Genomic DNA, 111,535 nt, shown 5'->3' on the forward strand with positions numbered 1-111,535 from the left:
AAATTTAATAGCAACTATGGTAATATTATCAAGTCCCCCACTATCATTGGCCATAATCGCTAAACTTTCACAGGCTTTTTGAATATCTTCTTCTCCTATGAAAGCATTTTTAATTTCGAACTCCTTTAACATATTAGAAAGGCCATCACTACATAATAACAATATATCATTTTTAGCATATTCTTTAATTACTAAATCCATTTCTATAATACTACTAGAACCAACAGCTCTAGTTATCATATTTCTCTTAGGATGAGTTTTTGCCTCTTCTTTTGTTATACTGCCAGTTTTCAAAAGTTCATTTACAAAGGAATGATCCTCCGTTATTTGAAATATCTCTCCATCTCTAATTAAATAGGCTCTACTATCTCCAACATGTCCGATGCAAATTTTATCCTTAAGTATGTATGCTAAAGTTATAGTTGTACCCATGCCATTATATTTTTCATCTTCAAGAGATTTAAGATAGATCTTTATATTTGCTTCTTCTATTGATTTTTTAATTAACTTTATTACTGATTCTTCATTTGTTAGACTAGCTTTTGCTCCTATAAAATTATTTTCAATAATATTTTTTGCCATAAGGCTAGCTACTTCCCCTGCTTTATGTCCTCCCATTCCATCAGCAACTATATATAGTGGAAAAGATGGATTTTGAGATGCATAAAAAGCATCTTGGTTATTTTCTCTAATCTTACCTATATCAGAAATAGAACCAATGACCATAATACCACCCCATTAAAATCTTTTATTATTACCTTGAGTAACAGCACGTCTAAGCTGTCCGCATGAAGCACTAATATCTCCACCCATTTCTCGCCTTATGGTAACAGCAATGCCTCTATTACTTAAGATTCTTTGCACCCTTTCTATATTCTTCCTACTTGGCCTGTCCTTATTAAATTCTCGAATTGGATTTAATGGAATTAAGTTAATATGACATTTTAGTCCTTCAAGAATTTTAATCAATTCTTTTATATCTACATCTCTATCGTTTACATTATCAATTAAAGTATATTCGAAAGTAATTCTTCTTTTAGTTTTCTCTGAGTAAAATCTACATGCCTTCATCAATTCGTCTATAGAATATTTTTTAGCTATTGGCATGATTTTTTTTCTTTCAGCATCAAAGGGTGAATGTAATGATATGGACAATGTTATTGGTATATTCTCATTAGCCAAATCATAAATCCTAGGGACGACCCCACATGTTGACAAAGCAATATTTCTAAGACTAATATTATGACCTTTTTCATCATGAATAATGTTGATAAATTTCATAGTATTATCATAGTTATCTAATGGTTCTCCACTTCCCATTAATACTATATTAGAAATATCTTTTCCTAAATCCTTTTCCATCATATAGATTTGATTTACCATTTCTGCTGGAGTTAAATTTCTTATTAGTCCTTCTTTAGTAGAAGCACAAAAGGAACATCCCATCTTACAGCCTACTTGAGTAGATATACAAGCAGTTAAGCCATGATTATATTCCATAGCTACGGATTCAATAATATTCATATCATCTAATAAAAATAAATATTTTTTGGTATCATCAATCTTTGAATCAAAAACTTTGTAAATATCTATTTTATTAACCTTTATGTTATCAAGTAAATATTTTCTTAGGTTTTCAGGTAATACCTTTAAATTTTCAATATCTACTTTTTTATTTCTATGAAAATATGAAAATACTTGCTCTCCTCTAAAGGATTTTTCCTGTATTGAAACCATATATTCCCTTAATTCTTTTAAAGTTAAACTATTTAGTTCAATCTTGTTCAATTAATCACCTCAATGCTATCCTAATATATTATTATACATAATTATTAAAAATATATCTATCTTTCTTTAATTATTTTTACAATATAAAATCCATCGGTATTGTGAATGTGAGGAAACAGCTGGATATAACCATGTTTTAAAGTATCTATATTTTGTGAATTATGTATCTTATCTTCAATATTAACTAATTTAAAACTCTTATTTTCCTCTAAAAATTTATTTATCATATTAATATTCTCGTCTTTTTCTATTGTGCAAGTACTATAAATTAATATACCACCTATTTTTAAATAATCTTTTACATTGTTTAGAATAGTATATTGCAACTCCACCAGCTCAGCTATATCCTCTTCTTTTCTATTAATTTTTATATCAGGTTTTCTTCTAATTAAACCTAAACCAGAACAAGGAGCATCTAATAACAAATAGTCTGCCAAATTTACTAAAGAATCATCTCTTTTAGTTCCATCTAAGATGGAAGTTTCAATGATATTAATACCAAGTCGTTTTGCATTTTCTTCAATGAGCTTTAATTTATGTTCATAAATATCTTGACTTAAAATTCTTCCTTCATTATTCATTATCTGTGCTAAATGGGTAGCCTTCCCCCCTGGGGCACTACAACAATCAATAATGGTGCTTCCAGGTTTAGGATCCATAATTTGCCCTACTAAGGTACTACTCTCATCTTGAATAATAAAATGCCCCATTTTAAATTCGGAAGTTTCAGTTATTCTAATAGGATTCTCTACAATCAGAGAATCATTAGCATACTTAGTATCTTTAACAGTAAAACCATAATCCATTAGTTTTTCTTTTAGCTTTTTCTTGCTAGTCTTTAAAGTATTTACTCGTATATTCAACTGTGGAGATTTATTATTTTCTTTACACAGTTTTTCAGTAAATTCTTCACCAAATTCTTTTATCCATCTTTTCACCATCCATTTTGGATGAGAGTATTTTATAGAGATATAGTCAATTTTATCTTTTGCTTCAACTTTCATAAACTCATCTTTATTCCTACTAATATTTCTGAGCATTCCATTTACAAATCCTATAGTACCTTTATGTCCATGTTTTTTAGCTAAATTTACTGATTCATTAACTGCTGCACTAATGGGTATTCTATCCATAAATATGATTTGATATATCCCTATTTTTAATATAATCAAAATAATGGGATGAATTTTCTTAAGTTTTATTTTTGATGCCTTTGATATTATATAATCTAAGTATATATTATTTTCTAAAACTCCATATACAATTTCTCTAACGAATCCCTCTTCTTTATTGCTTAGTCCTTCATCTAAATTACTATTTATAGCTATATTAGAAAAAGCCCCATTATTAAAAATATCGTTTAATATATTTAATGCCATTTCTCTACCAGATAGTTCCATATACACACCTCTATAGTTTATATTGATATTTAAAAAAGGGGGAATTATCCCCCTAAACTTTAATCTCTTCTTCTATTTGTTATTGCTAATAATCTAAGAAGTTCTCCAATAGCTACTAATGTAGCAGCTACATAGGTCAATGCAGCAGCCTTTAATACTTCCTTAGCTGGTTTTATTTTATCCCTTGCCATAATTCCATTTTCTAATTGGACAAGAGCCCTTCTACTTGCATTAAATTCTACAGGTAATGTTACTATTTGAAATAGCACCACAGATAAAAACAAAGCAATTCCAAGTTCAATAAAAAATGGAGATATTGCAAAACCAATAAAGATAAAAATCCATACAAGTCTTGAACCAATGCTTGCAATGGGAGCTATATTATTCCTAAGAATTAATGGAAAATATCCCTCTGCATGCTGAATAGCATGCCCCACTTCATGGGCTGCTACACTCATAGAAGCAATACTATTCCCTCCATAGATAGAATTAGATAATCTTACAACTTTAGTTCTAGGATCATAATGATCTGTTAATTTTCCTCCTACCTGCTCAACTCTAACATCATAAAGACCATTTCTATCTAAAATCATTCTTGCAATTTGGGCACCAGTATATCCTGTACCGCTAGAAACCCTCGAATATTTATTAAAGGCAGAACTAATTTTAAGCTGGGCATAAGAAGCAAATAACATAGCTGGAAGTACGAATATTATCCATGAACTATAGTATCCACCACCATAATAATTTCCAAACATTCTATTACCCCTTTCCTATCTAATTTAATATAATACCTTTTTCTATAGAGTTTCCTCTTAAATATTCTTCCACTTTTAATTTCTTTTTGCCTGGAAATTGAATTTCCTCAAGAACTACAATTTTATCCTGTGAATTTACATATATACCCTTATTATCAACTTTTACTATCTCACCCTTGGATCCTTCTTTGATTTCATCACTCAAACTGGCTTTGTGTATTTTTACAATTTCATCCTTATATTGTACATATGCAGAAGGCCATGGCTTTAATCCTCTAATTAGGTTTATGATATTCTCCCCTTTATCATTCCAATTTATTCTTCCCATACCTTTATCTAACATATGAGCATATGTAGATAAAGTATGATTTTGAGGAGTTTTGTTTAATTCTCCATTTTTAATACCTTCTAATGCTTCAATTATCAACTTTCCTCCTAGTTCAGAAAGCTTATCATGTATACTAGAAGCATCATCATCTAGGTTAATAGGAATTGATTCCCACAATACCATATCTCCAGAATCCAATCCTTCTTCCATTTCCATAATTGTTACTCCAGTTTCCTCTTCACCATTTATAATAACCCAGTTTATAGGAGCTGCCCCCCTATATTTAGGTAATAATGATGCATGAACATTATAGCATCCATATTTAGGTATTTCTAAAATGTCTTTTTTCAGTATTTGACCATAAGCAACAACAACAATAAAATCTGGATTTATGGATTTAAGTCTATTAATAGTTTCTACATCATTAATTGAATCCGGTTGATAAACTTCTAATCCTAATTCCAACGCCTTTTCTTTCACTGGAGTATATTGAAACTTCTTCCCTCGCCCTTTAGGCTTATCCTTTTGAGTTATAACTAACTCTATAGAATATCCTTTTAAATATAAGGATTTAAGTGTTGGAACAGCAAAATCAGGAGTACCCATAAATACTATCTTCATATTACACCTCATCACTTAAATTTTTTTCCTCTATTTCTACTTCTTCAATTATTTTATCTATATATAATATACCTTCTAAATGATCTATTTCGTGACAGATAGCTCTTGCTAATAGACCTGTTCCCTCTAATACTTTCTCTTTTCCATTTTCATCTAGATATCTTACCTTAACCCACTGTGGTCTACTTACTGTGCCAGAACGATTAGGAACAGATAAACATCCTTCTATATCTATTTCTTCACCTTTCATTTCAGTTATAACTGGATTTATCAATTTAATTGGACCTTCACCTACATCTATGACTACAGCTCGTCTAAGAACTCCTACTTGGGGAGCAGCTAATCCAACGCCTTCTGCCTCATTCATAGTATCTATCATATCATCTAAAAGAATTTTTATTCTATCTGTTATTTCTGTTATTTCTTTTGATTTCTTTCTTAAAATCGGATCATCAGATAGTCTTATCTCACGTAATGCCATATTTATTCCTCCTATAGTATCGAATTTGGGTCAATGTCGATGCTAAATTTCACATCGCCTATCTTTAATTTATATTCATTATTTATACATACCCTTTTAACCAAAGATTTTAAACTATTTATATTTTCTTTTTTTGACTTAATAATTATCTGCCATCTGAAATTATTTTTAATCTTTTCCAAAGGTGCTGGATAAGGTCCAATAATATAGTTATTTATAGTTTCTTTATCAATCCATTTTGCTCCTTCAACAAATAAATTATATACTTCTGTAGCTACAGATGCAACCTTATTATTATCTTCTCCATATATAAGCAAACTAATAAGGTCTAGAAATGGAGGATATAAAAACTCCTTTCTTAAAGCAATTTCTGTATTATAAAAACTTTTATAATCATGCTCTTTAGAAAATTTAATACTGTAATGTTCTGGATTGTAAGTTTGAAGTATAACCTTTCCGTTATAATCTCCTCTTCCTGCTCTTCCAGCTACTTGAGTAACCAATTGAAAAGCACGCTCAGGAGATCTAAAGTCTGGTAAATTCAAAGTAGTATCAGCCGCTATTATACCAACCAAAGTTACATTTTCAAAATCTAAACCTTTGGAAATCATTTGTGTACCAATTAATATATCTATTTTCCCTTTTTTCATATCTTCCAAAATAGATTCATGACTTCCTTTTCCAGTTGTAGTATCCATATCCATCCTAACTATTCTAGCCTGCGGAAATAACTCTTTTGTAAGTTCTTCTACCTTCTCAGTACCTATACCAAAATATTTAATGTAATTACTTTTGCACACAGGACAAATATTTGGAGGAGATATAGCTAAACCACAGTAATGACATCTTAATTTATTCATATTTCTATGATATGTCATAGATATATCACAATTATTACATTTTACTACATATCCACAGTTTCTACAGGATACAAAAGTAGAAAAACCTCTTCTGTTTAAAAATAATATAGTTTGCTTTCCATTATTTAAGTTTTCATCTATAGATTCATATAAATCTTTACTAAATATAGATTTATTTCCATTATTTAGTTCTTCTCGCATATCCACTACTGTTACTTCCGGTAATGAAAATTGGTTTATCCTTTCCTGTAATTCTAGTAATTTAAAGCTTCCATTTAGGCTATTATAGTAAGTTTCTAAGGAAGGTGTAGCAGAACCCATAATTAAAAATGCTTTTTCAATATCTACCCTTTTAGCTGCAACTTCAATAGTATTGTACTTTGGATTTTGAGATGACTTATATGTTGCCTCATGTTCTTCATCAATAATTATAATCCCAAGATTTTTAAAGGGTGCAAATACAGCAGATCTAGCACCTACAACAATCTTTACTTTACCCTCTTTTATTCTTCTCCACTCATCAAACCTTTCTCCATAGGATAATTTACTATGCAGTACTGCAACTAAATCTCCAAACCTACCAACAAATCTATCAATTGTTTGAGGAGTAAGTGATATTTCGGGAACTAAAATAATAGCTTCTTTCCCTTTTTTTATTGTCTCTTCAACAAGTTGTAAATATATTTCTGTCTTCCCACTTCCTGTTACTCCATGAATCAAAAATTTATTATTACTATTTTCACCATGAAATGAACTTATAACTCTATCAAAAACTTTTCTTTGAGTAATAGATAGATTATATTTTTTATAATCTTTTATATCTTTTTTTATTGGATTTCTATTGACTTCTTTTTCATATATCTCTAAAAATCCTTTTTTTTCTAAGATTTTTATTGTAGATAGTGTAGTATTCATTAATTTTGAAAGTTCTTTAAAAGATATATCTTCTATATCAAAAAGAAACTCTATTATTTCTCTCTGTTTTACCGCCCTTTTTCCAATTCTTTTATGCATTTCTTCCAAAGAAAGCAGTTCTTTATTTAATAATCTAACCCATTTATCCATCTTTTTATCTACTTTTGTTTTAATATCTATTGTAGTCTCTATAATTCCTTTGTTTTCTAAAGAATTTAATAACCTATTAATATTAGGAATCCTCAAATCTTTCTTTAAATCTTCTAATAACACTCTACCATTAATCTTTAAATAAGAAAGTATATTTAATTCATCATTATTTATATCTTTCATATGACTATTTTTAATTATTTCAACAAATGTATTTACTTCCTTAAAATCTCCTGGAGGCAATACTGGTTGAAAAGCATCTATATAAGATGATAAATAATATTCTTTCATCCAAATACTTAAATCTATTAATTCTTTTGAAATCAAAGGTTTATCATCTAAAACATCAATTACCTTTTTTAATTTATAACCTCTATCCCAAGTATCAATAATATTAACTACAATACCTTTTATTAATTTATTTCCCCTTCCAAAGGGAATTATTACCCTCATACCTTCTTCTACAATATCTTTTAGTTCATCATCAAGAATATATGTATATAGCTTATCCACCTGTGCCGCTCTATTATCTACTATAATTTCTGCATATTTTATACTCAAATAAATCATCCTTTTATATGTGAAAATTAAAAGCTAGATAGTCTAATCTAGCTTTTATCATCTAATATAGATTTTACCCTATCCAATATAACCTTTGCAACTTCTCTTTTATTCATCATAGGATAAGTATTTTTATTTCCTTCTTTATCAATTATAGTTACAATATTAGTATCGGAGTTAAATCCTGCACCCTCTTTTGTTACATCATTTGCAACTATAAAATCAAGATTTTTCTTTTTCAGTTTTTCCATTGCATATTCATCTAAATTATTAGTTTCAGCTGCAAAGCCAACCATAATTTGATTCTTTTTTTGTTTCCCAAAATGAGCAGCTATATCTGGATTTTTTACATATTTAATAATTAATTCATCTTTTTCATTTTCTTTTTTCTTTATCTTAGTAGAACTTACGGTTTCAGGTCTATAGTCAACGGGTGCTGCAGATTTTATAAGTACATCACAGGAATGGAAATACTTATCAACTGCATTTAACATATCTTCAGTAGTTTTTACTTTAATTAATTCTATTCCCCTAGGTGGGGTAATTGATGTTGGTCCAGAAATCAGTACAACCTCTGCTCCTCTAGTGGCTGCCTCCTTAGCTATACTATAACCCATCTTTCCACTTGAATGATTAGTCATATATCTAACAGGATCTAAGGGCTCCATAGTTGGTCCTGCTGTTATAACTATTTTTTTTTCAGATAAATCCTTTTTTATAAAGCTATCAACAATATATTCTACAATATCTACTGGCTCTGCCATTTTTCCTTCACCATAGTCCCCACAAGCAAGCATTCCTACTGCTGGCTGAATAAAACTATATCCTATTTTTTTTAATTTTTCCATATTATCCTTTACTATAGGATTTTGATACATCTTAGTATTCATAGCAGGTGCAAATACTATCTTGGCTGTAGACGCCATTATCACCGTAGTTAAAAGATTATCAGCTATACCATTTGCAATTTTCCCAATAGTATTTGCAGTAGCTGGGGCAATTAAAATGAGATCTGCTTTTTGTGCAAGTGATATATGTTCTACATCATAGTTTATAATTTCACTGAACATTTCTCTATGAACTACATTTCCTGACATGGTTTGGAATGTCAAAGGAGTAACAAATTCAGTAGCTCCTTCTGTCATTATTACTTCTACATTAGCATGAAGTTTCTTTAATCTACTTACTATGTCAGCAGCTTTATATACCGCAATCCCTCCTGTAACTCCAAGGATTATGGTTTTATCCTTTAACATCTAATCACCTCTTATTTTATACTATTTATAGGTGGTCTAGTATAGGTTATTTTCCCTTCTATAACTTCTTGCAAAGCTATGCTAACTGGCTTTTTAGAAGAAGTTTCAACTAATGGCTCTGCACCCTCAATGATTTTTCTAGCCCTTTTAGCTGTAAGCATAACTAAAGTATATCTACTATCACCTCTTTTGGCTAATTCGTTAAAAGATGGATTTAACATATTATCTTGCTCCCTTCGAAATAATTTTATCTGTTATATTAGAATTCCTCTTTACTTTTAATCTCTCTGCTTTTATTATTGTTTCAACATCCAATACAGCATCTTGGATTTCATCATTTATAACAAAATAATCATATTCTTCTATATATTTTAGCTCTTTAAAAGCATTTTCAAATCTTCTATTTATATCTTCTTCTGATTCTGTCCCTCTTTTTACTATTCTATCCCTTAGTTCCTCCATTGTGGGAGGCAAAATAAATACCAATACTGCTTCAGAATAGTTTTTTTTAACTTGTAAAGCACCTTGAACATCAATTTCAAGTAAAACAGTTTCGCCATTATCTATCTTGTCTATAACAAAGTCTCTAGGAGTTCCATAGTAATTAGTGTGTACATATGCATATTCTAGAAATTCATCTTTTTGAATCCTTCTATTAAACTCTTCTTCATCTATAAAAAAATAATTAACTCCATCTACTTCTCCAGTCCTAGGTTTTCTCGTAGTTGCAGAAATAGAATATAATATATCCTTATTTCTTTCTAATAGTTCCTTACATACAGTTCCCTTTCCAGTGCCAGCAGGACCTGAAATAATAAGTAAAAATCCCTTTGACATATTTATCACCAACCTTTTATATTAATCTGCATTTTCTTCTTTATCGTGAAATCGATTAGCAACTGTTTCTGGCTGAACAGGTGTTAAAATAACATGTTGACTATCTGTAACTATAACTGCCCTAGTTCTTCTGCCATAAGTAGCATCTATTAAAAGACCTTTATCCCTTGCTTCCTGAATCAATCTTTTGATAGGTGCTGACTCTGAACTAACCACAGCTATTATTCTATTGGCTGAAACAATATTACCAAAACCAATATTAATTAGTTTTATTGACATCTTTTCCTCCTAATTATTCAATATTTTGAACTTGCTCTCTTATTTTTTCTAATTCTGATTTTATCTCTACTACATTCTGAGAAATCAACATATCGTTTGCCTTTGAACCTATTGTATTGATTTCCCTATTCATTTCTTGAATTAAAAAATCAAGCTTTCTACCTATTGCATCTTTCTCATTTAATATTGACAAAAATTGTTTCACATGACTTTTCAATCTTACAATCTCTTCATTAATATTACTCTTATCAGCAAAAATAGCTACTTCAGATGCAATTCTATCTTCATCTATATTAATATCTTTATCTAGCAATTCACCAATTCTCTCTCTTAACTTACCTTTATACTCCAATACAACTAAAGGAGATCTTTCTTCAATTTCCAATACTATGGTTTCAATTCTATCTAATTTTGAAATCATATCATTTTTTAATTCTTCTCCCTCTACTACCTTCATATTCATAATATCCCTAAGAGCCATGTTTAAAGCTTCCTTTAAACATGTCCAAGCAATATCTTCATCTAATTCTTTTCTTTCAGTCTTGATGATTTCCGATAGGCCTAATATATTAAACAGCCTAATATTTTCTTCTAACTCCAGCTCTTCTGATAATTTTTCTAAAACATCTTTATAGGATTTTGCTAAAGGTATATCTACTTTTATATCTATAGCCGATTCATTAATATAGTCTAAATTAATATATACATCAATTTTTCCCCTATTGATTTCAGTTTTTATAATCTTTTTAACATTTTCTTCAAGATATGAAATATGTCTAGGCATTTTAACCACAATATCATTATATCTATGATTAACTGCCTTTATTTCCACTTTAAAATTGTAAACTTCATTGCTAGATTCTCCCCGACCAAAACCAGTCATACTCTTAATTATAATAAACACCCCTCTCTTATTCTGATAGCCACTATATTATATCTATTATATCAGATTTAATCTACTATATATTACAATTTTTTAACATTTTCTTTATAAATCCTTTTAGTTTATTATTTCTTAATATAATGGTATACTTTTAATAGTCTTAGTAATATTGGAGGAGTTTATATGTCATTTGATGGTATTGTAACAAAATCAGTTGTTAAAGAATTAAGAGAAAAATTAATAGGTGGAAGAGTAGACAAAGTTTATCAACAGGAAAAAGATGAAATATTATTTCATATACACAGTAAAGGAATTAACTATAAATTAATAATGTCTGCTAGTAGTAATAATCCTAGGGTTTATTTAACAGATTATTCTAAGAAAAATCCTCCAGAACCACCTATGTTTTGTATGCTTTTAAGAAAGCATCTTATTGGAGGAATAATACTGAATATTGAACAGTTTAACTTAGATAGGGTGATTTTCATTGATATATCAGCCATAGATGAACTGGGTCAGCCTACTGAAAAAAGAATAGTCATTGAAATAATGGGAAAACATAGCAATATTATATTAATTGATAAATCTTCATTTAAAATAGTAGATTCAGTAAAAAGAATATATGAAGATATGAGTAGAGTAAGACAAATTCTCCCAGGCATGATTTATGAATATCCACCATTGCAAGATAAAGTTAATCCTTTAGACATTGCAAAGGAAGATTTTTTTAGTATTATGGATTCGGAGGACAAAAATTTACCATGTTTTAAATTCCTTTACTTTAATTATTTAGGATTAAGTCCTTTAATAAGTAGAGAAATATGTTTTGATGCCGGTATAGATATTGATAGAAATCTTGGCAGTATGTATGAAGATGATAGAACCTCTTTATATATTTCTTTTAATAAATTTATGAACCAAATATCTAGAGAAGAATTTAATCCTGTTTCAGTTTTAAATAATAACAAAACAGAAATATTAGCTTTTCATGCATTAGAGCTTAATCAATTTGGCACAGAAAATAGAGTATTCTTTGATTCTATCTCAAATCTTCTAGATAATTTCTACCGCAGAAAAGATATAATTGATAGAATAGGTCAAAAATCTCAGTCTATTAAAAAATCAATTCAAGTAAAATTGGATAGAGCCAATAACAAACTAGGAAAACAAAAGGAAGAACTTTTAGAAAGTCAAGACAGAGAAAAATATAAAATTTATGCTGATTTAATCTCTGCTAATCTTCACATTATTCCTAGGGGAGTAAATAGTATTGAACTTGAAAATTTCTATGATGAAAACATGAATAAATTAAATATTCCTCTTGATATTAAATTATCTCCAGTGGCAAATGCACAAAGATACTATAAAAAATATTCAAAATTGAAAAATGCTCATCAATTATTACTAGAGCAAATACCTAATACAGAAGATGAAATCTCTTATTTAGAAAACGTCCTTATGAGTATAGAAAATTCAACTGAAATTGAAGAGTTAGATGAAATTAAAGAAGAATTAATAAGCGAGGGATATATAAAGGGTTCTATAAAAAAGAAGAAGAAAAAAGAAGAGTCTGTATCTAAACCACTTCACTATATTTCTAAAGATGGATTTAATATTTATGTAGGGAAAAACAATAAGCAAAATGATTATTTAACATTAAAATTATCTCGTAAAGATGATATATGGCTACATGTACAAAATATGCCTGGCAGTCATGTAATCATAGAAAAAATGGGTAAGACTATACCTCTTTCTACTATAGAAGAAGCTGCTATATTAGCTTCATACTATAGCAAAGGCAAAAACTCTAATCATGTACCTGTAGACTATACAGAAAGAAAAAATGTTAAAAAACCAAAAAACGCAAAGGCAGGAATGGTAATATATGAGGATTTTAAAACAATAATTATAAATCCTTCTAAGGAATTAGTAGATAATATTAAAAAGGGCTAATTTTAGCCCTTTTTAATATTCTATAAACCTAATTTGACTTTTAGCTTCTCAAGCATATCTTTAGTCATAGCATCTAAATCATATTTTGGATTCCAACCCCATTCTTCTCTAGCTGCTGAATCATCCAATGAATTTGGCCAAGAATTAGCTATTGCCTGTCTTACTGGATCAACATCATAGTCTAATTCAAACTCTGGTATAACCTTCTTTATAGATGCAGCTAACATCTCTGGATCAAAACTCATTGCAGTTACATTAAATGCATTTCTATGGATTAATTTAGATGAGTCTGCTTCCATTAGATTTACTATAGCATCTAGTGCATCTGGCATATACATCATATCCATCTTTGTTCCTTTATCTATAAAACTTGTATATTTTTTATTCTTTAATGCATCGTAGTAAATATGAACTGCATAATCTGTAGTACCTCCACCTGGTAATGTTTCATAAGAAATAAGACCTGGGAAACGAACTCCTCTAGTATCTACTCCAAATCTCTTGAAATAATAATCACATAGTAATTCCCCTGCTACTTTAGTAACACCATACATAGTTGTTGGTCTTTGAATAGTATCTTGTGGTGTATTATCTGGTGGTGTAGATGGACCAAATGCTGCTATAGATGATGGTGTATATACCATACAATTTTCTTCCCTTGCAACTTCAAGGATATTATATAAACCGTTCATATTTATATCCCAACATTGCTCTGGATGTTTTTCACCAACAGCTGAAAGAATAGCTGCTAAATTTATTATAGTATTTACGTTATGTTTTTTAACTATTTCCGATACTTCTTTCCCCTTAGTTATATCTACTATTTCAAATGGTCCTGATTCAATTAATTTTTCATGTCCTTCTTTTACTCTTCTACCACTGGCAATTACATTATTTGCCCCATAAATTCTTCTTAATTCTGTAGTTAATTCTGAACCAATTTGTCCTAATGCTCCTGTTACTAATATTTTCCTCATTAAATGCACCCCCGTTATAATTAAGTAGCTTTAATTCGTCATAATTATATCATATTTAATACAATTTGAGTACCCATTATATGATAATTTTAGTAAAAACAAACTCCAATTCCTTTAGGTCCTAGATGAGAACCAATTACGGGACCTAATTCATCAATTATTATTATTATAGCATCAGGAAATTTTTCTTTTAATAAATCCTTTATTTTTTCTGCATCTTCCTTATTCAAAACATGACATATACCTATTTTATTGACATTAGAAGGAATCCTATCAATTATGGCTGATATTACCTTATTTCTGCCCCTAAGTTTTTCTAAAAGTTTCAGTTCTCCATCCTTTAGCTCAATTATAGGTTTTATATTTAAAAGGTTTCCCAAGGTTGCTTGCACTGTGGAAAGTCTTCCACCTCTTCTTAGATACTCTAAGGTATCAGTGGTTAAATAAATATTTATATTTGTTTTTTTAGTATTCAAATAAATTTCGATATCATCCGATGTTTTTCCTTGTTTTACCATTTCAACTGCATCTTCTACTAAGAATTTCATATTAGAAACGGTTGTTAAAGAGTCAATAATAGTAATTTTTTTATATTCTAACATATCTTTTGCAAGCATAGCACTATTAAAAGTACCACTTAATTTAGAAGATAAAAGAATTGCTATTATCTCATCATATCCCTCGCTAAAAGCTTTATTAAATGCATCTAAAAATTCTCCTACTGCTGGTTGAGATGTGGAAGGAAACAATTTCGTATTTTCAAGTTTATTATAAAATTCATCGAACTCTCCTGGAAATGGATCTTTACCTGTTTCCTCTCCAAATACATAGTTTAATGGAACTATAGTTATATTTTCTCTTTCTGCATATTCCTTAGTTATATAAGCTGTACTATCGGTTACTATTTTAATTTTTGACATCCTATACCTCCTCTTATAATAAAATAATTCTGCTACTATATAGTAGCAGAATTATTTTATTATTTCATACTTTAATCTATTTTACAAGTATTTATTTATATTTATCCTAATTTTTTAACCTGTTCCATATTATCATATCTTCCAATTCCAAATATTATTGTAACAAACATTACCCCTAACATAGCATAAGCATATAAGACATAAGGTGTTACTTGTATTGCTGTTAGTGGAACAGCACTATCCTTTGCAAAACCTATTGTATAAATTATAGCAGGTGTCCAAGGTAATGAATAAACAAATGTATTTGATTGAGCGTCTAAAAGATTTGCAACACGATATGGACTAATACCATGTTTCTCTCCAATAGGTTTCGCAAAGGAAGCACCAACTGCTAATATTGCTGGAGCATTAAGCCCCATTAATGACGAAAGTATTATAATCATAATACTTATAACAAATTCTGCACTTCTTGGACTCTTTGCAACTTTTCCTAAAACATTTAACAATTTAACATCCCCATGTCCTGCTCTCATGATTTCAATTGAACCAAATAATAAAAGAGCTAGAACTACAACTTGCATCATGCTATTAATTCCTGTATAAATTACACCGTCTACTGTTCTATCAAGTCCAACACCTGAAACTCTAATTAAAGCCTCTTTAACCACATCAGAAGCAGGATCAATTTGTATAAAATCTATTAAACCAAATAATACTGCTGTTCCCCCTGCTAATACAGATCCTATTGTGGTTGCAATAATAATATCTCCTGATTTTACAGCAATCCAAATAGTTATGGCAACTGGAATCAACATAAATAACGTCTTAGAATTATATGAAATAGATTCAACAGCTGATATGCCCCCCTTATATCCACTTCCAATAATTATAATTCCAATAATAACTATAATACCTGCAGCAATAGCATATTTTAAACGTGATTTAACTACACCTGGAACATCAATACCTTGTGAAGTAGCTGAACAAATAGTTGTATCAGAAACTGGTGCAAGATTGTCTCCAAAAGCACCTCCAGAAATTATAGCCCCTGCCAAAAGAGCAGGATGTGCTCCTAAAGCAATACCCGCAGGATATAAAACACCCATGCCAGCAGCAATTGTACCAAAGCCGGTACCAGAAGCTGTAGCAAAAACTGCCGATGATAAAAAGGATATAATGATAAAAAAAGTACCTTCAATCCCCATTGAAGCAGCTACACCAGCAATTCCAGTAGCTAAACCAGAAGTACGAAGAATTCTAGAAAAAACTCCTGCAAAAATCCAACATACTATAGGAATTATAGCTTCTTTACTGGCCATACCACTAATTAAAGCGTTAGAATATTGTGCTTTATCTTTTGCAAAGAAAAAGGCAGTGACTAAAGCAATAAATGCAGGTACCCAAAGAGCACCATCTGATATAGATCCAAAATGGAATGTTGTAATTATAATCATAACTAAGAATACTACAAAAGGTAAGAAAGAAACCCATTCACCACCATAAAATTCTAATTTTTTTATTTCCTTACTCATTTTATTCCCCCTCGTATATATTGTTTTATATTGATATATAACCTACACTTATTTTTCGATTCCCTTTCTAGCCTCTACACCTCTATAATAATAATGCTTAATCTCCTTCATTTCAGTAACTAAGTCAGCAAATTCAATAATTTTTTCATCTGCATATCTACCTGTTAAAATCACTTCAATTTTTGGTTCTCTGTTCTTTAATATATCAATAATATCATCGGGATCTAATAGTCTATAATAAGTAGCTATATTTATCTCATCCAGTACAACAATATCATATTCATGACTATTTAAAATTCTTTTACATATTTCTAATCCTTCTTTTGCCATTCTAATATCTTCATCTGTAGGATTGTTATATATAAAGCAATCTCTACCAAATTGTTGAATTTTAAAATTAGGAAGGTATCTTTGACTTTCTAACTCACTATAATCCATACCTTTAATAAACTGACCAAAAAACACCTTCTTCCCTGCAAAAATAGCCCTTAAAGATAAACCTAATGCAGCAGTTGTCTTGCCTTTTCCATTTCCAGTATATACATGAATATATCCTTTTCCCACAATATACACCTCCTCCTAATAATTTTAATTCTTTCCTTATTATTTTAATCATATTATATCATCATTTTAAATAAAATAGATATTTAAATATATAGCCTAATGCAACTGAATTCTTTAAAGTTAAAACTAAAATAGCAAAATTAGCAATAATATTATAAAATAATAGTTGACATAATATTATAAAAATGATATATTAATATTAAAGCATTAGCACTCACCGAACTCGAGTGCTAACAAAACTATAATAAAATATTTATTAAAAAGGAGTTGTTAATTATGGCTGGATTAGTACCTTTTAACAGAAGAAATTCAAGTATATTAAATACTGGTTTTGAGGACTTTTACAACATGTTAGACGACTTTTTTAATAATAATTGGTCCACAAACAAGTTAAATTCAAGGGATTCATTCAAAATAGACATTCAAGAGGATGACAAAGAATATATAGTTGAAGCAAATTTACCAGGAGTAAAAAAGGAAGAAATAAATATTGAGTTAAATGATGGTAAATTAAAGATATCTGTAAAAAGAGATGAAACCATCAATGAAGAAAAGAAGAATTATGTCTATAAAGAAAGTAGATATTGCTCAATGAGTAGAAGTGTTTATTTAGCAGATTCTAAGTCAGATGGTGTCAAAGCTAAATTAGATAATGGAATACTTTATATTACAATTCCAAAAGAACAAAAAGCAAATAATACAAAAATAATCGAAATTGAATAATGTAAGAGGGTGTAATTAATTTTGTGCTTTAAATAAATCTAATGCACTAATCTGACAAGAATTAATTGGTTGGATAAAAATTATAATTTTATAATCTTGGCTTTATACTTGCCAAAACTATTTTATTTTATAAATTAATAAATAGTTTTGGCAATAATTTTACATAGGTGATTTACAATTTTTCTAAATATATCTTAACTATATCTTTCTTGTTTTAACTTCACTCTTGCTACTACATGTTTCATATTGTTATAGTAATGATAATCATGGGAGTCTTAATTAATTTTTTCTATTTTCCAAACTCCTATCTTTTTTATTTTATTTCTTCCGTTAGAATTGAAATCATTGCACATAATTCTACTGCTTTATATATTCTAAAGAATTATCTAAAACATTATATTTTACAATTACTTTTTCAATTATTTCCATATAATCATAAGCAAGATCTGCCTCAAACTCTAGTGTATTATTGTCAATCCATTTTAAATTGCCACCCCAGCTATATCGTCCGTCTGGATAAGTATTGTTGTAATCTTTATTATCCATGGCAACCTTTTCTATGGCTAACTTCATAATTTCAGGACTGATTTTTCCACTATTTAAATCAATAATATTAAGGGAACTACTTCTTCTATTACATGTTTGTACTGCTATTTTATCCTTAGATGGAGAAACTTTAATGGCTTCAGTCGTATCAATATATGTTTGTGACTCTGTAAAAGAATAAAGCTTCGATAACTTATTGTTTCTAATTATCCATAGTTCATTATAACTTCCGTAGTCAGAGTAATCATTAAAAAGTGCAAAAACTTTAATATCTCCAGTACCATTAACAATATAAGGGCTATCAAATTTCTTACTTAACACGCTTATTGCAAATTCGGCACCATGTTTAAGTGTATTATTTGTACTGCTCAAAAATGGTTTAATTTTAGATATTGCATGAATGCTTATATCCTCATGATTATAATATTCAACGAGTCTATTTATACAATAATACTGACTATATACATTCGTTGATTCTAATCCTTTAAACAATACCTCCACACCATACTTTTCAATGAAATAATTGGCTTTATCCATGATATCTTTATCTATATATTTCCAATATATTTCACGTCCTGTATAGTTTTCTGGTATTTTCATTAAAGTATCCCAGAACTTATCAATTTCAGTGTCATATATTTTAACTTGTTTTGAATCAGCATCCCAGTCAACAATTTTATTAAAGGACTCTGCTATTCCCCTAATTGGCATATATGTGACGCCATTGTAACTAAACGGTTCTACATTATGACCATTAGCATCTTTAACTTCTATTTCTTTACCATTTAGAAATATTTTTATATTGTCATAGTGTACAGTTATATTTGTGCCTGTTACAGCAGCAAAAACAGTACTGGTCAATATTATTATTGTTAAAGTAAAAATGATTCCTGATAAAAATCCCTTCCATTGTTTAAACATTTGTATTCTCCCCTTTCATCATAACCACTACTATCTACCAAAAATGATTGATTTTAAAACTACTTTTATTAAAACTATGATTAGTATCTTATCTATATAATATCATATAAATTATTAAATTTATCATTTCCTACTCTACTTTAATAATATTGTAAACTATAGAAATATCAAAAAAAATGATTAAATTATTGCCATTTAAATGAATATTAATATTAATATTCATTTAAATGGCAATGTAATAATTCAAAATTGTTTTGGTAGAGCTTTAATCCTTGTTAATCTCTATTTTTCCAATATTTCTTTGCATCATCAAAATTTTTATCTACCAATATATCTTTAAAAATTTGTTTCTCCAATTTCAAATAATGTTCCTTACTTATAACTTATTTCTTTACTATGGGCATCCGTAACCATTCAGAATAAATTCGTCCCCAAGTTTCTTGCAAAGTTTCTGGAAATGGCTCTACTGCTTCAAATACTGCCCATGTTGATGCATCAACTTCGAGCTTTACCATACCCTCCAAACACTCTTTGGTGGTTGCTACACCTATATAATGGTCTAGCTTTCCGCTCCTAGCTTCTGAAGGTGTTATCCCATGCATATTTTGGAAAGCTCTTGCAAAAGAATCTGGTGAATTATAACCGTATTTCACAGCTAAATCTATTACCTTGATATTACTATTCTGAAGCTCAAATGCTGCAAGAGCAAGGCACCTACGAACAAATATATTCTGATAGGGTAATACCTGTTAAAAAAAGAAAACACCCTTTGAAAACAATATTCTGAACATAATGCAAATCTTGCCACTTTATTAAAATCAATATCATTATCAAGATTTTCTTCAATATACTTCAATGCTTCATTCATTTTTTTAAGCGAATCCATATATGATCTCCTTTTATCAAAAAAGTATCAAGAAATCAAGATATATACCCGATATTCTCTGCACAAAATTGTAGCTTCTATCTTATTCATTTAACATTATCCATTCCTCAAGAAGATTATCTAATTGACTTTCCAATTCAACTTTTTCATTATATAGATTATCTAATTTACTATAATCCATAGCATTGTCATTTATTTCCAACTCCTTATTTGCAATTAATTTTTCATACATTTCTATTTCTTCTTCTATTTCTTTGATTTTTTTAGTATTTGATTTATTCGTTCTCATCTTTCCATTACTTTTCTTATTATCAAATACTTCATTATTTTTATCTTTATTTATTTTATCAAATTCCTGATTCTTTTTCTCAGATAATTTCTTTTCCCTAAAGTAATCATAGTTTCCTAGGTAAGATATGAGTTTACCATGAGAAAGTTCTACTACTTTATTTGCAATTCTATTAATAAAATATCTATCATGAGATATAAAAATTATAGTTCCTTTAAACTTTAATAAAGTTTCTTCTAGCATCTCACGACTCATAATATCTAAATGATTTGTTGGCTCATCTAATATTAGTGTATTTACATCTTTATACATTAATTGACAAAGTCTAAGTCTAGCCCTTTCCCCACCCGAAAGATATTTTACCCTTTTAAAAACATCTTCACCATAAAACAAAAACCTTGATAAAATACTTCTTGCATCTCCTTCAGAACAGATATTTTCTTCTCTAAAGGTATCTAAGATAGTCATATCTTCATTATTAAAGTAAATATTTTGCTGCAAATATCCTATTTTTACATTTACCCCTATCTTTATTTCCCCCTTATCTGCAAAAGTTTCACCTAATATTGTTTTTATCAAAGTAGTCTTGCCACTTCCATTTTGTCCAATCATAGCAACTCTTTCACCATATTTAATAGAATAATCTAGATTTTTAAACAAAACCTTATTTCCTATTTTCTTATATAATCCCTCAACTATAATAACATCTTGACCTGATCTATTTTGAATAGAAAAATCTAGTTTCATTGTATCATTATCTATTATAGGTCTATCAACCTTTTCCATTTTCTCTAATCGCTTTTCCATACTAAAAGCTCTTTTAAACATTTTTTCATTATCTCCCCTATTTGCCCAATCTTTCAGTCTTTTTATTGACTCCTCCATTGATTTAATTTTCTTTTGCTGATTTTCATAACGTTTTAACTCTTCCAAATATACTTTTTCTTTTTCTCGTATATAGGATGAATAATTCCCAATGAAAACATTTACTTTTCCTCTTTCTATTTCGATTATCTTATTTACAACATTATCTAAAAAATATCTATCATGAGATATAATTATAACAGTTCCTTTATACTCTAATAAAAATGACTCTAACCAATCAATAGAATCCATATCAAGATGGTTAGTAGGCTCATCTAAAAGCAAAATATCCGGCTCTTCTAATAAAATTTTACCTAGAAGAATAGTGGTCTTTTCTCCTCCACTTAAATCTTTAAACTTAGTATTTAAAATCTTTTCATTTAATCCTAATCCCTTACATACTTTGTTTAATTTTTCTTCAATTTCATATCCTCCTTTGCTTTCAAATAGATTCTGAAGTTCTCCATATTTTTTAATTATAGATTCTAATCTATTTCCTGCAACATAACTCATTTTTTCTTCTAATTCCCTAAGACTTGATAATATTTTGAATTCATTATGAAATGCTATCTTTAAAACATCTATTACTCTAAATTCATCTTGATAGTTTGTCATTTGCTCTAGATAACCTATTTGGCTTCCTTTACTAATAGTAATCAATCCCCTATCATAGCTTTCCATACCTGCTATGACTTTAAATAAAGTGGTTTTTCCTGTTCCATTTCTTCCCACTATACCAACTTTTTCTCCTTTTAACACTTGAAATGTTATATTTTTTAATACTTGCTCTGCCCCATAATACTTTTCAACATCGTTTAAGGATATTTCTATCATATTTCCATTCTCCTTTCAAAAAATAAACCTAGGTAAGAAAAGTTTACCTAGGTTTATTTAATCAAAAGTATCTATTAAGCATTTAAGATACGAGTTATATAACAAAATATATTTACACATAAAAAAACCTAGGTAAGTAATAATTTACCTAGGTTCATTGTTTATCAATGCAATTTAATTAATGGTAAAATAAATACTTCCCTTTAGTTAACATAATATTAATTTTAGACACACCTCTCCCTTGGTTCATAATATTTGTAAATCCTGTTATTATAATATTGGATAGTATCTCTAAAACACTGTTAACTAAAATTTCCATATTCATTTTCACCACCTTATAAATATTAATTATATAATATCATAAATAATTTACTTCTTCAATAAATTATTTTTCTTTGAACTATAATTCCTATTATATTAAAATCCCCTTCTAATAAGTCATTGAAATAAATCTTCTATTATTTCAGTAAAGACTTTTCCATTTAGATAATCTATTTCATGGCAAATACATTTTGCCATTTCATCCTTTTCTTTTAGTATCATTTTTCATCTAAAGCTTTTACTTTTACAAAATCTGGTCTTGTACATCAAGAATCATTCTAATCTTATCATCAATTATTGTTCCCTTCTTCCCTTTCTTTCTTAAAATAGGGTCTTCTGAATGTATAATTTTTCCCAATGCCTTAAATAATCCTTCTTTTATTAAAAATTATTAATACTTCTTTATCTTTATCTAGAATTGAATCATAATTAAAAAACCACAGAACGAATTCTGTGGTTTAATCTCTAATCTTCACTTCTTAGTATATTTATATCTTTACCTTCCATTACTCTATTCATATTTCTTACAGAGCACATCTTACCACACATAGTACAACTGTCTTCATGCTCAGGTTTAGATTCTTTTCTGTATCTTCTTGCCTTTTCTTCATCTATTGATAATTTAAACATTTCTTCCCAATCTAATTTTTGTCTTGCTTGACTCATTTTTAAATCCCATTCATAGGCATTAGGTATATTTTTCCCCAAATCTCCAACATGGGCTGCTATTTTAGATGCAATTATACCTTCCTTCATATCCTCTAAACTAGGTAATCTTAAATGTTCTGCTGGTGTTACATAACATAGGAAATCTACTCCATAACTAGCTGCCATAGCTCCACCTATAGCACTGGTTATATGATCATATCCTGGTGCTACATCTGTAACTATAGGCCCTAGTACATAAAAAGGTGCTCCATGGCATAGTTTTTTTGCCAGCAAGACATTGGCTTCTATTTCATTTATAGTTATATGTCCAGGTCCTTCTATTATAATCTGCACATTTCTCTCCCATGCTCTTTTAGTAAGTTCCCCTAATACCATAGTCTCTGATATTTGAGCAGCATCTGTACCATCTGCTATACTTCCTGGTCTTAATGCATCTCCAAGGCTTATTGTCATATCGTATTCTTCACAAATATCTAATAATTCATCAAAATATTCAAAGAATGGATTTTCTTTATTATTTAATTCCATCCAAGCATAAAGAAGAGAACCTCCTCTTGAAACTATATTTGTAACTCTTTTATTTCTTTTAAACATATTTGCTGTTTCTCTATTTATTCCTGCATGAACTGTAATAAAATCTACTCCATCTTTTCCATGCTTTCTTGCTACATCTAAAAATTCATTTTCCGTTATATCCTTTAATTCCTTATCATAAAATCCAACTGCATCATATACAGGTACAGTTCCTATCATGGCTGGGGACATCTCTACTAATCTTCTTCTAAATTCTTCAGTTTTTCCAAAAGAACTTAAATCCATAATAGCTTCTACATTCATATCTAATGCAGTTTTTACCTTATCCAATTCTTTATCTACACTTGGACAATCTCTTGAAATTCCTAAGTTAACATTAATTTTAGTTCTTAAACCTTCTCCTATTCCTTCTGGGTTTAAGGATTTATGATTTTTATTTGCTGGTATTACTATTCTTCCTTCTGCTATAGCTTTTCTCAATTTTTCTACATCCATATTCTCTTTCTTGCTAACTATTTCCATTTCTTTTGTTATGATGCCTTTTTTAGCCGCATCCATTTGAGTTGTGTAATTCATTAAAATTTCCCCCTTTAGTTTATTTTTGCATAATCCTTTAAACACAAAAAAGCTATATACCAACAAAAGTATATAGCAAAAATATATAACAAATTAGCCAAATCCCTCCGTTGGAATTACCCAAATCAGGTTCTTAGGGTCAGAAATAACATTCCTATCTCAGCCTATTAATATAAGCACCCCTTTACATTACTATTCAATTTTTATTCAATATAAACATATCATATAATTAAAATTTTTACAAGATAAAGAATTAAAAGGTTTTTTTAGAGAGATTTATATTTATTAATTTAAATATTCTATTTCAATAAATAATTTGAGAATTTATAAACTGCTCACACCACGGAATTAGTTCCTTGGTACATATTTCCATTATTAAAGAGAATTCTCAGCTTTCATAAATATTTTTTTTAATCTATGAATCAATACCATCATAAATATTTTTAATATTATTCCAATGATAGGAACAAAAAACATTAAAACATTAATATTAAATAAAAAAGCAAAATTTAGTAAAACAATATTAATAATTGAAATAATAGTGTAACTCTTAAGCTTTTGTGTATTTTCATTGGCTGCGTCGGGATAGTTATTATAAGCTAAATATTCAATAGAAGATTCTAATGTTTTGAAAAATAAAATCAATTCCAGTAATTGATATAATACCATCCAAATCAACATAAATATAGAATGATTTATTAATCCATTGTAAAAATAATCCAATATTCCAGCTATAAATGACATAGCTGTAGCCAATAATCCTATTTTTTGAGCTTTATGAAATGATTCTATCTTAGTTTCTTCATATAGCTTTCTTAATCCATTCGAAACCAATAATAAACCTACAAAAACAGGTAGAATTTTAACTGTTCCAAATTTTATGTTAAAAGTTGTAATAAATATTCCCCAAAAAATTTGACTATATCCTTCAAACACTAAATCTCCCCCCTTGCCCTTAAATACTTAATTATTTCCCAAAGATTAAAATCACGTTTTTCATATCTTATATTATTTATTGGTCTATAAAAAATTCTTTCATCTGAAGTCTTATAATTAAGTTTTGGCTCTATATCATATATATTAAATTTCCTTAAAATATCCTGTGGTTCTTGGAATTTTGAATATATATTCATAAGATCCCCATCTTTATATTGAATTCCTGAAATATCCTTATAGTTTATATTTCCTATTTTAATTTCTACTAAATCCTCTATTTCCTCTAATAAAGAGGCATCTATATCTACTAAAGCTATATCCTCCTTAACCTTTATTTCAGTAGATGAAGTGCCATCGGAGGAATTACTACCGTTGGAAAAGTCAAAATGGTCTCCTCTATATTTACTATAATTATATAGTTTTATTCTTCCAAGATTTACATCCATTACTTCCCCATTATCGAAGGTAATCTTTCCATTACTTAATTCTATTTCATCATACTCACCTAAATCCCTTCCATCAATAGTAATATAAATATTACGAATCACATATCTACCATAACTATCCTCTCTCTCATAGTCATTTTGTGAAAACATAGAAAATACATCTCCAAATCCCATATTTCCTCTTGGATAAAAAACAAGATTAGGACATTTTTCAAATTTAATATCTGCAACTCTTCTGTTATCTGAAATATTTGCAATATACTTAAAGGTGAAATTACGTTCATCAATATAATCTCCAGAAACTGAAAATGCTGTTTCTGAATAATTTTTAAGAAACACTGGTTTATCTAATCTCATAAATATGGCAATTCCTAAGGAAATTATAAGTCCTGAGATTATAATGATTATCCCTCTTTTTAATATCTTTCGGTTTAAATCCATCAAATCCCCCCTGTCCTCAAATATCTCACTTTCATATTAATTTAAGTGCCTGTTCTAAATCTTCTATTATATCTTTACTATCCTCTAATCCAACGGATATTCTTACCATGCTTTCAGTTAACCCAAATTCAGCTAATCTCTCCCTTGGATATCCTCTATGGGTAATAGCTGCTGGAAGTTGAACTAAGGTTTCACAATCCCCTAAACTAACTGCCAATTGAGCTAGTTTTAAACTATCTACAAATTTTATTGCTGATTCCAAGCCACCTTTTACTTCAAAGCTTATCATGGCTCCAAAGCCTTTCATCTGTTCTTCCGCTATACTATGACCCTTGAACTCTTCCAAACCTGGATATAGAACTAAATCTATCTTTGGATGACTTTTCAAGAAATTTACTACTTCTATTGCATTTTTCTCATGTTGTCTCATCCTAATACCTAAAGTCTTTAATCCTCTAAGTAAAAGCCAAGCATTAAATGGACTCATAACTCCCCCAAATTCACACATATATCCAAATTTTAAATATTGAATATAATCTATATCCTTTCCTATGGCAACTCCTCCCACTACATCTCCATGACCACAAATGTATTTTGTAGCACTATGAACTACAATATCTGCTCCTAGTAGTAATGGGTTTTGAAAATAAGGTGAAGCAAAGGTATTATCTACTACTACTTTAATATTGTTTTTCTTTGCTATTTCAGAAACTTTAGTTATATCTATAATTGATAAATCTGGGTTTGAAGGAGTTTCAAAATATATTACTTTAGTAGAGCTATCTATTGCATTTTTAAGTTCATCTAAATTTGTAAGATCTATTATTTTATAATTCATATTATATTTTGGAAGCAATTCAGTAATTACACTGTAGGATGAACCATATAGAGTTTTATGAACTATGATAGTATCTTCTGGTTTTAATAAAGAAAATATAGTTGAGCTAATGGCTGCCATTCCTGAAGAAAAAGCAACTGCACCTGCGCCATACTCCAATTCTGCCATTCGATTTTCAAATAGTCGAAGAGTAGGATTGTTTCCCCTAGTATAAACATAGTCATCGGATTCAAAAGACATTATTTTATTTGCATGTTCTATATTGTCAAACACAAAGGTTGAAGTTTGAAATATAGGTGGATTCAATGCATTACTTGGATTTTTACCTTTAATTCCTCCATGAATTGCTTTTGTATCAAAGCCTGTCATATTTATTCCTCCATTCTAATTAAAATCTTATTCTTATATTTAGAAGCTTATTGATAAAGAGTTTTTATTATCTTATAGGTACCTCAGTACCTAATGAAAATAAATATAAATAGGATTCTTTTACTTTCTTCTTTTTTATCTTTTCAATTGCTTCTTTATATGATGTAATTTGATCTTTATATTCGATTATAAGTTTTTCTATTTCATTTTCATTAATATTATCAGTTTTATAATCTATAATTACGACTTCATCATCTTCTTCAAAATAACAATCTATAATACCCTGTACAAGAATAAAATCATTTCCATTTAGATTTTTTAATATTTCATCTGCCTTCTTTTTTATTACAAAGGGAACTTCCCTCTTAATCAATGGAGATTTCCTCATTCTTAAACCTATATCTGAATTATAAAATCCTTCAATTTTATCAAGGTAGTTATTAAATATAAAATTAGCTCCTGAATCCGTTATAAGATTTTTAGAAGTAATTTGTTCTATTTGTTGTATTAAATCATTTCTATCTAATTTCCCACTGAGATCTATATGTTGCATTATAAGATGTATAAGGATACCAATTTCAGAACCCTTTAATTCCTGTTTATCAACAATAATTTTTTTACTTTCTTTATCAAATTCTAATATATTAGATAAAGTAGGAATATCATATTTTAAACTTGCAAGTTTTTCTGTATTTATGTTTTTCAACTTTGTAACAGCTAGTTTAGCAGGAATATTTATAGCATTTTCATAGGGATATTTATAGCTAAGTCTCCTTTCTATTTCTTCATAGGATTTTCTGTCTATAGAACCTTCAATATTTTTTAGCTTTTCTGTATTGTCAACATTGCTATAGGTTTTTCTATCTTGTAATAAATCTGTAACTGAAATTTTATTTACCTTCCATTTTTCACATTGACCTTTAACAAATATTTCATTTATTGCCTCTGAATCCATACCTTCAAATAAGCAGCTTCCTATCCAATCCATATAGGATTTACCCCTATATAAGAAATACCTTAAATGTCCCTTTCTCCATATTTTAATGCTATCATCTATTTTATTAACTGAGCCAACTATTATTAGCCTATCAATGGCTCTAGTCATAGCTACATAGAGAATTCTCATTTCCTCAGATAGATTTTCAAATTTAATTTTTTTAGCTATTGCTATTCTTCCTATTGTATCTTTTTCAATACGTTTATCTATATTTATATATTTAGGTGCTAAACCGTATTCTTTATGCATCAATATTTTAGCCCTTGTATCCTGTAAATTGAATCCTTTATTTAATCCGCATAAAATAACTACAGGAAATTCTAAACCTTTACTGTTGTGCACAGTCATTAGTCTAACTACATTATCATTTTCACCTAAGGTTTTTGCTACACTTGAACTATCATTTCCATCGGAATTCAGTTTTTCTATATATCGTAAAAACTTAAATAATCCTTTCATAGACGTTTTTTCAAATTCATAGGCTTTATCTACAAGAAGTCTTAGATTAGCTTGTCTAATTTTTCCCTTTGGCAAGGTGCCTACAAAATGATAATAATTAGTTTCCATTAAGATTTCCCATATTAAATCATTTAAATCAGTATATTTACTCCTATCTACCCAATCATTAATCATTTTAAAAAAACCATCTAATTTTCCAATAAGCTCAGGTGAAAAATTTTCATCATTTGACACTTCATGATTTTTATCTATATATTTTATACATGCATCTATATAACTACCTGTTATATATTTAGATCTTATTTTTACTAATTCTTCTGTAGTGAAATTTCCAATAGGTGATCTCATTACACTAATCAATGGTATATCTTGCCTAATATTATCAATTAATTTTAATAAATTAATTATAATCTGTATTTCTATAGTATTGAAATAGCCAGCTCCACCATCAAAATAAAATGGAATTTCCTCTTTATTAAATACCTCTTCAAATATATTGGACCAGTCTGAAACTGAGCGTAATAATATTACAATATCCTTATATTCTATTTTTCTTAGTTTTTTTTCATTATTCCCATCATATATCTCTTCATTTAAAAGCTCTTTGATTTTCTTTACAGTAAACAAAGCCTCTATTTCTGCGGTTTTCATAGATTCTAATTCATCATTTATATCATCTAATTGTTCTAGTTTATCCTTGCTACTAATTGAACTTTTCTCTATTATATTTAATTCCACAGGATTATTAGTTGAAAATTCTTTATTTCCACATTTTAAAAATACATTCTCATTATAATCAATTTCTCCTAAATCCTCTGACATAATATTCTTAAATATATAATTTGTCCCCTCTAAGATTTCTTCCCTACTTCGAAAGTTTTTATTTAATTCAACTACTCTATTAATTATATTATCATCTAAATCTTCCCTATCCTTAGTATATGCTCTATATTTACTATTAAAAATACTTGGTTCAGCTAATCTAAATCTATAAATACTTTGCTTTACATCTCCTACCATAAACAAGTTATTATCTCTCTTGATTTGTTCAATTATGGTTTCTTGTATGCTATTGCTATCCTGATACTCATCAATAAATATATAATTAAATTTATTTTTATAAGATACACCAATATCAGAAGGAATATATCTAACTGATGAATCCTCTGATATTATAGGTTTTCTTAATATACTCAATGCATAATGCTCTAAATCATTAAAATCCACAATAGATTTTTCAAGTTTTTTGCCTTTATATATTTTGTCTAAATCAATGATTAATTCCTTTAATGCTTCCATTGCTTCATACATAAAATTAATATCTTCTACATATTCAGAAAGATTTTTATATGATAATAACTCTTTTAATGAAGCTATAATTTTCTTATACTCTTCTCTTAATATATCCTTTACTTCCTTTTGCTTTTCTATATTTACATTTATATTTTTGGGGTCATCTGCTTTAAAGGAAGATATTCTAGGTGCTTTAAAATTATGAATTTCATTTATGGCTTCAACTAGCTCCTTTTCTAAGGAACTGTTTATTTCATCTAAAATTAATAAATCCTCTTGTAATGTCTTTTCATATACTTTTGGTCCATCCTCTTCGGTGGATATTTTTAATGCTAATTCTACAATACCTTTAGCCCCTTCAACTTGCATTTGAACATAATTTAAAATCTCTTTATACCATAAGGAGCTTTTAAACTCCTCCTCTGTCATACTAAGTCTATTTACACTATTTTCTAGCCATTTAAAAGGGTCTGGAAAGCTAAGTAAAAATTTATATACTCTACCAATGATTTCATATAGCTCTAAGTCTCCCCTATTACCAGTAAATCCTTCTACTAAGATCTTAAAACTCTCAGTTTCTTTTGTATATGCTCTTTCTAATACTTCATCAATGGATTCTTGAAAAAGAATACTTAATTCACTGCTATCTCCAATTCTAAAGCTAGGGTCTAAACCTATTATATGAAAATTCTTTTTTACTACATCAAGACAAAAGGAGTGTATCGTTGTAATATTTGCTTTGTTTAAAAGATTTAACTGCTTTCTTATATGCTTTTGATTTTTTCCCTCATGAACTGCTTGTACTAAGGCTTTTTGTATTTTTTGCTTCATTCCAGCAGCTGCAGCATTTGTAAATGTAACTACTAAAAATTTATCTATATCTTCATTTTCATTTTTAACAAGATTAATTATACGTTCTACTAGTACAGCAGTTTTACCTGAGCCAGCAGCAGCTGATACAAGAATATTGGAATTTCTTAAATCAATTATCCTTTTTTGTTCCTTAGTCCATTCCATATTCTTAATTCCCTCCTTTTACTGAGATTTTATCAAAAAAATCCTCTTTTTTTATGCTCTTAATTTGTCTATATTCATTGCCTATGGTTTTATCAAATTGACAGATACTTATATAATCACAATATTTACATGGAGTATTTCCATCTTTTTTTCTATATGGATTCATATAAAAATTACCACTTAAAATACCACTTGATAATTCAGTTATTTTAAAATCAACATAGGATAAAACTCCATCAAACTCTTCTTCTGTTAATACATTAGATGATTGAGTAAAATCTCCATCCTTTTTTATCCCTACAGGAATTATATTAGAAGATGTTCCAATATTTCTATCTATTTTATATATAAGGTCTTTATTTTTAAGTACAAATCCCTTTAGCTTTAAACTCTTTAGTATCTGTTCTTCTATATCTTCACTTTCTCCTTTAATTATAGGGTCATCTACATGATAGTAAAATACTCCAGCGATTTTAGGTTTTTTACCAAATAATTTTTCTCCATTATTTATTATTGCATTCAAATATACAAGTAGCTGAATCTGAATTCCTTCATAGGTATCTGTAAAATCAATATCTTTTTTAGAAGATTTATAGTCTATAATACTTAAATATATATCACCATTAGTATCTTCAAAAATATCCACCCTATCAATTATTCCTCTTAAGTTTATAGAATAATTATCTGAGCTAATTTCTAAAGAGTCAATATATATTCCCTTTTGTGTTTTTTCATCTTTTTCATCTATTATTCCAATTTGTAATTCAGTATATTTTGGTCTAAATTCACTGCTTTGGAGCTGTTTAACTAATGTGTAAGCTGTTCTTTTTAATATTCTACTTATTTTCTTTTTTAAATAGTTGTTTCTGTTATTTGCATTAAATGCTGTGACTTTTTCTGACATTATGGAGAAAACCTTCTCTATAGATTCTTCTACTAATTGGTATATATCCTCTTTAATCAAGAGATCTATTTTATCATTAAAAGCTATAAGTTTATTTATAAAGTCCTCTAAAACAGCATGATTTATATTTCCTATATCAAAAAACTCTATTTTTTGAATTAATCTTGGATTCGGCTTTAATATATTCTCAACAAAATATTTAAACTGACATTCTGCATATCTTTCTAGTTTTGAAACTGTTATATTGATATTATCATTAAATCTATTCCTAATTATTTCTGGTTCTAATTTTGATATTTTATTTATATAATTAAATCCCTTGTTTATAATATGAAATTTATCATTGTAATTCTTCCTATACCATATATATACAGCTTTCCATATATCATCTATTTCGCCGCCATCAATATATTCTCTCATATTTTCAACAAGAATATCATAGGTTCCATTATAATTTGATATATATTCTAATTGATTTTTACATGAAATATCAGTTTCCTCTTTAATAGATGGAAATATCCTCTTTAATGTATCTACATATAGGGAAGGCTCCATTGATTTGCCCTCTATGGTTCCTAGAGCATAGCTAATAAATAATTTTTCTGTAGGAGATGAAAATACTTTATAAAGCATATGCTTGTCCTTAAAATATGAAAAACTTGAGCCACTTATAATTTTAATATTGTTATCTAGTATAGTTTCTCTTTCTTCGTCTGATAACAAGCCCTTTTCTTTATTGGAATCAAGGTTTTTTTCATTAGCTCCTAAGACAAATAATGCTCTTGGTTTACTTACAGCAATCCTTTCTATATCCCCTATTCCAACCCTGTCAATAGTTGGTGGAATAATACTAATTTGAACTTCCTTGAGACCAACCTCTAGAATTTTTCTATATTCTAATGGAGTGATTTCTATATCTTCCCCTATAAGTAAAATTTGCTCAAAACCTTCCATTATTCGATTCCATACCTGTGCATATTCACTTGATTCTTCATATTTATTTTGTCTTAGAAAATTATCAATAGAATTATTCATTTTCTCATTAATTCTATGAAGCTTTAAATATTCAAAGATAAAAGCTGTAATTTCACTTATTGTTGAAAGTTTTTTAAATTCATTTATATTGTCTATAAAATCTGATACAAATAACTTTCTTATATCCTCTATATATGCCAATGCATCTGAATCTATTTTTTGAAACCATTTTATGCCTTCTACTCCATATTGAAGAGCATGATTTTCAAGATAGTTTATTTGGCTACTATTTAATGGAGTAAGTCCTGTTTTAAGATATTGAAATACATCATCATATCTGAAATTCCATATAAAGATATCTAATATAGATAGAATATATTTACTAACTGGATTATTCATAATATCTCGTTTTATGTCTAGAAAATAAGGTATATCAAATTTATCAAAAACTTTTCTTATATTTATTATATAACTTTCCATATCCCCAACTGCTATTTTTATATCTTGCCATCTATAATTATAATCTCTCACAAGTGATATTATTTTCTGAGCAGTTTTCTCTACTTCAGTATATGTATTCATTGATGAATAGATTGTTATATTATCAGTAGGTTTCATAAAAGGTTCTATGTCAATAGCAAATATATTTTTTTCAATGGTTTTTATTTCACCTGAAAGAATTTTATTTTCCCATAGAGGTATGATTTCTATATTGCCTTCTAAGGTTGATTCAATAGATGTAAATGTATCATATATGGTTTTAAATGCTTCCCAATCATCAAAATCTTCTATATTTTTAAGATAGGATTTATCTATGTTTAAAGACATAGTAACACCCTTTGAATATTCTGATAGAGTTTTAATCATTTTTATCCTCTGTTGATTAAGACTTTCAAATCCATCAATCCAAATTTTAGAGTCTTTAATATAGTTTGAATTCTTTATTATTGAAATAACTAAGTTAAATCTGTCCTCCTCATCAAGGAATTTATCCTTAATTTTTTCATTGTATTTTGAGTATATTAGTCCTATGTCTGATAATTTATTTTTTAAAAGTGTATTATCTATATTCTTAATTACTTCTTCTAGAGAATCTTGACTAATTAAATTTTGCTTTAATTCTTTTATAAGTAAATTAAACTCTTTTAAAAAGCCTCCATGTCCTGAGGCTTTTTTAAATAATTTTAATTCATCACGACTTTCCTCGAATATCTGCTTTAATAACATAATTTTTCCAAAAGGATTAATATCTTGAGTTTTATTTTCTCCTATTTCCCCTAATATTTTATCTGCAACTCTCTTAAAGCTAAGGATTTCAACACTCATGATGCCTTCTAAATTAAGTCTTTGAATAATATCATATTCTGTTTGATATGTCATTAAATCTGGAACTATAAGTACAAGGTTGTCTTCCGTATTTTTATTGATTTCTCTATTTATTTCCTCATATATATAATTGGATTTACCAGTTTTAGATCGACCTAAAATTATTCTCATATGGAATATGCCTCCATTTCTAATTATTTACTACAATTTAAATCAGTAAAATCTGTATGAAGATTATATCATAGGGTTTTTTTTAATACAACCTAGCATAGACTGGAGTCACTAGTGTTGAAAATAAAACAATTAACACTTTTCGACTATTTGGCATATTGTATTATGAATACTTTTATTTCACTTAGATATAAATTATATTGGAGGTGTTTTCATGGGTGATTTATTAGGTAGAAGAAATGACTGCTGTAACGATAGTTCACTATTATTTTTCTTTTTATTATTAGTGCTTATTTTCTGTAATGAAGATATGTTTGGAGGATGTGGCTGTAGATAATAATAGTTTTGAATATTTATTATAAATCATAGGTATCATTTATGAGTATATCTGATATGATTTGATAAATATATTAAAACCCCGTCTATTACTACGGGGTTTTAATATATTTATTTTACTACTATATTGTATATCTTTCCTGGAACAAATATTTCTTTTATTATTTGTTTTCCTTCTAAAAATCTACTAATATTTTCATCAGCTTTTGCCTTTTGTCGAGCTATTTCTTGAGAGTCTTCAACACTAATTTCTATTGTACCTCTAACTTTGCCATTAACTTGAACAGGAAGTTGGATTACTTTATCCTTTGTCTTTTCTTCATCGTATTTAGGCCATGTAGTTTCATGTAGATAACCTTCTAGCCCCAGAATCTCCCATAATTCTTCAGTAATATGAGGTGCTACTGGATTTAATAGTACTATATATGTTTTTAAATCATCTTTTGTTATCTTTCCATAGTCATTAAATTCATTTAATAGACTCATTAAAGCTGCTATTCCTGTATTAAATTTTAATGTTTCAAAATCTTCAGTTACCTTCTTAATAGTCTTATGAATACTTGATTCTAACTTATTTGTATACCCTTCACCATCCACTATAATGTCTTGAAGTCTCCATACTCTTTCAAGGAATCTTCTACATCCTTTAACTCCATTTTCTGACCAAGGTACACTTTTTTCAAAATCACCAATAAACATTTCATAGGTTCTTAATGTATCTGCACCATAATCTCTTACTATATCATCAGGGTTTACAACGTTTCCTCTAGATTTTGACATCTTTTCATTATTATCTCCCAATATCATCCCATGGGAAGTTCTCTTTGCATAAGGTTCTGGTTCAGGAACTACTCCGATATCGTATAGGAATTTATGCCAAAATCTTGAATATAGTAAATGAAGGGTAGTATGCTCCATTCCTCCATTATACCAATCTACCGGCATCCAGTAGTTAATTGCTTCTTGGGAAGCTATTTCTTCTTCATTAAATGGGTCGATATATCTTAGGAAATACCAAGAAGAACCAGCCCATTGGGGCATTGTATCTGTTTCTCTATGTGCCTTACCTCCACATTTTGGACAAGTAGTTTCTACCCAATCTTTAATATTTGCAAGTGGTGATTCACCAGTATCTGTTGGTTCATAGTTTTCTACTTCTGGTAACATAACAGGTAGCTGTTCTTCTGGTACTGGCACCCAACCACATTTATCACAGTGTAATAAAGGTATTGGCTCTCCCCAATATCTTTGTCTAGAGAATACCCAGTCTCTAAGTTTAAAGTTTACTTTTCTAGTTCCAAGACCTTTTTCTTCTAGCCATTTTATCATATATTCTTTTGCTTCTTTTACTTCCATACCATTGATAAAATCAGAGTTTACAACAACTCCTGCCTCTGTATCTGTAAAAGCTTCTTTCTCTATATCCCCGCCTTTTATTACTTCTACTATTGGAAGATTAAATTTCCTAGCAAATTCCCAGTCACGGCTATCATGTCCTGGTACTGCCATTATTGCTCCTGTACCATAGGTCATAAGCACATAGTCTGAAATCCAAATAGGAATTTCTCCACCTGTAGCAGGATTTATAGCTTTTAGCCCTTTTATTTCTACTCCTGTTTTTTCCTTTGATAGCTCTGTCCTTTCAAAATCTGATTTCTTACTTACTTCATGTTGATATGATTTTATTTCTTCTAGATTTTCTATTTCATCTTTATATTTTTCTATTAAAGGATGCTCTGCTGCTATGACCATGTATGTTGAACCAAATAATGTATCAGGTCTTGTTGTGAATACCCTTAGTTTATCTTCTTTACCTGCAATTTGAAAATCTACCTCTGCTCCTTCAGATTTTCCAATCCAATTTGTCTGTTGAGCCTTTACTCTTTCAATGTAATCGACTTTATCTAGATCACTTATTAATCTATCAGCATATTCAGTTATTTTCAGCATCCATTGATTTTTTACTTTTCTTACTACTTCACCACCACACCTCTCACAACTACCTTGGATAACTTCTTCATTTGCTAGTCCTATTTTACAAGAAGGGCACCAGTTAATAGGCATTTCTTGTTTATACGCTAATCCTTTTTCATATAATTTTAGAAATATCCATTGAGTCCATTTATAATAATGTGGATCTGTAGTATTTATTTCTCTAGACCAATCAAAGGAAAATCCTATGGACTGTAATTGAGATTTAAACCTCCCTACATTTTGCTCTGTAACTATAGCTGGGTGAATTTTATTTTTTATAGCAAAGTTTTCTGTAGGTAATCCAAAGGCATCCCATCCCATAGGAAACAATACATTATACCCTTCAAGTCTTCTCTTTCTAGAAACAATATCTAGTGCTGTATATGGTCTTGGATGTCCTACGTGTAATCCATTTGCTGATGGATAAGGAAATTCTACTAATGCATAAAATTTTGGTTTATCAGATTTATTTAATGCCTTAAAAGGCTCTCTTTCTTCCCAAATCTCATGCCATTTTTTTTCAATTTCATTTGGTTTATACTCTCTCATAATATTCCTCCTCTTTACTCGTTGTATTATAGGTCATAAAAAAACCTTTCATCTCTATAAAATAGAGACGAAAGGTAAAATTCCGCGGTACCACTCTTGTTGATATTGCTATCCACTCAAAATATAACGGCATTTAACCGACTAAGATTACTTTATTCATCTTAGTAACTCAAGGACGAGTTCAGTTTTCATCAATACTATCTTTCACCAAACGATAGCTCTCTACAATTGACATACAACTTACTACTTCCTTTCTTTGTCTTTATTAATTTAAAGTCTATTGTAACAAAGAAGTCTTATAAAATCAAGGATATTTTGAATTTTTTTATATTTACCCTATTTTCTATGACTAAAATGTATTTTATAAACACTAATAATAACTAAGCTTTATCATTATCTCCCTAGGACTCTGAGATTTCAAACCTCAAACCAATGGGACAGTTATAAAGGATAGGGTGTTTAAGTGTTGACATCCCCATATTTAACAATGTATTATCAACACGCTGTATCAAACAGTTCTCCATATATAACGCACCTCCTATTATGTAAATAATTTTTTAGTACCCATAATCCTACAGCTGCACAACAAAACATAAGTTTTCTTACTTTAAAAATCAACTTCATATTTTGACCTTACTAATTACAACTTAACTTAGTATGAACTTTTCTATTGGTGTATATCTTATTATAAAATCAATATTGTTTTTATTTTATTCATTAATACACTCTTCACTTATCTTAAACATAAATCCACAAACTACTGATGTTAAGGGAGAAACCAATACAAGTCCTATACAACCTACAAAAGTGTGAAGTATCTCTGCTGCCACTGTTTTTGAATTTAACAAATTAAGTATTGGTGTTCCTTGAGCTATATATACCATTATTACTGATAAATAACTTCCCATATATGCAAATAAAAGAGTTGTAGTCTGGCTTCCAACTACGGATTTTCCTATATTGAACCCTGATGCTATCAAATCTTTTCCAGTTATATTAGGATTGTTCTTTACAACTTCATCTAATGCCGTTGAAATATCTACTGCTAAATCCAATATGGCTCCTGAGCTTGCAAGATATATACCTCCTTGAAAAATAGCTGTTAAATCAAGCTTTAAAAATCCTGCATAAAGTAATGATTCTGACAAATTCATAACTGCACCATGAATATTGAAATAATTACCAAATATAACTGCTAAAATACAAGTAGCTAAGGAGCAAGAAATCGCACTTATAATAGCAGCATAAGCTGTTTTTGTAAATCCTATTACCAATAAAATAGTTATGATTGTTAAGAAGTTTCCTACTATTAAAGCTATTATAATAGGATTAAATCCCCTTAACATAGCTGGAATCAATATCTTCCATATACTCATAAGTGTAAAAGTAAAGGATAATAATGTTCTAACTCCTATAACTCCTGAAAAAATTATAATAACTAGAGCAAAACACCCTATAAGTACAACTTCCTTGTTTAATCGATAATGATCCACCATATTAGCAAAATTAATATTTCTACTTTCATCAAAACCAATAAGTACCCATGCCCTATCCCCTTCTCTAAAAATTTTATCTTCTGCAAGGCTACCTGTTAACATATTATTTGCGGATACTATTTGACCCTTGTATGAACCTGTTTCTATTTGTATTGTAGCTCGTTGATCTCCTTGTCTAAATAATCCAGTATTAAGTACCCCTGAATTATCAACAGATAATACTTTAGCCCTTACTCCCTCTGTAAATATATATAGTTGCCTGTCAAATCCAGTTGGTAAGAATACAAGTATTGTTAATAAAATTATAAGAGAAAGTATAAATCCTATTTCTCTTCTATTAACATTTTTTAAAATATATTTCAAGAATTAACACCCCTTTCATTTAAACAAGGCTGGAAATCTTCCAACCTTGTTTAAATGATTATTTAAGTCCTGCTGCAGTAACTAATTTATAATAAACCTCTGTATTATCATATGCTCCGTTAAATAATTCTCCTTGCACACCTGTAGCATATACTGGAACAGGTACTCCTGTATGAGCATAGGAAGTCCACCCTATACCAGCTTTATTATTTAATATATGAGTTAATGTTACTGAGAGCGGATTGTAACCCCCATATAATATTAGCAATTCTTCTTTATCTTTTTCTATAGGCTCTTTAGCCATAGTTTCAGCAAATGCTCTCTTTAATTTTGCTACTTCTCGATTTGATAGTTCTAAAGCCATATATGGTTTATCTCCTTCACCATCTTCATATTCATTTTTAAGACCAAAATTTTGAGTGATAACTGGCATTATATCTTCAAAAGTTAAGTTAGGATTTTTTTCTATCATTTCATCAATTAATGCATCAAAGGCTATATAAGACATCTTTTGGTTTTTTAATATTCCTAATGCTGTATCGTATCCCGTTGTAGCTTGACCTATAGTCATACCACCTGTTTCATGATCCCCTGTTACTACTATTAGTGTATCTTCTGGATGTTTCTTGGCAAAATTAATAGCTACTTGAATAGAATCTTCAAAAGCTAAAACATCACCAATATTTGCTTTTGCATCATTAGCATGCCCTGCCCAGTCAATTTTTCCTGATTCAACCATCATAAAAAATCCATCTTTATTATCAAGAACATCTATACCTTTTTTAACGAAATCTGCAAGAGTAAGATCTCCTTTTTTATTATCTACTGCATATGGCATAGCACCACCATCTTGAATTACGGGAGTTACTGCATATACTTTACCTGAGTTATTGTTTAGAGCTAAAATATCTTCTTTAGTATTTACTATTTTATATCCTTTTTCTTTCATAACTTCATATGCATCTTTTTGATCATTGTTTCTTCCCTTTGGTTGACTCAATGTTCCACCACCAAAATAATCAAATCCTGATTCTGACATTTGCATTGCTATGTCATAATAATTGTTTCTGGATGCTGTATGGGCATAATAAGCTGCTGGTGTTGCATGATTTAAAGTAACTGTTGAAACTATACCTATTTTCATACCCTTTTCTTCTTTAAGTCTTTCTGCAATAGTTTTAGGAACATCATCTAATTTTACATTTTCAACCTTATTACCTGTAACATTGCCTACTGGTTTTAACCCTATAGTACCACTCCATGTTTTATATCCTGATGATAATGCTGTAGCTGTAGAAGCTGAATCCGGTGCAAATGAAGTTGCATCATGGGTAGTTTGATATCCTACTGCTTCAAAATCTTGAAAATTTAGTGAATTTAATTTCATATTATTATGTTGATTATTTCCACCATAAATCTGAGCTGAATTCACTTGAACTGCTGCCATACCATCTCCAATAAACATAAATATGTATTTTGCAGTTCTTGCTGTTTCCTTTGCTACAACTAAATCTCCTGTTGCTTCAACTAATTGGGGTGTTAAATTTGCTTCCGAAACTAATAAACTTCCCGACACAACTGCAACTATCATTGCTAAAATCAATAAAGACGACAAAACTCTTTTAAACATAATATCCCTCCATATTATTTTTTCTTACAATTACACTATAACTTATCTATGTTAAATCTAATTAAGTTGTTCGTAATATTTTTGTTAATTTTATGTAAAATAAAAGACATTGTTAAAAATAAAAAATATTAAATATATAAAAATATATGTGCAACAAAATCTTTACTAATGCTAAAGAAAAAGAAGTAATGGAATTTATAAATTCCATTACTTCTTCTTTAATAAATCTTTTTTCATATTTTATAGTGATTTATGAATATATTATAGAACTCTTATAATTCTTTGTATTAGTAGAATCCTTTTTCTTATATATATAAATCTACAACTATATAACATAATAAAATTTAACTTACTTACTTAAAATAAAATCAGACATTTTAGTTTCTTCCCATTCAACTCCTATAGGAGAAACATTAGAATATAAGGTTATTGAATCGTTTTCGTCAATAACAGCTTTTAAATAAAAATTCATTTCTTTAGGTTGCAAATACTCATCATACATTTGTTGATAATTACTGTTACCCCTCTCCTTTGCTTCCTTAATATAACCTACTGTATCTGGATCTTTATCATAATTTTTATAGATTATCTTATAGTCAAAAATTGCTTCTGTTCCTTCATTAAGAACTTCCTCTTGATAGTTCGTCATTTCAAAGTCTAATAATTCATAATATGGAGAAAAGGTTTTCTTAGATTCTTCTTCCATGTATGCACTTATCTTATCATAAGATATTTCTTCTGTATCATTACCTTGCTCAGTTTCTATTGATATTTCAATAGGAACTTCTTTTTTAATATCTCCACACCCAGTAATACCCAATGTCATACAAAATAAAGATATAGTAACCAATGTTATCCTTTTCATCATATATCCTCCTTATATTAAGTTTATTATACTTTATGTTACTCTACATTATAACATAAATTCAAACTTTCTTTTCCTATAATTAGAATATGATATTATCTTATATCTTCTCATGTTTTTTATTAAAAAACAAAAAAACCCTATAGGAATAAAAATAAATCTATCCCATAGGGTATTGTATTTTAAAACTCTGCAGATTTAACTGTTCTTGGAAATGGAATAACATCTCTAATATTTGACATACCTGTTATATACATAACAGCTCTTTCAAATCCCAGACCATATCCTGCATGTTTTGTACCACCAAATTTTCGTAGTTCTAAATACCACCAGTAGTCTTCTGGTTCCATACCATTATCTATTATCTTCTTTTCTAATACATCAAGCCTTTCTTCCCTTTGTGATCCGCCTATTATCTCTCCTACACCTGGTACCAAAAGATCCATGGCAGCTACAGTTTTATTATCCTCATTCATTCTCATATAGAATGCTTTTATTTCCTTTGGATAATCAATTACAAATACTGGCTTTTTAAATATCTTTTCTGAAATATATCTTTCATGCTCAGTTTGTAAATCTATGCCCCATTCTACTGGATATTGGAATTCTTCTCCTGATTTTTTCAAAAGTTCAACAGCTTCAGTATAAGTTATTCTACCAAAATCAGAATTAACTACATTTTCAAGTCTTTCAATTAAACCTTTATCTACAAAGTTATTGAAAAACTCCATTTCCTCTTTAGCATTTTCCATTACATATTTGATTATATATTTCATCATATCTTCTGCTAATTGCATATTATCATTGATATCAGCAAAAGCAATCTCTGGCTCTATCATCCAAAACTCTGCCGCATGTCTTGCAGTATTTGAATTCTCAGCTCTAAAAGTTGGTCCAAAGGTATAAACATCTTTATATGCAAGGGCAAAAGCTTCAGCTTCTAGCTGTCCAGATACTGTTAAACTTGTTTCTTTACCAAAAAAATCATCAGAAAAATTCACCTTTTTATCTTGAGTTAAAGGTATATTATAGAAATCTAAGGTAGATACTCTAAACATTTCACCTGCACCTTCTGCATCAGAAGCTGTAATAATTGGTGTATGAACATATACAAATCCTCTTTCTTGAAAGAATTTGTGTATTGCATATGCAAGTATTGACCTTACTCGAAATACAGCATTGAAAGTATTGGCTCTAGGTCTTAGATGAGCAATAGTTCTCATATATTCAAAAGTATGCCTTTTCTTTTGTAGGGGATAGTCAGATGCTGAATATCCTTCAACTTCAATTTCACTAGCCTTTATTTCAAATGGTTGTTTTGCTTCTGGCGTTGATACCAATTTCCCTTTTACCTTTATTGAAGAGCTCAGAGGTAATTTTTCTATTTCTTTAAAATTATCCATCCCATCTTCATAGACTATTTGAATATTTTTAAAAAAGGTCCCATCATTTAATTCTATAAATCCGAAAGTCTTTGATGATCTTGATGTTCTTATCCATCCTTCTAATTGAATTTCTTGGTTTAAATATTTATCTGTGTCTTTGTAAATATTTCTAACTGTAGTCTTCATCTTTATTCTCCTTTCTCTTTTTCGTAATTTCAGAACCTATAGTTCCCTAAATTAGGTAATAAAAAAACCTTCATCCAAAAGGACGAAAGTTTATCTTCCGCGGTACCACCCTAATTGCTAATAGCCACTTTAACACATATTACAATATGTGTCACTGATAACGGTGTGAATCCGTCTAAGTCTACTCTCCTAAGATTTCGGTTAGAAACTCAAGGATGTTCTTCAATATAAGCTTCGTACCTATGTCTCACTATCATAGGCTCCCTTTGACTACTTCTTATATCTACTCTTCCTATCAAAGTTTTCTTTACTTTTATATAATTATAGTTATTTTCTCTAGTATTGTCAATGGATTTAGCTAATCTTTACTTTATATTTTATAATTACTAGTGAAACCATAGCTTTGCTATTTTTAAAAATACTATCTTTAATATTTCTTTGAAATTCTTTTTTATTATATCCATTTTATTAAATTTATAGTATAAAAGAATGCTATTTAAATAACATTCTTTTATACTATGCATTATTTTTTTAATTAATTATTTTTTAATAAATTCATAATAGTTTTGTATACTAATTGAGGTGCTACTTCAAAAGAATATTTCTTTTCAATCCTCTCTGTAAACTTATGTGCATCCTTACCGAAAGGTCCTATATCTAATACTGGTAAATCTAATTTTTGCATATCTTCTAATGGTAAGTCATATTTAGTTCCAAAGCCAGGCATATTATTTTTCAATGCTGCTATAATTTTGGGATCTTTTGGAGCTGCTCCATAGCTTAAATCTGAAATATATGGGAAAAATTTTTTATAAACCAATTTATAATCTGATTTAGTTGTACTTACAGCATCTGCTACTGCATTTAGCAATGCTTTTTCTTTTGGTACATTTCCTTCTATATAAATATGAGGGTAATATGGTGGTGTATAGTATACTATAACAACTGGTTCCCTATCAGACCATAAACTATGAACTTCCTCCACTAATTTCAGTGAAAAATCTCTTTGATCTATGGATTCATCCTTTAACATTTCTTCTGTAACCTTTTCAATTCTTTTATTAAGTTCATTTCCCATTTCTGATTTTACTTTTGTATATAATTCTTCATAAGTTAATACCCTTGCTTTCCAAGGCAGCTTTTTATATTCTCTTCCTGATAGTTTACAGAACCTTTCATATTGTATATTTAAATTATCAATAGTTGATTGAAAAGCTTCTGTAGCTGCATCTTTCATCTTCACTAATACTTCATCTGGTGTACTGCAATGTGTTGCATAATTAAAGAATAGAGTAGATGTTTTTGCTATTTGAACTGAATACTCTGGTTTTAAATCCCGTTGTTTTAAAGTAATTGGAGGAAGTGAAACTTCACCTTCAGCCACATCACAAAAATCAGCATTTAAGTTAATTCTATTGGTAATAGAAGAAGCTATTTGGTTAGGATCTATTCCTTTAAATGATTCACCAACATGGGTTTCTTTCCCTACGACATAGAATGATGGCATCAATTTTCCTACGGTTCCTATATACACATATTTATTTTCATCACCTTCAAATTCAGATGTCATATAGTCTGTATCTAGAAGAGCCAGATATTCAAATCCCTCTTTTTCCTGAATTTTAACTAACTCTGGTATTACAGATAACATACCACCTGAGTTTCCTTCCTCATCACAAACAGCAGCATAAATCAAATTACCTTCAAAGTCTTCAATATTCTTTGATATATGCTCCATTAATGCTATTATTATAGCATCACCAGTTTTCATATCAAAAATTCCTCTGCCAAATAAATAATCTCCCGATTCCAAGTCTTTTCTTACTTCTTCTGGTAATGTAGGTGCTATTTCTTTAAATTTCTCTGTCAACTCATATGGTCTATTAGCATATTCTTTCAAACTGCCATAATCTGATATACCTACTGTGTCAGTATGCCCTATCATTAATACAGTTTTTTTACTATTTCCTTTTTTCCCTTTTAATATTGATAATACAGATTTTCTACCTAGTTTATCCTTAACTATATCTACAAATTTTATATGATTAGGATTTTCTTTATAATAATCCATTTCTAAAAAAATGTTATAAATTTTTTGCACAGAATCTAACTCTCCTAATGTTTCTACCACACTAAGTTCTTTTGTTAATTCTATTGCAATCTGCTCAATTCTTGCTGCAATTTCTTTATTCATAGTATTCCTCCTATAATATTTAATTCTATTTTATTTAGCTTTTATACTTGAATAAAATTCAGAACTGCTAAAGAATTCATCCTTTAACTCTTTAACTTGGTTTCTCATCAATACTAATCCTATCATATTAGGAATTACAATAGAAGCCAATAATATATCTAAGAAACTATATAAAAACTCAATGCCACCATATGCTCCCAAGAAAATAGCTACTAGATATATAAATTTCATTATTTTTGCAAATCTCGTTCCAAATAAATATTCAGCTTGTTTTTCACCATAGAATACAATAACTATTATAGTCGAAAGTACAAATAATGAAATACTAAATGTTACTATCCCTCCACCAAGCCCTTCCCCTAACAACTGTTGGAAAGCTCTTGCTGGAATACTAGCTGCATCTGATGATGGAACAGTTTTCCATAATCCAGTTGTTAGAACAACCATAGCTGTCATGGTACATACCATTAAAGTATCAACTATTATTTCAAATATACCCCAGAATGCTTGGCGAACTGGATGGTCAGTTACTGCAGCAGCATGAGCAATAGAAGCGGTTCCCATACCAGCTTCGTTGGAATAAGTTCCTCTTGCAACTCCATTTTTAATAGCCTGAGCTATAGCAGCACCAGTAAATCCACCGGCTGCAGCCATAGGAGTAAATGCACCTTTAAAAATTAAAACAATAATGGAAGGTAGTTCTCCAATATTTACAATTGTAATAACTAATGCACCTATTAAATAAAGTCCTGCCATAAAAGGAACTAATCTTTCTGAAACTTGAACTATTCTTTTAATTCCACCATAAACAACAATACCAACTAAAATAGCAACCACTGCTCCTGAAACCCAGTTTGGAATATTAAGAGTATTAGCTGTTTGTACTACTGATACGGTTTGAGTGGCTACAGAAGGAACTATTTCAAGCATCAAACAGAAAGCAAATAATTTACCTAACCATGGGGCTTTTAAGCCTTTATCTAGATAATATTGCGGTCCTCCAACGAATTCTCCTAGTTCGTTCTTTTGTCTATATTTGATGCCTAGGACAATTTCACTAAACTTTGATGCACTACCTATTAAAGCAGTAAGCCACATCCAAAATACTGCACCAGGTCCGCCAAAAGCTATGGCAACAGGTACTCCAACAATATTAGAAGCTCCTATTGTAGAAGCCAATGCAGCAGAAGCGGCTTGAAAAGGCGACACAGTACCTTCACCTTTTTCAGGATTTTTAAGAATTTTACCAAATGTCTCTTTACAAATAAATCCAAAATACTTAAATTGAAAAAAACCTAAAGAAAAGCTAAGAATTAATCCTCCGCCAAATAAAATAATGAGCATAGGTGTGCCCCAAATCCAGTTAGAAATTGTGACTATAAAGTTTACAAAAGAATCCATCATTCTTCCTCCTTCATTTTTTATTCATTATTATATTACAGCAAGACTTATGCCAATACTTTTAAATAAAATCAATTGTGAATATAGTCAATTTTCAGTATATTTTGATATTTTTTAGTCAAATAAAAAAGATATTTTATAGTAAAATTTCTTTTACTGTAAAATATCTTTTACGATTTATAAGTTCATTATACGTATTTGTAAAATACTATATCATTTCATATACTTATCTATCTTATATTTTAGTAATTGCTTTGAAATCTTTAAAGATTTAGCTGTTAAACTTAAATTATTTTGATGGGATTTATATGCTTCTAAGATAATATTTTTTTCATGATTCTCCAAATATGTTTTTAGATCATAATTAGAGCTTTGTAAAGCTTGTATTGGAAGAGTATTTTTACTTTCTAAAATTCTTTTTGGTATATCCTTTAGGGTGATTTCATTTCTAATAATAACATTAAAACCACCTTCTATTACATTTTTCAGCTCTCTAATATTACCAGGCCAATGATAATGTTCAAATGCAGAAAGTAATTCTTTTGAAATAGCCCTCACATTATATCCTAATTCCCTATTATACCTTTCTATATAATAATTAGATAGAATTTCAATATCATCTTTTCTATGAATTAAATCTGGTAAAATTATTTGAACTACTGAAAGTCTATAATATAAATCACTCCTCATTCTACCTTCCTTCATAAGTTTTTGTGGCTCTTCATTTAATGCCACAATAATTCTTATATCTAAAGGTATCTCTTGAGTACCTCCTATTCTTCTAATTCTTTTTTCTTCAATTGCTTTTAAAATTTTTACTTGTGATATAGGACTTAAAGAGTTTATTTCATCTAAAAATAGAGTTCCTCCTTTAGCCGATTCAAAAAGTCCTTCTTTTTCTTCAGCACCTGTAAAACTACCTTTTGTTGTCCCAAATAAAATACCTTCTAATAGATTTTCTGGTATAGCTCCACAATTCTGAGAAACAAAAGGTCCATCTCTTCTATTACTACAATTATGAATTGATTGTGCAACTAATTCCTTTCCTGTACCTGTATTGCCTTGAATTAAAACTGTAGATTCTGTCTTTGATACTCTACGAATTTTTTCCTTAATTTCAAGCATTTTAGCATTTCTTGTAATTATGTCATCAATTGTATAGCAAGTACCGTTTTGTCTATAATATATTTTATATTTATAGTCCCTATTGTAGATACTAATATTATTTTCATCTACAATATCTGCAAATTCAACGGCACCAATTACCTTATTTCCCTCTATAAGTGGATATGTAGATCCCACCTGATAAACTAAATTATCATTTTGTGTTTTTAAACCTTGTTTTAAGTTTATAAAAGATTTTCCTGTTTTTATAGAGGCAATCATAGAACTATTATTGTTATCTAAGTTTTTATAAAGAGAGGTAACCTTCCTTCCCATAGTATTCTCTAATTCCAAGTCATAAATAGGCAAATTATTCATGGTAAAATAAATAATTTCTCCTTTGTTGTTAACAATAACTACATTTTTACAATTAAACTGTTCCAACATATTATCACCTATCAATATTAGTTTAGAAAAACTATAAAAACAAATTATAACTATACTTTTTTTCTTAAGTCAATAATCTTTCTTTTATCTCTTTTTCATATCCATTTTCTGTAGGTACATAATATTTTTTGTCTATAAACTCAGTAGGTAAATATTGTTGTTGAACAAAAGCTCCTTCATAATCATGAGGATATTTATAGCCTATACCATTGCCCAAATTCTTAGCTCCAGGATAAGAACCATCTTTTAAATGAGTTGGAACCTTACCTATTTCTTTTTCCCTTATATCTTTTAATGCACTATTTATACCAACGTAGACTGCATTACTTTTTGGAGCAGTAGCTATATATACCGCCGCCTGTGCTAAGGGTATTCGTCCTTCTGGCATACCTATTACATTTACTGCATTAAAAGCAGACACTGCTATATTCAGTGCATTGGGATCTGCATTTCCCACATCTTCTGATGCACATATAATTATTCTCCTAGCTATAAATTTGGGATCTTCCCCTGCATTAATCATCTTTGCTAACCAATACAAAGTTCCATCGGCATCTCCACCTCTCATGCTTTTAATAAAGGCAGAAATAGTATCATAATGCTCATCCCCACCTTTATCATATCTAGCCGTTTTTATTTGAATAGATTCTTTTATTGTATCTAAATCTATTTCAATCATTTCGTTTTCATCTATAGGTGTTGAAAGAACCCCAATTTCTAAAGAATTGAGTACCGTTCTCCCATCTCCATCGGAAATAGTTATTAAATAATCAATTGCTTCATCTGTTATATTTACTTTATAATTACCTAATCCTTTTTCTGAATTAGTTAAAGCATTATAAATTAATTTTTTCAGATTATCTCTATTTAAAGATTCTAGTTTTAGAACCATTACCCTAGACAATAAAGCTTTATTTACTTCAAAGTAGGGATTTTCAGTTGTGGCACCGATTAAAATAATTATTCCTCTCTCTACAAAAGGCAGTAATGCATCTTGTTGTGACTTATTAAATCTATGAATTTCATCTACAAAAAGAATAGTTCTCTTATTATACAATTTTAAATTTTCTTCAGCCCTATCCATTACTTCTCGTATATCTCTTACCCCAGATGTTACAGCTGATAATTTTTCAAAAAGCATATTTGTAGTATTGGCTATTATAGTGGCCAAAGTAGTCTTACCTGTTCCAGGAGGTCCAAAAAATATCATAGAAGTAATCCTATCTGCCTTTATAGCTCTATTTAGAAATTTCCCTTCACCTAATATATGTTCTTGCCCTACAAATTCCTCTATTTTTTCAGGTCTCATTCTATCGGCTAAGGGTGCACTTTTCTTAAGCTTTTCTTCCATACTCAAAGTAAACAAATCCATTTAATCACCTAATTACCTTTATATTATATATAGTATTATATCATATAAGAAATGAATTTAGTCAATTTTTACTAGCATTAAACTCTTCTCTTATTTTCTCAAGTAAATCCTTATTTTGAATAACTTGAACTCCTGTATTTACTAAAGCATTAATTGTAATAATCATATTTTCATAGGCTTTATCTGTTAGTGTAGCATCTCTGAATTCTTCAGTGTGTGCTGCAATACTATCATCACCATGTATCCCAAAATATGGATGAATAGCAGGACATACATGACTTACATTTCCCATATCTACAGAACCGAAGGTTAATTTTATATTATCAGGATTTTGTACTCCTTGACTTTTAAGGTTTTTTGTAAATATTTCTGATAAAGTTTCATTAGTAACTAAATCATCATATCCAAGCTCATAATTAGATATTTGTAGACTAGCTCCTGTTGCTAATGCAGCACCTCTAGCACAATTCTTAACCTTTTCCGTTAATTTCTGTAAATAGGCTTTCCTGGAAGTCCTTACATAAAATTGAGCAATAGCTAAATCTGGAACTATATTTGCAGCTTTACCTCCCTCTCTTATAATCCCATGAATTCTAGCAGAAGGCAATATATGCTCTCTTAGGGCATTAATACTATTAAAAGTCATTATTACTGCATCAAGGGCATTGATACCTTTATCTGGATCTGAAGCAGCATGAGAAGCTTTTCCTTTAAATGTAAATTGTATAGCTTCCATAGCTAGAGATGTGCCACTTTTACTGTATGTAGAAGATGGATGAGCTAACATGGCTACATCAATACCTTCAAAAGCTCCTTCTTCTACCATTTTAACCTTTGCTCCGTTGGTTTCTTCTGCTGGAGTTCCAAATACTACAACGGTTCCTCCTATGTCATCTAATAAATGCTTTAAAACTATAGCTGCTCCTGTACTAGTAGTACCAAGTAAATTATGCCCGCAACCATGTCCTATTTTAGGTAAAGCATCATATTCAGATAAATAAGATATTGCAGGTCCCTCTTTTTTACTTTTATAATAAGCTTTAAATCCAGTTTTTATACCAAGATATTCTTCTTCTACTTGAAAACCATATTTCTTTAAAAGCTCTATATGAGCCTTTGAAGATTTAAACTCTTCATTTCCTAGTTCTGGATTATTATAAATATATTCATTTAATTCCTTTAAATCATTTAATATACTATAAGTAATATCATTAATCTTCTCTATCATAATTAATCCCACCTAAAATTTATTTCAATTTTTTCTAATAGCTTTTATATAATCTATTAGTAATATTTGATTATTTTTTAAAGTTGTTTTATTGTTTATTATAACATATTATATTTCTAAAAATATTTCAATAAACAAATTATCTATTAAATATCACATTGTTCTTTATAAATAAAATTAAAGCTTTGAAGAAATTAATTCCTTCAAAGCTTTTTAATGATTCTTTTAATTATTCTATTATCTCTTTTTCAACATATCTAGATGTCATTGCCCTTAGAATGCTAACATAGGACATCCTAAATTCAATAATATCTCCTACTTTATAATCTATTTTACTATCTGAACCATCTAATATAAGATGATCTGAGCTACCGCCAAGAATAATTATATCCTCATCTAAGGGATGAAGAGTTTCAAAATCCACATCTTGTTTACCTACTGCACAGAGTATTCTTTTCCTAATACCCCTATCTATAAAGGTAGGTATATTGCCAAAAGCATCTTTTCCTATTTCTCCTATAGGAACGGAAGGCTTTTCTTTTATTTCAATAATTTCTGCTTGAAGCTTAAAGGCATCATTTTTCGTACCTTCTATTTGTTCTCCATAAGCAAATTCAGTACCAAGTACTAAAGATTCCCCCAGCCTCAAATTATTTATCTTATCTATTTTAGTATCTTTTAATAAGAGATGTATTGTACTTGAATTTCCACCAGATAATATTTCTAATTCTATATTATACTTTTTTTCTATATTTTCCTCTAGCTTAGTTAATCTATCTAAGATATGTTTATTTGGTATTACTCCGCCATAACAAGTTAAATTAGTACCTAAACCTATGAGTTTAACTCCCTTTAATTCTATTATCTTTTCTACATCTTCAAATAAAGCTTTCTCATCATAATATCCTTCTCTTAAATCTCCCAAATCTACCATCAAGATAATCTTGTGAATTTTATTTTTTTCTAAGGCTTTTTCTGATAAAAAAGTAATAGTATCTAATTCTGAGTTAAGGGAAATATCTGCATAATCTACTATTTTATCTACTTCAGATTTCATAGGTAATCTTAACATTATCTTAGGTATATTCAAGTCCTTTAATCTTATAAGGTTTTCAATTCTAGAATCAGCTAAATAAGATATTCCACCTTCAATATATGCTTTAGCAATTGCTGGATTTCCACCAAAAACCTTAGTTACCCCTGCCACCTTTATACCTTTATCATTACATAATCCAGATACAGCCAGTACATTATCTCTTATGGTTTTTAAATTAATTGTCATTTTGGGATAGCTCACATTTTATTCCCCCTTAAGACTATTTTCCAAAAGTTTTAAAGCTACTTGTGGATATTTTTTAGCCATTACTCCAAGTGATGCCATTATATAATGATTATCTATTAAAATTTCTGCTTCAGTATTTGGAAGCAAATCATTTCCTTTGTTTGAAAGTGCAATTTCACTAAGTATTTTTTTTCTATTAGGTAATCTAGTTAGTGCACCACCTGTACCTATTATATATTTCACTTGAGTTAAATCTTTACCTTCTGCAATGGTTTTCTTTCCAGATGGTCCATATAAATGTTTCAGCCCACCTGCATGTCTTCTCACAGCTGTAATAGTAGCATGTAATGTTAATTCTTCTACAAACCTTTTTTCTAAATTAGTTTCTGGAATTGGCTTGTGGTGAAAAATTAAGTTTTCAAGTTCTTCCATAGAAATCTTTAATTCCTTAGTTAATTCTTCTTTGCCCATCATTTCAACTACATTCTTCATACTTACATATACTCCAAGATCACCTTCCACAGTTCTTTTAGCCTTAGGTTCTGGGTTTATTAAAATTCTTGATATTTCGTCACTATCTTCTGTAACAGAATGAACATCTGTTGTGGCTCCTCCTACGTCAATAGTTAATAAATCCCCAATATCATCATATAGAAGTTGGGAAGCCTCCATTACAGCACCTGGTGTTGGCATAATAGGTCCTGTTACCATTTCCCTCACATGTTCCATACCTGGTGCATGAATTATATGTTTTTCAAATACTTCTTGAATTACTTTTCTTGTAGGCTCTACATTTAATTCATCAATTTTTGGATAAACATTATCAACTATATAAAGTTCCGTTTCTTTTCCTTGGAATATCTCCTTTATATCTTCATGATTTTCAATATTGCCTGCATATATAACAGGTATATTTAAATTCATTTCTGAAATAAGCTCTGCATTGTAAAGGGCAGTATCTCTTTCACCATAATCTACTCCACCTGCAATTAGGATAATATTAGGTTTTATTTCTTGAATTTTTCTTAAATCAGACTTTCGTAACCTACCAGCTGTAATGAATTTAATATTAGCTCCTGCACCTAATGCTGCCTCTTTAGCAGCTTTAACAGTCATATCATATACCAATCCATGAACAGTCATTCTAAGACCTCCTGCTGCAGAGCTGGTGGCTATAAGTTCATCATAGTCTATAGATTCTTCACCAAGATTTTTTGCTAAATCATCTATAGCTCCTTTTAGTCCAATATTAACATCACCTTCTAATACAGATGTGGCTGATTGACCCTGCCCAATAAACTTTGGGCAGGTATCTAAATCATTAAATGCATTAACTACTGTTGTAGTACTCCCTATTTCTGCAACTAATAAACTAATCTTCATTAGACATCTCTCTTCTCTTTTCAACTAAAAACGTAGCTACATGGGAACCTTTCGTTCCTCTACCAAATCCAGCATCCATACCAGATTGGATGGCTAATTCATTAGATACTTGAGTTCCTCCAGCAGCCAGAATGATTTTATCTCTTATACCCTTTTCAATACATAATTCATGTAATTTCTTCATGTTTTTATAGTGAATATCATCATGGGAAATTATTGTTGATGAAAGAATAGCATCAGCATTTAATTCTATAGCTGCATCAACTAATTTCTCAACTGGTATAGATGTGCCTAGTATATGACATTCAATACCATATTTTTCTATTCCACCATGTTTAATATCAATAATTTCACGAATTCCTACAGAATGTTCATCTTCCCCAACAGTTGCTGCTACAACCTTCATCGGCTTAGCTTTAATATCTGCACGAATTTCTTCTTCAGTTAATTCCTTTGGTTTAGGTGGAATAACTAACTCCTTAGTATCTATAGTAAAAGCAACTCTACCTTTTAACTCTACACGAGTCCCCTCAGCTTCTTGCATTATCTCTTTGTGAATTACTTCTACATCTTCTAATCCCATTTTCTTACCTATTTCAATTGCAGCAAATTCTGCAGTCCTTTCGTCAGCAGGTAAGAATAATGTTGTTAGGACTATACCATCTCCTAGCCATTCCATTTCAGGCTTAATCTTAGATGTAGTTCTAAGTTCTTTAACTTCTTCTAATCTTACATTTACATTATCATTTTCATCTAATTCATCTATAAATACAATTTTTGATGGCTCTTCAAAGGTTCCTCCACCAATTAAGGCAGCTGGATTACCTACCAAACTTTCATCATATTGAGCCACATTGTTATATCCAAAATGTGCAGTTACTGGAGCCATATAATCAGTATCTCTTTCATATACTGTTCCTTCTCCTACTCCTGCATCAGCTTTTCTAATTATCCCATCATTGTTTCTTTCCGGATAATATCCTGAGTCAACAAAAAAACCTGCTTCTACTGCATTAAAGTATCCACCAACTTCAATAATTTCCTCCATAAAGAGGATAGCTCTTTCTTTTAATTCTCTAACCTTTTCTGCTAATTCGCCTTTATCCCTTTTGATTTCAACCATTGCTCCAAGTCCATCCATACCTGCAAAAGCTTGCTTAGCAGTATCTATTGCTTCAATATTATATATATGCCATGGTACATTTCTTCCTTCATCAGGAGTAATTGTAGATTGAATGTCTGCTCTAGTTAATTGAGAAATAAGTAAGTTGAGCACATGGGTTACAGTTGCTTCTCTAGTAGATGATTCCATGTACTTTGTATTCATTTGTGCTCTCATCTTATATTCTCTAAACAGATCTCTTAATGCAACAGCATAAGGTAAGTCTAATCTCATACAGGGTGCTGGTGGTGCCGTTGGTGGTACTGTTGAAAGACAGATGTTTTCTTTCTTCATTCCAACTTTAACGGAGAATATTGAGTTAATAGCATGTTGTACCATAAGTTCTGGCATTACCTTCCATGCTTCTCTTGCTGTAGCATTTGCATTGTGTGCACCGTCTATTTGTGCTATATCTGCCCAAGCCATAACTCTCTTAGCTTCTGCAGCATCAACGAAGGATCTAATCATATTAATATTTCTATAAAGAACATTGTACTGAGGGTCTTGATGTGCTCCATTTACTCCTTCTTCAGCAAACATTACTGCAATTTCTGGACCTGCTACTCCAGAAACATAGGAGTGGTAATTAATTGGTCTGCCTACTTCATCTTCTATAAAGTCTAATGCTTTCCTTTGAGCTCTAACTTGCTTTCTTGAAATAGGAATTCCACCTACTCCTTGTGGAGTTCCTTCTATAAGACTCTCAAAGTGAGACTGCCCTGCTGTTCTAATAACCATTATATGATCTGCTCCATGCCACGCAGCCATTCTCATACGTCTAATATCATCTTCAAATCTTCCTGAAGCAATTTCAGTTGTAATAACTGCCTTATTTTGAGGATCTATATTATCAAAATATTTAGCTGCTGGTAGTGGTTGACTGTTTTCAAGATTTACAGATGTGTCGTAATATTCAAATTTACCAATTTGCCTGTTTTCTCCCACTCCCTCTCTCCAATGCCAACCCCTTCTTCTAGGTTTATATTTATCAATATCTTTTAAGATATATTCTATATCTAACTTTTTATTGGGTTTTAATTCCATTAGTTGGCACCTCCTTTAAATAAAGCTACTACATCATCCCACATTTCACCTTCAACTAATTTAAGTCCTGTCTCTCTAATTTCCATATTTTTTTCTTTAGCTAATCTATATACTATATGTCCTACACCTTTAGATATTAGTCCCCTATCAATTGCTCCATCTACAATAGATTTAGCTTCTATACTTGAAAAACCCATTCTTAGCAATACTGATCTTTCAATAGATGGAGATGTATTATTTCTAGCTAATTCAACTATTGGATCAACGATTTTTCCAGCTAGTTCCCAAAATCTTTGTTCCAATTCTTCTTCTGTTAGATTAGCCAAATGTTTTCTTCTTTCTTGAAAATCATCTTCTCTACTCATTTTATAACCTCCTAATTAATAGACTATTCCTAGCTCATCTAATGCATTTTTTACAAATTCAACATTGGATTTAGTTTCTTCAACAAGGAATGCTATATCTTCTTTTGTTACCTTGGTTACATTAACATGGTTTACTGCATTTCTAATAAGAGATTTTCTACTCTTATTTAAATCTAATTCATATATTTTTACAAATGATGGGTCTTTTGGAAGTATAATATTTTTTCCAGGTATTTCATCAGCAGGATCACCAACTATGATTTCTATACCATTTTCTTTAGCGAATGTAAGTTGTGGATTAATATGTTTACCTGCTCCTGTATATTCAGTTTCTTGTACTACTATTATTTGGTCTTCATCCATTTCTTGTGCTATTTTAAAGGCAGCTGATAAAGCTGTATTTCCTGCTGGTCCTCTTTCAAGTCCTTCTAATTGTGCTAATAGTTCTGTCATATAAAACACTGTTCCTTGGTTCATAGTAACATATCTGTCAATATATCTTAAAGGTCTTGCTGCAGACCTTGGAACATCAGACCTATCTGGCCAAGTAGCAAAGGGTATACCAAATCCTGTATGTCCTGTTGTAAATGATTTTTTATTAAATTGTGTATCTGATGCCATATGAAGTCCCTTTAGACTAACACTAGCAGCTATAATTTCAGTATTTGTAGCTCCTGCTTTTATTAAACCTCTAGCAGTACCAGTTAAATTTCCTCCACCTGCATTTGTAACCACTACTACATCTGGATCTTTTCCTTCTCTTTCTCTAAACTCCATAGATAATTCATAACCTAAAGTTTCAACTCCTGCTATACCAAATGGAGTATATAAGGAAGCATTAAAATAACCAGTTTCTTCTAATAGTACTAGGAAAGTATAAAATAGTTCTGGCCCTACTGTAAGCTGAACTACTTCTGCACCATAGGCTTCACATGCCCTAGCCTTTTCGATTATTTCTGGTTGACCTACTCCTCTTGAGTCATAACATTCTTGTACTATAATACATTTTAATCCTTGCATAGCCGCCTGAGATGCTACTGCAGCCCCATAATTACCTGATGTAGCAGCTATAACACCCTTATATCCTAATTTTTTTGCATGATAACAAGCTGTAGCTGCTCTTCTTGCTTTAAAGCTTCCTGAAGGATTACCTGCTTCATCTTTAATAAAAATTCTAGCTCCTTTTCCTTTTGGTGCAAATATTCTCCCTAATTCTGTTAAATTTCTTAATTCAAATAAAGGTGTATTACCAACTCCTGTTTTTCCTTGAATTTCCTCAATCTCTTGTAAGCTATATCCCGTTTCTCTCATCATCTTTTCATAATCAAAGGCTACACTACCTGATTCAAATATATCGTAATCCATACCTACTGCTTTTTTCATTATCTCCGGTCTTCTTGCCATAACAGCATCATAACTCATATCTCTAGTCACTATTATTCACCATCCTTTGCTAACAATTCTCTTGCTTGACGCCCTATATATAAAAGTTCAGGAACACATTTCCCAAAATCATGTTTATAGTATGGGTTAACCTCTAATAATTTACCTTCTACTGTTCTTCCAATATAAGTTTCTACTTTTACGTTATCACCAATATTTGCACTATCATTAATCAAAAATCCTTTAACCCACATTTCTAATGGTACATTTTGTGTATCTTCCGGAATATTTGTTGCCCTTTCTCCTACTTCCAACACTATATTGTGAATCCTTACCCAATCACCACGTTTTGCATCCATTTATATCCCTCCTAGGCTTACGCCAATTTTAAATTTTAAATTGTGAATTGTAAATGAAAAATAAGTACATTCACAATTCACAATTAATTTTTATATAATAAATTACTAAATTTATTAGTCTTGCAATTATGTTTTAATTCTCAATTGCTCTTTGACAATTGTTAATTAGTCTTCTATTAATTCTCTCATATCTCCCATAATAGCCCTTGGCACTGGTAAATCTATCATAGTTTTTAAACCAGGTCGTGCATTTATTACATTTGGAATCATATTAACTGTCATAGCTATTGTTCCAATGCCACCAGGTACTTCTGGAGTAATTTGCATATTTACATTTGGCGTACCTTTTATAGTTATATAGTCTCCAGTTGTTCCCCCTTCTAATTGTGGTTCTACTTGCTGCGGATGAAGCATTTCAATCTTTAACTCTCCATCAACATAACCAAATCCCTTCATATTACATCCAGCTACATCTCCTGGCTGTACTTCTGCATAAGGAGCTTTCCTATATACTGATGACACAATTGGTGCTCTGTGTAGTTCAATTTCATCACTTAATTTCCATCCCAATGCATCTGCTATCATAGTAATAGATTCTGGAAATCCTACATGTCCAGCTAAATTATTTTCTGCTACTCTCTTATTAAATTCTTCTACAGTTATACCAACTCCTTGTCCATGCATTACAGCTGGTCCAAAGGGAGAAAGATTATTTATTCTCTCTGCCTTAATACTTTCAACATCTATACATGCTCCAGTAAGTGTAATTACTAATAAATCCATTATAAGTCCTGGATTTATACCAGTACCTAAGACAGTAACACCATTTTCTTTTGCTATTTTATCTAGTTCCTTAGCTAATTCTGGTTCTTGTGCTTGTGGATACGCCATTTCCTCAGCAGTAGACACTACATTAATTTTTCTTTCAAGACAATATTTCATCTTATCAAATGAATCTCTTGTGAAGGAATCAGTAGCAATTACTACAATATCAGCTACCCCTTCTTTTATAACATCTTCATAGGATCCTGTAAGTAAATCTTCTCTATCTCCTCTTTCCATATCTAAAAAATCATACATAGATTTACCTATTTTGTCACCTCTTACAACTGCTCCAACTATTTCTACACCTTTTTTGTTTAAAAGCATTTCTGCAATACCTTTACCCATTGAGCCTAAACCCCATACTATAACTTTTACGTTTTCTTTTCTCATTTTATTCCTCCCTAATTTTATTTTCATTTTCACCTTATAATTATATATGCAATATTTTTGCCAACTATTTATTTAATTACAATTTTATATAATAGTGTGTATTTTAGGTAATTTAAAATACTAAAGCGAAATATTTTCTAATAATTTGCAATTTTTAAACTAAAAAAACGCAAAAATATTTGCATTGTAATGCCTATATTTTTGCGTCAGCTCCATATTTCTTTAACTTATGCTGTAAAGTTTGTCTTTTTATTCCCAACTCCCTAGCAGTTTTAGATATATTATATTGGTTATTTCTTAAAGTACCAAATATAATATCTTTTTCTAAATCCTCCAAAATATTAGGTAAAGATTTATTTTTTTCTTGAAAAACAGCTGAATTTTTCAAAGGTTTATCTTGCATTATATGAATCGACGAAATAAAATCTTCTCTTTTTAAGGTCTTTTCATCATCATTTATTATGTTCATAGCTCCTTCTATTACATTGCCTAATTCCCTAACATTTCCAGGCCAAGAATATTCCATAAAAGAATTTAATATATCTTCAGAAATATTTTCTACCTTTTTTCCAAATAAAGAGTTATATTTATTAATAAAATAATTTGATAATAAATATATATCACTTTTTCTTTCAGTTAATAATGGTATACGTATGGAAATAACATTTAATCTATAGTATAAATCTTTCCTGAGAATTCCCTTTTTTAAGCTTTCTGTTGGTTCTTCATTTGTTGTAGCTATTATTCGTACATCAATTGGTATATCCTTTATTCCTCCAACTCGTCTTATATATCCCTCTTGTAATACCCTTAAAAGCTTTGCTTGCAAGGATAAAGACATGGAATTAATCTCATCTAACATTAAAGTTCCGCCATTAGCCTGTTCAAAAATCCCTTCCCTTTCTATTGCACCAGTAAATCCTCCCTTATCAGTTCCAAACAGTATTCCTTCTAAAAGTGTTTCTGGTATAGCAGCACAATTTTGAGCTATAAAAGGCTTATCTGCCCTTATTCCTCCATAATGAATACTTTGAGCAAATAATTCTTTGCCAGTCCCTGTTTCTCCATATATTAATACAGATGAACTTGAATTAGTAGCTTTTTTGGCTATTCTCTTAGCTAATGATATGGATATATCTTCACCTATAATATCATCAAAATTATATCTTTTTATCTTAGATTTAAAATTCTTTTTATAAGATTTTGCTGAAGATAATTCATTTTGTAGTTCTATTAACTGATCTGACAAATTTTTAATATGTGTTATATTATTAGCTATTTCAAGAGCCCCTATTATCTTTTCGTCAGCATAAAGTGGTATGGTAGAATTTATAGTAGTTATTTTCTGTCCTTTAAAATTTAAATAGGATTGAGTACTATTTAAAATTGCCTGTCCAGTATGTAAAACTTTTATTAAAGTGGAGGTTTCTTCATTTAAACTTGGAAATATTTCTAATATATCCTTTTCAACAACTTGTTCTCTATCTACCCCCTCTAATCTAGCCATAACTTCATTATAGATAACAGTTCTCCTCTCATTATCTATTACATGAATTCCTATGTCTGCATGATGCAAGATATTTTGCATTATTATTTTATTTAAATCAACCTTCTTCATTTTATCATTCCTAGCTTATTGATTTAATGTTATAGCAGCAATCATTCTATTTTTAGTACCATTTTCTCCCCTATAAGAATATAATTTATCTATATTACAAGAAGTGCAAAACTTCCCCTCAAAAATATTCCTATCTTTTATACCTAAATTTATTAGATTTATCCTGTTTACTTTCCATAAATCTAAATATATTTTATTATCTCTATTTATAATTATATCTAAATAATTAGGATACTTATCTTTAAAAAGCATTTCTACATCATGTCCTATTTCATAACAACAAGATCCTATTGAAGGCCCTATAGCCACTGAAATATCTTCTATATTACAATTAAATTTTTCATTCATATTTTCTATTATTGTTTTATTAATATTATTTAAGGTTCCTTTCCATCCAGCATGAGCTAAAGCTATGACTTCTTTAGTCTTATCATAAAAATAAATAGGTACACAATCAGCATGATAGGTACAAATAGCTACATTTTTTTTATTTGTTATAAGTCCATCTTTTTCTTGTAAGCTCACCTTAATATTATCTTGATCTCTAATGATTAACACATCTGTTCCATGAACTTGTTTCGCCCTATATATATTTTCCTCAGGTATATTTAATAATTCAGATAAATTATTAAATAATTTATCTTGTTCCCAGCCCACTCTAGTGGAAAAAATATGCTTCATTTTTTTATCAAAATTAAAACCTTCTATTTCATAATATAATATGTCTTTTTTGTTTTTTTCTATAACTCCCATATTTATCTCCTATTTTCCTTCATCTAATATCTTTTTTAACTCTTCCATAAATGAATTTAAATCTTTAAATTGTCTATATACTGATGCAAATCTTACATATGCTACTTCATCAATATCTTTTAACTTATCCATTACCATTTCACCAATCTTTTCAGATTTTATTTCTCTTTGTAAAGAATTGTCCAAATTCTTTTCAATCTCATCTACTAAATTTTCAATTGTATTTATTGAAACAGGTCTTTTTTCACATGCTTTTATTATTCCGTTTAAAAGTTTATTTCTATCATATGATTCCCTATTCCCATTCTTTTTTACTATAATTAAAGGTATTTCTTCAATCTTTTCATATGTGGTAAACCTCTTACTACATTTCATACATTCTCGTCTTCTTCGAATTGTTTGTCCCTCATCAGTAGGTCTAGAATCTATTACCTTTGATTCAAAGTATGAACAAAATGGACATTTCATATTTTCACCTCTTTCAATGTTTTCAATTTTATTATATTATAACGAATAAAAAAAGTCTAATTAGATATTTCACTCTTATAATCCACTAAAATAGTATCTGTACCTATTTTTATTATATCATTCCAATCAATAGCTATTTCAGAATTTTTTCCGAATATTCCTAAAATCTTACTAATTCCATTTATTATTATTGAATCTATACACCCATTTTCTAGATTTAATTCAAAATCATCAATGTATCCCATTCTTTCTCCATTATTTATATTTATTATTTCTTTTTCCCTTATTTCTGATAATTTTAACATAATCCCACCCCTTTAAAAATATTTCACCCTTATTATGATATATCATAATAAGGGTGAAATATGACTAGAATTTAGTAATTAAACATATTTTCTCATTTGTCTTAATGCATTTTTTTCTAACCTTGATACCTGAGCTTGTGAAATTCCTATTTCTTCTGCAACCTCCATTTGAGTTTTTCCCTCATAAAATCTTAAGTTTAAAATTTGTTTTTCTCTATTATTTAATTTATCCATAGCTTCTCTAAGTGCTATTTCTCTCAACCATATTTCATCTTCGGCTTTTTCATCCTTAACTTGATCCATGACGAATATAGCATCCCCTCCATCATGAAATATAGGCTCAAATAACGAAACAGGCTCTTGAATTGCTTCTAATGCAAATACTACATCTTCCTTCGGCAGGTTTAACTCTTCTGCTATTTCATATATAGTGGGCTCCTTAGAATTCCTATTAATCAATTGTTCCCTAGCATTTAAAGCCTTATAGGCAATATCCCTGAGAGATCTAGATACCCTAATAGAGTTATTATCTCTTAAATATCTCCTTATCTCTCCTATAATCATAGGTACAGCATAGGTTGAAAATCTTACATTTTGACTCAAATCAAAATTATCAATAGCCTTTATCAAACCAATACAACCTACCTGAAATAAATCATCAACATGTTCTCCTCGTCTATTAAATCTCTGAATAATACTAAGTACCAATCTTAAATTACCCTGTATAAATTCTTCCCTTGCTTTTAAATCTCCTGCTTTTATTTTAATGAATAATTTTTGCATTTCATCATTAGTTAGTACTGGAAGCTTTGAAGTATTTACTCCACATATCTCAACTTTAGACATATGCATTTACTTTCATCCTTTCATGCTGTATTGCCCCTTTCGTATAAAATTATTGCCTCTAATATTATTTTTATTCAGAAAATAATATTAGAAGCAAACCAATTTACATCAATTTTACCATTTCTTTCCTAAGCCTTTTGATTATTCTTTTTTCTAATCTTGATATATAGGATTGAGAAATCCCTAGTAAATCAGCTACTTCTTTTTGAGTCTTTTCTTTTCCATTATAAAGACCAAATCTCATTTCTATTATAGCCTTTTCTCTACTAGAAAGCTTACTTATAGCCTGTTTAAGAAGGGTTTTATCTACTTCCATCTCTATATCTTTAAATATTACATCCCCATCTGTACCAAGAATATCAGATAACAAAAGCTCGTTCCCATCCCAATCAATATTCAATGGTTCATCTAAAGATATTTCTGATTTCATTTTGCTAGTTCGTCTCAAGTACATTAAAATTTCATTTTCTATGCATTTAGATGCATAGGTAGCTAATTTTATATTTTTATCTGGATCAAATGTATTTACAGCTTTAATTAACCCTATTGTACCTATTGAAATAAGATCTTCTATGGATATTTTTGTATTTTCAAACTTTCTTGCTATATATACTACCAATCTTAAATTTCTTTCAATAAGAATACCTTTTATGCTTTCATCTTCCTTAAGTAAGGATAAGTAATATTCCTCTTCTTCAGGTTTTAGAGGAGGAGGCAATACTTCTCCACTACCAATATAATAAATCCCCCTATTTAACTTTAATTTATTTAATATCTTATTTAAGAGTATATGTAATTTCATTTTAATTTTTGTTAACATTTAAATTCCCCCTATTTAATATACTTAAATTCAATAAACCCCTATAATTATTATCTATTGAAAGTTTATCATTAACTATACCTATTAACAGCTCATCATGAATTTCTTCAAGTCCATTCTCTATAATCTTTATATAATCTGGTTTAAATCCTATTAACATACCATGTTTTGAACCAACTGATTTAAAAGGTATAAATCTAATGATTATTTCTTCTTCTAGTTCTTTCATGGCATTTTCTATAGCTGTAAAATCATTTTCTTTTTTATAATCAAAAATTTGTCTTATTGGCTGAGGCAATAGCTTATCTATTACCTTATACTCTACAACAAAAACTGGTAATTTAGATAATGGCTCTATTAGTGAATTTCCTGTATCCGTTAGTGCTACAAAAGATGAGCTTTCATTATTTAAGTAAACAGTTACCTCCAATAATTCTTTTTCTTGTGATAATTTTTCTTGATAATAATAAAGTATGTTTTTTATCATAATTCCGCTTAATATTATTCCCATTATTATATATTTTACAGGAAATCCTCCTACTGTCTTATGTTTAAACAATATATTATAATGAGTATTATTAAAATAATAAATTCCTAAACTTGCTCCTGCAAATATAAAGGATATAATATAAAAAGCTGACAATTGTTTTATATATAAAACAAAGGATTTGGAATTATATGCCAATTTTATTATAATTATTGATATAATTATTTTCATATAAAACTTTGTAAGAAAATCCAAGAATGGAAAAAACAAAACAAAGGGATACAAGGCCGATATTGTTGCTGTAATAAAAATTCTGCTTTTTTTTGCTTTTGTTCTGGTTATAAATTTTGTACTTTGTAATATGGCATAGTTTATAATAAAATTTTCAATAAATAAATATTCAGCTATTATATACAAAGGAATACCTCCTTTGATTTATTTTATTCTCTAATAAAGATTATAGGACATAATTTATAAAATTTTTGTCATTTTATGGGCAAAATAAAAAACGTATCTCAACAATAAGATACGTTTTTCTACTTAATTCATTATAGTCCTTTCTTATCTCTTCTTCTAAGAAAAATTGGAATATCTAATTCCTCATCATCTAAGCTAGAAGCTGACTCATCTTTTACATTATCACTAGGATTAATATTGTTTACTCCTAATGCTGTATTATTTTTATCTACGGACAATATATCGAATCCTGTTGCAATAACAGTTATTTTAATTTCATCTTTTAATTCTTCATCAATACCTGCACCAAATATTATATTTGCATCTTTATCTACAGATGCTCTAATTAAATCTGCAGCTTCATTAACTTCAAAAATACCTAAATCTTCTCCGCCTGTAATATTTAACAATACTGATTTAGCCCCTTCTATGGATGTTTCTAATAGAGGAGATTTTATTGCTTGTTTTGCAGCCTCTGTGGCTCTATTATCTCCTGCTGCTTGTCCAATACCCATATGTGCTATTCCCTTATCCTGCATTATAGTTTTAACATCTGCAAAGTCTAAGTTTATAAGATTAGGGACTGCTATTAAATCTGATATTCCTTGAATCCCTTGTTTAAGTACCTCATCTGCCATCATAAATGCTTCAACCATAGTAGTCTTTTTGTCTGAAACTTGAAGTAATCTATCATTTGGTATAGTAACTAAAGTATCTACTTTAGATTTTAATTCTTCTATTCCTTGCTCGGCATGTTTTAATCTTTTAGGTCCTTCAAAAGTAAACGGTTTTGTGACTACTCCTACTGTAAGAATTCCTAATTCTTTAGCTATTTCTGCAACAACTGGTGCTGCTCCGGTACCAGTCCCGCCCCCCATCCCAGCAGTAATAAATATCATATCAGCACCCTTAACAATCTCCATAATTTCGTTTCTATTTTCTTCAGCAGCTTTTGCACCAATGTCTGGATTAGCACCTGCACCTAATCCTCTAGTTAACTTTTCTCCTATTTGTAGCTTCACTTCTGCTTTTGAAGAATATAGTGCTTGTCTATCTGTATTTAATGCAATAAAATCAATACCTCTAACTCCATGTTCAACCATTCTATTTACTGCATTGTTTCCGCCACCACCAACACCAATAACTTTTATCTTAGCAAATTGATCTACATCAACATCAAAATCAAACATTTTTTTTCCCCCTTGTATTATTGTAGATAATCTTATATTTCATATTGTTTTTTATAAATTAATTAGATTCCTTTTTTTTGAATAACAGAATCCTCCTAATCTTTGCAAAGTTTTCAAAGAGTCGCCCACCAAAGGTAAATATGGCAGCATAATATAAAGGAACTCCTAATCTATCTCCTAGATATGCAAGAAATGCTGCTAATATTGCATTTCCAAAAAAACCTGAAATAAATATATTTATATTAAAGTTTTTTTCCAGATTAGATCTTATACCACCAAATACTGAATCTAAGCAAGCTAATATTGCTACAGATATATAAAGCGAGTAGGATGTATTATAAGTATATGGCAAGATAAAGCCTATTACAGCTCCTATTAAAATTCCAATTAATGCAAAAAACAATTTAATCACCCTCTCCTATTAATTTAGCATATTTGAAATTAAATATTCCAGTAAAAGCTGGGATTATTACCTGATCTTCTACTTTTGTTTCAAAACCTATTTCACAAACATTCTTCAGGATATCCCCATAAGTCCCAGGTGCAATAACAGAAGCATGTAATAGTTTGGGATCTCCTATAGCTTTAATAATAAAGGGAGTTACTGAACTTCTTCCATTTATCCTAATAATAGGACCACCACATTTTATTTCTGAAGTAGCAAGCACTCTTTCTCCATTTATACTTATAGCCTCTGCACCTGCTACCCTTAAGTCATTTATAATATTTAATATATATTCATCATGAATAATATCATTATTAAGATCAAATTCTGCACTTCTTTCCTCTGGATTGTCATACATAGTAATAACTATCCCTGGTCCTTTTAATGCTGTTTGTCCAGAATGTACCTTATTATATTTAAGCTCCTGTAAAAGGAAATCAATAATATTATCGTCGCCCTTTGCAATATTTTCAAGTAATTTTAACTCTTCCTCTTTTACTTTTATCATCTTATTTAATTCAGAGATTTCATTGTTAATAGCAATAATCTCAGCTTTTGTAGCCTGTAACGATTTAATAGTTACTGGAGCATATGTTTCTAATTTCATTTTTATCTGAGTAGCTATAAAAATACCTACTATAATACTAAATAAGGTTAGGATGATTTTAGGATTATCTCTTTTCATAATAATCACCCCTATTGCTTTGTATTTTCTTCAACTGGCGTCGAGTAAATAAATTCTTTAATTCTTCTACATTTAGGTATAATAATATTAGATTCCTGATTTACTCGAACAAGATAATCATAATTTCTAAGTACTGTTACTATCCCACCTTTAAGGTTTAAAGCAGATTCCAATGTTTCTGGTTTGCCGATAGCTTTAATAACTATTGGCGCAGATGTTGATACTCCATTAATTTCAATATGATTCCCAGCCTTTTCTATTTCTGTAAAAGCCGTATACCTTTGGTCATTAATAGATATAGCTTCAGCATCAGCTGCATTTAAAACAGATATTACTTGAAGCACTAAATCTAATTCATCTACTATACTATAGGATTCACCAAACTCCAAATCTACAGGCGGATCATTTATTTCCATTACAATTCCTGGTCCTTCCAATTCTAAATATCCTGCAAGCATTCTATATTTCATAGTATCCTTATATAGATTTTCTGCATATACATTCTTATCTACTTCTCCCATTTCATATTGCTTTATTTTAGCTTCCAGTTCTTCAATTCTTTTGGTTTGGGATTCTCTTTCATTTTGAGCCTTTTTAAGCTCTAAGGCTAATTGCTGTGCCCTCTGAGTAGGCAAAATTCCTTCACCAACAGTTTTATTTATAGTTTTAAACTGGATGGATAAAATAATTCCTAAAAAAATTGATACTACAGTTAATGCAATATATTCCTTAGCATTTTTCACTTTATCCCTCCCCTTCTTCATTAAGTACAATAATAGGATTATCTCCTCTATCCATTAAAATCATTTTACATGGTAATTGCTTTTCTTCGATATCATTTAAAATTTCATTTAATAAACCTACTTTATATTTTACATTATAAAGGGTACCAAAGGCAACAGAAATACCATCAATTAATATTATATTAACATTGTTATTATCTGCCATATCGATTTTTTTCATTTTTGATAATATTCCTCTAGCTTGTCCCTCAGATATAAACTCACTATACCCTTTAGATTGTAGTATTGATAATATATTATCTCCTGGTTTTTTATCTTCTACATTTAAACCTACTAATAAGGGTAATTTTTCATCTTCAGTATCTATTATATCTAATATATAGCCATCTATATCTATTAATCTAACTGATGAAAGTTCTTTTATTTGTAATATTGCTTTACGTTCTATAATATCAATAATAATTCCTTTAGGAAATTTTCTTTTTACTTTTACTTCCTTGACATACGGTAATTTTATTAAATTTTTCTCTCCAGTTCTCGTACTTATTTTAAATATATTTTCTCCAAGATTTATAGAAGAGGCACTAATTACAACATCTTTTGCAATCTTATTATTTCCTAATACTTTTATATTACTTATAATAAAAAAATTGGAATTAAGGGCAAATATAAACAATAACAAGATAAAAGAAATTAATAATAAAAATCGAAAAAATAATCTTCTTCTTCTAATTTTTCTTTCTACACGCGAAAGTTTTTTCATTATTTCCACCCCTAAGCTTGTCCTTTTAGATAAATAGCAGCCTTTGCTGCTATTTTACCTTGTTAATATCTGCACCTAAGCCTTGTAAAGTTAGATGAAGATTATCGTATCCTCTTTCAATATGATAAATACTATTAACTTCAGTGGTTCCTTTTGCAGCAAGTCCTGCCAAGGTTAGAGCAGCCCCACCCCTTAAATCCTTCGCTGTAGTCTTGGCACCAGTTAACTCCTTCACACCTTTAATAACTGCAACTCTTCCAAATGTTTTAATATTTGCACCCATTCTAATAAGCTCTTCTGCATGTTTAAATCTGTTTTCAAATACTGTTTCAGAAATTATACTGGTTCCATTTGCTATTGATAAAAGAGCCATCATTTGTGCCTGCATATCTGTTGGGAATCCAGGATAAGGAAGAGTTTGTAACATCTCAATAGAGTTAATCTTTCTTGGACCTGTTACCTTCATAGAATTTCCATTACTATATATAGTAACTCCTGCTTCTTTTAATTTTGCTACAATTCCAAGAACATGATCTACAATAACATTGTTAATTATTATATCTCCCCCAGTTATTGCTGCAGCAACCATAATTGTACCTGTTACAATTCTATCGGGTATTATACTATGTGCTACATCTCTAAGAGTATTTACCCCCTCTATGGTAATAACTGATGTGCCAGCTCCAGAAATTCTTGCCCCAGATTTATTTAAGTAATTTTGTAAATCAACTATTTCTGGTTCCCTAGCAGCATTTCTGATTATAGTTTTACCATCTGCAGTTACTCCAGCTAAAATTATATTTTCTGTAGCTCCAACAGAAGGATAATCCAATTGTATATCACAACCTTTAAGTCCATTGGTTCTACAATATAAATGTCCATGAGATTCTTCAATCTCTGCCCCCATATCTTTTAATGCCTTAAGATGTAAATCTATTGGTCTTGGTCCTATTTCACAACCACCTGGATAGGATATTATAACTTCTCCAGTTCTTGCTAACATTGCACCCATAAATATAATAGAGGATCTCATCTCTCTAACTAATTCTTCCTGTACTACTATTCGATTTAATGGCTTAGAATCAACTATCATAGTAGTTCCTTCTACATCAACAGTACATCCTAAGTCTATGAGTATCTGCTTCATTATTTCCACATCCCTTAAATTAGGGATATTTGATATAATACTTTTATTTCCACCTATAACTGTAGCCGCTAATATTGGTAATACTGCGTTTTTTGCACCTAAAATTGAAGTTTCACCTGTTAATTTATTTCCACCATTAATAATATACTTCTCCACCTAACCACCTCCACATATGCTCATAATAAGTATATATGACCATATTATGCATTGGAGTAAATGAAGTTACATATTATTATTTAACAATTGTATTAATAATTTCAAATATTTTTTCTGAAGCATCTATTTTCCCTAGTTTCTTACTATTCTTTGCCATTTCTTCTAATCTATTTTTATCTTTAATTAAATCATATATAATGTCATTTAATATATTCCCTCTTATATCTTTTTCAAGCACTAATATTGAAGCTCCTTTATTTTCAAAGGCTCTAGCATTAAACTCTTGATGATTTTCAGCAGTATATGACTTTGGTATTAAAACACTAGGTACTCCTACTGCTGATATCTCTGCTAAAGTAATTGCCCCTGAACTAGTAACTACAAGAGAAGCAATATTAATAGCTTCAGGAATTTGATAAAAATATGGAAAAATTTTAATATTGTTATTTAATTTAATATTATCTCTCTTCAACCTATCTATAAATTCGTCATAAAATCTTTTACCTGTTACATGTATTATCTGTATATCTTTTTTATCTACTGCTTCCTTTATAAGAGAATATATTCCGTCATTTAAGGTCTTTTGTCCTCCACTTCCTCCAAAAGATAAAATAAAAGGAACAGATTTATCTATATTTAACGCTTTATAAGCTTCTTCTTTATTGATATTTAAAATTTCCTTACGAATTGGATTCCCAGTATTTATGACTCTATCTGGATATTTGAAATATTTTTTTGCCTCATCAAAGGTTACGGCTACTTTGTCTACATATCTTGATAATATCTTATTAGTAATACCAGGAAAGGCGTTTTGCTCATGTATCATTGCTGGAATTTTTTTCTTTTTTGCAATATATACAACTGGGCCACATACATATCCGCCAGTACCTATCACTACATCTGGCTTAAATTCATTTATAATTTTTTTAGCATCATTTATTCCATGAAATAATTCTTTGAGAGCTATAAAAGATTCTTTATTTATTTTTCTTGGCATTCCCTTAACCCTTATGGTTCTAAATTGAAATCCTTCCTTTGGAACAAGTTCTGATTCTAATCCCTTTTCTGTACCTACATAAAGAATTTTTGCATGTTTATCTTTATTCTTTATTTCATTTGCAATGGCCAGGGCTGGATAAATATGTCCTCCCGTGCCTCCCCCTGTTATTAAATACTTCATATTTGTTCAACTCCTATCTAAATTTGCGTGCCTTGAAATGTTTAAGAGTATTCCTATAGCTGACATATAAATCATCAAGGAAGTCCCTCCATAGGATACAAAAGGAAGTGTAATCCCTGTAGTTGGTATAGATGATGTTACTACTGCTATATGAATTAAAGATTGAACAGTTACCAGAGCAGTGATACCTGAAGCTAAAAAACAACCAAAACTATCCTCTATGCTAAGTGCAATACGTATTCCCCTCCAAATAACTAACATCAATATCAATATCACAGTTAAAGTACCTAAAAAGCCTAATTCTTCTCCTATAATTGAAAATATAAAGTCATTATAAGATTCTGGAATATATGAAAACTTTTGTCTACTTTTACCTAGACCTAAACCAAATAATCCTCCTGAACCTAAAGCATATAAGGATTGTACTGCCTGCCAACCAATATCAAGTTTATGAGCAAAGGGATCTCTAAATGCTGTTATCCTATTTCGTCTATATGCATTTTTTTCTCCAGATAATGCTAAAACTCCTAATCCTATTAAACCAACTCCCATAAAAATCAAGTGAGATAAATTCATTCCTGCTATAAAAAACATACTCATTAAAGCACCTGCTAAAGTAATAGTAGTACCTAAATCCTTTTGTATATATATAAATCCACATGATATGCCAATAATAATCAAAGCTGGTATTGTTCCTTGTTTTAAGGTTCTTATATTTTCTTTTTTATTGGCTAGAAAATTTGCAAAATAAATAATTGAACCGATTTTTATGGCATCAGATGGCATAAAAGTTGTAAAACCTAAATTAACCCATCTCCTAGCACCTTTAAGGGATTTGCCTAAAGGTGTAAAAAGCAATGCCCCAGAACCCAATGATAATAAATATATTAAAAATGAATATTTTTTCCAAACCTTATAATCAATATTCATACAAATTATCATTCCAACTAGACCTATTGATGCCGCTATTATTTGTTTCTTTAAAAAGTAATATCCATTCCCAAAATCCTGCATAGCCTCTGGCCAAGATGAACTAAATACCATTATGATGCCAATAAATACTAGCATTAAAGTTCCCATTAGCAAACTAAAATCAACAGCTTTTTTCTTTTTTACTGAATTCTTCTTTGCCATTTTAATCCCCCTTTAGACCATAAACGGCATCTTTAAAATCTTGACCTCTTTCTTCAAAATTATTGTACATATCCCAGGATGCACAAGCAGGAGATAGTAAAATATTATCTTTTTCTTCACCACAATTATAAGCTAATTTAACTGCTTCTTTCATATTCTCTACTAAATGTACATTATTAAATCCATTATTTATTGCTGTTTCCTTAATTTTTTCTTTAGTGGAACCTAAAAGTATTAATTCTTTAACCTTTCCATTGAAAGATAAAATCAATTCATCAAATTCAGCTCCCTTATCATATCCTCCTGCAATTAATATTATAGGGGCTTCCAATGCTTCAATTGCTTTTATTGTTGAATCAGAGTTTGTTCCCTTAGAGTCATTATAAAATGATATTCCCTTTATAGTTTTTACATACTCTATTCTATGCTCAACACCAGGAAATTCTCTTAACACTTCAGCTATAATTTCTAGCTCTATACCCATTGCCCAAGAAATAGCTATGGCTCCAAGAGCATTTTCTAAATTATGTTTCCCTAAGATTTTCAGTTGTCTATATGGTAAAATCTTAGAAAGATTTTGTCCATCTTTCAATACTATATAATCTCCATCTATAAATACTCCATTATCAAGTTTTTGATTTGCACTGAACCAAATTATATTTGAATTAACCTCATTTTGTATTTCTCTAAGAGTTTTATCTTCATAATTTAACACTGTATAATCATATTTATCTTGATTTTTAAATATTTTTTTCTTAGAAAGAATATAATTATCTAAAGACCCATGCCAATTTAAGTGGTCTGGTGCAATATTGGTTACAAGACTTACCTTTGGTTTAAAATATATAGTATTTTCTAATTGAAAACTACTTGCTTCTATTACAAAAACGTCATCTTTATTAGCATTTACCATATCCCATAATATACCAACTCCAATATTTCCTGCAACATATGTATTGCAATTAGCTTTTTTAAAAATCTCACCTACTAAAGTTGTAGTAGTTGTTTTACCATTTGTTCCTGTTATAGCAATTATATTATCTGTAGGAGAAATCCTATAGGCTAGTTCTATATCTGTAATGACCTCAATATTCTTTTCTTGAGCATTTACTAAAATAGGAGCTGTCGGTGGAATACCAGGACTCTTAACTATTAAGTCAATATCCTCTAAAGGAAGTTCATTAGTATTCAAATGTTTTTCAACATATATATCTTTAATCTTGTCAAAAAAATCCTTCAACTCATCTTTAGTCTTAGAATCGCATACTATTATTTGTGCACCTAGTTTATGAAGGGCTTTCACAGTTGATAATCCAGAGATACCAAGCCCAAAAACTAAGACTTTTTTATTCTTTAAATACATAAAACCAGCTCACTTTCCTTAAATTAAACTTAAAATTCCAATTAAACAAAGAACAACCGTTATAGTCCAAAATACTGCTACTACCTTAGTTTCCTTCCAGCCTTTCTGCTCATAATGATGATGCAATGGTGCCATTAAAAACACTCTTTTCCCTGTTAATTTAAATGATGTTACCTGTATAATTACAGATAATGCTTCTATAAAATAAACCCCGCCTACTATAGGTATTACAAGAGGAATATTTAGAAGTATGGCTATTGCCGATACAGCTCCACCTAAAGCAAGAGAACCTGTATCACCCATAAAAACCTTTGCCGGATGTGCATTATGTACCAAAAATCCCAAACAAGCCCCTGCTAAGGCCGTTGAAAATATGGAGATACTTCCCATACCCCAATTTAATGCCATAAGTCCAAAAAAAGATAATACTATTAAAGTGACCCCAGATGCTAATCCATCCAATCCATCAGTTAAATTTACACTATTTACAGTACCTACTACTACAAATGCAATAAAAGGAATATAAAAATGACCTAAATCTAAATATTGATTCTTTAAAAATGGTACAATTAGTTTAGTTCCTAGAACAGAAGTAGAAGATTGATAAATTGCTAATATAGTAGCCAATATTACTTGACCTATTAATTTTTGATAAGGTTTTAGTCCTAATGACCTCCTCTTAACTACTTTAATATAATCATCAACAAAACCAATTAATCCAAATCCAAATGTGGATATTAAAAGAACATAGGTATCCTTGTTTAACATACCGGAAGTCAATACAGTAATAGCCAATGCTATAAAAATAATAATTCCACCCATAGTAGGAGTTCCTGATTTTTTAAGATGGGTCTGTGGTCCGTCATCCCTAACACTTTGACCAATTTTCAACTTTCTTAATAAAGGAATTATTATTGGTCCAAGTATTAGAGTAACTAAAAAAGAAATGGAAATTGTTCTAAAAATATCTATATATTCTATCATTTAATTTTCTCCTCTCAAGTATCTAATCCTATTGCTAATTATCCTTTAAACATACATAATCAAGAACAATTTGTCTTTCATCGCATGGAAAAGTTTTATCTCCAATTATTGTATAAGTTTCATGTCCTTTTCCAGCTAAAAGTATTACATCTTTAGGTTTAGCATTGTCTATTGCATATTTTATAGCCTCTATTCTATCTACTATTTTTACATAATTCCCATTGACCTTCTTTATCCCAACTAATATATCTTCAATTATCATTTCTGGATCTTCATATCTAGGATTATCTGATGTAACAATGGATAAATCTGCATGGCGACCTACTGTTTCCCCCATTTCAGGTCTTTTCGTTTTATCTCTATTACCTCCTGCTCCAAAAACAACTAGCTTTCTTCCTTCTGTAAATTTATCAATTACAGTAAGTACCTTTTCAAGTCCATCTGCAGTATGGGCAAAATCAATAATAACTGTATATGGTGTATTAGTAGGTACAACTTCAAATCTTCCCTTTATTCCTTCAACAGATTCTAAACCTTTTTTTATAATTTCTAAAGGAATTTCATATGCATATGCACAGGCTGCTGCTGCTAATGCATTATATACACTAAATTCTCCTGGTACATTTAAAAGTATATCAACATTACCTCTTGGAGTATTTAAGGTAAATCCAACTTTAGATAAGGTAAAGTCTATATTCGTTGCAAAAATATGAGCTTCATCCTCTATCCCATATGTTAACAAAGGTACTCTTTCTCCAACTATTTCAACAATCTTTTTCCCATAATTATCATCTATATTTATTATATTAAATTTATTTGTTTTATAGAAAAGCTTTAATTTACTATTAAAATATTTATCCATAGTTTTATGATAGTCCAAATGATCCTTAGTAAGATTCGTAAATATTCCTACTTGAAAATCCATGTACTCTACTCTCTTTAATTCTAAAGAATGGGATGAAACTTCCATAATACAAATATCTGTTTTTATATCTACCATTTTTTTTAGCAAATCATGAATAACCAGAGCATTTGGTGTAGTATTATCAAGTTTTACGTTTTTATTTCCTATAACAGCTCCAATAGTTCCAATAATTCCTACATTTTTATTATTCTCTTCTAATATGCTTTTAATAAAATAAGTTATAGATGTTTTGCCATTAGTTCCCGTTATCCCTACCATGTCTAAAGATTTCCATGGTTCTTCATAAAAAACACCTGATACTCTTGCTAATGCATCTACTGAATCTTCTACCTTTATTATTGTAATATCTTCTACAATAGATACTTCTTTTTCTAAAATCACAGCTACTGCTCCATTTTCTATTGCCTTATGAATATAATTATGTCCATCTACAGTAAATCCTTTTTCTGCAATAAATAGATTACCTTTTTTTATTTTTCTTGAATCATTTTCTATTCCAGTTATCTCAGTGTCTAAATCTCCTTTAATTAAGTCAAATTTATAATCTTTTATTATATCCTTTAGATTCATATTGCACCTACTTTCTTTTATCCTTATTGAATAATTTAATTAAAAGGCAACTTTATTTAAGTTGCCTCTAACTATATTACTCTTATGTTTCGCCAAATTCAACCTCTATTTTCGTATTAATAGGGATTTCTTCTCCTGGTACTGGCTTCTGTTCCTTAACCTTTCCATTTCCCTTTAACTCATAATTTAAATTCAGCTCATCAAGGATTTTTATTACATCTTCTCTATCCTTTCCAATAAGGTAAGGCATCATAATTTTTTCCCCTATTTTTTCATTTACATATAAATCCACTATGGAACCTTTTTGAACCTCAGTCTTAGGCAGTGGAAATTGATCTATTACAACTGATTCAGAAGTTATATCTAAATACTCAGTAGTATATTTTAGTCCTAAATCTGTTAATATTTTTCCAGCATTACCAATCTTTATATTTCTTATATCTGGCACTATGACCTTCTCAACAATTTGTGACTTTTCTTTATCTGTAAACACTGGAGTAATTTCAAGGTAATTTAAAGTCTCCTCTAAAACCGTTTTAGCTATAGGTGCGGCTACTGTCCCTCCATAATATACCCCAACAGGCTCATCTACCACTACTAAAATTGCAACCTGTGGATCATCTACTGGTGCCACAGCTACAAAAGAACCAATATACTTTCCTGGTACATATTTACCATCAATAATTTTCTGAGCAGTTCCTGTTTTCCCCCCTACTCTAAACCCAGGTATATATGCTTTACTTCCTGTACCCTCACTGACTACTTTTTCCATCATCTCTAACATAGTTTTAGAAGTAGATTCTGATATAACCTTTCTTTTTATTTCTGGTTCAAAAGTCTCAACAATCTTACCCTCATCATCAATCAACTCTTTTACAAGTCTAGGCTTCATTAAATTTCCACCATTAGCAACAGCAGATACTGCATTAATTAACTGTAAAGGAGTAACTGCAATACCATGACCATAAGATAAAGTAGCTAAATTTACTTCCTTGATATTCTCAGTATTGGATGGAATAATACCTCCCTGCTCTCCATTTAAATCTATATCTGTCTTTTCTCCAAATCCAAATGCCTTTATGTATTTATATAAACGTTCTTTTCCTACTTTTCTACCTAAATTTACAAAAACAACATTACAAGAAGTATTCATTCCCTCTGCTAAAGTTTGATCTCCATGGGGGTTATACCATCTAGAACATTTCAATACTACACCTTTTATATCCCTTATAAATCCATTACAATAAAAATGCGTATCAGGTGTTGCCACATTTTCTTCAATGGCAGCTGTTGCAGTAATTATTTTAAATGTGGATCCTGGTTCATATGCATCATTAATCGCAAAATTCCTCCACATATCGTACCAACGCTTTTGGAGTTCTTCCTGTGGTAAGTCTTCCCATTCTTTTTTAGTTTTTTCATCTAATGGAGTCCTTGGATCATTAGGATCATAATCTGGCTTATTAGACATTGCTAAAATATCCCCTGTTTTTGGATCCATCATTATAATAGAAACATTTTTAGCACCAGTTGTTATAAAAGCTTCCTCTGCAGCTTTATCTGCAAAATGTTGTATAGTTTCATCAATAGTCAAAACCACAGACAAGCCATCTGATGCCTCATATATTTTCTCGCCATCAAAGGGTAATTGTCTGCTTGCAGCATCTGTTATTTTTACCCATTTACCTGGTGTTCCAGTTAGATATTTATCATAGGTTCTTTCAATGCCATATAATCCATTATTGTCAATATCAGTAAAACCTAATACAAAAGAAGCAAAATTACCATATGGATAATATCTCCTATTATCATCAACTATTTCTATACCCTTTAACTTTAACTTTCTTAACTCTATGGCTTCTTCCTTAGTTATCCATTGTTTAATTCTCTCAGTTCTAATTTTCTTAGTAATTTTAGCGTATACATCCTCTTCATCTAAATTTAATACTCTTGCTACTTCCTTTGCTGTCTCACGAGGATCTTTTATATCCGCCGGACTAGCCCATACAGTTGATGTGCTAATGCTTACAGCTAATTTTTTACCTTTTCTATCATAAATAATTCCTCTTTTTGATTTTATAGTTATTCCCTTAGTCCATTGTTCTAATGCTCCTTTTTTTAGTTCCTCAGCCTTTACTATCTGTAAATACCCTAATCTTCCTATTAAAAGTATAGAAACAATAACTACTGCACCAAAAACAAATAACAATCTCTTCTTAGATGAATAGCTTGGTTTCCCCAAGGCAAACACCTCCTAAAATAAGTTTGCAACCATGCTGAACATTTTCTTTATTTGTTTATCTATGCCTGGTTTCTCCTTATCTTTAATTATATTATCCTCTACTGTTACATACACGATTTGTCCTTCACTTGGATAGTCCATACCCAATTTTGTAATGGCATCTTCTGAAATTTTTGTTGAGGATTTTATCCCTTCAAGTTCTGCTATTAAATCTAATTTTTCCTTCTCAAGTCTAATCTTCTGTGTTTCTAATTTTGTTATTTCATGTCTTACTGCAGTTATATTAGCATATCCAAATAATATAAATAAGGCTATTCCTAAACCAAACATAGATAAACTTAAAATTGATAATTTAGCAAAGCTACTGCTTTTTTTCTTTTTCCCATGTACTTTCTTAGTAGTACTACTTCTCCTATTATGTTTTGGATTTTCTTTTACCTCCACTTTTTTTTCAGGGTAATAACTAAGCTCTTTCGCTACTAACAATTTATTCTCCCCCTTTATTATTTAGAACATTAAGTTTCTCTGCTATCCTAAGCTTTGCTGATCTAGATCTAGGATTTCTATCTATTTCCTCCTTGCTAGGTACTATAGGTTTCCTAGTTATAATTTCTATTTCTCTAGTCTTATTACATATACATTGTGGTAAATGTGGAGGACATATACAATCTTTATATAATTCTCTAAATCCTTCTTTTACAATTCGATCTTCTAATGAATGAAATGTAATAATTGCCAATCTGCCACTTGGGTTTAAAAGATTTGTCATTTTAGGAATTGCTTCTGTCAAAACATCCAACTCTCTATTTACCTCTATCCTAATTGCTTGAAATGTCTTTTTTGCTGGATGGTGTCCATCTTTTCTTACTTCTTTTGGTATTGCTTTTTTAATAACTGATACCAATTGAAATGTGGTATCTATAGGAGCTATTTTTCTATCCTCAACAATAAACTTTGCTATCCTTCTAGCCCATCTTTCTTCACCATAATCCCAAATAATCTTTTCAAGCTCCTTATGGGAATATTTATTTACTACATCCCAAGCTGAAAAGGAGCTTGTCTCATCCATTCTCATATCAAGGGGTGCATCTTTATTATGTGAAAATCCTCTGCTTTCTTCATCTAATTGATGTGAAGATACTCCTAAATCCAAAAGTATCCCATCTACTTTTTCAATCCCTAATTCATTTAATACCTCATCTATGTTTTCATAATTGTTATGGACTAATATTACTTTATCTTTATATTCTTTCAGGACTTCACCAGCTTTATTTAATGCATTTAAATCTTGATCAATTCCTATTAATTTCCCCGTAGTCAACCTTTTAACTATTTCAGATGAATGTCCAGCACCACCTAAAGTTCCATCTACATAAATTCCGTCATTCTTTATATTTAACCCTTCTAACACTTCATCTAATAAAACAGACACATGTTCAAAATTCATATACTCTCCCCCAATTATATCCCCAACTCTGCCATTTTTTCTGCTATACTATCGTAAGACAAATTATCATCGTTATTATAAGCATCCCATTCCTCTTTGCTCCAAATCTCCATTCTAGTGGATACTCCAATGACTACAGCCTCTTTATCTAATTTAGAATGTTCCCTAAGATTAGCCGGTATAAGAACTCTGCCTTGCTTATCCAAAGAACCTTCACTGGCTCCTGAAAAGAAAAATCTAATAAATGCTCTTGCATCACGGTTAGTAAGTGGTAATGTTTTAAGCTTTTCCTCTAAAATAATCCATTCTTCTTTGGGGTATACAAAAAGACAATTATCAAGTCCTTTAGTCATAACAAACTCCTCCCCCAATTCTTCTCTGAATTTAGAAGGTATGATTATTCTTCCCTTAGTATCTAAAGTATGCTGATATTCACCAATAAACATACTAATCACTCACTTAATATATATTTACTACCACTTTCCACCACTTTGTACCACTATATACTATTCTACACTAAATTAAAAAATCCTTCCACCTTTTTTTGTAAAAAATTTATCTAGTACTTTAGTCACAATCTGCTATATATCGACATTTAAATGGAATAAAATGGTATAAAAAAACCGTTGGCTTTTTATGCCAACAGCTAAAGTTTAATATCTTCATTTTTTTTTCTTCTTCTATAGAAAATATATATTGGAATTACAAAACCTACTATACTAACAAGCTGTGCCACCCTAATTGGTCCTAACATTAAACTATCAGTTCTAAGACCTTCAATGAAAAACCTAATAAAAGAATATAAGGATAGATAGAGTAAAAATACTTCTCCTTTGATTTTTTGCTTATTATTTCCATACCAAAGAAGAAATAAAAAGACTAGGAAATTCCAAATTGACTCATAAAGAAAAGTAGGATGTACTTTTATCCCGTTCACCATAATCCCCCAAGGCAAATTTGTCGGTCCTCCATGAGCTTCTTGGTTAATAAAATTTCCCCATCTTCCTATGGATTGAGCTAAAATCAAGCTTGGCGCACATATATCAGCAATTGTCCAAAATTCTATTTTTCTAATTTTAGTGAATACAATAGCTACTATAATAGCTGTAATTATAGCTCCATGAATAGCCAACCCACCATTTCTAATATTTAATGCCTCTATAGGATTATCTTTATAAAAATCCCAACTAAAAATAACATAATATAATCTTGCACCTACTAAACACAAAGGAATTTCCCATATAAGAAAATCCATCAAAATTTCTTCATCAAGTCCAACTCTTTTGGTTTCCCGAAGAGCAAGTATAGTACCTATCAATACCCCTGTGGCTATTAAAATACCATACCATCTAATTTCAAGACCAAATAGCTGAAATGCAACTGGATCCATAATAAAACCACCTTTCTAAATACTTCATTGGATTAGTATATCACAAATGAAGATTCATTTCTATTATCTTAATGGATTTATTATAGATAGAACAATATTATCCTTTACAAAATGACTATTGAATCTTTTAATTATATCGTCATAAGTAATGGACTCTAAGATATCTAAATAATCTATTAACAGCAAACCATCAAAATAAGATGAGATAAAGGTGTTAGCAATAAACTCAACAGAATTAAGCCCCATTAAAAACTCCCCCATACTCTTTTTCTTGATACGATTGAAATCATCTTCTAATAAAATAGAAGTTTCTTCTTTTTCAATTAGTGAAACTATTCTATTATATACTTCTTTAGGAGCCTTAGACTCACCTGTAATTAAAGAATGACCATAGGATTTTTTTCCTGTATAATATGCACCAAAACTGTTATCTACAAGCCCTTCTTCATATAAGGTATTATAAAATACAGAACTTGAACCAAATAACATATCAAGTATGAAATTTGTAATAAAATCTTTTTTTATTCGCTCTTTATTTTCTAACTTACAATCAATATCCTTGAATCCAATGTAAAATAATGGAGCAGATGTCATCATACTTTCCTCAATAAACTTTTCTTTTACTTTATTAGGTTCCTCTGGGAAAAATCTATTGATTTTTTCTACTTCCTTATAGTCCTTTCTCTCCGATTTATCTACTACTTTAAGTATCTCATCAAAGGATAAATCTCCTACAATAAACATAACCATATTAGTTGGATTGTAGAAGGTATTATAACATTTATAAAGTAGTTCTTCATCTATCCTTTGTATGCTTTCTACCGTACCTGCTATATCAATTTTAACTGGATGTTCATTATACATTGCACTTAAACAATTGAAAAACACCCTCCAATTTGGGTTATCTCTGTACATATTTATTTCTTGGGCAATAATCCCCTTCTCTTTTTCAACATTTTCATCAGTAAAATATGGATGCTGCACAAACTCTATCAATAATGCTAAATTTTCATAAAAATTTTCAGTAGATGAAAATAAATATGCTGTTTGAGTAAAATTAGTATATGCATTAACATTTGCACCTAATCTAGAGAATTTATCGAAAATATTTTCTTCAGGCTCTTCAAAAAGTTTATGCTCTAAAAAATGTGCAATACCTTCAGGTACTTCTATTATATCTTTTTCTCCTACTGGAATAAATTTATTATCAATACTACCATAATCAGTAGCAAATATTGCATATTGCTTTGTATATCCTTCTTTTGGCATAAAATAAACTTTTAATCCAGATTCCATCTCTTTGTAAAAAAGTTTTTCTTTTATTTTCTCATTTTCGTATATTCTGATGTCCAATTATATTCCTCCTATATTTATCTATATCATTTTTACGCCTTTGAATTCTTCATAAAATATATAGTATCAAGGGCAACTTTTGACATAGCCTCCATTATTTCTTCTTTAGTAACACTATCTATATCACTTAATATTTCTTCAAAATCTCTATTATCTTCCGATAGTATTTGACTAAAGAAATATTCTGATATAAGAAAAATACTATCTTTAATAGATTCTGTTGAAGATTTTATAGATTTCTTTGATATTTCCATATCTTCATCTGTGAAATTTCCATTTTTTATTTCTTCCAATTGTTGTTTTACAATATCTATTGTTTTTTCAAAATTATTAAATTCAATTCCACCATCTATTAACATAATGGATTTATATTTAAAAACAGTAGAAGTAATATAATAAGCTAAACTTTCTTTTTCTCTTACATTTCTAAATAATTTAGAGTTCGGTCCTCCACCTAAAATATCACTAGCTACTATAAGTCCATTATATAATCTGTCTTCATAAGGAATTCCCGTTCTATATCCAAGTACTAATTTGCCCTGTGTTACATCTAAATCCTCATATACCATATTTTTAGTCTGAACCCCAGAAATAATTTGCTCTCTTGGTATAGTCAGAACTTCTTTTCTATCTATCTTTTCTATGTTTTTTATACATTCAATTAATTCTTCATCATATTCTCCAGCATAAAATATCTCTATAGGTGATGTATTTATTATCTTTTGATAATGTGTATATAATATGTTTTCATCAATCTCTTTTAAATCTTCTATATTCCCTAAAGGATAAATACTAAACTTTTCATTTCTGCACATTTCTTCTATACATCTATCTAATGCATAGGACCTTTTATCATTTATTCTGCCTTCAATTCTATTTCTTAAATTTTCCTTCTCTTGCTCTACATAATCTTTTTTAAAATATCCCTTCTCCAAAACTGGATTATAGATAATAGATTTTAATAGATTGACTACTTCATAGATATAATCCTTATCCCCAACATAATGACCATTCACAGTTTCAATGGTAAATCTAAGAACATGTTTTTCTCCCCTCTTATTAATTGCTATGCTTAAATTTGCTCCATAGGTTTCCTCTAGTTTTTTTTGTATTTCAAGATTTGTAGTATATTCTTCTGTGCCTCTTTTTAAAATCAAAGGTATTAAAGCATTTTTTGTAACTTCATCCTTAGATAAAGGTCTCAGAAAATAGTAACTAAGTAAATTAGATTTAAATTTATTTGTCCTAATTAAATTTAAATATATTCCATTCCCGATTTTGATTCTTTCTGATTTTAATGTCAAATTGTTTCCTCCTTCTTAAATATATTATTTTTACTATACCCAAAATTAAATTTGTTACTTACATTAATATTACGAATTTAATTAAAAAATACAAAAACCCAATTTTAAAAATTGGGTTTTATATTTTATTTATTTTTTTCAATCATCCTACTAATTTCACCTACATGATTATCATAGGATGACCCATTCATTAAACTACTTATAATCTCTACAATCTGAAAAAAAGTCTTTTCATCATTAGATACGAGTACTTCTTTTATTCCTGTATCCTTCTCCATAACCAAGCTACTAATAAGATCTTTTGTATCTGTGGTAAAGGATGTGTCATAAGCCATAACAACAGAAACTAATGCTGTATCATTAAATATAATTGTTGCCGCATCATCTATACCAAAGAGTTCAACAACATAATCAGCCAAGTTCTCTGACCTATCAATTATTACCTTATCTTCCATGGATACTTCTACTACTGTATCATCTGGCTCATTAACCATTTCATTATTTTTAGTAGTTTTACAACCTATTTGAAAAATTAAACTTAAAACTAATACGAATAATAAATATCTTTTCAATTTATCCCTCCTCTTATTATAGTTTTTCATAATATTAAAATTTTATAACAAGAAAAGGAAAATATTTATTATTATATTTCTTTTGCTATTTTGACTCCTGAGCTAGTTCCTAATCTAGTAGCTCCAGCTTCTATCATTTTCTTTGCAGAATCTATATCTCTAACTCCTCCAGATGCCTTAACTTCTAGTTTATCTCCTACTATAGATTTCATAAGCTTCACATCATCTACAGTTGCTCCACCAGTGGAAAATCCTGTTGAAGTTTTTACAAAATCAGCTCCAGCAATCATAGAAATTTCACAAGCTTTAATCTTTTCTTCATCTGTAAGTAAACAAGTTTCTATAATTACCTTAACTAATGCCTTGTCTTTAGCTGCTTTTACTACTTCTTCTATATCTTCTTTAACAAGTTCATAATTTTTTATTTTTAAAGCACCGATATTAATTACCATATCCACTTCATCAGCACCATTTTTTATTGCATCCATAGTTTCAAATGCCTTAACTTCTTTAGTATTTGCACCTAATGGGAATCCTATAACAGTTGCTACCTTAACGTCAGAACTCCTTAATATATCCTTACATAATTTTACATAACAAGGATTTACACATACAGCTGCAAATTTATTTTCCATAGCTTCTTTACATAATTCTTCTATCATATCCTTTGTAGCATCTGGCTTTAACATAGTATGGTCTATCATTCCCAATATATTAGACATTAATTTCCCCTCCGAATTATTTAATTAATTCAACTAAATCTCCATTTTTTACTCCTGCCGCATTACCTTCTTCTATATCAACATGCATTTCAAGAGCAAAGGATTCAGATACTCTAACTAATACATTATTGAATACCAAGCCTCTTTCTCCACCTACTTTTATATCTACAATGTCTTTATCAGCTACTCCAAATTCTTCTCCATCTTTAGTATGCATATGGATATGTCTTGCAGCTACTATTATTCCTTCTTCTATTTCAACTTCTCCCTTTGGTCCAATAAGTTTTGCTCCAGGAGTACCTTTTATATCACCTGAATTTCTAACAATTGGCTTTACTCCTAAAGAAAAGGCATCTGAAACTGATAATTCAAATTGAGTACTTGATCTAACAGGCCCTAATATTCTTACGCCTTTAATTGTACCCTTTGATCCTACTATATCTACCTTCTCTTCACAAGCATATTGTCCTGGCTGAGATAAATCTTTCATCTTTGTTAATTGATATCCTTCACCAAATAAAACATCTAAGTCCTTTTGGCTTAAATGTATATGACGATTTGATAATGCTATTGGTAATTGTGTTTTCATTTGTATTCCTCCTAAATATAAGTTCAATATTATATAACCATTATAAATCTTTGTATATGAAAAATCAAAGTTTATTCTAATAATCCCAAAATAGTTTCATAAAATCCTGGATATGAAATATTTATACATTGACTATTTTGAATTTTTGACATGCCTTTTATATTTAATGAAGCTATTGACAAAGCCATTGCAATCCTATGATCACCATAAGTATTTACAATAGCTGGACTTAATTCCTTTTTCCCATGTATAATCAAGCCATCTGGCAAAGCCTCTATATCAGCTCCCATTTTCTTCATTTCATTGACCATAGCTTGGATTCTATCTGTTTCTTTATATTTAAGTTCTTCTGCATTTTTAATTACTGTTGTTCCTTCTGCAAATGCAGCTGCTACGGCTATTATAGGAATTTCATCGATTAACCTTCCTATAATATTTTTATCCAATTCAATTCCTTTAATCGGAGCATAAGAAATATATATATCTCCTATAGGTTCATTATTGATACTTCTTACATTATCTATTTTAATATTGCCACCCATGGCTTTTATTACATCAATAATTCCAGTTCTTGTAGAGTTAATACCAACATCTTTTATGGTGATAGAAGAACCTTCCATAATAGTAGCTGCTACAATAAAAAATGCAGCAGAAGAAATATCTCCTGGAACATAAATTTCTTTTCCCATAAATTTATCTTTGCCGAAGTATTCAAGCATTTTTTCAGTATGATCCCTAGTAATCTTTTTCTCTATAACTTTAGTTTCTCCTTTACTATAAATAGAAGCTAGTAAAATGGCTGATTTAACTTGAGCACTTGCCATAGGCAATTCATATTTAATTCCTCGCAATTCATTTGAGGGCTCAATACTAATAGGAGGGTATTTGTCATTATATCCTTTAATATTTGCACCCATTTTAGTTAAAGGTATAATAATTCTATCCATGGGTCTTTTACTCAAAGAAATATCTCCTATGAGAGTTGAAGAAAAGTTTTGTCCAACTAATATCCCAGCCAACAACCTCATTGTAGTACCTGAGTTACCACAATCAAGAGGCTTAAATGGTTTTTTTAAGCCGTGAATTCCATTGCCATTTATCTTGAGAATATTCTCCTTATCATCTATAACCATATCTACTCCCATTTCCCTAAAACATTCAATTGTTCTTAGTGTATCTTCAGATAATAAAATATTTTTTATAATTGTTTCTCCTTTAGCAATAGAACCAAGCATTACAGCTCTATGGGAAATAGATTTATCTCCAGGTGTTTTAATCTCACCTTTTAGAGTTTTTTTTCCTTCAATCTTCAAACTATACACTCCCTTAATATATATCTATATTTTATAATCATTTAATATAGCCTCTTCTATGAGCTTTTCCTCTACATCATAAAACAAATCAACTGTACCTCTTCCTGTAGGCAGAATAAATGAAATCTTTCCATCTCTATTCTTTTTATCATTTTTCATATATTCTATTAAAATTTTTATTTCAAAACTATTAAATATTGGTTGTTCTACCAAGGTATTCAATACTCCTATAATTTCATTATAGTATTCTTTGTCTATAAGTTTTTTTTGATATGCAATATTACTCTCATACATCATACCAAGTATAACTGCCTCACCATGATTATATTTTTCATATTTAAAAAAAGATTCAATGCTATGTCCTATAGTATGTCCAAGGTTTAATTTTTGTCGGAGACCTAGATCTAATTTATCTTTATCTACTATAGTAAATTTTATATCAACTGATTTTTCTATTATGGTTGGAAGTATTCTCATGTCCCTATTATAAATCTTTTTAATATTTTTCTCTATATTTTTAAAAAAATTATAATCTTCAATTAAACCATATTTTATTATTTCCCCAAGACCACAAGTAATTTCTTTTTCAGGTAAAGTATGAATAAATGAAGTATCAATTAAAGTCGTTAAGGGAAAATGAAAAGAACCTATAATATTTTTATGACCTTCAAAATCAATTCCAGTCTTACCTCCTATACTGCTATCTACCTGAGATAATAAAGTAGTTGGAATCTGAATATATTCAATCCCTCTTTTATATGTTGCTGCAGCAAAACCAGCCAAATCCCCAACTACTCCTCCACCTAGGCAGAATATCTTCCCATTTCTATCAATGTTTTTTTTAATTAAAATTTTGTATATACTAGATAATTCTTCTAAATTCTTATTTATTTCACCTGAAGGAATTATATATATGTTTTCTCTCCCATTTAATACCTCATCTATTTCATCTTTGTATAAATTATATACATTTCTATCAGTCACAAAAATAAAATCATCATTAATTATATATTGGTTTAGTTCCTTCCATATATTATCTACCATCTTAAAGCCCATATTATTACCTTCTTTCTAAATACTTAAGATAATTATAGTAATTTATCTTAGTTTCTTCTAAAAAATCTCCTCCAAACTTTTTAATTATTTCATCTGCTAATATATATGCTATCATAGATTCAGCAACTATACTAGCAGAGGGGACTGCACATACGTCTGACCTTTCAAATTGTGCTGTCTTTTTTTCCTTAGTTACTATGTCTACAGTTTCTAAGGGTTTTCTAAGAGTAGGTATTGGTTTCATAATAGCTCGTATAACTATATCCTCTCCATTTGAAATGCCTGATTCTATACCTCCTGCATTATTGGTTCTTCTCCTATATTTATTATCATAGAAAATCTCATCATGAAAATTTGATCCTAAAGTTGATGCTGCAATACTTCCTAGTCCAAATTCTACTCCTTTTATTCCTTGTATACTAATACAGGCTGCTGCAAGTCTTCCATCAAGTTTTGTATCCCAATTTATATGACTTCCTAATCCTATGGGAGGATCTTTAACTATAACCTCTATAATCCCTCCTAAAGTATCTCCTTCATCCTTTGCTTTTTGGATTCTTTTTATGATTTTTTCCTCTGACTCTTTATCTACTACCCTAATACTTGATTCATCAGCCCTAATTAACTCTTCATGTTTTAATCCATTATAATAGTTTATATCTGAATTTATCCCACCAATATTTATAACATGACTATAGATATTTATATGGAATTCCTTCAATAAAAGTTTACAAATACTTCCCAATGCCACCCTCATAGCTGTTTCTCTTGCCGATGCTCTTTCAAGTATATTCCGTCCACCTTTTTGATTATATTTAAGTGCACCTACTAAATCTCCATGACCTGGTCTTGGTTTAGTAACTTCTACTAATTCAATATTTGTACCTTTGTTTTTAATAGATATGGTAATTGGACTACCTGTAGTAAAACCCTTACTTACACCAGATAATATACTTATTTCATCATTTTCTAATTCCATTCTAATAGATCTGCCAAATCCCTTCTGTCTTCTTTTTAGCTGTTCATTTATATAGCTTATATCTAGACATAGGTTGGCAGGTATTCCATCTATTATTCCTGTAAGAGATTGACCATGGGATTCACCGCCTGTTAAAAATCTTATCATTTTTTACCCCTCCTATTATGTAAAAGACTTCTACCTGTGAAGGTAGAAGTCTCTTATGCTCCAAATGTTTTTACCTATTTTATATAATTCATCTTTAACATCTAATCTTTTTTCTATAGGTTCTTTATCTGTATTAGATATAAAGTAATTCCCTTTATATTTTGCATTTATAGATCTAAAAAAGTAGTCCATAACTGGAATAGCCCCATCAAACTGATTATTAGAAAAAGGTGCCCCTCCTGTAGCTAAAAATACACCTACTCTATCTTCCGTTTGTTTGTATTTTTTACCTATAGAATATTTTAATGACCAATATTTTTGACATCTATCAATCATATTTTTCGTTAGTCCATTTACAGAATTAAAATATATGGGGGCTGCAAGTATTATTATATCACTATTATCAAAATCTTTATAAATAGTTTCCATATCATCTTTGTTTGCACAAGCCTCTGTCTTCCCACAATAATCGCATCCCGTACATGGATTTATTTTTTTATCCATTAAATATATTTTATTGATTTCATAATCATTCTCTTCAATTCCATTTAATAAATAATCTATTAAATTATCTGTATTTTTTCCTTTTCTAGGGCTACCCATTAAAGCTAATACTTTTTTCATTTAGACCTCCTATACTGTTACCATTCCTCTAAGATGCTTTATTAAAGTTGTAGTAATAAAGCTTTGAATTGGTATATTAACTAAAGCAGATAAGGCTCTACCTGGAAGCAATACCATAAATCCCTTTCCAAATAAATTTGATAACCAGTAAGTGTTCAATCCTAATGATATAAATAAAATGCAAGCACTAACTATAATAGTTATATTGCCCAATGAAAAAGGATTCCCACCTTTTACTTTAGTTTTAAAATAAATTCCTAAAATACCTGGTATTACACCCCATAATATAGAACTTAATGTAAAACCAGGGTGAATAGATGGTCCTTGAAGATTTACCATAACTCCAATTAAATCAGCAGCTAGTCCACTTATACCTCCAACTACTGGTCCAAATAACAATCCACTTATCATTAGAGGTATCTCTCCAAAGCTTATCCTTAAAGTAGGCAAGCCTGCCAATGGAACCATAATAGCTAAAAATCTTGTAAGAACTATAGATATAGATGTCAAAAAACCAGCATATACCAATGTTCTCGTGTTCATTACCTTACTTTTATTCATTTTTATCCTCCTTTCTTTTGTTAGTGACAGGCAACTGTCACATCAAAGATAAGAGGTTTCTTTAATGATCCAGCGGACGCGGTAAAGAATCGCAGAATTATTTCCTTCGTTTAAGGGCAACTTCCCATCCCTTAACACTTGACGCTCTTTACCTACTCTGTCTTACTAACAATATCATTATACATCAATATCCTTATTAAGTAAATCATTATTGCTCCTTTTCCTCATATATTCAGTTAAGTTATATGAACCAATAATAGAGGCAATAATAAACGAAATTATAGACATTATTCTATAATATAATGGATAAGTAGAAAAATAAGAAATCATATAAAATATAATTGATAGAGTATATAATTTAAATATCTTATCCTTACTTAAAAAATTAAAACTATTTTTCAATTCTGATTTTTTTTCATAGTATCTATCTATAATATAATCTTCTATATCTTCATTGGAAGATATAACCTTTTCTTCTTCAAGCTTTATTCTATATTCATTCTTAATAGCTTCTATCCTTTTATACTTATTTCTTAGAATAGCCTTTTTTATATATATACTCATAACTATAGCTATAAAAAGAGAAATACTTAGGGAGATAATAAAACTCTCTATTAATTTATTCAATATTAAAATAAAAAAAATTAAAATAATTATTCCTATAGCTATTTTATCTAAAATATCCGCCCTAACAGTCTTACCATTTTTCATTTGTTTGGTATAAAAATTATCCAATACTCTTTGTTTCTCCCTTTCCCTACGATTTCCTTTTAAATAATTTAAAACTCTTTTCATTCTCTAGCCACCTTTCCCTAGTAATAAGATATCCTATGGTCTGTATTATTGCCATAAAACTAAGAAAAGATAATATAATATTAGTTGTTATATTAATAAAAAACTCTTCTGGGAAAAGTTGTATCAATAAATCTCTTTGCGGATCTAATTGCCAAAAATTATTCCTAAAAAAAACATAATGAAAATAGGTAAAATACTTGCTAAAATCAAAATATATCATAATTGCAATAACTCCTACTAATATCCAATTAATAAATAAACTTTTATATAAAAACATCCCTAATATATTTTTTTCACTTTTAACAATAAATAAAATTATTATAGAAATGGATAATATAATACATATATATTTTAATACAAATCCTCTTCTGAATAGTCCTCTTACATCTTTCATATGCCATATTTCTTTTATATTGAAATTTGATTCTAAAACTTGAATATCTACCTCTCCTTTTAAATAATCTAATAAATCTTTTGTTATCTGACCTAATTCCTCTAAATTCTTCCCCGTTATTTCCACTACATTATAATTGGAATATGTCTCAATATATTGCTGAAAATCAAAGGCATTTTTTTCTACTGCTGTTAGAAGACAAAGTAAAGATAATGATAAAAATAAAATTACTTTCTTCAAAATAAGCCCACCTCAATAATTATTTTTTCTTAATTTAAAAGGATTGAAGAAATATAATTCTCCAACCCTTTTAAAACTATGCCATAGCTTTTTCTAGTTTATCTAAATATTTAATTGGAAAAACTCTAAGTAATTCCTTATATTGTTCTACTGATAATCCTTGAACAGTAGTATATATTTGAATCTTTGTATCTAAGTCTGCAGCTATAAATCTCTCTTTTATTTCTTGAAAAGTATCATTTGTTTCCATGATTTTTCCTCCTTCTTATGACCTTATACTTATTATGTTAAATACTTATTCTTTTATACAGTTGAACTTAAATCTTTTAGTTATATCTTCTAAACTCTATATATTCTCATATTGAATACTAAATATTTATATGGAAATAATAATTTTTATAATAATTAAAAAAAGGAGAAAAACCTATGAATAACCCACCAAGAATCGGAGTAAGTACCATTAGAAAAGAAGCTTGGGATAAGGTCACAGGTGCTGCAAAATATAATGGCGATATCTTAAGTCCTAATGAATTACATGGAAGAGTATTACCAAGTCCTTATGCACACGCAATTATAAAATCAATTGATACAGAAGAAGCTTTAAAATCCAAAGGAGTTCAAGCTATAATAACTGGCGAATATACACCTATATTGGTAGGCTCTATTATTAACGATAGACCACCTATTGCAAAGGATAAGATTAGATATTTTGGCGAACCTGTAGCTATAGTTGTAGCAAATAGTGAGCAGGAAGCTATGAAGGCATTAAAACTTATTAAAATAGAATACGAACCTCTTCCTATAGTTAACTCCGTATTTGATGCTATAAAGCAAGATGCTCCACTTATACATGAAAATCTAGGACATTACTATTGTCCAGATACCCGTGTATATCCTATAGCCCATACTAATATAGCAGACCATGTAAAAATCAGAAAGGGAAATATGAATATTGGCTGGAAAGAATCTGATATAGTTCTTGAGGGGGAATTCTCCTTGCCTCAGTCAGATCATTTAGCAATGGAAACTAGAAATTCTAAGGTTCAAATATTACCGAATAAGGATATAGTTGTCTATACATCAACCCAATCCCCTTTTGCAGTTAAAGAAGAAATAAGCACACAATATAAAAACTCTGAAGGCAATATTATTGTTCGCACTCCATTAGTAGGTGGAGCTTTTGGCGGAAAAGCTGGAGTTCATATGGAATTTCTTGCATATCTAGCCTCATCTGCAGTTGAAGGTAAAATGGTTAAAATGGCAAGTCCTAGAGAAGAAGATATTTCTACTTGGCCATCTAATATAGGCGTAAATGCGAAACTCAAAATAGGTGCTACTTCAAATGGCGTGATAAAAGCCTTAGAATGTACTTATTATGTAGATTGTGGTGCCTATACTGGTACTGGTCCCCGTATGTCTAAGTCAATAGCAATTAATTGTTCTGGTCCATATAATATTGAAAACATTCATTGTGATTCCTATAGTATTTATACTAATCATTGCTATGTTACTTCTTATAGGGGATTTGGTCATGTAGAACTTACTTTTGCTATAGAAAGAATGATTGATAAGTTAGCATTAGCATTATGTATTGATCCCTTGGCTATAAGGTTAAAAAATGCCATAACGGAAGGAAATACTTCTCCAACACAAGCAAAAATAACATTTAATAATACTGGAAATTTAACATCTTGTCTTTATAAATTAAAAGAAGTTATTAATTGGAAAGAAGGGCGAATAATTAAAACAAATAAAGGCACAATTAAAGCTAAAGGGATTTCTTGTTTTTGGAAATCTGCAGATTCTCCTACTAATGCTACTTCTGGAGCTGTAATAACTTTAAACGCTGATGGTAGCCTTAACTTAAATATTGGTGCTACTGAAATTGGTCCAGGTATGAAAACTACTTTAGCTCAAATATTGGCAGAAAAGATGAAGATGAATATTGATGAAATTTATGTATTTATGGATGTAGACACACGAATAAGCCCTAAACATTGGAAAACTGTTGCAAGTATGACAACATTTATGGTAGGAAATGCTATTATAAATGCTGCAGATGATTTAATAAAACAATTAAAGGAATTAGGTGGCATTGTTCTAAAATCCCCACCTGATAATTTAGATATTGGTGAGCAAAAAGTATATTCAAAGGATGACCCAACTAAATTTATAGGATTTAAAGATTTAGTTCATGGCTATAAATACACCAATGGTGAATCTATATATGGACAAATGATTGGTAGAGGAAATTATATTATGAAACATTTAACTAAATTAGATAAAGTAACAGGAGAAGGTAAACCATCTGTTTCATGGACTGTAGGTGCTCAAGCCGTGGAAATAGAATATAACCCTAAAAACTATTCTTATAGACTACTGAAAGCTGCTACTGTTATAGATTTAGGCAAAGCAATTAACCCTAAGGCTGCAAAGGGGGTCATAATGGGTGGTATGAGTATGGGAATTGGTTTGGCAACTAGGGAAGAGTTTTTATATAATAAAAATGCCATATTGGAAAATACATCTCTGAGAACCTATAAACTTTTACGATTTGGAGAAAATCCACAATATACAGTAGATTTTATAGAGACTCCTGATATTGATGCTCCTTTTGGCATGAGAGGTATAGCAGAACATGGTATTCTTGGAATACCATCTGCTTTCGCCAATGCATTATCTCTAGCAGCAGAAGCTGATTTTGATAATCTACCTATTTCACCTGAGCTAATATGGAAAACCAAAACAGGAGGTAAATATGATTCCCTTTGATTTTGAGTATTATAAACCAGATACAATTGAAGATGCTATTCAATTATTTAATAAACTTGAATTGGATGGTAAAAAGCCTATTTATTATGGTGGAGGAACAGAATTCATCTCTATGGCAAGAATGTACAATAAATATACTGGTGCAGTAATAGATGTTAAAGGTATTCCTGAATGTAATGTATTTGAGTTTAAAAATGACAATTTAATAATAGGTTCAGCTGTAACTTTAACAAAAATTGCCGAAGAAAATCCTTTTCCACTCCTTAGTCTTACAGTTAAAAGAATAGCAGATCATACAATACAAGATAAAATTACATTAGGTGGTAATTTAATGGGAACCATTATATATAAAGAAGCTATACTACCTCTTCTCCTCTCTAATAGTGAAATAGTAGTTCAAGGTGATATATGCAAAAAAACTCTAAAGATAATGGATTTATATGATAAAAAACTACAACTTGCAGATGATGAAATTATAATCCAAGTAATAATAGATAAAAAATTTCTTCAATTGCCCTATAGCCATGTGAAAAGAACAAAAAATGAGAAAATAGATTATCCTCTAATTACCATGGCCGCATTAAATGATAATGGTAAAATTTCAGTTGCTTTTAGTGGCTTATGTGAACATCCTATTAGATCTATTGATATAGAAAAAATTTTAAACAACAATTCTGTTTCCAAAGATAAAAGAATTAAAAAATCCATTGATAATATCCCCTATGAAATACTCCACGATATTAGTGGTTCTTCTGAATACAGAAAGTTTATTCTATATGGTATGTTATATGAATTACTTAATAAATTTGAGGAGGTCAGTTAAATGCTTAAAATACTAACTCCTACTATACTAACCTTAAATATAAATGGAGAAGATAGAGATGTAGTTGCTAAACCTTCTGATATATTATTATTTACTTTGAGAAATGAACTTGGACTTACTGGAGCAAAACCTGGTTGTGAAAATGGAGATTGTGGAGCATGTACAGTTTTGGTAGATGGGTGGCCAATAAAATCTTGTTTGATGCTCACTGTGGAGGCTTTTGGGAAACAGATTATAACAATAGAAGGGCTAAATAACGCCCCAATTCAGAAAGCATTTGTTGAAAGCTTTGCTTTTCAATGTGGCTATTGTACTTCAGGATTTTTAATGGTATGCCATGCTTTATCTAAAATCCATCCAGATGCAGATGATAGTGTAATAGAAGAATGGCTTCAGTCCAATCTATGTCGCTGCACAGGATATGCAGAAATTGAAGATGCTGTAAAATCAATATTAAAAGATAAAATTAATTAACTTATAGTAGGTGAATAAATGGATATTATTGAAACAACATATGACTATATTTTAAAAACAATTTTTGGTGTAGCAAATCCTATAAAAAAATCTATAATGAAAACCCATTGTAAGGTTCATAAATTCATTAATTTTCATGCCTTAAATATCCTTAAAAATGATAAATATATAAACGAATATAGATTTTTTCATAGCTTTATTTTAGATATAAATGAAGGTGCTGTATGGGCAGACCAAGACTTCAAAAGCTCCAATCATTTCTATAATCCTTATAAAAAGAGGGGTTTATATGGAAGGAAATCTGCTATGGATTTAGGAATAAATTATTACGAAGAAGCTCTTAAACTATGGGATAAAGGAGAATTTAATAAGTCTATGTTCTATCTAGGTGCTACTTTGCATATTATTCAAGATATGACTATACCCCAACATGCCAATATTAGATTATTAGATAATCACCATCAATATGAATCATATGTTAAACATACCTATGAATATATCAAGGAGTTTCAAGTTGAAAAAGGAACTTATTTGCTAGATTCTATTGAAGACTATATAAGATTCAATTCAAGAGTAGCTATTAAAATATATAACAGATTCAAAATAATTTCAGATGAAAAAAATCGTTTTTATCGTATTACCAGATGTGGTCTTCCCTTAGCAGAAAGAACTACAGCAGGAGCAATGATTATGTTTTATAATGATATATTTTGAATTGAAAATAATCCAAAATATAAATTTATACACTGTAAAAAAATTAATCATTATTAAAGCTATTATAACAATCCCCATGTCTCTCACCTTTACTTTTTATCTAATATTATATTTTATAAAAGTCTACTACATATTAGATAATCTTGTAATGATATTTATCTAATAGACTTGTTTCTGACTATATCAAAACCCCTAAAAGTAGTTAAATAGTTATTAATATATCTATTTCTCTAAAAAAGTTATCCACAAACTTAACTCTACTTCTCAATTTTAATAAAATCATTATTATATTTTAATAAACCTTAGCTAATATATAAGAGTTCTTGTTGTTGCAAGGATTCTTATGCTATACTTATAGTAAGAATATTCTCTAAAATAAAAAACATCAGTATCTTTAAATAATCTATTAATAACTACTTTTTCTTTAGTTGTTTCTCCTAATGAATGAATCTAGAATGCCATTTGATTCAGTTGTTTTAGAAGAATTAACACTAGATAACTAAAGCCTTCCTTTTGAAAGGCAGATTACATATTGGTAAATTAAAAATTTCCTTAAGATTAAAGGCAAAGGATACAGATTAAAATATGGACATGTTTACAAAAAAATATAAAGTGAAACAAGAAAAGAAATATAATAAAAGAGTTAGACAGGGTTACTACATCTTATTTTTATCCTAAACAATGGGTAGAAAAACAAAATAGAGTAATAAAATTTAACGAAAACCAGTATAAAATGTAAAAACTAATTTAGAAATGAGGGATATTTGATTATGGCTAAAGGAATAATAGGGAGTATATTTATTTTTATATCTGCTATTCTTTATAGTACAAAACCTGCTAAGAAAAACCAATAGGTTTTTCAGTTTCTTTACAATAAATTTTAAATACAGAATATTAAGCTGTCAAGTATCTATTGTATAGTCAAAGTAAATACCAAGGAGAACAAGTATATCTATAGATTAGCTAACCATTATGATTAAAGGTTTTAGTATTCATCCGCATATCATAATCTTTAATTCTTCTACATATTTTAAAAATGACTTAGTTGAATTTCTATAGATCTTTATAGTCTTTCTCAAATAAAAAGTCTTTATGTTTAAAATAGAAATAAAACACCTTTTATTAATTTATAAAATTAGTAAAAGGTGTTTTATTTCTATATATCATAATTCAAATAAAATTTTCGATTCAGTATATCATAGTAAAATAAAGACTTTTAAAGAAAGCATCTTACTCTTCCTCCGGCATCTCCCAGTTGTGATAAACTTCTTGAACATCGTCGTTATCTTCAAGCATATCTATTAGTTTTTCCATATTTTTAATATCATCTGGATTAGTTAATTCTACTGTATTTTGTGGAATATAAGTAAGTTCTGCCATGGCAAATTCATAACCTGCTGCAACTAGACCATCCTTAACTGAGTTGAAATCCTCTACAGAGGTGATTATTTCAAAACCTTCATCCTCTGCTACAAAATCTTCAGCACCTAAGTCAATTGCTAGCATCGTTAATTCATCTTCATCTATAGAGTCAGTTCTTTCTATTGCCAACATACCCTTTTTGTCAAACATAAAAGTAACACAGCCTGATTGCCCCATATTTCCTCCACATTTATCAAAAGCGTGTCTAACATCTGGAGCCGTTCTATTTCTATTATCTGTTAAACATTGTACAAACACAGCTATTCCTGCTGGTCCATAACCTTCATAGATAATTTCCTCGAAATTATCTGCACCTAATTCTCCTGAACCTTTTTTTATTGCTCTTTCTATATTGTCATTTGGCATATTTTCTGCCTTTGCTTTATCTATTGCTGCCTTTAATGCTGGATTATAGTCTGGATCAGCTCCACCTTCTTTTGCTGCTACCATAATATATCTACCTAGTTTTGTAAAGACCTTTGCCCTTTTTGCATCTTCTTTACCCTTTTTATTTTTAATATTATTCCATTTGGAATGTCCTGCCATAAAATTTCACTCCCTTTATAATATTGCCTTTTCTATTCTAGCATAATATTATGCTTATTGCATTAGATTTATTAAATTTTTATTCTTCAAAAATTGGTGGATAAGCCCTCTTATGTTGGCTGACTAAGTTCATTTTCTTTATTTTATTTACTAATTCTTTTGGCCCTTTACCTGTTTTAATATAATTATCCAATACTTCATATGAAAACCCCATTTCCTTTTCATCTGTTTGATTTTCCCATAAGCCTGCTGTAGGTGGTTTCTCTATTATAATATTAGGTATTCCTAAAGATTTAGCGAGTTCTCGAATTTCAGATTTTACAAAGGAAGCCAAAGGTAATAAATCAACTCCACTATCTCCATGCTTAGTAAAATATCCTACTGTAAACTCAGATTTATTACTAGAACCAACTACTAAATAGTTATTGTTTTGAGCGAAATAATATAAAGTAGTCATTCTGAGCCTTGGTTTTAAATTCGATATTGCCATCTTATTTTTATTCTCTACTTTTATAGAATCAAATAATACATCAAAAGAATTAGATAAATCTACTTTTTCAGTATCTAAATTTAATTTTTCAGCCACCAAGACTCCATGTTCTTCATCTATTGAATCACTATGGCAAGGCATTATTATACCTAAAGAATTATTTGGAAATGCTTTTTTAGCAAGCCCAGCTACAACAGCAGAATCTATACCTCCACTCAATCCAAATACTAATCCCTTTGCCCCGGCTTCTTCTACCTTTTCTTGCAACCATTTTACTAAATTAAAAATAGTTAAATCTATATTTTCCATATCCATCCTCCAATATAATTAGTAAATTTTCATCCTATGTATATCTTCTCTAGAATTGGTAAAGTTAATCATAATGATTATAACATAAAGGAGAAATTTATGGACAAAAAAAAGATAAAGTTACTATCTATAGGTTTAATAACTGGTCTAATTAACGGTTTATTTGGCTCTGGCGGCGGAACTATTGTAGTGCCTGCATTAGTCTTTTTGCTCAATGTCAATGACTATAAAGCTCATGCTACTGCTATATCCATTATTCTTCCACTATCCATTATATCTACTATAATATATTTTGCTAATAATTCTATACCTTTTAAAGTAGTTCTCCCCGTAGCAATTGGAGGTATGGTAGGCTCTTATATTGGTGCGAAAACTTTAAATAAAATTCCCATTAATATATTGAGAAAAATATTTGGCAGTGTAATTATTTATACTGCTATAAGGATGATATGGAAATGATTTTAATTTTAATTGGATTTTTATCCGGCATAATTAGTGGAATGGGTATAGGTGGCGGAACAATTTTAATACCTTCCTTAGTTATATTCAACAACATAAAACAGCAACATGCTCAAGGTGTCAATCTAATAGTATTTCTACCTGTAGCAACCATAGCCTTAATCACCCATTATAAAAAAGGGAATATTGATTTTTCTTTTGCTAAATTAATTATACTAGGAGGCATTGGCGGTGCCATTATAGGATCTATTTTAGCTCTTAAAATTGACCCTCTAAAACTAAAAAAATACTTTGGATTTTTTCTGCTAATAGTGGGAGGTATTGAGCTATTTAAAAAGAAAGAATAGGTCTTTTATAACCTATTCTTTCTTTTCTAGTGGCTCTTTCTTAGAGTAGCATATACACAGTCATCATATAATATCTTAAAGTCTAACTCTTTTGCCTTTGCTAAAACTTCATCATTATATGTGCCTGGTTGAAACCATATATATTCTATTCCTGCTTCCTTGGCTTCATCTAAAGTATTAATTGCAATTCTTGGTGGCACAACCATATCAAGAACATCTACCTTAATTGGTAGTTCTTTAACTGAATGATAGATTTTATCTCCTTCAATATCATCATAATTTGGGTTTACGCCATAGGTTTCATAATTATGTTCCTTTAAAGTCTTCCATATTTTATATCCAAATTTATCTTTATTTGCTGTTACACCTGCTACTACCCAAATCTTTTTATTAAGCATTTCTTCTTTTATCTTTACCATATCTTCCATCTCATCACCTCGTATAAAATTATACCCTGTTTATCTCTTGTTAACCTAATTAAGTTAATCTTTTACCATCTTTTATAGGAATATATTCTTCATCTAAATTCTCAATTATAGCATTGCCATTAGTTAAATCTGTTATTATATTATGAAAAGCATCAATTTTTTCATTTTCCACATAAACAAATATATTCACAGCATCATCAAATATAGACTCAATTACTATATAGTCTTCATTCATAAGATAATTTTCTATTTTTCCATATAAAGTATAATCAATTCTAATTTTTATTTTAGTATGTAGAACCATATCTACAATTATACCTGCATCCAATCCAATCTTTGCACCTTTTGTATATGCTCTAATAAGCCCCCCTGCCCCTAGCTTAATGCCACCAAAATATCTAGTTACAACAACTACTACATTTCTCAAATTTTCCTTTTTAACAACTTCAAGCATTGGGATACCAGCAGTACCTGAAGGCTCTCCATCATCACTAAATCTTTGAATATTATTATCTTTACCAAGGACATAGGCATGAACATTATGTGTAGCATCTCTATGTTTAGTCTTTATCTTATCTATAAATTCTAAGGCATCTTCCTCTGTTTCTATGGGCATAGCATAGCCGATAAATCGAGATTTATTTATAATGATTTCTGCTTCACCATAGGAATATATAGTTCTATAGCTCTTATCCATAAAATCTTCCTCTCACCAAAAAAATAAGGAGATATAATCTCCTACTTTTTAAGCATAGTTTAACTTTTCTTGATAATCTTTAAACTCTAGATATCTTTTATATGCTAAACTTACAAGGGATTTATCTTGACTGTAGGTAATCATGTCAACAGCTTCCTCTACTGGATAAAATCCTCCCTCTTTAAAACCTTCTTCAAGATTAACTTTATACTCTTCATCTTGTGATTCCATTATATACCATATGATTTTATTGCAAACTGCCTGATTTCTTGAAAATGAATAAAATTCATAAGCAGTTTCTCCAGCAGAGGATACAATTTTAGGAGCATTAACTCCTGTTTCATATTCTACTCTATTAATAGCTGTTTCTGGTGGTAATTGTTCTCCTCTTATCTTTCCCTTTGGTAATACCCATTCATTTTTATCATTTTTCAAAACAAAAACCTTATCATCTCTAAATACAACTCCACCAGCACAATTTCTTATTATCATTGGGTTCAACTCCTTTTTTATTTATATGATATTAATTTCTTAATAATTTTTCAATACATTTCTTTAATCTTAAATTATATATTCTTTATATCTCTCTAAATCTACTTTATTAATAGTTAGTTTTAGCATCGTGCCGTCTTCTAAATATTCTAAACTATTAATCTGATAATTATCACAAAAATAATTTACTATATTTTGTTTTTGATAAGGTATTTTTATAGTAACCATCTTATACTGTTGAGGTAATAAATCTTCAATGCTTTCCAATAACCTATCTATATTTTCCCCATTTTTAGCTGATATAAACAGTTTATTATCTACATATCTGCTATCATAAAACAAATTATGAATATCTACTTTATCCATCTTATTAAAAACTGTAAGTATAGGCTTGTCTAAGACATCTAAATCTTTTAATATATTATAGGTAGTTTGAATTTGTATATCTAAATCTTTATTAGAAGCATCTACAATATGAAGCAACAAATCTGCATATTTTACTTCTTCTAAAGTACCTTTAAATGCTTCTATTAACTTTGTAGGAAGTTTAGACACAAATCCTACTGTATCAGTTAATAAAAACCCTTGACCATTATGAAGTTTGGCTCGTCTTAAAGATGTATCTAATGTTGCAAATAGCATATCCTTTACAAAAACCTGCTTCGACTCTTCATATTCATCATTTAATTCAATTATCTTATTTAATAATGTTGATTTACCAGCATTAGTATAACCTACTAATGCTACAATGGGTAAGTTTGAATCCTCTCTTTTCTTTCTTTTTATATTTCTATTTTGTTCTACTTCTTTTAATTGTTTTTCTATATTATCTACTTCTCTCAATATATGTCTTCTATCGGTTTCTAATTTTTGCTCTCCTGGCCCCCTTGTTCCTATACCACCACCAGTTCTAGACAAATAATCTCTAAATCCAATTAATCTCGGAAGTCGATATTTAAGTTGAGCTAATTTTACTTGTAATTTTCCTTCTTTTGAGTTTGCCCTACTAGCAAAAATATCTAAAATTAGATTCGTTCTATCAACTATTTTTTTATCAATAATCTTTTCTAGATTTCTCAACTGTGCTCCAGATAATTCGTCATTAAATACTACAGTTGTAATATCTAACTCCTCACAATAATTTTTTATCTCCTCTGCTTTTCCCTTGCCTATAAAATATGCTGGGTTTATACTCTCTTTTTTTTGTACTACTCTAGAAATCACCATGCCCCCTGCTGCTTTTACCAGTTCTTCCAATTCATCTAAGGAATTTTCAATATCTATTGTATCTGTATCAAGTTCCACACCAATTATAAGAACTCTTTCCATATTCTTCATTTCTTGGTTCAATTTATCAACTCCCAAAAAATCATTAAATTTATATCTTTCTTTTATTATATCACCATTTAAACAATTTATCTAACAATATACACAAAACACTATTGATTAAGCTATAATTTATATTTATTTCTTCGTAACTATATTGTAATAATCATTTAAACTTCTAATATTAACATTATAATATTTCTATGGTATAATTAACTAATTAAGCCTTTTCTCAATTAAGGAGGTAGTTTTATGGATAATAGCAATGATAATAATAAGAAAAAGAAAAAAAAGAAAGGTTCCACTGGAAATATCGTATTTAAATCTATAAAGATATTTTTAGTTATATTTTTAATGTTATCTGTTATAGCAGGAGGCATATTAATTGGTGCAGTTCTATCTATTTTAAAGGATGTTCCTAATATAGATCCTTCAAAGGTCAATTCTTCTCTAGATTTAACGTCAACTATATACGATGCTGACGGAGAACTTATTGAAAAAATTCAGGCACCAGAGTTTAGGACTATGGTAAAATTAAATCAAATGCCAAAGCATCTTAGAGATGCATATATTGCTATAGAAGATGAAAGATTTGAAAAACATATTGGAGTAGACCCTAAGGGTATAGTTTCTGCTGCAATAGACAATATAAAGGCTGGCTCTGCTGTGAGAGGAGCCAGTACAATAACCCAGCAATTAGCAAGAAATGTCTATTTAAACAGAGAAAAGAGTTGGGATAGAAAGATTAAAGAGGCTTATTTGGCCATCCAAATAGAAAAAACCCTTACAAAGGATCAAGTACTAGAGGCTTATTTAAATAGGGTTAATCTAGGTCAAGGTGCATATGGTGTACAAGAAGCAGCACAAACTTATTTTTCAAAAAATGTAGAAGACCTTACTCTTGCAGAATCTGCATTGTTTGCGGGTATAGTCAAATCACCTACTAAATACGCACCTTATCATACTGTAAGTCCTGAAAACTTCAACGCTGAAAAACATTATGAGGTTGGACGTTTAGAAATTTTAGGTGAAAAATATATAGCAGTATATAATGAAGAGGCTGTAAAAAGACAAAAGATTATATTAAAAAAGATGTTAGAATTAGGCAAAATAACAAAGTCACAATATCAAGAGGCAATTAATGAAAATATTAAAGAAAATTTAAAACCTGGACAAAAGAAACTTGAAGGTATCTCTTCTTATTTTACAGACTATGTTAAAACCCAAGCAGTTAAAGCATTAATGGAAAGACTTGGTTATACAAAGGAACAAGCACAAGACGAGTTATTCACAGGTGGATTGAAGATATATTCTACTATGGATGTAAAACTTCAAAGAGAATTGGAAAATGTATATAATAATTTTACTGAAATTCTAGTAAGTAATTCATCAAAAATAAAAGGGCCTATATTAGTAGACTGGAGATTAAATAAATCCAAAGATGTTATTGACGAAAAAGGAAATATTATTTACTATAATCAAAATAATCTCTTTAATGATAATTTTGAGTTGATATTAGAAAAAGGCACTTACGAATTTAAAGATAACAATTTATTTATTAAAAATAAAAAACTTATGCCATATAAAAAACATATAGATGTTGGTGACTATTATACAATAGATGATAGAAAAAATTTAGTAAGTCATAGTGTTGGTTCAATAGTAATACCAGAAGAAAATTATAATATCCTTGATAATAAAGAAATTAAAATAAGTAGTGATTATCTAGATAAAAATAAAGATTTTTATAGAGTTGACGAAAAGGGAAATCTATTAGTCAGCGAAAAATATTTCTTTAGATCTAAGGACGGTGTTGTACAACCTCAATCAGCTACTGTTATAATGGATTATAGGACAGGCCAAATTAAGGCTTTAGTAGGAGGTAGGGATATTGAAGGTGCTAGGATATTAAATAGAGCAACTGCATCTCGAAGGCAACCTGGTTCCGCTATGAAACCTATAGCTGCTTATTTACCAGCATTGGATAATGGATATACAGCTGCTACGCCAATAGATGATGTTCCATTTTATGTAAATGGAAAACTATGGCCAAAAAACTGGTATAGAGACAGATATAGAGGTATTCATACTCTAAGACGCTCAGTAGAACAATCTGTCAACGTAAATGCTGTTAAAGTTGTAGAATCCATTGGAATTCAAACATCTATGTCATATTTAGAAAAGTTAGGAATTATCAGCAAAACTGACCCTGAAAACGATAGCTTTGTTACAGCTAAGGAAAATAAGGCTAGTAACGATGAAAACTTATCAGCACTTGGACTAGGTGGTATGACAAAAGGTCTGACACCTTTAGAATTAACTGCTGCATACGGTGCTATAGCAAACAGTGGTATATATATAGAACCTAGAGCTTTCACTAAAATAGAAGATAAGAATGGTAATATATTAATTGATAATACTCCAAAAGAAACCATAGTAGTATCCCCTCAAGTAGCATATATAATGTCAGATATCTTGAGGACTACTGTATCAAATGGTATTGCAGGAAGAGCTAAAATTTCTAAGATGGCAGTAGCAGGTAAGACCGGTACAACAACAGATCAGGCGGATATTTGGTTTGTTGGATTTACGCCATACTATGTTTCTGCTACATGGATAGGAAATGACTCACCTAAGATTACTCTTACACAAAGTAGTGGTACAGCCGTACAATTATGGCAACATATAATGACTAGAATGCATGAAGGTTTAGAAAGTAAAACATCCTTCGATAAACCTAGTGGTATAGTATCTGTAAATATATGTACTCAGTCAGGAAAATTACCAACAGAACTTTGTACTCGTGACCCAAGGGGAAGTACAGTTAAATCTGAAATATTTGTAAAGGGAACAGAACCAAAAAGTCATTGTGATGTTCACGTAGAAGTCACCATAGATAGTACCAATGGAAAACTGGCTAATGAATATTGTCCAGAAGAAAATAAAGTTAAAAAGGTGTTTGTAGATCGTACACCACCTTATTTCCCATCAGAACACAATGGTATTACACCAACAGATTTTCAGTTTTCTGTTCCAAGAGAGTTCTGTACTGATCATAACCATAACACTGTAATACCCGAACCTATAGAAGATGATTTTAGTTCTCCTCCATATATATGGGAAGATGAAGATGAAAATGAAAATGAATATAATAACGAAAACTAAGGTTAATTCCTTAGTTTTTCGTTTTTGGATTAAAAACTAATGCCATTATATACCCAAATAAAATTGCAGCAGCCACTCCACCAGCAGTTGCTTGTAACCCTCCAGTAAAGGCACCTATTACTCCTTTAGTCTTAGCACCTTCGATTGCACCCTCTGCTAAAGCATTTCCAAACCCTACTATTGGAACTGTAGCACCTGCACCTGCGAACTTTACAAGGGGTTTATAAACTCCTATACCTCCTAAAATAACACCTGCCGTAAGAAAAGAAACCAATATATGGGCAGGAGTCCATTTAGTATTATCTAATATAACTTGACCTATTACACATATTAAGCCGCCAACTATAAAAGCTTTAATATATTCCATATAACCACCCCTAACTATTATTTATATCTATAGTAATTGCATGAGCTATTCCCGGAATCGATTCACCTTGTTGATTTATAATTGTTGAATGAAGTGCTCCCGTAGCCATTATCAATACTCTGTTAAATTTTCCTTTCATCATTTCCTTATATATATAACCATTTAATACAACTGCAGCACATCCACACCCAGAGCCTCCTGCATGAGTATCTTGAGCTTCCCCATCGAATATTTCCACACCACAATCTGTATACATACTGGATAAATCATATCCTTCTTTTTTCATTAAATCTAATACTATATTCTTTCCTACCTTCCCTAAATCTCCTGATATTATAAGATCATAGCTAGATGGAGAGTAACCAGTATCTTTAAAATGTGTAACTAGTGTATCAACAGCTGCTGGTGCCATAGCAGCCCCCATATTTGTAGCATCTTTAATACCCATATCTATAATTTTACCAGTAGTTGCATAAGTAATATATGGTCCATTTCCTTCTGATGAAAGTATAGTAGCTCCAGATCCAGTAACTGTCCATTGTGCTCCAAAATTTCTTTGAGAACCATATTCCAATGGAAATCTAAATTGTCTTTCAGCAGAACTGAAATGACTAGATGTAGCACATATTACTTTGTCTGCAAACCCACCATCTATAAGCATTGCACCTAAAGATAAAGACTGTGTCATAGTGGAACAAGCTCCATATAATCCATAATAAGGGATACTAAGTGCTCTAGCTGTATAAGTAGAAGAAATTATTTGATTTAATAAATCTCCAGATAATAAGTAGTCTATATCCTGATTAGTCAAATTTCCATTTGATAATGCTGCTTTTATAGTTTCTTCTTGTATTTTAGCTTCTGATTTTTCAAAGGATTCCTGTCCCCACATATCATCTTCTAAAATCATATCAAAATAATCTTTAAGTGGTCCTTCACCTTCCTTTGGTCCTACTATTGTATAGGTGCTTACTATTGAAGGTGGATTCCCAAATTTAACTGTTTGTGAACCAAACTTTTTTAATGCCATTAATTATCTCCCCTTCGTAAATAATAGATGTAATATGCCAACAATTACTGAGCTTCCTACTCCATACACTAATACAGGTCCTGCTATAGTAAACATTTTTGATGCTACACCAAAAATAAATCCTTCTGTTTTGAACTCCATTGCAGGTGATACTACAGCATTGGAAAACCCTGTAATAGGAACAGCAGCTCCTGCTCCACCTATCTTTCCAATTTCATCATATACTCCAAGTCCAGTGAGTAATGCTCCTAAAAACACTAAAATAATAGATGTGCCTGATGCAATAGCTTTCTCATCAAGACCATTTTTCATCATCCAAGTCCTTAAAAACTGTCCTATAGTACAAATTGCTCCACCTACTAAAAAAGCAAATATTATATTCTTTAGATAGGTAGGTTTGGGAACTTTCTTTTCGGAATACTTTTGATATTCTTTTTTATTCATATTCTCCATTTATTTCATCTCCTCTACTTAATTAAATATCCAAAAATATAATGAACCTGCCACTTTCCCAGCCATTAATGCCCATATAATATATCTTAAACTATCTTTTATCTTTAATTTTTTTGACATTGCTGGAATTACGTTTAATACTTCTGCTAAAGCAGATGACAATAAACCAATAAAAACTCCACATAAGAGCCCAATTAACGGAATTATAATTTTAGGCAGATTAATATGGAACTCTGAAAAATATATTATAACGAATAGAATAAAGGCTACGGATATGATCATTTGATAAAGTTTAATATATTTCCATGTATTACTTATTTGAACTAATCTTGGTACTATTTGAAGTATTGTAATAAAAGCAGCTGCAGCAGTACCAACTGCTAATCCACCTCCAAAACCAATTGTCATTAACAATAACTTTACTCCCATAGCACACCTCTTTTTATGATTTTTCATTTTTCTTAATATCATTTAATATATGTTTTTCCATGTCTTCATCATATAGAAACAACTCTATTTCCATAGGACCTGGTTCTTTTTTTCTTCTTTCACTAAAACTAAAAATTCTAGTAAAAAATGTTAATACTCCTACTCCGATTCCAATTGAATAGGGAATATTCATAATTAAAGGATTGCTTTTCTTCTCTCCAGTAAAGGTAAAATATAATTTCTCCATAGCTTTCTTAGCGTCAACATCTGCATGAAAATTTATTATAGCTATACTTGCTCCAAAAAATAAGATTATACATACTAGAAATACTTTTATAAATTCAAAAAACGGTCTTTCCTTCTGCCGTGATTTATACTCAATCAGCACTTCTACTTCCCCAAGTAAATCTAAATCAATATCTGGATATCTACTTAAAACTTTCTCTGATATCTCTATAGCTGTTATATAATCCCAATCTTCTTCCACATTCCTTTTTTTTACTCTAATATTTTCTATATTTTTTTTAATATCTGGTTTTGTACTATATACTTCTCCCAAATCCTTTACAAGTGCATCTTTATCTGGCTCAATGGAGGCCTTTTTATTGATTACTATATATACTTTTTCTTTATCCATAAATCATACTCCATTCTAGTATATTAATAACAAAATTCGCCTTCTTTGGCACTTCTTTATTTGCAACTTCTCCCTTATACCATAAAATCCCACCAGCAAGAACTAAGAAAATCGTCAACATAATAATTATCTTTTTATAATTTAATTTATATATCATATAATCACCTCATTCTAAGATTATTATCTACTATAATTATTTTTTAATACAAAAAAAGGCATATATTATGCCTTTGCTAAATTTTTCCTCATTTCTTCTATTATCTTTTTTTCTATTCTTGAAACTTGAACTTGGGATATACCTAATTCAGATGCTACCTCAGTTTGAGTTTTATCTTTAAAATATCTCAAGATAATAACTTGCCTATCTCTAGGTTTCAACTTTGCTAACATATCTTTTAATACTATATTATCAACGATATCCCTGTCATCTTCTGATTCATTACTAATTTTATCTATTAAATATAAGGGTGAACCATCATTTTGATGTACAACGTCATAAAGATATTCAGGATGATATGAAGCTTCTAGAGCCATTACTATATCTTCCTTGTCCATTTGAATTTCATCAGATATTTCTTGAATAGTAGGTTCTCTTCCAAGTTGCATAAAAAGCTTTTCCTCTGCTCCTTTAGCCTTTGATGCAGTCTGTTTTAATGATCTACTTACCTTAACCAATCCATCATCTCTTAAAAATCTTTTAATCTCACCTATTATCATTGGTACTGCATAAGTTGAAAATCTAACATCAAAAGAAGTATCAAATTTATCAATGGCTTTTAATAATCCTATACTACCTATTTGAAACAAATCATCTACTTCATAACCTCTATTCATAAAGCCCCTTAAAACCGATCTAATAAGCCCTAGATTAGAAGACACTAACATTTCTTTGGCTTCCATACTACCATCCTGTGCCTCCTTAATAAGTTCCATGGTCTTCTCATGGGATAACAAAGCCTTGTTTTCACTGCCTAAACTCATAATATCTACTCCTTATCTAAAAGGCTTTTAAATTTTTTTGTCATCTTTACTGTTGTACCTTTCCCCTTAATACTCTGTACTTCAAGGCTATCCATAAAAGTTTCCATAACTGTAAAACCCATACCAGATCTCTCCAAATTTGGTTTAGATGTATAAAATGGTTCACGAGCTTTATCTATATCAAGAATCCCCATACCTCTATCTTCTACAATTATCTCTATTTCATTTCCTTCAATTTTTGATTCAACTATTACTATTCCTTCCCCATATTCATATCCATGTATAATAGCATTGGTAACAGCCTCTGATACTGCCGTTTTAATATCTGATAATTCTTCTAATGTTGGATCCAACTGAGATGCAAATGCTGCTACTACTACCCTTGCAAAAGACTCATTATTAGATTTACTTAGGAACTCCAATTTCATATAATTTTTTTCCACCATTTTCATCTCCTTTATAAACTTTCATTTGCTGCTTCAATTGTTGGATATACATTTATTATTTTGAGTAATCCAGACATCCTAAGCATCTTATCTACATATGCATTATCACTTACTATAGCCATTAACCCCTTTTTTTCTATACAATTTTTATATCTTCCCATAATAAGTCCTATTCCTGAGCTATCCATAAAAGTTAACCCTCTTAAATCTAATATTATGTTTTTAAGTTTTGGATCAAAATATTGTTGATCTATTTTTTCCCTTACATTTTCCGTAGTATGATGATCTAACTCCCCCTTAAATTGTACCAATAAATTATTTTTGTGTTTTTCTACTGATAGATACAAAAAATCCCCTCCTTCTATTCCTTATACATATATATTCTATATAAAGATGTGTTTCTCCTTCAAAGAATATTGACTATTTTTGTTGTTAAATGAAAAAAAGAGTCTAAAATGATATGATACTTCCAAAGTAGACAGTCTAATTAATTAAAAATTAGATTATCTACTTGGAGGTATTTTTTTATGGGAAGAAAACCAAAGTACAGTAAAAAGGATGACCATATGTTCATTAATAAACTAAATCATAAGTCATTTTCAGAAGGATATATACATAGAATTATGAATATTTTAGGTATTACAGCTAGAATTAGAAGAAAAAAAGTTAATCGCATTAGAGTAAAGCCAGAGTATACAAAGGAGAATATATTAGCAAGAGATTTTACAGCTAAGGCTCCTAATGAGAAATGGCTTACAGATGTAACTGAATTTTCAATTCCTAGGGATAATAGAAAACTTTATTTAAGTCCAATTATGGATCTTTACGATAACAGTATTAT

General features: G+C 29.7%; 106 protein-coding genes, 1 pseudogene, 2 riboswitches and 2 other annotated features (1 of these 111 only partly in view). Of the genes and pseudogenes, 11 read left to right on the forward strand and 96 right to left on the reverse strand.

Going from position 1 to position 111,535, the window contains the following annotated elements; all coding sequences use genetic code 11:
* The 12 genes in view from BUB33_RS02190 to BUB33_RS02245 are tightly spaced (at most 59 nt apart) and all read right to left on the reverse strand, a layout consistent with a single transcriptional unit that may run on beyond the window.
* Positions 1–726, reverse strand: the 5' portion of a protein-coding gene (locus tag BUB33_RS02190) for a Stp1/IreP family PP2C-type Ser/Thr phosphatase (RefSeq protein WP_072972593.1). It extends 6 nt beyond the left edge of the window; only the first 726 of its 732 coding nucleotides appear in the window; the start codon lies at positions 724–726; its stop codon lies beyond the left edge, outside the window.
* 12 nt (positions 727–738) lie between these two features.
* Positions 739–1,788: a dual-specificity RNA methyltransferase RlmN gene (gene rlmN / locus BUB33_RS02195; RefSeq protein WP_327191961.1), complete on the reverse strand. Its 1,050-nt coding sequence runs from the start codon at positions 1,786–1,788 to the stop codon at positions 739–741.
* Between the two features lie 56 nt (positions 1,789–1,844).
* Positions 1,845–3,188 (reverse strand): 16S rRNA (cytosine(967)-C(5))-methyltransferase RsmB, encoded by a 1,344-nt coding sequence (gene rsmB, locus BUB33_RS02200; RefSeq protein ID WP_084725055.1) that lies wholly within the window; start codon positions 3,186–3,188, stop codon positions 1,845–1,847.
* A 59-nt stretch (positions 3,189–3,247) separates the two neighbouring features.
* Positions 3,248–3,946 carry a zinc metallopeptidase gene (locus BUB33_RS02205; RefSeq protein ID WP_072972599.1) on the reverse strand — a complete coding sequence of 233 codons (699 nt, stop codon included), beginning with the start codon at positions 3,944–3,946 and terminating at the stop codon, positions 3,248–3,250.
* Between the two features lie 19 nt (positions 3,947–3,965).
* The gene (fmt, locus tag BUB33_RS02210) at positions 3,966–4,895 is read right to left on the reverse strand and encodes a methionyl-tRNA formyltransferase (RefSeq protein ID WP_072972601.1); all 930 of its coding nucleotides are present in this window, start codon (positions 4,893–4,895) and stop codon (positions 3,966–3,968) included.
* Between the two features lies 1 nt (position 4,896).
* Positions 4,897–5,376: a peptide deformylase gene (gene def / locus BUB33_RS02215; protein ID WP_072972603.1), complete on the reverse strand. Its 480-nt coding sequence runs from the start codon at positions 5,374–5,376 to the stop codon at positions 4,897–4,899.
* An 11-nt stretch (positions 5,377–5,387) separates the two neighbouring features.
* On the reverse strand, positions 5,388–7,862 hold the full coding sequence (priA, locus tag BUB33_RS02220) for a primosomal protein N' (protein WP_084725057.1): 2,475 nt from the start codon (positions 7,860–7,862) through the stop codon (positions 5,388–5,390).
* 47 nt (positions 7,863–7,909) lie between these two features.
* Positions 7,910–9,118, reverse strand: coding sequence for a bifunctional phosphopantothenoylcysteine decarboxylase/phosphopantothenate--cysteine ligase CoaBC (gene coaBC, locus BUB33_RS02225; protein ID WP_072972609.1), 1,209 nt, complete (start codon positions 9,116–9,118; stop codon positions 7,910–7,912).
* Positions 9,119–9,129: 11 nt separating this feature from the next.
* Complete coding sequence (gene rpoZ / locus BUB33_RS02230; protein ID WP_072972611.1) at positions 9,130–9,339, reverse strand: DNA-directed RNA polymerase subunit omega; 210 nt, start codon at positions 9,337–9,339, stop codon at positions 9,130–9,132.
* Between the two features lies 1 nt (position 9,340).
* Positions 9,341–9,955, reverse strand: coding sequence for a guanylate kinase (gmk, locus tag BUB33_RS02235; RefSeq protein WP_072972613.1), 615 nt, complete (start codon positions 9,953–9,955; stop codon positions 9,341–9,343).
* 21 nt (positions 9,956–9,976) lie between these two features.
* Positions 9,977–10,234: an extracellular matrix/biofilm regulator RemA gene (gene remA / locus BUB33_RS02240; protein WP_072972615.1), complete on the reverse strand. Its 258-nt coding sequence runs from the start codon at positions 10,232–10,234 to the stop codon at positions 9,977–9,979.
* Positions 10,235–10,247: 13 nt separating this feature from the next.
* Positions 10,248–11,117, reverse strand: coding sequence for a YicC/YloC family endoribonuclease (locus tag BUB33_RS02245; RefSeq protein WP_234949965.1), 870 nt, complete (start codon positions 11,115–11,117; stop codon positions 10,248–10,250).
* Between the two features lie 183 nt (positions 11,118–11,300).
* Between BUB33_RS02245 and BUB33_RS02250 the strand changes: the two genes are divergently transcribed.
* Positions 11,301–13,070 carry an Rqc2 family fibronectin-binding protein gene (locus BUB33_RS02250; protein ID WP_072972616.1) on the forward strand — a complete coding sequence of 590 codons (1,770 nt, stop codon included), beginning with the start codon at positions 11,301–11,303 and terminating at the stop codon, positions 13,068–13,070.
* A 20-nt stretch (positions 13,071–13,090) separates the two neighbouring features.
* Here BUB33_RS02250 and BUB33_RS02255 read toward each other — a convergent pair whose 3' ends face one another.
* The 4 genes from BUB33_RS02255 to BUB33_RS02270 all read right to left on the reverse strand — a co-directional run bounded on the left by BUB33_RS02255 (position 13,091) and on the right by BUB33_RS02270 (position 17,063).
* A complete protein-coding gene (locus BUB33_RS02255; protein WP_072972618.1) occupies positions 13,091–14,047 on the reverse strand; it encodes an L-threonine 3-dehydrogenase in 957 nt (318 codons plus the stop codon).
* An 89-nt stretch (positions 14,048–14,136) separates the two neighbouring features.
* Positions 14,137–14,967: a DegV family protein gene (locus BUB33_RS02260; protein WP_072972620.1), complete on the reverse strand. Its 831-nt coding sequence runs from the start codon at positions 14,965–14,967 to the stop codon at positions 14,137–14,139.
* 101 nt (positions 14,968–15,068) lie between these two features.
* Positions 15,069–16,499 carry a Na+/H+ antiporter NhaC family protein gene (locus BUB33_RS02265; RefSeq protein WP_072972622.1) on the reverse strand — a complete coding sequence of 477 codons (1,431 nt, stop codon included), beginning with the start codon at positions 16,497–16,499 and terminating at the stop codon, positions 15,069–15,071.
* A 48-nt stretch (positions 16,500–16,547) separates the two neighbouring features.
* Positions 16,548–17,063, reverse strand: coding sequence for a cob(I)yrinic acid a,c-diamide adenosyltransferase (locus tag BUB33_RS02270; RefSeq protein ID WP_072972624.1), 516 nt, complete (start codon positions 17,061–17,063; stop codon positions 16,548–16,550).
* A 276-nt stretch (positions 17,064–17,339) separates the two neighbouring features.
* Between BUB33_RS02270 and BUB33_RS02275 the strand changes: the two genes are divergently transcribed.
* Positions 17,340–17,786 carry an Hsp20/alpha crystallin family protein gene (locus BUB33_RS02275; RefSeq protein WP_072972626.1) on the forward strand — a complete coding sequence of 149 codons (447 nt, stop codon included), beginning with the start codon at positions 17,340–17,342 and terminating at the stop codon, positions 17,784–17,786.
* Between the two features lie 357 nt (positions 17,787–18,143).
* Here BUB33_RS02275 and BUB33_RS02280 read toward each other — a convergent pair whose 3' ends face one another.
* The 12 genes from BUB33_RS02280 to BUB33_RS02325 form a co-directional block, all read right to left on the reverse strand.
* On the reverse strand, positions 18,144–19,253 hold the full coding sequence (locus tag BUB33_RS02280; protein WP_072972628.1) for a copper amine oxidase N-terminal domain-containing protein: 1,110 nt from the start codon (positions 19,251–19,253) through the stop codon (positions 18,144–18,146).
* Between the two features lie 383 nt (positions 19,254–19,636).
* On the reverse strand, positions 19,637–19,981 hold the full coding sequence (locus BUB33_RS16230; protein ID WP_312908653.1) for an effector binding domain-containing protein: 345 nt from the start codon (positions 19,979–19,981) through the stop codon (positions 19,637–19,639).
* The gene (locus BUB33_RS16235; protein ID WP_072972633.1) at positions 19,918–20,139 is read right to left on the reverse strand and encodes a hypothetical protein; all 222 of its coding nucleotides are present in this window, start codon (positions 20,137–20,139) and stop codon (positions 19,918–19,920) included. Before BUB33_RS16235 ends, BUB33_RS16230 begins: the two co-directional genes overlap by 64 nt.
* Positions 20,140–20,221: 82 nt before the next feature.
* Positions 20,222–22,126, reverse strand: coding sequence for a ribosomal protection-like ABC-F family protein (gene abc-f, locus BUB33_RS02295; RefSeq protein ID WP_072972635.1), 1,905 nt, complete (start codon positions 22,124–22,126; stop codon positions 20,222–20,224).
* A gap of 178 nt (positions 22,127–22,304) precedes the next feature.
* Positions 22,305–22,451, reverse strand: coding sequence for a hypothetical protein (locus BUB33_RS15960; RefSeq protein WP_159429151.1), 147 nt, complete (start codon positions 22,449–22,451; stop codon positions 22,305–22,307).
* A 113-nt stretch (positions 22,452–22,564) separates the two neighbouring features.
* Entirely contained in the window at positions 22,565–22,669 is a 105-nt protein-coding gene (locus tag BUB33_RS15785) for a peptide deformylase (protein WP_200778090.1), read from the reverse strand.
* Between the two features lie 243 nt (positions 22,670–22,912).
* On the reverse strand, positions 22,913–24,226 hold the full coding sequence (gene thiC / locus BUB33_RS02300; protein ID WP_072972637.1) for a phosphomethylpyrimidine synthase ThiC: 1,314 nt from the start codon (positions 24,224–24,226) through the stop codon (positions 22,913–22,915).
* 85 nt (positions 24,227–24,311) lie between these two features.
* Positions 24,312–24,420, reverse strand: a riboswitch (TPP riboswitch).
* A 181-nt stretch (positions 24,421–24,601) separates the two neighbouring features.
* Positions 24,602–25,162, reverse strand: a complete 561-nt coding sequence (locus BUB33_RS02305) for a hypothetical protein (RefSeq protein WP_072972639.1) — start codon at positions 25,160–25,162, stop codon at positions 24,602–24,604.
* Positions 25,162–26,049 carry a hypothetical protein gene (locus BUB33_RS02310; protein ID WP_072972641.1) on the reverse strand — a complete coding sequence of 296 codons (888 nt, stop codon included), beginning with the start codon at positions 26,047–26,049 and terminating at the stop codon, positions 25,162–25,164. Before BUB33_RS02310 ends, BUB33_RS02305 begins: the two co-directional genes overlap by 1 nt.
* A 31-nt stretch (positions 26,050–26,080) precedes the next feature.
* Positions 26,081–27,256, reverse strand: a complete 1,176-nt coding sequence (locus BUB33_RS02315; RefSeq protein ID WP_072972644.1) for a trans-sulfuration enzyme family protein — start codon at positions 27,254–27,256, stop codon at positions 26,081–26,083.
* Between the two features lie 67 nt (positions 27,257–27,323).
* Positions 27,324–31,022, reverse strand: a complete 3,699-nt coding sequence (gene addA, locus BUB33_RS02320; protein WP_072972646.1) for a helicase-exonuclease AddAB subunit AddA — start codon at positions 31,020–31,022, stop codon at positions 27,324–27,326.
* A gap of 4 nt (positions 31,023–31,026) precedes the next feature.
* A complete protein-coding gene (locus BUB33_RS02325) occupies positions 31,027–34,398 on the reverse strand; it encodes a PD-(D/E)XK nuclease family protein (RefSeq protein ID WP_072972648.1) in 3,372 nt (1,123 codons plus the stop codon).
* Positions 34,399–34,612: 214 nt separating this feature from the next.
* Here BUB33_RS02325 and BUB33_RS16715 point away from each other — a divergent pair, with 214 nt between their 5' ends.
* The gene (locus tag BUB33_RS16715) at positions 34,613–34,735 is read left to right on the forward strand and encodes a hypothetical protein (protein ID WP_268807655.1); all 123 of its coding nucleotides are present in this window, start codon (positions 34,613–34,615) and stop codon (positions 34,733–34,735) included.
* Positions 34,736–34,845: 110 nt separating this feature from the next.
* On the opposite strand, the gene leuS is transcribed toward BUB33_RS16715, so the two are convergent.
* From leuS to BUB33_RS16240, 53 genes are all read right to left on the reverse strand, one after another.
* Positions 34,846–37,257, reverse strand: a complete 2,412-nt coding sequence (gene leuS / locus BUB33_RS02330; RefSeq protein ID WP_072972651.1) for a leucine--tRNA ligase — start codon at positions 37,255–37,257, stop codon at positions 34,846–34,848.
* Between the two features lie 60 nt (positions 37,258–37,317).
* Positions 37,318–37,523, reverse strand: a binding site (T-box leader).
* A gap of 444 nt (positions 37,524–37,967) precedes the next feature.
* The gene (locus tag BUB33_RS02335) at positions 37,968–39,116 is read right to left on the reverse strand and encodes a YibE/F family protein (protein WP_200778091.1); all 1,149 of its coding nucleotides are present in this window, start codon (positions 39,114–39,116) and stop codon (positions 37,968–37,970) included.
* A gap of 58 nt (positions 39,117–39,174) precedes the next feature.
* Positions 39,175–40,746 (reverse strand): alkaline phosphatase, encoded by a 1,572-nt coding sequence (locus tag BUB33_RS02340; protein ID WP_072972653.1) that lies wholly within the window; start codon positions 40,744–40,746, stop codon positions 39,175–39,177.
* 349 nt (positions 40,747–41,095) lie between these two features.
* Positions 41,096–41,611 (reverse strand): outer membrane protein assembly factor BamD, encoded by a 516-nt coding sequence (locus BUB33_RS02345; RefSeq protein WP_072972655.1) that lies wholly within the window; start codon positions 41,609–41,611, stop codon positions 41,096–41,098.
* Positions 41,612–41,793: 182 nt separating this feature from the next.
* A complete protein-coding gene (gene asnS, locus BUB33_RS02350; RefSeq protein WP_072972657.1) occupies positions 41,794–43,182 on the reverse strand; it encodes an asparagine--tRNA ligase in 1,389 nt (462 codons plus the stop codon).
* Positions 43,183–43,257: 75 nt separating this feature from the next.
* Positions 43,258–43,490: a binding site (T-box leader), on the reverse strand.
* Between the two features lie 227 nt (positions 43,491–43,717).
* Positions 43,718–45,376: a M20/M25/M40 family metallo-hydrolase gene (locus tag BUB33_RS02355; RefSeq protein WP_072972659.1), complete on the reverse strand. Its 1,659-nt coding sequence runs from the start codon at positions 45,374–45,376 to the stop codon at positions 43,718–43,720.
* Positions 45,377–45,406: 30 nt separating this feature from the next.
* Positions 45,407–46,777, reverse strand: a complete 1,371-nt coding sequence (locus BUB33_RS02360; protein ID WP_072972661.1) for an alanine/glycine:cation symporter family protein — start codon at positions 46,775–46,777, stop codon at positions 45,407–45,409.
* 213 nt (positions 46,778–46,990) lie between these two features.
* The gene (locus tag BUB33_RS02365) at positions 46,991–48,325 is read right to left on the reverse strand and encodes a sigma-54 interaction domain-containing protein (RefSeq protein ID WP_159429152.1); all 1,335 of its coding nucleotides are present in this window, start codon (positions 48,323–48,325) and stop codon (positions 46,991–46,993) included.
* Positions 48,326–48,392: 67 nt separating this feature from the next.
* Entirely contained in the window at positions 48,393–49,700 is a 1,308-nt protein-coding gene (locus BUB33_RS02370) for a replication-associated recombination protein A (RefSeq protein ID WP_072972676.1), read from the reverse strand.
* A gap of 61 nt (positions 49,701–49,761) precedes the next feature.
* On the reverse strand, positions 49,762–50,928 hold the full coding sequence (locus BUB33_RS02375; RefSeq protein ID WP_072972678.1) for a M20 family metallopeptidase: 1,167 nt from the start codon (positions 50,926–50,928) through the stop codon (positions 49,762–49,764).
* 229 nt (positions 50,929–51,157) lie between these two features.
* The gene (gene orr / locus BUB33_RS02380; protein WP_115322170.1) at positions 51,158–52,225 is read right to left on the reverse strand and encodes an ornithine racemase Orr; all 1,068 of its coding nucleotides are present in this window, start codon (positions 52,223–52,225) and stop codon (positions 51,158–51,160) included.
* Between the two features lie 3 nt (positions 52,226–52,228).
* The gene (locus BUB33_RS02385) at positions 52,229–53,593 is read right to left on the reverse strand and encodes a GlmL-related ornithine degradation protein (protein ID WP_072972681.1); all 1,365 of its coding nucleotides are present in this window, start codon (positions 53,591–53,593) and stop codon (positions 52,229–52,231) included.
* Complete coding sequence (gene oraE / locus BUB33_RS02390; RefSeq protein WP_072972684.1) at positions 53,583–55,799, reverse strand: D-ornithine 4,5-aminomutase subunit OraE; 2,217 nt, start codon at positions 55,797–55,799, stop codon at positions 53,583–53,585. The genes BUB33_RS02385 and oraE overlap by 11 nt, the downstream gene beginning before the upstream one ends.
* Positions 55,799–56,164 carry an ornithine aminomutase subunit alpha gene (locus BUB33_RS02395; protein ID WP_072972687.1) on the reverse strand — a complete coding sequence of 122 codons (366 nt, stop codon included), beginning with the start codon at positions 56,162–56,164 and terminating at the stop codon, positions 55,799–55,801. The genes oraE and BUB33_RS02395 overlap by 1 nt, the downstream gene beginning before the upstream one ends.
* A gap of 15 nt (positions 56,165–56,179) precedes the next feature.
* A complete protein-coding gene (gene ortB / locus BUB33_RS02400; protein ID WP_072972690.1) occupies positions 56,180–57,598 on the reverse strand; it encodes a 2-amino-4-oxopentanoate thiolase subunit OrtB in 1,419 nt (472 codons plus the stop codon).
* Positions 57,599–57,600: 2 nt separating this feature from the next.
* Positions 57,601–57,906, reverse strand: coding sequence for a 2-amino-4-oxopentanoate thiolase subunit OrtA (gene ortA, locus BUB33_RS02405; RefSeq protein ID WP_072972693.1), 306 nt, complete (start codon positions 57,904–57,906; stop codon positions 57,601–57,603).
* A 165-nt stretch (positions 57,907–58,071) separates the two neighbouring features.
* Positions 58,072–59,121: a 2,4-diaminopentanoate dehydrogenase gene (gene ord / locus BUB33_RS02410; protein WP_072972695.1), complete on the reverse strand. Its 1,050-nt coding sequence runs from the start codon at positions 59,119–59,121 to the stop codon at positions 58,072–58,074.
* Between the two features lie 193 nt (positions 59,122–59,314).
* On the reverse strand, positions 59,315–60,739 hold the full coding sequence (locus tag BUB33_RS02415; RefSeq protein WP_072972697.1) for a sigma-54 interaction domain-containing protein: 1,425 nt from the start codon (positions 60,737–60,739) through the stop codon (positions 59,315–59,317).
* Positions 60,740–60,754: 15 nt separating this feature from the next.
* Positions 60,755–61,492 carry a peptidoglycan editing factor PgeF gene (pgeF, locus tag BUB33_RS02420; protein ID WP_072972700.1) on the reverse strand — a complete coding sequence of 246 codons (738 nt, stop codon included), beginning with the start codon at positions 61,490–61,492 and terminating at the stop codon, positions 60,755–60,757.
* A 9-nt stretch (positions 61,493–61,501) separates the two neighbouring features.
* Positions 61,502–61,960 carry a transcriptional regulator NrdR gene (nrdR, locus tag BUB33_RS02425; protein ID WP_072972703.1) on the reverse strand — a complete coding sequence of 153 codons (459 nt, stop codon included), beginning with the start codon at positions 61,958–61,960 and terminating at the stop codon, positions 61,502–61,504.
* Between the two features lie 56 nt (positions 61,961–62,016).
* Complete coding sequence (locus BUB33_RS02430; RefSeq protein ID WP_072972705.1) at positions 62,017–62,265, reverse strand: YlmC/YmxH family sporulation protein; 249 nt, start codon at positions 62,263–62,265, stop codon at positions 62,017–62,019.
* Positions 62,266–62,343: 78 nt separating this feature from the next.
* Positions 62,344–63,117: an RNA polymerase sporulation sigma factor SigG gene (gene sigG, locus BUB33_RS02435; RefSeq protein ID WP_072972708.1), complete on the reverse strand. Its 774-nt coding sequence runs from the start codon at positions 63,115–63,117 to the stop codon at positions 62,344–62,346.
* Between the two features lie 97 nt (positions 63,118–63,214).
* The gene (sigE, locus tag BUB33_RS02440) at positions 63,215–63,931 is read right to left on the reverse strand and encodes an RNA polymerase sporulation sigma factor SigE (protein ID WP_072972710.1); all 717 of its coding nucleotides are present in this window, start codon (positions 63,929–63,931) and stop codon (positions 63,215–63,217) included.
* On the reverse strand, positions 63,915–64,835 hold the full coding sequence (locus tag BUB33_RS02445) for a sigma-E processing peptidase SpoIIGA (protein ID WP_072972713.1): 921 nt from the start codon (positions 64,833–64,835) through the stop codon (positions 63,915–63,917). Before BUB33_RS02445 ends, sigE begins: the two co-directional genes overlap by 17 nt.
* Before the next feature lie 131 nt (positions 64,836–64,966).
* A complete protein-coding gene (gene ftsZ, locus BUB33_RS02450) occupies positions 64,967–66,064 on the reverse strand; it encodes a cell division protein FtsZ (RefSeq protein WP_072972715.1) in 1,098 nt (365 codons plus the stop codon).
* 58 nt (positions 66,065–66,122) lie between these two features.
* Positions 66,123–66,476 carry a small basic family protein gene (locus tag BUB33_RS02455; protein WP_369921604.1) on the reverse strand — a complete coding sequence of 118 codons (354 nt, stop codon included), beginning with the start codon at positions 66,474–66,476 and terminating at the stop codon, positions 66,123–66,125.
* Entirely contained in the window at positions 66,469–67,194 is a 726-nt protein-coding gene (locus BUB33_RS02460) for a DUF881 domain-containing protein (protein WP_072972721.1), read from the reverse strand. The genes BUB33_RS02455 and BUB33_RS02460 overlap by 8 nt, the downstream gene beginning before the upstream one ends.
* An 11-nt stretch (positions 67,195–67,205) precedes the next feature.
* Entirely contained in the window at positions 67,206–67,937 is a 732-nt protein-coding gene (locus BUB33_RS02465; RefSeq protein ID WP_234949966.1) for a DUF881 domain-containing protein, read from the reverse strand.
* A gap of 1 nt (position 67,938) precedes the next feature.
* Positions 67,939–68,700, reverse strand: coding sequence for a cell division protein FtsQ/DivIB (locus BUB33_RS02470; protein WP_072972726.1), 762 nt, complete (start codon positions 68,698–68,700; stop codon positions 67,939–67,941).
* 49 nt (positions 68,701–68,749) lie between these two features.
* Complete coding sequence (murA, locus tag BUB33_RS02475; RefSeq protein WP_072972728.1) at positions 68,750–70,003, reverse strand: UDP-N-acetylglucosamine 1-carboxyvinyltransferase; 1,254 nt, start codon at positions 70,001–70,003, stop codon at positions 68,750–68,752.
* 76 nt (positions 70,004–70,079) lie between these two features.
* Entirely contained in the window at positions 70,080–71,183 is a 1,104-nt protein-coding gene (murG, locus tag BUB33_RS02480; protein ID WP_072972730.1) for an undecaprenyldiphospho-muramoylpentapeptide beta-N-acetylglucosaminyltransferase, read from the reverse strand.
* 6 nt (positions 71,184–71,189) lie between these two features.
* Positions 71,190–72,317, reverse strand: a complete 1,128-nt coding sequence (gene ftsW / locus BUB33_RS02485) for a putative lipid II flippase FtsW (RefSeq protein ID WP_072972732.1) — start codon at positions 72,315–72,317, stop codon at positions 71,190–71,192.
* Position 72,318: 1 nt separating this feature from the next.
* Positions 72,319–73,680 carry a UDP-N-acetylmuramoyl-L-alanine--D-glutamate ligase gene (murD, locus tag BUB33_RS02490; RefSeq protein ID WP_072972735.1) on the reverse strand — a complete coding sequence of 454 codons (1,362 nt, stop codon included), beginning with the start codon at positions 73,678–73,680 and terminating at the stop codon, positions 72,319–72,321.
* An 18-nt stretch (positions 73,681–73,698) separates the two neighbouring features.
* Positions 73,699–74,664: a phospho-N-acetylmuramoyl-pentapeptide-transferase gene (mraY, locus tag BUB33_RS02495; RefSeq protein ID WP_072972738.1), complete on the reverse strand. Its 966-nt coding sequence runs from the start codon at positions 74,662–74,664 to the stop codon at positions 73,699–73,701.
* Between the two features lie 34 nt (positions 74,665–74,698).
* Positions 74,699–76,159, reverse strand: coding sequence for a UDP-N-acetylmuramoyl-L-alanyl-D-glutamate--2,6-diaminopimelate ligase (locus BUB33_RS02500; protein WP_072972741.1), 1,461 nt, complete (start codon positions 76,157–76,159; stop codon positions 74,699–74,701).
* Positions 76,160–76,241: 82 nt separating this feature from the next.
* Positions 76,242–78,401 (reverse strand): PASTA domain-containing penicillin-binding protein, encoded by a 2,160-nt coding sequence (locus BUB33_RS02505; RefSeq protein WP_072972744.1) that lies wholly within the window; start codon positions 78,399–78,401, stop codon positions 76,242–76,244.
* Between the two features lie 12 nt (positions 78,402–78,413).
* Positions 78,414–78,887: an FtsB/FtsL family cell division protein gene (locus tag BUB33_RS02510; protein ID WP_072972746.1), complete on the reverse strand. Its 474-nt coding sequence runs from the start codon at positions 78,885–78,887 to the stop codon at positions 78,414–78,416.
* 1 nt (position 78,888) lies between these two features.
* Complete coding sequence (rsmH, locus tag BUB33_RS02515; RefSeq protein WP_072972749.1) at positions 78,889–79,848, reverse strand: 16S rRNA (cytosine(1402)-N(4))-methyltransferase RsmH; 960 nt, start codon at positions 79,846–79,848, stop codon at positions 78,889–78,891.
* A 14-nt stretch (positions 79,849–79,862) separates the two neighbouring features.
* Positions 79,863–80,294, reverse strand: coding sequence for a division/cell wall cluster transcriptional repressor MraZ (gene mraZ / locus BUB33_RS02520; RefSeq protein ID WP_072972751.1), 432 nt, complete (start codon positions 80,292–80,294; stop codon positions 79,863–79,865).
* Positions 80,295–80,494: 200 nt separating this feature from the next.
* Complete coding sequence (gene lgt / locus BUB33_RS02525) at positions 80,495–81,238, reverse strand: prolipoprotein diacylglyceryl transferase (RefSeq protein WP_072972753.1); 744 nt, start codon at positions 81,236–81,238, stop codon at positions 80,495–80,497.
* Between the two features lie 63 nt (positions 81,239–81,301).
* A complete protein-coding gene (yfmH, locus tag BUB33_RS02530) occupies positions 81,302–82,591 on the reverse strand; it encodes an EF-P 5-aminopentanol modification-associated protein YfmH (RefSeq protein WP_200778092.1) in 1,290 nt (429 codons plus the stop codon).
* Positions 82,592–82,623: 32 nt separating this feature from the next.
* A complete protein-coding gene (gene yfmF, locus BUB33_RS02535; RefSeq protein ID WP_072972755.1) occupies positions 82,624–83,895 on the reverse strand; it encodes an EF-P 5-aminopentanol modification-associated protein YfmF in 1,272 nt (423 codons plus the stop codon).
* Between the two features lie 125 nt (positions 83,896–84,020).
* The gene (locus BUB33_RS02540; RefSeq protein ID WP_072972758.1) at positions 84,021–84,467 is read right to left on the reverse strand and encodes a YhcN/YlaJ family sporulation lipoprotein; all 447 of its coding nucleotides are present in this window, start codon (positions 84,465–84,467) and stop codon (positions 84,021–84,023) included.
* Positions 84,468–84,538: 71 nt separating this feature from the next.
* A complete protein-coding gene (gene deoC / locus BUB33_RS02545) occupies positions 84,539–85,189 on the reverse strand; it encodes a deoxyribose-phosphate aldolase (protein ID WP_072972760.1) in 651 nt (216 codons plus the stop codon).
* A gap of 16 nt (positions 85,190–85,205) precedes the next feature.
* Entirely contained in the window at positions 85,206–85,778 is a 573-nt protein-coding gene (gene pduL, locus BUB33_RS02550) for a phosphate propanoyltransferase (protein ID WP_072972762.1), read from the reverse strand.
* Positions 85,779–85,849: 71 nt separating this feature from the next.
* Complete coding sequence (gene aroA / locus BUB33_RS02555; protein ID WP_072972765.1) at positions 85,850–87,091, reverse strand: 3-phosphoshikimate 1-carboxyvinyltransferase; 1,242 nt, start codon at positions 87,089–87,091, stop codon at positions 85,850–85,852.
* 24 nt (positions 87,092–87,115) lie between these two features.
* A complete protein-coding gene (gene aroB, locus BUB33_RS02560; protein WP_072972767.1) occupies positions 87,116–88,147 on the reverse strand; it encodes a 3-dehydroquinate synthase in 1,032 nt (343 codons plus the stop codon).
* Between the two features lie 4 nt (positions 88,148–88,151).
* On the reverse strand, positions 88,152–89,273 hold the full coding sequence (aroC, locus tag BUB33_RS02565) for a chorismate synthase (RefSeq protein ID WP_234949967.1): 1,122 nt from the start codon (positions 89,271–89,273) through the stop codon (positions 88,152–88,154).
* Between the two features lie 30 nt (positions 89,274–89,303).
* Positions 89,304–89,897, reverse strand: a complete 594-nt coding sequence (locus BUB33_RS02570) for a flavodoxin family protein (protein WP_072972770.1) — start codon at positions 89,895–89,897, stop codon at positions 89,304–89,306.
* A 9-nt stretch (positions 89,898–89,906) separates the two neighbouring features.
* Entirely contained in the window at positions 89,907–90,458 is a 552-nt protein-coding gene (locus tag BUB33_RS02575) for a folate family ECF transporter S component (RefSeq protein WP_072972773.1), read from the reverse strand.
* A gap of 68 nt (positions 90,459–90,526) precedes the next feature.
* Positions 90,527–90,620: riboswitch (THF riboswitch) on the reverse strand.
* A gap of 15 nt (positions 90,621–90,635) precedes the next feature.
* On the reverse strand, positions 90,636–91,253 hold the full coding sequence (locus BUB33_RS02580) for a hypothetical protein (RefSeq protein ID WP_072972775.1): 618 nt from the start codon (positions 91,251–91,253) through the stop codon (positions 90,636–90,638).
* Positions 91,216–91,887, reverse strand: coding sequence for a TIGR01906 family membrane protein (locus tag BUB33_RS02585; protein ID WP_072972777.1), 672 nt, complete (start codon positions 91,885–91,887; stop codon positions 91,216–91,218). The genes BUB33_RS02580 and BUB33_RS02585 overlap by 38 nt, the downstream gene beginning before the upstream one ends.
* Before the next feature lie 76 nt (positions 91,888–91,963).
* Positions 91,964–92,137 (reverse strand): hypothetical protein, encoded by a 174-nt coding sequence (locus BUB33_RS16240; protein WP_165920309.1) that lies wholly within the window; start codon positions 92,135–92,137, stop codon positions 91,964–91,966.
* A gap of 176 nt (positions 92,138–92,313) precedes the next feature.
* Here BUB33_RS16240 and BUB33_RS02590 point away from each other — a divergent pair, with 176 nt between their 5' ends.
* The 4 genes from BUB33_RS02590 to BUB33_RS02605 are packed head-to-tail and all read left to right on the forward strand — an operon-like array spanning position 92,314 to position 96,670.
* Complete coding sequence (locus BUB33_RS02590; protein WP_072972779.1) at positions 92,314–94,659, forward strand: xanthine dehydrogenase family protein molybdopterin-binding subunit; 2,346 nt, start codon at positions 92,314–92,316, stop codon at positions 94,657–94,659.
* Positions 94,646–95,482, forward strand: a complete 837-nt coding sequence (locus tag BUB33_RS02595) for an FAD binding domain-containing protein (protein ID WP_072972781.1) — start codon at positions 94,646–94,648, stop codon at positions 95,480–95,482. The genes BUB33_RS02590 and BUB33_RS02595 overlap by 14 nt, the downstream gene beginning before the upstream one ends.
* Complete coding sequence (locus BUB33_RS02600; protein WP_072972784.1) at positions 95,483–95,956, forward strand: (2Fe-2S)-binding protein; 474 nt, start codon at positions 95,483–95,485, stop codon at positions 95,954–95,956.
* 18 nt (positions 95,957–95,974) lie between these two features.
* Positions 95,975–96,670 carry a zinc dependent phospholipase C family protein gene (locus BUB33_RS02605; protein WP_072972786.1) on the forward strand — a complete coding sequence of 232 codons (696 nt, stop codon included), beginning with the start codon at positions 95,975–95,977 and terminating at the stop codon, positions 96,668–96,670.
* A gap of 1,230 nt (positions 96,671–97,900) precedes the next feature.
* Here BUB33_RS02605 and BUB33_RS02610 read toward each other — a convergent pair.
* Both BUB33_RS02610 and nadE read right to left on the reverse strand, forming a co-directional pair.
* Positions 97,901–98,638 carry a YebC/PmpR family DNA-binding transcriptional regulator gene (locus BUB33_RS02610; RefSeq protein ID WP_072972788.1) on the reverse strand — a complete coding sequence of 246 codons (738 nt, stop codon included), beginning with the start codon at positions 98,636–98,638 and terminating at the stop codon, positions 97,901–97,903.
* A gap of 79 nt (positions 98,639–98,717) precedes the next feature.
* Positions 98,718–99,437: an NAD(+) synthase gene (gene nadE, locus BUB33_RS02615; RefSeq protein ID WP_072972791.1), complete on the reverse strand. Its 720-nt coding sequence runs from the start codon at positions 99,435–99,437 to the stop codon at positions 98,718–98,720.
* 99 nt (positions 99,438–99,536) lie between these two features.
* Here nadE and BUB33_RS02620 point away from each other — a divergent pair, with 99 nt between their 5' ends.
* Both BUB33_RS02620 and BUB33_RS02625 read left to right on the forward strand, forming a co-directional pair.
* A complete protein-coding gene (locus tag BUB33_RS02620; protein ID WP_072972793.1) occupies positions 99,537–99,896 on the forward strand; it encodes a sulfite exporter TauE/SafE family protein in 360 nt (119 codons plus the stop codon).
* Positions 99,893–100,243 carry a TSUP family transporter gene (locus BUB33_RS02625; RefSeq protein WP_072972795.1) on the forward strand — a complete coding sequence of 117 codons (351 nt, stop codon included), beginning with the start codon at positions 99,893–99,895 and terminating at the stop codon, positions 100,241–100,243. The genes BUB33_RS02620 and BUB33_RS02625 overlap by 4 nt, the downstream gene beginning before the upstream one ends.
* 26 nt (positions 100,244–100,269) lie before the next feature.
* Here BUB33_RS02625 and BUB33_RS02630 read toward each other — a convergent pair whose 3' ends face one another.
* From BUB33_RS02630 to hflX, 4 genes are all read right to left on the reverse strand, one after another.
* The gene (locus BUB33_RS02630; protein ID WP_072972798.1) at positions 100,270–100,671 is read right to left on the reverse strand and encodes a CoA-binding protein; all 402 of its coding nucleotides are present in this window, start codon (positions 100,669–100,671) and stop codon (positions 100,270–100,272) included.
* A gap of 49 nt (positions 100,672–100,720) precedes the next feature.
* On the reverse strand, positions 100,721–101,368 hold the full coding sequence (locus BUB33_RS02635) for a YigZ family protein (protein WP_072972800.1): 648 nt from the start codon (positions 101,366–101,368) through the stop codon (positions 100,721–100,723).
* 48 nt (positions 101,369–101,416) lie between these two features.
* Complete coding sequence (locus BUB33_RS02640; RefSeq protein ID WP_072972802.1) at positions 101,417–101,860, reverse strand: NUDIX hydrolase; 444 nt, start codon at positions 101,858–101,860, stop codon at positions 101,417–101,419.
* Positions 101,861–101,929: 69 nt separating this feature from the next.
* A complete protein-coding gene (gene hflX / locus BUB33_RS02645; RefSeq protein WP_072972907.1) occupies positions 101,930–103,198 on the reverse strand; it encodes a GTPase HflX in 1,269 nt (422 codons plus the stop codon).
* A 240-nt stretch (positions 103,199–103,438) separates the two neighbouring features.
* Here hflX and BUB33_RS02650 point away from each other — a divergent pair, with 240 nt between their 5' ends.
* Complete coding sequence (locus tag BUB33_RS02650; RefSeq protein WP_072972804.1) at positions 103,439–106,351, forward strand: penicillin-binding protein 1A; 2,913 nt, start codon at positions 103,439–103,441, stop codon at positions 106,349–106,351.
* Positions 106,352–106,361: 10 nt separating this feature from the next.
* Here the strand turns inward: BUB33_RS02650 and spoVAE are convergent, their stop codons facing one another.
* From spoVAE to spoIIAA, 9 genes are all read right to left on the reverse strand, one after another.
* Positions 106,362–106,718, reverse strand: a complete 357-nt coding sequence (gene spoVAE, locus BUB33_RS02655; protein WP_072972807.1) for a stage V sporulation protein AE — start codon at positions 106,716–106,718, stop codon at positions 106,362–106,364.
* A gap of 10 nt (positions 106,719–106,728) precedes the next feature.
* The gene (gene spoVAD / locus BUB33_RS02660; RefSeq protein WP_072972809.1) at positions 106,729–107,748 is read right to left on the reverse strand and encodes a stage V sporulation protein AD; all 1,020 of its coding nucleotides are present in this window, start codon (positions 107,746–107,748) and stop codon (positions 106,729–106,731) included.
* A 3-nt stretch (positions 107,749–107,751) separates the two neighbouring features.
* Positions 107,752–108,201 (reverse strand): stage V sporulation protein AC, encoded by a 450-nt coding sequence (gene spoVAC / locus BUB33_RS02665; protein ID WP_072972811.1) that lies wholly within the window; start codon positions 108,199–108,201, stop codon positions 107,752–107,754.
* Between the two features lie 18 nt (positions 108,202–108,219).
* On the reverse strand, positions 108,220–108,657 hold the full coding sequence (locus tag BUB33_RS02670) for a stage V sporulation protein AB (protein ID WP_159429153.1): 438 nt from the start codon (positions 108,655–108,657) through the stop codon (positions 108,220–108,222).
* Positions 108,644–109,267: a stage V sporulation protein AA gene (locus tag BUB33_RS02675; protein ID WP_072972816.1), complete on the reverse strand. Its 624-nt coding sequence runs from the start codon at positions 109,265–109,267 to the stop codon at positions 108,644–108,646. Before BUB33_RS02675 ends, BUB33_RS02670 begins: the two co-directional genes overlap by 14 nt.
* Positions 109,260–109,424, reverse strand: coding sequence for a hypothetical protein (locus BUB33_RS15965; protein ID WP_159429154.1), 165 nt, complete (start codon positions 109,422–109,424; stop codon positions 109,260–109,262). Before BUB33_RS15965 ends, BUB33_RS02675 begins: the two co-directional genes overlap by 8 nt.
* Before the next feature lie 65 nt (positions 109,425–109,489).
* Positions 109,490–110,248, reverse strand: coding sequence for an RNA polymerase sporulation sigma factor SigF (gene sigF, locus BUB33_RS02680; protein WP_072972819.1), 759 nt, complete (start codon positions 110,246–110,248; stop codon positions 109,490–109,492).
* A 5-nt stretch (positions 110,249–110,253) separates the two neighbouring features.
* Positions 110,254–110,694: an anti-sigma F factor gene (gene spoIIAB, locus BUB33_RS02685; protein ID WP_072972822.1), complete on the reverse strand. Its 441-nt coding sequence runs from the start codon at positions 110,692–110,694 to the stop codon at positions 110,254–110,256.
* Positions 110,695–110,705: 11 nt separating this feature from the next.
* Positions 110,706–111,041, reverse strand: coding sequence for an anti-sigma F factor antagonist (gene spoIIAA, locus BUB33_RS02690; RefSeq protein WP_072972825.1), 336 nt, complete (start codon positions 111,039–111,041; stop codon positions 110,706–110,708).
* A gap of 180 nt (positions 111,042–111,221) precedes the next feature.
* On the opposite strand from spoIIAA, the pseudogene BUB33_RS02695 reads away from it, so the two are divergent.
* Positions 111,222–111,535: pseudogene (locus BUB33_RS02695) on the forward strand (hypothetical protein); the annotation flags it as partial.

This window comes from Tissierella praeacuta DSM 18095, from assembly GCF_900128955.1.
Lineage (GTDB): Bacteria > Bacillota > Clostridia > Tissierellales > Tissierellaceae > Tissierella > Tissierella praeacuta.

What these genes read in the sequence shown, in the direction of transcription:
- rsmB (WP_084725055.1), bottom strand. Translation starts at nt 3,188, where the DNA reads ATGGAACTATCTGGTAGAGAAATGGCATTAAATATATTAAACGATATT.
- BUB33_RS02205 (WP_072972599.1), bottom strand. Translation starts at nt 3,946, where the DNA reads ATGTTTGGAAATTATTATGGTGGTGGATACTATAGTTCATGGATAATA.
- fmt (WP_072972601.1), bottom strand. Translation starts at nt 4,895, where the DNA reads ATGAAGATAGTATTTATGGGTACTCCTGATTTTGCTGTTCCAACACTT.
- def (WP_072972603.1), bottom strand. Translation starts at nt 5,376, where the DNA reads ATGGCATTACGTGAGATAAGACTATCTGATGATCCGATTTTAAGAAAG.
- coaBC (WP_072972609.1), bottom strand. Translation starts at nt 9,118, where the DNA reads ATGTTAAAGGATAAAACCATAATCCTTGGAGTTACAGGAGGGATTGCG.
- rpoZ (WP_072972611.1), bottom strand. Translation starts at nt 9,339, where the DNA reads ATGTTAAATCCATCTTTTAACGAATTAGCCAAAAGAGGTGATAGTAGA.
- gmk (WP_072972613.1), bottom strand. Translation starts at nt 9,955, where the DNA reads ATGTCAAAGGGATTTTTACTTATTATTTCAGGTCCTGCTGGCACTGGA.
- remA (WP_072972615.1), bottom strand. Translation starts at nt 10,234, where the DNA reads ATGTCAATAAAACTAATTAATATTGGTTTTGGTAATATTGTTTCAGCC.
- BUB33_RS02245 (WP_234949965.1), bottom strand. Translation starts at nt 11,117, where the DNA reads ATGACTGGTTTTGGTCGGGGAGAATCTAGCAATGAAGTTTACAATTTT.
- BUB33_RS02250 (WP_072972616.1), top strand. Translation starts at nt 11,301, where the DNA reads ATGTCATTTGATGGTATTGTAACAAAATCAGTTGTTAAAGAATTAAGA.
- BUB33_RS02255 (WP_072972618.1), bottom strand. Translation starts at nt 14,047, where the DNA reads ATGAGGAAAATATTAGTAACAGGAGCATTAGGACAAATTGGTTCAGAA.
- BUB33_RS02260 (WP_072972620.1), bottom strand. Translation starts at nt 14,967, where the DNA reads ATGTCAAAAATTAAAATAGTAACCGATAGTACAGCTTATATAACTAAG.
- BUB33_RS02265 (WP_072972622.1), bottom strand. Translation starts at nt 16,499, where the DNA reads ATGAGTAAGGAAATAAAAAAATTAGAATTTTATGGTGGTGAATGGGTT.
- BUB33_RS02275 (WP_072972626.1), top strand. Translation starts at nt 17,340, where the DNA reads ATGGCTGGATTAGTACCTTTTAACAGAAGAAATTCAAGTATATTAAAT.
- BUB33_RS02280 (WP_072972628.1), bottom strand. Translation starts at nt 19,253, where the DNA reads ATGTTTAAACAATGGAAGGGATTTTTATCAGGAATCATTTTTACTTTA.
- BUB33_RS16235 (WP_072972633.1), bottom strand. Translation starts at nt 20,139, where the DNA reads ATGGATTCGCTTAAAAAAATGAATGAAGCATTGAAGTATATTGAAGAA.
- abc-f (WP_072972635.1), bottom strand. Translation starts at nt 22,126, where the DNA reads ATGATAGAAATATCCTTAAACGATGTTGAAAAGTATTATGGGGCAGAG.
- BUB33_RS15960 (WP_159429151.1), bottom strand. Translation starts at nt 22,451, where the DNA reads ATGAATATGGAAATTTTAGTTAACAGTGTTTTAGAGATACTATCCAAT.
- BUB33_RS15785 (WP_200778090.1), bottom strand. Translation starts at nt 22,669, where the DNA reads ATGATACTAAAAGAAAAGGATGAAATGGCAAAATGTATTTGCCATGAA.
- thiC (WP_072972637.1), bottom strand. Translation starts at nt 24,226, where the DNA reads ATGAATTACACAACTCAAATGGATGCGGCTAAAAAAGGCATCATAACA.
- BUB33_RS02310 (WP_072972641.1), bottom strand. Translation starts at nt 26,049, where the DNA reads ATGGATTTAAACCGAAAGATATTAAAAAGAGGGATAATCATTATAATC.
- BUB33_RS02315 (WP_072972644.1), bottom strand. Translation starts at nt 27,256, where the DNA reads ATGACAGGCTTTGATACAAAAGCAATTCATGGAGGAATTAAAGGTAAA.
- addA (WP_072972646.1), bottom strand. Translation starts at nt 31,022, where the DNA reads ATGGAATGGACTAAGGAACAAAAAAGGATAATTGATTTAAGAAATTCC.
- BUB33_RS02325 (WP_072972648.1), bottom strand. Translation starts at nt 34,398, where the DNA reads ATGAGAATAATTTTAGGTCGATCTAAAACTGGTAAATCCAATTATATA.
- BUB33_RS16715 (WP_268807655.1), top strand. Translation starts at nt 34,613, where the DNA reads ATGGGTGATTTATTAGGTAGAAGAAATGACTGCTGTAACGATAGTTCA.
- leuS (WP_072972651.1), bottom strand. Translation starts at nt 37,257, where the DNA reads ATGAGAGAGTATAAACCAAATGAAATTGAAAAAAAATGGCATGAGATT.
- BUB33_RS02340 (WP_072972653.1), bottom strand. Translation starts at nt 40,746, where the DNA reads ATGTTTAAAAGAGTTTTGTCGTCTTTATTGATTTTAGCAATGATAGTT.
- BUB33_RS02345 (WP_072972655.1), bottom strand. Translation starts at nt 41,611, where the DNA reads ATGAAAAGGATAACATTGGTTACTATATCTTTATTTTGTATGACATTG.
- asnS (WP_072972657.1), bottom strand. Translation starts at nt 43,182, where the DNA reads ATGAAGACTACAGTTAGAAATATTTACAAAGACACAGATAAATATTTA.
- BUB33_RS02355 (WP_072972659.1), bottom strand. Translation starts at nt 45,376, where the DNA reads ATGAATAAAGAAATTGCAGCAAGAATTGAGCAGATTGCAATAGAATTA.
- BUB33_RS02360 (WP_072972661.1), bottom strand. Translation starts at nt 46,777, where the DNA reads ATGGATTCTTTTGTAAACTTTATAGTCACAATTTCTAACTGGATTTGG.
- BUB33_RS02370 (WP_072972676.1), bottom strand. Translation starts at nt 49,700, where the DNA reads ATGGATTTGTTTACTTTGAGTATGGAAGAAAAGCTTAAGAAAAGTGCA.
- BUB33_RS02375 (WP_072972678.1), bottom strand. Translation starts at nt 50,928, where the DNA reads ATGATAGAGAAGATTAATGATATTACTTATAGTATATTAAATGATTTA.
- BUB33_RS02385 (WP_072972681.1), bottom strand. Translation starts at nt 53,593, where the DNA reads ATGAAGATTAGTTTATTAGTTGCAGAAATAGGGAGTACTACAACAGTA.
- oraE (WP_072972684.1), bottom strand. Translation starts at nt 55,799, where the DNA reads ATGGAATTAAAACCCAATAAAAAGTTAGATATAGAATATATCTTAAAA.
- BUB33_RS02395 (WP_072972687.1), bottom strand. Translation starts at nt 56,164, where the DNA reads ATGAGTAGAGAAGATGATTTTCAAGAAAGAAGAAAACATTTGGCTAAT.
- ortA (WP_072972693.1), bottom strand. Translation starts at nt 57,906, where the DNA reads ATGGATGCAAAACGTGGTGATTGGGTAAGGATTCACAATATAGTGTTG.
- ord (WP_072972695.1), bottom strand. Translation starts at nt 59,121, where the DNA reads ATGAGAAAAGAAAACGTAAAAGTTATAGTATGGGGTTTAGGCTCAATG.
- BUB33_RS02415 (WP_072972697.1), bottom strand. Translation starts at nt 60,739, where the DNA reads ATGAAGAAGGTTGATTTAAATAAAATAATAATGCAAAATATCTTGCAT.
- pgeF (WP_072972700.1), bottom strand. Translation starts at nt 61,492, where the DNA reads ATGGGAGTTATAGAAAAAAACAAAAAAGACATATTATATTATGAAATA.
- nrdR (WP_072972703.1), bottom strand. Translation starts at nt 61,960, where the DNA reads ATGAAATGTCCATTTTGTTCATACTTTGAATCAAAGGTAATAGATTCT.
- BUB33_RS02430 (WP_072972705.1), bottom strand. Translation starts at nt 62,265, where the DNA reads ATGTTAAAATTATCAGAAATAAGGGAAAAAGAAATAATAAATATAAAT.
- sigG (WP_072972708.1), bottom strand. Translation starts at nt 63,117, where the DNA reads ATGCATATGTCTAAAGTTGAGATATGTGGAGTAAATACTTCAAAGCTT.
- sigE (WP_072972710.1), bottom strand. Translation starts at nt 63,931, where the DNA reads ATGTTAACAAAAATTAAAATGAAATTACATATACTCTTAAATAAGATA.
- ftsZ (WP_072972715.1), bottom strand. Translation starts at nt 66,064, where the DNA reads ATGTTTGATTTTGATGTTGATGTAGATCAATTTGCTAAGATAAAAGTT.
- BUB33_RS02460 (WP_072972721.1), bottom strand. Translation starts at nt 67,194, where the DNA reads ATGAAAAGAGATAATCCTAAAATCATCCTAACCTTATTTAGTATTATA.
- BUB33_RS02470 (WP_072972726.1), bottom strand. Translation starts at nt 68,700, where the DNA reads ATGAAAAAACTTTCGCGTGTAGAAAGAAAAATTAGAAGAAGAAGATTA.
- murG (WP_072972730.1), bottom strand. Translation starts at nt 71,183, where the DNA reads ATGAAGTATTTAATAACAGGGGGAGGCACGGGAGGACATATTTATCCA.
- ftsW (WP_072972732.1), bottom strand. Translation starts at nt 72,317, where the DNA reads ATGGCAAAGAAGAATTCAGTAAAAAAGAAAAAAGCTGTTGATTTTAGT.
- murD (WP_072972735.1), bottom strand. Translation starts at nt 73,680, where the DNA reads ATGTATTTAAAGAATAAAAAAGTCTTAGTTTTTGGGCTTGGTATCTCT.
- mraY (WP_072972738.1), bottom strand. Translation starts at nt 74,664, where the DNA reads ATGATAGAATATATAGATATTTTTAGAACAATTTCCATTTCTTTTTTA.
- BUB33_RS02500 (WP_072972741.1), bottom strand. Translation starts at nt 76,159, where the DNA reads ATGAATCTAAAGGATATAATAAAAGATTATAAATTTGACTTAATTAAA.
- rsmH (WP_072972749.1), bottom strand. Translation starts at nt 79,848, where the DNA reads ATGAATTTTGAACATGTGTCTGTTTTATTAGATGAAGTGTTAGAAGGG.
- mraZ (WP_072972751.1), bottom strand. Translation starts at nt 80,294, where the DNA reads ATGTTTATTGGTGAATATCAGCATACTTTAGATACTAAGGGAAGAATA.
- lgt (WP_072972753.1), bottom strand. Translation starts at nt 81,238, where the DNA reads ATGGATCCAGTTGCATTTCAGCTATTTGGTCTTGAAATTAGATGGTAT.
- deoC (WP_072972760.1), bottom strand. Translation starts at nt 85,189, where the DNA reads ATGTCTAATATATTGGGAATGATAGACCATACTATGTTAAAGCCAGAT.
- pduL (WP_072972762.1), bottom strand. Translation starts at nt 85,778, where the DNA reads ATGAAAACACAATTACCAATAGCATTATCAAATCGTCATATACATTTA.
- aroB (WP_072972767.1), bottom strand. Translation starts at nt 88,147, where the DNA reads ATGGGCTTTAAGATGGTAGATAATATATGGAAGGAACTAAACCAATAT.
- aroC (WP_234949967.1), bottom strand. Translation starts at nt 89,273, where the DNA reads ATGATAAGATTTTTAACAGGCGGTGAATCCCATGGTCAATCTCTTACA.
- BUB33_RS02570 (WP_072972770.1), bottom strand. Translation starts at nt 89,897, where the DNA reads ATGAAAAAAGTATTAGCTTTAATGGGTAGCCCTAGAAAAGGAAAAAAT.
- BUB33_RS02575 (WP_072972773.1), bottom strand. Translation starts at nt 90,458, where the DNA reads ATGAATAAAAGTAAGGTAATGAACACGAGAACATTGGTATATGCTGGT.
- BUB33_RS02580 (WP_072972775.1), bottom strand. Translation starts at nt 91,253, where the DNA reads ATGAAAAGAGTTTTAAATTATTTAAAAGGAAATCGTAGGGAAAGGGAG.
- BUB33_RS16240 (WP_165920309.1), bottom strand. Translation starts at nt 92,137, where the DNA reads ATGGAAACAAATGATACTTTTCAAGAAATAAAAGAGAGATTTATAGCT.
- BUB33_RS02590 (WP_072972779.1), top strand. Translation starts at nt 92,314, where the DNA reads ATGAATAACCCACCAAGAATCGGAGTAAGTACCATTAGAAAAGAAGCT.
- BUB33_RS02595 (WP_072972781.1), top strand. Translation starts at nt 94,646, where the DNA reads ATGATTCCCTTTGATTTTGAGTATTATAAACCAGATACAATTGAAGAT.
- BUB33_RS02600 (WP_072972784.1), top strand. Translation starts at nt 95,483, where the DNA reads ATGCTTAAAATACTAACTCCTACTATACTAACCTTAAATATAAATGGA.
- BUB33_RS02605 (WP_072972786.1), top strand. Translation starts at nt 95,975, where the DNA reads ATGGATATTATTGAAACAACATATGACTATATTTTAAAAACAATTTTT.
- BUB33_RS02610 (WP_072972788.1), bottom strand. Translation starts at nt 98,638, where the DNA reads ATGGCAGGACATTCCAAATGGAATAATATTAAAAATAAAAAGGGTAAA.
- nadE (WP_072972791.1), bottom strand. Translation starts at nt 99,437, where the DNA reads ATGGAAAATATAGATTTAACTATTTTTAATTTAGTAAAATGGTTGCAA.
- BUB33_RS02620 (WP_072972793.1), top strand. Translation starts at nt 99,537, where the DNA reads ATGGACAAAAAAAAGATAAAGTTACTATCTATAGGTTTAATAACTGGT.
- BUB33_RS02625 (WP_072972795.1), top strand. Translation starts at nt 99,893, where the DNA reads ATGATTTTAATTTTAATTGGATTTTTATCCGGCATAATTAGTGGAATG.
- BUB33_RS02630 (WP_072972798.1), bottom strand. Translation starts at nt 100,671, where the DNA reads ATGGAAGATATGGTAAAGATAAAAGAAGAAATGCTTAATAAAAAGATT.
- BUB33_RS02635 (WP_072972800.1), bottom strand. Translation starts at nt 101,368, where the DNA reads ATGGATAAGAGCTATAGAACTATATATTCCTATGGTGAAGCAGAAATC.
- BUB33_RS02640 (WP_072972802.1), bottom strand. Translation starts at nt 101,860, where the DNA reads ATGATAATAAGAAATTGTGCTGGTGGAGTTGTATTTAGAGATGATAAG.
- hflX (WP_072972907.1), bottom strand. Translation starts at nt 103,198, where the DNA reads ATGAAGAATATGGAAAGAGTTCTTATAATTGGTGTGGAACTTGATACA.
- BUB33_RS02650 (WP_072972804.1), top strand. Translation starts at nt 103,439, where the DNA reads ATGGATAATAGCAATGATAATAATAAGAAAAAGAAAAAAAAGAAAGGT.
- spoVAE (WP_072972807.1), bottom strand. Translation starts at nt 106,718, where the DNA reads ATGGAATATATTAAAGCTTTTATAGTTGGCGGCTTAATATGTGTAATA.
- spoVAD (WP_072972809.1), bottom strand. Translation starts at nt 107,748, where the DNA reads ATGGCATTAAAAAAGTTTGGTTCACAAACAGTTAAATTTGGGAATCCA.
- spoVAC (WP_072972811.1), bottom strand. Translation starts at nt 108,201, where the DNA reads ATGGAGAATATGAATAAAAAAGAATATCAAAAGTATTCCGAAAAGAAA.
- BUB33_RS02670 (WP_159429153.1), bottom strand. Translation starts at nt 108,657, where the DNA reads ATGAAAAATCATAAAAAGAGGTGTGCTATGGGAGTAAAGTTATTGTTA.
- BUB33_RS02675 (WP_072972816.1), bottom strand. Translation starts at nt 109,267, where the DNA reads ATGGATAAAGAAAAAGTATATATAGTAATCAATAAAAAGGCCTCCATT.
- BUB33_RS15965 (WP_159429154.1), bottom strand. Translation starts at nt 109,424, where the DNA reads ATGATATATAAATTAAATTATAAAAAGATAATTATTATGTTGACGATT.
- sigF (WP_072972819.1), bottom strand. Translation starts at nt 110,248, where the DNA reads ATGAGTTTAGGCAGTGAAAACAAGGCTTTGTTATCCCATGAGAAGACC.
- spoIIAB (WP_072972822.1), bottom strand. Translation starts at nt 110,694, where the DNA reads ATGGTGGAAAAAAATTATATGAAATTGGAGTTCCTAAGTAAATCTAAT.